This is a genomic window from Planctomycetota bacterium, assembly GCA_016235865.1.
In the GTDB taxonomy this organism is placed as follows: Bacteria; Planctomycetota; MHYJ01; order JACQXL01; family JACQXL01; genus JACRIK01.
On record JACRIK010000003.1, the window covers coordinates 461,372 to 576,714 of the forward strand.

At 51.1% G+C, this 115,343-nt stretch carries 103 protein-coding genes, 1 tRNA gene and 1 pseudogene (2 of these 105 running past the window's edge); 62 read left to right on the forward strand and 43 right to left on the reverse strand.

Going from position 1 to position 115,343, the window contains the following annotated elements:
* On the forward strand, nucleotides 1-792 hold the 3' portion of the coding sequence (mnmE, locus tag HZA49_03490) for a tRNA uridine-5-carboxymethylaminomethyl(34) synthesis GTPase MnmE (GenBank protein MBI5778502.1). 549 nt of this gene lie to the left of the window's left edge; only the last 792 of its 1,341 coding nucleotides appear in the window; the start codon falls outside the window, past its left edge; its stop codon occupies nucleotides 790-792.
* A gap of 207 nt (nucleotides 793-999) precedes the next feature.
* Here mnmE and HZA49_03495 read toward each other — a convergent pair whose 3' ends face one another.
* On the reverse strand, nucleotides 1,000-2,292 hold the full coding sequence (locus HZA49_03495) for a HEAT repeat domain-containing protein (GenBank protein MBI5778503.1): 1,293 nt from the start codon (nucleotides 2,290-2,292) through the stop codon (nucleotides 1,000-1,002).
* 107 nt (nucleotides 2,293-2,399) lie between these two features.
* On the opposite strand from HZA49_03495, the gene bioF reads away from it, so the two are divergent.
* On the forward strand, nucleotides 2,400-3,557 hold the full coding sequence (gene bioF, locus HZA49_03500) for an 8-amino-7-oxononanoate synthase (protein ID MBI5778504.1): 1,158 nt from the start codon (nucleotides 2,400-2,402) through the stop codon (nucleotides 3,555-3,557).
* 182 nt (nucleotides 3,558-3,739) lie between these two features.
* Here bioF and HZA49_03505 read toward each other — a convergent pair whose 3' ends face one another.
* Nucleotides 3,740-4,690, reverse strand: coding sequence for a hypothetical protein (locus tag HZA49_03505; GenBank protein ID MBI5778505.1), 951 nt, complete (start codon nucleotides 4,688-4,690; stop codon nucleotides 3,740-3,742).
* 125 nt (nucleotides 4,691-4,815) lie between these two features.
* On the opposite strand from HZA49_03505, the gene HZA49_03510 reads away from it, so the two are divergent.
* The gene (locus HZA49_03510; protein ID MBI5778506.1) at nucleotides 4,816-5,319 is read left to right on the forward strand and encodes a PilZ domain-containing protein; all 504 of its coding nucleotides are present in this window, start codon (nucleotides 4,816-4,818) and stop codon (nucleotides 5,317-5,319) included.
* A 70-nt stretch (nucleotides 5,320-5,389) separates the two neighbouring features.
* Here HZA49_03510 and maf read toward each other — a convergent pair whose 3' ends face one another.
* Entirely contained in the window at nucleotides 5,390-5,986 is a 597-nt protein-coding gene (maf, locus tag HZA49_03515) for a septum formation protein Maf (GenBank protein ID MBI5778507.1), read from the reverse strand.
* 95 nt (nucleotides 5,987-6,081) lie between these two features.
* On the opposite strand from maf, the gene HZA49_03520 reads away from it, so the two are divergent.
* From HZA49_03520 to HZA49_03580, 13 genes are all read left to right on the forward strand, one after another.
* Nucleotides 6,082-7,011 carry a GGDEF domain-containing protein gene (locus HZA49_03520; protein MBI5778508.1) on the forward strand — a complete coding sequence of 310 codons (930 nt, stop codon included), beginning with the start codon at nucleotides 6,082-6,084 and terminating at the stop codon, nucleotides 7,009-7,011.
* A 35-nt stretch (nucleotides 7,012-7,046) separates the two neighbouring features.
* On the forward strand, nucleotides 7,047-8,027 hold the full coding sequence (locus HZA49_03525) for a potassium channel protein (GenBank protein ID MBI5778509.1): 981 nt from the start codon (nucleotides 7,047-7,049) through the stop codon (nucleotides 8,025-8,027).
* Between the two features lie 138 nt (nucleotides 8,028-8,165).
* Nucleotides 8,166-9,569 carry a chromosomal replication initiator protein DnaA gene (gene dnaA / locus HZA49_03530; GenBank protein MBI5778510.1) on the forward strand — a complete coding sequence of 468 codons (1,404 nt, stop codon included), beginning with the start codon at nucleotides 8,166-8,168 and terminating at the stop codon, nucleotides 9,567-9,569.
* A gap of 292 nt (nucleotides 9,570-9,861) precedes the next feature.
* Nucleotides 9,862-10,974, forward strand: a complete 1,113-nt coding sequence (dnaN, locus tag HZA49_03535) for a DNA polymerase III subunit beta (GenBank protein ID MBI5778511.1) — start codon at nucleotides 9,862-9,864, stop codon at nucleotides 10,972-10,974.
* Nucleotides 10,975-10,984: 10 nt separating this feature from the next.
* Entirely contained in the window at nucleotides 10,985-11,944 is a 960-nt protein-coding gene (locus HZA49_03540) for a DUF2950 family protein (GenBank protein MBI5778512.1), read from the forward strand.
* Nucleotide 11,945: 1 nt separating this feature from the next.
* On the forward strand, nucleotides 11,946-12,227 hold the full coding sequence (locus HZA49_03545) for a DUF721 domain-containing protein (protein ID MBI5778513.1): 282 nt from the start codon (nucleotides 11,946-11,948) through the stop codon (nucleotides 12,225-12,227).
* Nucleotides 12,224-14,845, forward strand: coding sequence for a DNA topoisomerase (ATP-hydrolyzing) subunit B (gene gyrB, locus HZA49_03550; GenBank protein MBI5778514.1), 2,622 nt, complete (start codon nucleotides 12,224-12,226; stop codon nucleotides 14,843-14,845). The genes HZA49_03545 and gyrB overlap by 4 nt, the downstream gene beginning before the upstream one ends.
* Complete coding sequence (locus HZA49_03555; GenBank protein ID MBI5778515.1) at nucleotides 14,845-15,354, forward strand: molybdenum cofactor biosynthesis protein MoaB; 510 nt, start codon at nucleotides 14,845-14,847, stop codon at nucleotides 15,352-15,354. Before gyrB ends, HZA49_03555 begins: the two co-directional genes overlap by 1 nt.
* Before the next feature lie 105 nt (nucleotides 15,355-15,459).
* Entirely contained in the window at nucleotides 15,460-16,527 is a 1,068-nt protein-coding gene (locus HZA49_03560; protein ID MBI5778516.1) for a M42 family metallopeptidase, read from the forward strand.
* Nucleotides 16,528-16,651: 124 nt separating this feature from the next.
* Nucleotides 16,652-17,074, forward strand: a complete 423-nt coding sequence (locus HZA49_03565) for a hypothetical protein (protein ID MBI5778517.1) — start codon at nucleotides 16,652-16,654, stop codon at nucleotides 17,072-17,074.
* Between the two features lie 192 nt (nucleotides 17,075-17,266).
* Nucleotides 17,267-19,810, forward strand: coding sequence for a leucine--tRNA ligase (locus HZA49_03570; protein MBI5778518.1), 2,544 nt, complete (start codon nucleotides 17,267-17,269; stop codon nucleotides 19,808-19,810).
* A 142-nt stretch (nucleotides 19,811-19,952) separates the two neighbouring features.
* Nucleotides 19,953-20,909, forward strand: a complete 957-nt coding sequence (locus HZA49_03575; protein ID MBI5778519.1) for a TlpA family protein disulfide reductase — start codon at nucleotides 19,953-19,955, stop codon at nucleotides 20,907-20,909.
* Nucleotides 20,910-20,986: 77 nt separating this feature from the next.
* A complete protein-coding gene (locus HZA49_03580; protein ID MBI5778520.1) occupies nucleotides 20,987-21,919 on the forward strand; it encodes a tetratricopeptide repeat protein in 933 nt (310 codons plus the stop codon).
* Here the strand turns inward: HZA49_03580 and HZA49_03585 are convergent, their stop codons facing one another.
* From HZA49_03585 to HZA49_03620, 8 genes are all read right to left on the reverse strand, one after another.
* Nucleotides 21,920-23,482, reverse strand: coding sequence for a serine/threonine protein kinase (locus HZA49_03585; GenBank protein MBI5778521.1), 1,563 nt, complete (start codon nucleotides 23,480-23,482; stop codon nucleotides 21,920-21,922).
* A gap of 29 nt (nucleotides 23,483-23,511) precedes the next feature.
* Nucleotides 23,512-24,015 carry a tetratricopeptide repeat protein gene (locus tag HZA49_03590; protein MBI5778522.1) on the reverse strand — a complete coding sequence of 168 codons (504 nt, stop codon included), beginning with the start codon at nucleotides 24,013-24,015 and terminating at the stop codon, nucleotides 23,512-23,514.
* A 112-nt stretch (nucleotides 24,016-24,127) separates the two neighbouring features.
* Complete coding sequence (locus HZA49_03595) at nucleotides 24,128-24,838, reverse strand: sigma-70 family RNA polymerase sigma factor (GenBank protein MBI5778523.1); 711 nt, start codon at nucleotides 24,836-24,838, stop codon at nucleotides 24,128-24,130.
* A 10-nt stretch (nucleotides 24,839-24,848) separates the two neighbouring features.
* Complete coding sequence (locus HZA49_03600) at nucleotides 24,849-25,250, reverse strand: hypothetical protein (protein MBI5778524.1); 402 nt, start codon at nucleotides 25,248-25,250, stop codon at nucleotides 24,849-24,851.
* A gap of 13 nt (nucleotides 25,251-25,263) precedes the next feature.
* The gene (locus tag HZA49_03605; GenBank protein MBI5778525.1) at nucleotides 25,264-25,830 is read right to left on the reverse strand and encodes a hypothetical protein; all 567 of its coding nucleotides are present in this window, start codon (nucleotides 25,828-25,830) and stop codon (nucleotides 25,264-25,266) included.
* Between the two features lie 467 nt (nucleotides 25,831-26,297).
* Nucleotides 26,298-27,278, reverse strand: a complete 981-nt coding sequence (locus HZA49_03610) for a hypothetical protein (GenBank protein ID MBI5778526.1) — start codon at nucleotides 27,276-27,278, stop codon at nucleotides 26,298-26,300.
* Nucleotides 27,279-27,290: 12 nt separating this feature from the next.
* Nucleotides 27,291-28,232 (reverse strand): nucleotidyl transferase AbiEii/AbiGii toxin family protein, encoded by a 942-nt coding sequence (locus HZA49_03615; protein MBI5778527.1) that lies wholly within the window; start codon nucleotides 28,230-28,232, stop codon nucleotides 27,291-27,293.
* Complete coding sequence (locus HZA49_03620; protein MBI5778528.1) at nucleotides 28,207-29,505, reverse strand: hypothetical protein; 1,299 nt, start codon at nucleotides 29,503-29,505, stop codon at nucleotides 28,207-28,209. The genes HZA49_03615 and HZA49_03620 overlap by 26 nt, the downstream gene beginning before the upstream one ends.
* A gap of 802 nt (nucleotides 29,506-30,307) precedes the next feature.
* On the opposite strand from HZA49_03620, the gene HZA49_03625 reads away from it, so the two are divergent.
* Together HZA49_03625 and HZA49_03630 are read left to right on the forward strand one after the other, a co-directional pair.
* Nucleotides 30,308-31,105 (forward strand): hypothetical protein, encoded by a 798-nt coding sequence (locus tag HZA49_03625; protein MBI5778529.1) that lies wholly within the window; start codon nucleotides 30,308-30,310, stop codon nucleotides 31,103-31,105.
* Nucleotides 31,106-31,265: 160 nt separating this feature from the next.
* Nucleotides 31,266-32,225 carry a hypothetical protein gene (locus HZA49_03630; protein MBI5778530.1) on the forward strand — a complete coding sequence of 320 codons (960 nt, stop codon included), beginning with the start codon at nucleotides 31,266-31,268 and terminating at the stop codon, nucleotides 32,223-32,225.
* Nucleotides 32,226-32,484: 259 nt separating this feature from the next.
* On the opposite strand, the gene gdhA is transcribed toward HZA49_03630, so the two are convergent.
* The 3 genes from gdhA to HZA49_03645 all read right to left on the reverse strand — a co-directional run bounded on the left by gdhA (nucleotide 32,485) and on the right by HZA49_03645 (nucleotide 36,472).
* Nucleotides 32,485-33,825, reverse strand: coding sequence for an NADP-specific glutamate dehydrogenase (gene gdhA / locus HZA49_03635; GenBank protein MBI5778531.1), 1,341 nt, complete (start codon nucleotides 33,823-33,825; stop codon nucleotides 32,485-32,487).
* A 484-nt stretch (nucleotides 33,826-34,309) separates the two neighbouring features.
* Nucleotides 34,310-35,335 carry a nitronate monooxygenase gene (locus tag HZA49_03640; GenBank protein MBI5778532.1) on the reverse strand — a complete coding sequence of 342 codons (1,026 nt, stop codon included), beginning with the start codon at nucleotides 35,333-35,335 and terminating at the stop codon, nucleotides 34,310-34,312.
* Between the two features lie 210 nt (nucleotides 35,336-35,545).
* Nucleotides 35,546-36,472, reverse strand: coding sequence for a diacylglycerol kinase family lipid kinase (locus tag HZA49_03645; GenBank protein MBI5778533.1), 927 nt, complete (start codon nucleotides 36,470-36,472; stop codon nucleotides 35,546-35,548).
* A 65-nt stretch (nucleotides 36,473-36,537) separates the two neighbouring features.
* On the opposite strand from HZA49_03645, the gene HZA49_03650 reads away from it, so the two are divergent.
* The 13 genes from HZA49_03650 to HZA49_03710 all read left to right on the forward strand — a co-directional run bounded on the left by HZA49_03650 (nucleotide 36,538) and on the right by HZA49_03710 (nucleotide 49,617).
* The gene (locus tag HZA49_03650; protein MBI5778534.1) at nucleotides 36,538-36,846 is read left to right on the forward strand and encodes a 4Fe-4S binding protein; all 309 of its coding nucleotides are present in this window, start codon (nucleotides 36,538-36,540) and stop codon (nucleotides 36,844-36,846) included.
* Between the two features lie 9 nt (nucleotides 36,847-36,855).
* On the forward strand, nucleotides 36,856-38,013 hold the full coding sequence (locus HZA49_03655; protein MBI5778535.1) for a 2-oxoacid:acceptor oxidoreductase subunit alpha: 1,158 nt from the start codon (nucleotides 36,856-36,858) through the stop codon (nucleotides 38,011-38,013).
* A gap of 46 nt (nucleotides 38,014-38,059) precedes the next feature.
* Nucleotides 38,060-39,004 (forward strand): 2-oxoacid:ferredoxin oxidoreductase subunit beta, encoded by a 945-nt coding sequence (locus tag HZA49_03660; GenBank protein MBI5778536.1) that lies wholly within the window; start codon nucleotides 38,060-38,062, stop codon nucleotides 39,002-39,004.
* A complete protein-coding gene (locus HZA49_03665; protein MBI5778537.1) occupies nucleotides 38,997-39,527 on the forward strand; it encodes a 2-oxoacid:acceptor oxidoreductase family protein in 531 nt (176 codons plus the stop codon). The genes HZA49_03660 and HZA49_03665 overlap by 8 nt, the downstream gene beginning before the upstream one ends.
* Nucleotides 39,528-39,530: 3 nt before the next feature.
* Nucleotides 39,531-40,373, forward strand: coding sequence for a fumarate hydratase (locus HZA49_03670; protein MBI5778538.1), 843 nt, complete (start codon nucleotides 39,531-39,533; stop codon nucleotides 40,371-40,373).
* Between the two features lie 13 nt (nucleotides 40,374-40,386).
* The gene (locus tag HZA49_03675; protein ID MBI5778539.1) at nucleotides 40,387-40,893 is read left to right on the forward strand and encodes a DUF2284 domain-containing protein; all 507 of its coding nucleotides are present in this window, start codon (nucleotides 40,387-40,389) and stop codon (nucleotides 40,891-40,893) included.
* A gap of 140 nt (nucleotides 40,894-41,033) precedes the next feature.
* Nucleotides 41,034-43,316, forward strand: coding sequence for a hypothetical protein (locus HZA49_03680; GenBank protein ID MBI5778540.1), 2,283 nt, complete (start codon nucleotides 41,034-41,036; stop codon nucleotides 43,314-43,316).
* 67 nt (nucleotides 43,317-43,383) lie between these two features.
* Nucleotides 43,384-44,388: a galactose-1-phosphate uridylyltransferase gene (galT, locus tag HZA49_03685; protein MBI5778541.1), complete on the forward strand. Its 1,005-nt coding sequence runs from the start codon at nucleotides 43,384-43,386 to the stop codon at nucleotides 44,386-44,388.
* The gene (gene glgA / locus HZA49_03690; GenBank protein MBI5778542.1) at nucleotides 44,388-45,845 is read left to right on the forward strand and encodes a glycogen synthase GlgA; all 1,458 of its coding nucleotides are present in this window, start codon (nucleotides 44,388-44,390) and stop codon (nucleotides 45,843-45,845) included. The genes galT and glgA overlap by 1 nt, the downstream gene beginning before the upstream one ends.
* Nucleotides 45,846-45,910: 65 nt before the next feature.
* The gene (gene purD, locus HZA49_03695; GenBank protein ID MBI5778543.1) at nucleotides 45,911-47,173 is read left to right on the forward strand and encodes a phosphoribosylamine--glycine ligase; all 1,263 of its coding nucleotides are present in this window, start codon (nucleotides 45,911-45,913) and stop codon (nucleotides 47,171-47,173) included.
* 69 nt (nucleotides 47,174-47,242) lie between these two features.
* Nucleotides 47,243-47,656 (forward strand): endonuclease domain-containing protein, encoded by a 414-nt coding sequence (locus HZA49_03700; protein ID MBI5778544.1) that lies wholly within the window; start codon nucleotides 47,243-47,245, stop codon nucleotides 47,654-47,656.
* 55 nt (nucleotides 47,657-47,711) lie between these two features.
* Nucleotides 47,712-48,596: a CDP-archaeol synthase gene (locus HZA49_03705; GenBank protein MBI5778545.1), complete on the forward strand. Its 885-nt coding sequence runs from the start codon at nucleotides 47,712-47,714 to the stop codon at nucleotides 48,594-48,596.
* A gap of 79 nt (nucleotides 48,597-48,675) precedes the next feature.
* Complete coding sequence (locus HZA49_03710) at nucleotides 48,676-49,617, forward strand: PhoH family protein (GenBank protein MBI5778546.1); 942 nt, start codon at nucleotides 48,676-48,678, stop codon at nucleotides 49,615-49,617.
* A 233-nt stretch (nucleotides 49,618-49,850) separates the two neighbouring features.
* Here HZA49_03710 and HZA49_03715 read toward each other — a convergent pair whose 3' ends face one another.
* The 8 genes from HZA49_03715 to HZA49_03750 form a co-directional block, all read right to left on the reverse strand.
* Nucleotides 49,851-50,219, reverse strand: a complete 369-nt coding sequence (locus HZA49_03715) for a hypothetical protein (GenBank protein ID MBI5778547.1) — start codon at nucleotides 50,217-50,219, stop codon at nucleotides 49,851-49,853.
* Nucleotides 50,206-50,463, reverse strand: coding sequence for a hypothetical protein (locus HZA49_03720; GenBank protein MBI5778548.1), 258 nt, complete (start codon nucleotides 50,461-50,463; stop codon nucleotides 50,206-50,208). Before HZA49_03720 ends, HZA49_03715 begins: the two co-directional genes overlap by 14 nt.
* A gap of 160 nt (nucleotides 50,464-50,623) precedes the next feature.
* Nucleotides 50,624-53,497, reverse strand: a complete 2,874-nt coding sequence (gene ileS / locus HZA49_03725; protein MBI5778549.1) for an isoleucine--tRNA ligase — start codon at nucleotides 53,495-53,497, stop codon at nucleotides 50,624-50,626.
* Between the two features lie 199 nt (nucleotides 53,498-53,696).
* A complete protein-coding gene (locus HZA49_03730; protein MBI5778550.1) occupies nucleotides 53,697-54,386 on the reverse strand; it encodes a PAS domain S-box protein in 690 nt (229 codons plus the stop codon).
* Nucleotides 54,387-54,413: 27 nt separating this feature from the next.
* Entirely contained in the window at nucleotides 54,414-54,968 is a 555-nt protein-coding gene (locus tag HZA49_03735; GenBank protein ID MBI5778551.1) for a manganese efflux pump, read from the reverse strand.
* Between the two features lie 35 nt (nucleotides 54,969-55,003).
* The gene (locus HZA49_03740) at nucleotides 55,004-55,840 is read right to left on the reverse strand and encodes a purine-nucleoside phosphorylase (GenBank protein MBI5778552.1); all 837 of its coding nucleotides are present in this window, start codon (nucleotides 55,838-55,840) and stop codon (nucleotides 55,004-55,006) included.
* Between the two features lie 9 nt (nucleotides 55,841-55,849).
* Complete coding sequence (locus HZA49_03745) at nucleotides 55,850-58,771, reverse strand: protein kinase (protein MBI5778553.1); 2,922 nt, start codon at nucleotides 58,769-58,771, stop codon at nucleotides 55,850-55,852.
* 21 nt (nucleotides 58,772-58,792) lie between these two features.
* Nucleotides 58,793-59,506, reverse strand: a complete 714-nt coding sequence (locus HZA49_03750) for a YggS family pyridoxal phosphate-dependent enzyme (protein ID MBI5778554.1) — start codon at nucleotides 59,504-59,506, stop codon at nucleotides 58,793-58,795.
* 85 nt (nucleotides 59,507-59,591) lie between these two features.
* Between HZA49_03750 and HZA49_03755 the strand changes: the two genes are divergently transcribed.
* Nucleotides 59,592-60,596, forward strand: a complete 1,005-nt coding sequence (locus HZA49_03755; GenBank protein ID MBI5778555.1) for a hypothetical protein — start codon at nucleotides 59,592-59,594, stop codon at nucleotides 60,594-60,596.
* An 82-nt stretch (nucleotides 60,597-60,678) separates the two neighbouring features.
* Entirely contained in the window at nucleotides 60,679-61,314 is a 636-nt protein-coding gene (locus tag HZA49_03760) for a redox-sensing transcriptional repressor Rex (GenBank protein ID MBI5778556.1), read from the forward strand.
* Nucleotides 61,315-61,352: 38 nt separating this feature from the next.
* Here the strand turns inward: HZA49_03760 and HZA49_03765 are convergent, their stop codons facing one another.
* Nucleotides 61,353-62,324, reverse strand: coding sequence for a hypothetical protein (locus HZA49_03765; GenBank protein ID MBI5778557.1), 972 nt, complete (start codon nucleotides 62,322-62,324; stop codon nucleotides 61,353-61,355).
* Nucleotides 62,325-62,410: 86 nt separating this feature from the next.
* Here HZA49_03765 and HZA49_03770 point away from each other — a divergent pair, with 86 nt between their 5' ends.
* On the forward strand, nucleotides 62,411-63,283 hold the full coding sequence (locus HZA49_03770; GenBank protein MBI5778558.1) for a hypothetical protein: 873 nt from the start codon (nucleotides 62,411-62,413) through the stop codon (nucleotides 63,281-63,283).
* A gap of 71 nt (nucleotides 63,284-63,354) precedes the next feature.
* Complete coding sequence (locus HZA49_03775) at nucleotides 63,355-68,769, forward strand: PQQ-binding-like beta-propeller repeat protein (GenBank protein MBI5778559.1); 5,415 nt, start codon at nucleotides 63,355-63,357, stop codon at nucleotides 68,767-68,769.
* Nucleotides 68,770-68,963: 194 nt separating this feature from the next.
* On the opposite strand, the gene HZA49_03780 is transcribed toward HZA49_03775, so the two are convergent.
* From HZA49_03780 to HZA49_03800, 5 genes are all read right to left on the reverse strand, one after another.
* The gene (locus tag HZA49_03780; GenBank protein MBI5778560.1) at nucleotides 68,964-69,137 is read right to left on the reverse strand and encodes a DUF2007 domain-containing protein; all 174 of its coding nucleotides are present in this window, start codon (nucleotides 69,135-69,137) and stop codon (nucleotides 68,964-68,966) included.
* A gap of 60 nt (nucleotides 69,138-69,197) precedes the next feature.
* Nucleotides 69,198-70,292, reverse strand: a complete 1,095-nt coding sequence (gene tsaD / locus HZA49_03785; GenBank protein MBI5778561.1) for a tRNA (adenosine(37)-N6)-threonylcarbamoyltransferase complex transferase subunit TsaD — start codon at nucleotides 70,290-70,292, stop codon at nucleotides 69,198-69,200.
* 82 nt (nucleotides 70,293-70,374) lie between these two features.
* Nucleotides 70,375-71,697 carry a S41 family peptidase gene (locus HZA49_03790; GenBank protein MBI5778562.1) on the reverse strand — a complete coding sequence of 441 codons (1,323 nt, stop codon included), beginning with the start codon at nucleotides 71,695-71,697 and terminating at the stop codon, nucleotides 70,375-70,377.
* 46 nt (nucleotides 71,698-71,743) lie between these two features.
* Nucleotides 71,744-72,103, reverse strand: a complete 360-nt coding sequence (locus HZA49_03795) for a four helix bundle protein (protein ID MBI5778563.1) — start codon at nucleotides 72,101-72,103, stop codon at nucleotides 71,744-71,746.
* A 51-nt stretch (nucleotides 72,104-72,154) separates the two neighbouring features.
* Complete coding sequence (locus HZA49_03800) at nucleotides 72,155-73,528, reverse strand: FAD-dependent oxidoreductase (protein MBI5778564.1); 1,374 nt, start codon at nucleotides 73,526-73,528, stop codon at nucleotides 72,155-72,157.
* A gap of 183 nt (nucleotides 73,529-73,711) precedes the next feature.
* Here HZA49_03800 and HZA49_03805 point away from each other — a divergent pair, with 183 nt between their 5' ends.
* Together HZA49_03805 and arsM are read left to right on the forward strand one after the other, a co-directional pair.
* Nucleotides 73,712-74,389, forward strand: a complete 678-nt coding sequence (locus HZA49_03805) for a HEAT repeat domain-containing protein (GenBank protein ID MBI5778565.1) — start codon at nucleotides 73,712-73,714, stop codon at nucleotides 74,387-74,389.
* 5 nt (nucleotides 74,390-74,394) lie between these two features.
* A complete protein-coding gene (gene arsM, locus HZA49_03810; protein ID MBI5778566.1) occupies nucleotides 74,395-75,321 on the forward strand; it encodes an arsenite methyltransferase in 927 nt (308 codons plus the stop codon).
* Between the two features lie 460 nt (nucleotides 75,322-75,781).
* Here arsM and gcvPB read toward each other — a convergent pair whose 3' ends face one another.
* From gcvPB to gcvH, 3 genes are all read right to left on the reverse strand, one after another.
* The gene (gcvPB, locus tag HZA49_03815) at nucleotides 75,782-77,287 is read right to left on the reverse strand and encodes an aminomethyl-transferring glycine dehydrogenase subunit GcvPB (protein MBI5778567.1); all 1,506 of its coding nucleotides are present in this window, start codon (nucleotides 77,285-77,287) and stop codon (nucleotides 75,782-75,784) included.
* Nucleotides 77,288-77,364: 77 nt separating this feature from the next.
* Nucleotides 77,365-78,696 (reverse strand): aminomethyl-transferring glycine dehydrogenase subunit GcvPA, encoded by a 1,332-nt coding sequence (gene gcvPA, locus HZA49_03820; GenBank protein MBI5778568.1) that lies wholly within the window; start codon nucleotides 78,694-78,696, stop codon nucleotides 77,365-77,367.
* Between the two features lie 37 nt (nucleotides 78,697-78,733).
* Nucleotides 78,734-79,120, reverse strand: coding sequence for a glycine cleavage system protein GcvH (gene gcvH / locus HZA49_03825; protein ID MBI5778569.1), 387 nt, complete (start codon nucleotides 79,118-79,120; stop codon nucleotides 78,734-78,736).
* Between the two features lie 273 nt (nucleotides 79,121-79,393).
* On the opposite strand from gcvH, the gene HZA49_03830 reads away from it, so the two are divergent.
* From HZA49_03830 to HZA49_03905, 16 genes are all read left to right on the forward strand, one after another.
* Nucleotides 79,394-80,530 carry a trypsin-like peptidase domain-containing protein gene (locus tag HZA49_03830; protein ID MBI5778570.1) on the forward strand — a complete coding sequence of 379 codons (1,137 nt, stop codon included), beginning with the start codon at nucleotides 79,394-79,396 and terminating at the stop codon, nucleotides 80,528-80,530.
* Between the two features lie 18 nt (nucleotides 80,531-80,548).
* Nucleotides 80,549-82,396 carry a hypothetical protein gene (locus tag HZA49_03835; GenBank protein MBI5778571.1) on the forward strand — a complete coding sequence of 616 codons (1,848 nt, stop codon included), beginning with the start codon at nucleotides 80,549-80,551 and terminating at the stop codon, nucleotides 82,394-82,396.
* Nucleotides 82,397-82,399: 3 nt separating this feature from the next.
* Nucleotides 82,400-82,723, forward strand: coding sequence for a thioredoxin (gene trxA, locus HZA49_03840; GenBank protein MBI5778572.1), 324 nt, complete (start codon nucleotides 82,400-82,402; stop codon nucleotides 82,721-82,723).
* The gene (locus tag HZA49_03845) at nucleotides 82,720-83,685 is read left to right on the forward strand and encodes a GDP-mannose 4,6-dehydratase (GenBank protein MBI5778573.1); all 966 of its coding nucleotides are present in this window, start codon (nucleotides 82,720-82,722) and stop codon (nucleotides 83,683-83,685) included. The genes trxA and HZA49_03845 overlap by 4 nt, the downstream gene beginning before the upstream one ends.
* Before the next feature lie 22 nt (nucleotides 83,686-83,707).
* Complete coding sequence (locus HZA49_03850; GenBank protein MBI5778574.1) at nucleotides 83,708-84,163, forward strand: dTDP-4-dehydrorhamnose 3,5-epimerase family protein; 456 nt, start codon at nucleotides 83,708-83,710, stop codon at nucleotides 84,161-84,163.
* A 27-nt stretch (nucleotides 84,164-84,190) separates the two neighbouring features.
* The gene (locus HZA49_03855; GenBank protein MBI5778575.1) at nucleotides 84,191-85,027 is read left to right on the forward strand and encodes an MBL fold metallo-hydrolase; all 837 of its coding nucleotides are present in this window, start codon (nucleotides 84,191-84,193) and stop codon (nucleotides 85,025-85,027) included.
* A gap of 90 nt (nucleotides 85,028-85,117) precedes the next feature.
* Entirely contained in the window at nucleotides 85,118-85,822 is a 705-nt protein-coding gene (locus HZA49_03860; GenBank protein MBI5778576.1) for a hypothetical protein, read from the forward strand.
* A 10-nt stretch (nucleotides 85,823-85,832) separates the two neighbouring features.
* Nucleotides 85,833-86,633, forward strand: coding sequence for a hypothetical protein (locus HZA49_03865; protein ID MBI5778577.1), 801 nt, complete (start codon nucleotides 85,833-85,835; stop codon nucleotides 86,631-86,633).
* Nucleotides 86,634-86,715: 82 nt separating this feature from the next.
* The gene (gene ndk, locus HZA49_03870; GenBank protein MBI5778578.1) at nucleotides 86,716-87,192 is read left to right on the forward strand and encodes a nucleoside-diphosphate kinase; all 477 of its coding nucleotides are present in this window, start codon (nucleotides 86,716-86,718) and stop codon (nucleotides 87,190-87,192) included.
* A 46-nt stretch (nucleotides 87,193-87,238) separates the two neighbouring features.
* Nucleotides 87,239-87,664 carry a type II secretion system major pseudopilin GspG gene (gene gspG / locus HZA49_03875; GenBank protein MBI5778579.1) on the forward strand — a complete coding sequence of 142 codons (426 nt, stop codon included), beginning with the start codon at nucleotides 87,239-87,241 and terminating at the stop codon, nucleotides 87,662-87,664.
* Entirely contained in the window at nucleotides 87,633-88,049 is a 417-nt protein-coding gene (locus HZA49_03880) for a prepilin-type N-terminal cleavage/methylation domain-containing protein (protein MBI5778580.1), read from the forward strand. Before gspG ends, HZA49_03880 begins: the two co-directional genes overlap by 32 nt.
* 29 nt (nucleotides 88,050-88,078) lie before the next feature.
* On the forward strand, nucleotides 88,079-88,765 hold the full coding sequence (locus HZA49_03885) for a prepilin-type N-terminal cleavage/methylation domain-containing protein (GenBank protein ID MBI5778581.1): 687 nt from the start codon (nucleotides 88,079-88,081) through the stop codon (nucleotides 88,763-88,765).
* Between the two features lie 7 nt (nucleotides 88,766-88,772).
* A complete protein-coding gene (locus HZA49_03890; GenBank protein ID MBI5778582.1) occupies nucleotides 88,773-89,825 on the forward strand; it encodes a general secretion pathway protein GspK in 1,053 nt (350 codons plus the stop codon).
* A 45-nt stretch (nucleotides 89,826-89,870) separates the two neighbouring features.
* Entirely contained in the window at nucleotides 89,871-91,331 is a 1,461-nt protein-coding gene (gene pilM / locus HZA49_03895; protein MBI5778583.1) for a pilus assembly protein PilM, read from the forward strand.
* A 2-nt stretch (nucleotides 91,332-91,333) separates the two neighbouring features.
* Complete coding sequence (locus HZA49_03900) at nucleotides 91,334-91,858, forward strand: hypothetical protein (protein ID MBI5778584.1); 525 nt, start codon at nucleotides 91,334-91,336, stop codon at nucleotides 91,856-91,858.
* A 28-nt stretch (nucleotides 91,859-91,886) separates the two neighbouring features.
* Nucleotides 91,887-93,866 (forward strand): 4Fe-4S dicluster domain-containing protein, encoded by a 1,980-nt coding sequence (locus tag HZA49_03905; GenBank protein ID MBI5778585.1) that lies wholly within the window; start codon nucleotides 91,887-91,889, stop codon nucleotides 93,864-93,866.
* Here HZA49_03905 and HZA49_03910 read toward each other — a convergent pair.
* Complete coding sequence (locus HZA49_03910) at nucleotides 93,858-94,292, reverse strand: hypothetical protein (protein ID MBI5778586.1); 435 nt, start codon at nucleotides 94,290-94,292, stop codon at nucleotides 93,858-93,860. The genes HZA49_03905 and HZA49_03910 overlap by 9 nt on opposite strands.
* 195 nt (nucleotides 94,293-94,487) lie before the next feature.
* Between HZA49_03910 and HZA49_03915 the strand changes: the two genes are divergently transcribed.
* A complete protein-coding gene (locus tag HZA49_03915; protein MBI5778587.1) occupies nucleotides 94,488-94,928 on the forward strand; it encodes a 3D domain-containing protein in 441 nt (146 codons plus the stop codon).
* Here the strand turns inward: HZA49_03915 and prmC are convergent.
* Genes prmC through HZA49_03930 form a run of 3 tightly spaced genes read right to left on the reverse strand, consistent with a single transcriptional unit; the run spans nucleotide 94,915 to nucleotide 98,231 of the window.
* Nucleotides 94,915-95,787 (reverse strand): peptide chain release factor N(5)-glutamine methyltransferase, encoded by an 873-nt coding sequence (prmC, locus tag HZA49_03920; protein ID MBI5778588.1) that lies wholly within the window; start codon nucleotides 95,785-95,787, stop codon nucleotides 94,915-94,917. The two genes, HZA49_03915 and prmC, sit on opposite strands and share 14 nt — an antisense overlap.
* Nucleotides 95,788-96,867: a peptide chain release factor 1 gene (gene prfA / locus HZA49_03925; protein ID MBI5778589.1), complete on the reverse strand. Its 1,080-nt coding sequence runs from the start codon at nucleotides 96,865-96,867 to the stop codon at nucleotides 95,788-95,790.
* 50 nt (nucleotides 96,868-96,917) lie between these two features.
* Nucleotides 96,918-98,231 (reverse strand): nucleotide sugar dehydrogenase, encoded by a 1,314-nt coding sequence (locus tag HZA49_03930; GenBank protein MBI5778590.1) that lies wholly within the window; start codon nucleotides 98,229-98,231, stop codon nucleotides 96,918-96,920.
* Nucleotides 98,232-98,473: 242 nt separating this feature from the next.
* Between HZA49_03930 and rpmH the strand changes: the two genes are divergently transcribed.
* On the forward strand, nucleotides 98,474-98,638 hold the full coding sequence (gene rpmH / locus HZA49_03935) for a 50S ribosomal protein L34 (protein MBI5778591.1): 165 nt from the start codon (nucleotides 98,474-98,476) through the stop codon (nucleotides 98,636-98,638).
* Nucleotides 98,639-98,792: 154 nt separating this feature from the next.
* On the opposite strand, the gene coaD is transcribed toward rpmH, so the two are convergent.
* Together coaD and HZA49_03945 are read right to left on the reverse strand one after the other, a co-directional pair.
* Nucleotides 98,793-99,284, reverse strand: coding sequence for a pantetheine-phosphate adenylyltransferase (gene coaD / locus HZA49_03940; GenBank protein MBI5778592.1), 492 nt, complete (start codon nucleotides 99,282-99,284; stop codon nucleotides 98,793-98,795).
* A gap of 1,143 nt (nucleotides 99,285-100,427) precedes the next feature.
* Nucleotides 100,428-102,791 (reverse strand): LPS-assembly protein LptD, encoded by a 2,364-nt coding sequence (locus HZA49_03945; protein ID MBI5778593.1) that lies wholly within the window; start codon nucleotides 102,789-102,791, stop codon nucleotides 100,428-100,430.
* A 139-nt stretch (nucleotides 102,792-102,930) separates the two neighbouring features.
* On the opposite strand from HZA49_03945, the gene HZA49_03950 reads away from it, so the two are divergent.
* The 3 genes from HZA49_03950 (at nucleotide 102,931) to HZA49_03960 (ending at nucleotide 105,297) form a co-directional block, all read left to right on the forward strand.
* Nucleotides 102,931-103,003 (forward strand) — tRNA-Arg (locus HZA49_03950).
* A 261-nt stretch (nucleotides 103,004-103,264) separates the two neighbouring features.
* Complete coding sequence (locus tag HZA49_03955; GenBank protein MBI5778594.1) at nucleotides 103,265-103,708, forward strand: hypothetical protein; 444 nt, start codon at nucleotides 103,265-103,267, stop codon at nucleotides 103,706-103,708.
* 11 nt (nucleotides 103,709-103,719) lie between these two features.
* Nucleotides 103,720-105,297, forward strand: a complete 1,578-nt coding sequence (locus HZA49_03960) for an AMP-binding protein (GenBank protein MBI5778595.1) — start codon at nucleotides 103,720-103,722, stop codon at nucleotides 105,295-105,297.
* Here HZA49_03960 and HZA49_03965 read toward each other — a convergent pair.
* Both HZA49_03965 and HZA49_03970 read right to left on the reverse strand, forming a co-directional pair.
* Nucleotides 105,286-105,810: a hypothetical protein gene (locus HZA49_03965; GenBank protein ID MBI5778596.1), complete on the reverse strand. Its 525-nt coding sequence runs from the start codon at nucleotides 105,808-105,810 to the stop codon at nucleotides 105,286-105,288. The two genes, HZA49_03960 and HZA49_03965, sit on opposite strands and share 12 nt — an antisense overlap.
* A gap of 82 nt (nucleotides 105,811-105,892) precedes the next feature.
* Nucleotides 105,893-107,275: a tetratricopeptide repeat protein gene (locus HZA49_03970; protein ID MBI5778597.1), complete on the reverse strand. Its 1,383-nt coding sequence runs from the start codon at nucleotides 107,273-107,275 to the stop codon at nucleotides 105,893-105,895.
* An 83-nt stretch (nucleotides 107,276-107,358) separates the two neighbouring features.
* On the opposite strand from HZA49_03970, the gene def reads away from it, so the two are divergent.
* From def to vanZ, 3 genes are read left to right on the forward strand one after another with little or no spacing between them, the layout of a single operon-like run.
* Nucleotides 107,359-107,859, forward strand: coding sequence for a peptide deformylase (def, locus tag HZA49_03975; GenBank protein ID MBI5778598.1), 501 nt, complete (start codon nucleotides 107,359-107,361; stop codon nucleotides 107,857-107,859).
* Nucleotides 107,846-108,790, forward strand: a complete 945-nt coding sequence (gene ribF, locus HZA49_03980; protein MBI5778599.1) for a riboflavin biosynthesis protein RibF — start codon at nucleotides 107,846-107,848, stop codon at nucleotides 108,788-108,790. The genes def and ribF overlap by 14 nt, the downstream gene beginning before the upstream one ends.
* A 43-nt stretch (nucleotides 108,791-108,833) precedes the next feature.
* Nucleotides 108,834-109,229 carry a VanZ family protein gene (vanZ, locus tag HZA49_03985; GenBank protein ID MBI5778600.1) on the forward strand — a complete coding sequence of 132 codons (396 nt, stop codon included), beginning with the start codon at nucleotides 108,834-108,836 and terminating at the stop codon, nucleotides 109,227-109,229.
* Between the two features lie 51 nt (nucleotides 109,230-109,280).
* On the opposite strand, the gene HZA49_03990 is transcribed toward vanZ, so the two are convergent.
* From HZA49_03990 to rnc, 3 genes are all read right to left on the reverse strand, one after another.
* Nucleotides 109,281-110,048 (reverse strand): PAS domain S-box protein, encoded by a 768-nt coding sequence (locus tag HZA49_03990; protein ID MBI5778601.1) that lies wholly within the window; start codon nucleotides 110,046-110,048, stop codon nucleotides 109,281-109,283.
* Between the two features lie 102 nt (nucleotides 110,049-110,150).
* Complete coding sequence (gene mfd / locus HZA49_03995) at nucleotides 110,151-113,168, reverse strand: transcription-repair coupling factor (GenBank protein MBI5778602.1); 3,018 nt, start codon at nucleotides 113,166-113,168, stop codon at nucleotides 110,151-110,153.
* Nucleotides 113,169-113,174: 6 nt separating this feature from the next.
* On the reverse strand, nucleotides 113,175-113,939 hold the full coding sequence (gene rnc / locus HZA49_04000; GenBank protein ID MBI5778603.1) for a ribonuclease III: 765 nt from the start codon (nucleotides 113,937-113,939) through the stop codon (nucleotides 113,175-113,177).
* A gap of 123 nt (nucleotides 113,940-114,062) precedes the next feature.
* Between rnc and HZA49_04005 the strand changes: the two genes are divergently transcribed.
* Entirely contained in the window at nucleotides 114,063-114,542 is a 480-nt protein-coding gene (locus HZA49_04005) for a biopolymer transporter ExbD (protein MBI5778604.1), read from the forward strand.
* A gap of 153 nt (nucleotides 114,543-114,695) precedes the next feature.
* Here the strand turns inward: HZA49_04005 and HZA49_04010 are convergent.
* A pseudogene (locus HZA49_04010) lies at nucleotides 114,696-115,343 on the reverse strand (DNA helicase UvrD) (it continues 552 nt past the right edge of the window).

The window sequence follows — 115,343 nt, forward strand, 5'->3', positions numbered from 1 at the left end:
CCCCAGCAGATAAAAACATCCCTCAAACGCATTATCGCCGACATAAATAAAATCCTGCAGGAATCCTCCGGCCGTTCCGCAGGTGCGGACGGAATCTCTCTGGTTCTGTGCGGCCGGCCCAATACCGGGAAATCCAGTTTATTCAACTGCCTGGTCAAGGATCGGAGGAATATCGTCTCGCCGGTTCCCGGCACCACCCATGATTATATAGAAGGTACGTTCTCTTACAGAAATACCGAATTTAGGATATTTGATACGGCTGGGATAGACAGGCCAACAGCCGAAACGCCACTTCCAATGAGACAAGCAGATATTTATTTGTTAGTCATTGACTCGTCTATCGGTGTAACCAAACAAGACCAGGCCACTCTCAAGCGCCTTAATCCATCCAAAACCATTTTGGTTGCTAATAAAACAGATTTATTCCCCAAGAATTCCACATTCCACATCCCGCATTCCGCATTTTATAAGTGTTCCGCCCGCACCGGCTCCGGCATTATTGCACTCAAAGACTCGCTCGTAAAAAAGATCAAAGCCGCGCCGCCCGAACGCGCATCCAGCCGGACGCTCATTAACCTGCGCCGGCAGGAAACCCTGGTCTCCTGTCTGAAATCACTAAACCAGGCATTGACCGGGGTAAACAACCTGACCTCTTACGAATTCGTTGCGCTGGACCTGAAGGACGCGCTGGAACGATTAAATATGGCGCTGGGAGATTTCGCTGCCGGAAAACACTTGGCGGCTGACGACATCCTAAACAACATCTTCTCCGGATTTTGTATCGGAAAATAATTCGGCGGGGTGTCTCCATAATTTGGGGCTTCATTCCACGGAGCTGATGTTGTATTTTTGGAGATTCGCCATCGCGGTCTCTGCGGAGTTTGAGATGTAAGCTGCGCGTGGTTGGGCACGGAGCATATTTATAAGAAAGCCAGGAAGGCCGGAGTTTCGCTGGGCGATCTCAGTAGGGTTTTTGGTTTCCCGGTTTCTTTATAGAAACTACTTTCCTTCCTTGGCCTTTTCAATCTCCTCCGCCGGCACGCCGAGTTGTTGTAAGGCGTCTTGGGCGGCCTGGCGCACGTATTCATTTTTGTGGGTAAGCAGTTTTTTAATGTCCGGAATCGCTTCTTGGGCGTCAAGTTCCCCCAGGGCGTCAACCGCATCCTGGATGACCGTAATTTCTTTGTCTTTTAATAACCGGGTTATATCCGGTATGGCGGCCCTAATTTCAAGCTGGCAGAGTATGGAGGTCGCGCAGCTGCGCACGTCCGAATTTTTATCTTTTAATAACCCGGTTACTTCTGAAATATCCCGGTCGGAAAGGTAATTAAATTTAACCAGCGTATTGGCCGCTTTATACCTGACTGTCATTTCCCGGTCTTTTAACATCAGGATGATATTGGGAATCGCCTCCCGGGCTTTGAGTTCATAAAGAATATTAATGACCTCAAGGCGCACCGCCGAATCTTCGTCGTTTAATAATCTGACCAGGTCCAGAATCAACTCCCGGGCCTTGAGCCGAATAATAGCCTGGGAGGCATAATAACGGTCTCCCATTTTCTTGCTTTTTAGCAATGTCAGGGCCTGCTTGGCGCTCAGGTTGGCCCGAGGGTCTTCCTGACGCTGCCTGGACCAGTTGAAAGTATCCCAGTTCTGGACCGGCTTTTTTGGTTGTTCATCCTCCAAATTAAATTCGGGAATCAGCATAAGTATCAGCAGTCCGAGCGCAAGAAGGAATATCTCAAACATCAGGGCCAGCACTCCGACAATCATCCAGGCGGAGAAGAAACCCCGTTCTTTTTTACCGGGTTGAACTACACGCCAATATGAATTGAGCGTTTGCTGGATCAGTATCATGGGAATGACATTGAGGATAAACAGAAAGCTTAAGTCAGTACCCAGAATCAGGGTTCCGACATAGTTTACTACGAGAATGTTGATAACAATTATCATTATTATGCACAGTCCCGGTGAATGGGTCTTCTGTATCTTGGCCATTTTGGCCATACTTTTGATATTGCTGAACTGCTCGGAAAGAAGTATCAAATTGTATATCGGAACTATCAGGCCGACGGTGCGCCAGCCCGGGCGGATGCGCGAATAAAGTTTGTGCGTCTTAATCTGCTTCCAGTTCCGGTAGCACCAATAAATAAAATAAAGTCCAAGAGTGGCGAGGTAGAATACCACCAGGTGCGAGATGGGCAGGACAGGGGAATATTGGTTGGCTTGGGCGTCCGGCCGGTAGGACGCGGCCAGCGGAGGCGCCTGAGTTACGGATTTCGCTTCTTCCATACTAACGGCTGTTTACCAAATCCGGCCGGGATTGTCAAGGTTACCGGGATGCGGGATAATTAAACATGATTGTTGATTTTCCCTGTTGTTATGCTATGCTCTGGCATATGCTAAATTTTTTTAAATCAGGGCTAGCTGAGCTGAACCGGGAGGGACTGTTGCGCAAACCAAGGGTGATTTCGGCCATTGACGGCACGCGGGTTAAGATAGACGGTAAATGGCTGGTTTCGTTCTGCTCCAATGATTATCTGGGCCTGGCCCAGCATCCAGCCTTGAAGCGAGCGATGATTGAGGCAACCAAAAAATTCGGGACCGGGGCCGGCGCGGCCCGCCTGTTGTCCGGAACCACCGCCCTGCACCAGGAACTGGAACAAAAGATTGCTAAGTTCAAGCATGTGGACGACGCCTTACTTTTTACCTCCGGCTATGCGACTAATTTGGGTGTGATTACCACGCTCATTAATAGGAATGATATAATTTTCTGCGATGAATTGAATCATGCCAGCTTGGTGGATTCAGCTCGTCTGACCAAGGCCCAGCTCCATATTTATCGCCATCGCGATATGGCGCATTTGGAGTCACTCTTGAAACGCGTATCACGCATCCCTCATCGCGCATCCCGTTATATTATTTCGGACGCTATCTTCAGCATGGACGGAGACGGCGCGCCGCTAAAGGAGATGGTCCGTCTGGCTAAAAAGTATAGGGCATATACACTTGTGGACGAGGCGCACGGCACCGGAGTCTTTGGCAAAACCGGACGGGGCTGGTGCGAAGAATTGGGGCTGGAAAAAAAGATAGCTGTTATCATCGGCACGGCCAGTAAGGCGCTGGGTTCGCTGGGTGGTTTTGTGGCCGGTCCGCAGGCTCTGATAGATTATATCCGGAACAAGTCCCGGCCGTTCATTTTCACCACGGCCCTGCCTCCGGGCACCTGCGCGGCGACTATTACAGCCCTGAAGATACTGCGCCAAGAACCAAACTTAAGAAAACGGCTCTGGGCCAATACGGATTATATCAAGTCGCGGCTGGAAGAAATGGAATTCAATCTCAGAGGCTCAGTTTCTTCGATTATCCCGATAATGATCGGCGATACGAAACAGACCGTGGTTATTTCCCAAATGCTTTGGAATAAAGGGTTTTATGTGCCGGCCATCCGACCGCCCACCGTGCCCCAGGGCCAGAGCCGGCTGCGCCTGACCATCACGGCCATGCATACCAGAGAACAAATGGATGGGCTGTTAAGAGAGCTAAGCAAAGCGTGACCACGAGCACCGAAGGGGCGGAACGCATTAGGACGCAGATTTTCGCAGATAAATACTGACAATAATTTACATCCTGAAAATCCTCTAAATCAGCGTGCATCCGCGTTCTATGCTGTTAAATTTGCGCACGGAAATGAGAAAGCCCCCCGCCCGGACGGGCGGGGGGCTTATGGGTTTGGGATTTACTTTGATACGCCGAAGTCGACTACTTCCATGACTACCTTGCCCGCCATTTCCTTGCGGACTTCGAAGCCCGGAACGTCGTCGCTGGTCCATGCCTTGACCAAGGTCGCGGCATTACCCATAGTGTATGTTTTTTCCAGACAGGTGCAATTTACCTTTTTACCTGCCACGTCGAGGGTTGCCGGTGTGCCCTGGTTTTTAGGCACCAGCACCGGTTGTAAGGACACTTCCTGGGTGGATTTCTTCTCCCATTTTTCGCCTTCCAGCTGGGAAATCTCTATGGTAGCCTTTTCCTTGGTGGCGTCCACTACGGTGTATTTCTGCTGGATTTCCTTTTGGTCTTCGGGGTTGAGAATTTTGTATTGAACCCAGGAACCTTTGCCGAATTTGGCCCAGGCGTTTTTGGGTTCGGTCACCTCTGCCAGAGTAGGCGTCTTGCCTTCCAGCCCGAAGTCAACCGCCTGCCAAACAACCTTGCCGCCCATCTCGCGCTGAACCAGTCCGCCCGGAATCTCGTCGCACATCCAAGCCTTCATGGTGGTGGATGTTTCGTTCATCTTGTAGGTCATATCCGCCACTTTGCAGGAAACCCCCTTGGCGCCGACCTTGACGGTTTCGGTGGTGCTGGGCTTGCTGGCCGGTTTGGCTAACGGGAACAGGGATACCTTTTCCATCCCAATCTTGTCCCATTTGTCGTTCACCTTTACGGCCGTAACGACAACCGCCTCGCCCCGCGCGATTTGATGGATGGATTGCCTGTATTCGTTGGCGCTGCCATCCATCGGATTAACCACCTGGTATTGAACCCAGGCCCCTTCGTTGAATCCGGCCCAGGGCGCTTTTACCTGGTTCGGTCCGGGCGTCAGTGTTATTTCACCCGGCATCTTGGCCGACTGGCAGCCGACAACCAGCAATGCGATAAACATGCTGAGTATAAGCCAGTTTTTCATTATTCTCACCCCCTTTCATCTTGACGGATTATACGCATAATACGCGACTAAATCAAGTATTTACGCAAAATTGTTGACTTTTCCTCCGTAACGAGTTATATTGCGGAAAAAGGAGAGTTATTATTATGCCTAAGATAAAAAACAATAAACGCAAGGAGTTGAGGTTTTCCATCCAGGATGGCAAGGCGCAGATGGAAAGTAACGGTGGCATTTTCGCCTTCCTGACCGGCGCGCCGGCGGCACTGCCCATTGTCAACCTGAGCACCACGGGCTTGCGGCTGCTGTCCAAGAAAAAAATGGCGGTGGGCGACAAGCTGTCGCTTAATATCATGATACCATTGCTTGGCGCCAAGCCGTTAAAACTGGCGGGTTCAGTGGCCTGGGTCAAGACCTTTGCCATATTCGACGAGTACATGGTCGGGGTCAAGTTCGCCGAGTTGAGAGGCGATACCCGTAAACGCCTGCAGAACCTGGCAGATTTCCTGGGCACCCGCATCCAACCAAATCGCACGATTGTCTTTAAGGAAATGAAAAAAAAGGCCAATTCCTGCGTGGTCTGCCAGTTCGCCGACAAGCAGCAGAAGGGTTCGCCTACTTTCAAGATAACATCAAGCATGCCCGGACTGTAGCCGGGGCATTCTGCTAGGATTGCTTAACAGCGCGTAGCCCAGCCATTCGGCGGGATAACTCACAAATAGCTTACTTCGTTCGTACTGCAAGTAATAAATCCACGCCTAATTCCCCGAAGAGCCGGTACAATTCAATCATCGGTAGGCCGAGGACGTTGTAAAAAGATCCTTGGACGTCATCGAAGATGAACGAGCCCGGACCTTCTATGGAAAAACCGCCGGCCTTGTCCAAGGGGCCGGCCACCCGCATAAACCTACCGGCCATGCCCGGGGTTATCTTTTTCACCTTTACTTTTGAGTCAACGACGGACTTAACCTCTTTTCCGGTAACGGCGTTTATGACACACAGCCCGGTATAGACGCCGATGGTCCGGCCGGAGAATTCCATAAGCAGGCGTCGGGCCTCGGCCTTATCGCGGGGCTTACCGATAAGTTTCCGGCCGGACTGTACAATAGTATCGGCGCCGATGACAAAACCCTTTTTGACCCGCCGGGCCACGGCCCGAGCCTTCAGACCGGCGTTAAACCTGGCGTTATATGCGGGTGTCCTTTTCCGGTCCATCACCTCTCGGGCGTTGCTGACCACGATTTTATGGGTGATGCCGCATTCGGCCAATATCTGCGAGCGCCGGGGCGATGCTGAGGCCAGAATAATCAGAGGCATCATACAATAATTATGTACAAGTTTATTGTTTACCAGGGATTTGTTTGATATTATAAATTACCTTGCGGATAAATCAACATTAATGAGAGGTTTGCCTGATGTCAGTAAACGAGTTTTACCGAGCGCTGCTGGATAACCTGAATGACGGGGTGTATTTTACTGATTCCAACCGGAAGATAACCTATTTCAACCGGGCCGCCGAGAAAATCACCGGCTATATGGGTTCGGAGGTGATCGGGTCCCATTGTTCCGATAATATTTTGGTCCACGTCAACAACAAAGGCGAAAACCTCTGTTCAGGCTGCTGCCCCCTGGCCGAGTCCATCAATCAAGGCACGATCAAAGAAGACAGAATTTTCCTGCATCATAAAGACGGGCATCGGGTTCCGGTGCTGGTCCGGATTGTCCCGCTCAAGGACACGCTGGGTAAAATTACCGGTGCGGCCGAAATATTCAGCGACATCTCGCCCAAGGCGGAACTGATGCAGCAAATTGATGAGTTACAGAAGCAGGCGCTGGTTGATCCGCTGACTGCGACCGGTAACCGGCGCTATGCGGATATCGACCTGCGAATAAAATTAGACCAGATGATCCGGTACGGCTGGAAATTCGGGGTCATCTTCGCCGACGTGGACTCGCTCAAAAAGATAAACGACCAATCCGGCCATGAAGCCGGCGACCGGGCATTGAAGATGGTGGCCCAGACGTTGTTAAACGGAGTCCGGGCTTCGGATCTGGTCTGCCGCTGGGGCGGAGACGAATTTATCGCCCTGATCACTAATGTCACACCGGAGTTGCTTTATGTCATGAGCGACCGACTCCGGGCCATGGTAGAACAGTCGTTTATCGCCACGAAATCAAATATCATCCGAACCACGGTGTCCATCGGCGCCACCCTGGCCCAGGCCGATGATACCCCGGAAACGCTGATTAAGCGGGCGGACCGCCTGCTCTACCTGAGCAAACAGGCTGGCCGGAACCACACCTCCACTGATTTGCTGGAAAAAGAGTCGCCGGCGGGCAGATAATAACCATGTTTTTGCGCAGACGAATTGTTATTGGGGTGTTGCTACTATTGTTCATCCTGGCTTTCGGCACCACCGGCTACTGGATTATCAGCGGTAACTTACTGGATGCGGTTTATATGACGGTGATTACCGCGGCTACGGTCGGCTACGGCGAGGTGATAGACCTGTCCCATAACCCGGCCGGCCGGATATTCACCATCATATTTATCATTCTTTCCCTGGGTGTTATTGCGGCCGTGACTTCCATCCTGGCCGCATCCATTTTAGAAATAGAATTAAGCGGATTTTTAAGGAGGCGCAAGATGAATAAGGAAGTCGACCGGCTGAGCAACCATTATATTGTCTGCGGGGCAGGCGAAACCGGGATTCATATCATCCAGGAACTGGCTAAGACCATGAAACAGTTTGTGGTGGTGGAACGCAGCCAAGAGCGGCTGGATAAACTGGCGGCAACCGTCCCGAACATGATTTATCTTGCTGGCGATGCCACGGATGACGAGGTATTGCTGGCGGCCGGGGTGGAGCGGGCTCAGGGCGTCTTTGCCGTGCTGCCGGCAGATAAGGACAACCTTTACATTACGGTCATGACCAAACAGTATAACAAGAACACCCGGATTGTGGCCCTGGGCATAGAAGATAAAGCTATCAACAAGCTCAAGACGGCCGGCGCGGATACGGTGGTTTCGGCCTCGGTCATTGGGGGCTTGCGGATTGCCTCGGAAATGATACGGCCGTCGGCCGTAAAATTTCTGGATACAATGTTGCGTCAGACTTCTGGCACTTATCGGATAGAAGAAATAACCATTACTTCTGCCGCGACTATCGTAAATAAAAGACTGGCTGACGTTCCCCTGCGGGACCGGTTCGGGCTTTTGGTACTGGCCATCATATCCGAGGGCGACAACATGCTTTATAACCCCCCAGCCGATACGGTCATAAAAGAGGGATCCATTTTTGTAATAATGGGTGATGTTCACAACATCCAAAAGGCCAGGGGATATATCTCGCCCGGTTAGAAAGTCCGCCAAAAGCGCAAGGCTTATGGCCCAATAATTTTCTAACAGGGCAGGCAGGATTTTACTTGTCTCGGTCCGGGATATTATTATATAATACGGGTCTGTCTTATCCTGAAAAATGGGACTGAAAGGCGACAAATGGCTTTTGATAATGAATTAAAACAGCAGGTCTTGGAAAAACTCAGGCCGTCAATCGGCGACATCTGGCTGAAAGAGCTTAAGTTCATCGAGGAGCCGGCCGGAACTCTGAAGATACCCCTGCCCAATGTTTTTTACGTGGATTACTATAAAAAGAACTTTCTCGCCCTAATAGAACAAACGGTATCCGAAGTAGCCGGCAAGAATTATACTATAACATTCGTCGCTCCGCCTGAACAGGGACGGCTGTTTCCGGATGTGCTGGCCCGCCAGAACGGCGCCGGGCTGGCGTCGAAAGACAAGACCGGATACAGGGGAAAGGAATCGCCTGCTGCCACTTCTGCTAGCAAGCCGGCGGGAAAGAACGATTTTACCCTGAACGAGAATTACACCTTTGATAAATTCGTAGTGGGCTTGTGCAACCGTATGGCGCATGCGGCGGCCCAGGCCGTCGCAGTGAATCCCGGCAAGGCCTATAATCCGATATTTATTCACGGCGGAGTGGGGTTGGGCAAAACCCATCTCCTACAGGCCATCTGCCATCAGGTGCTAGCTCAGCGTCCTGATTTTTCTATTTATTACCGATCGGGCGAGGGGTTTGTCAACGACTATATTACGGCCGTAAAGAATAACGGGTTTGAGAAATTCCGCCAGTTGTGCCGATCAAAGGATATAATGATAATCGACGACATCCATTTCCTGGGTTCGGGTGAAAAAGCGGCCAGCCAGGAAGAATTCTTTCATACCTTTAACGCCCTGCATAATAACCAAAAGCAGATTATTCTTTCCAGCGACTCGCCGCCCAAGGAAATTCCGCTGTTACAGGACCGCCTAGTTTCTCGGTTTAACTGGGGCATGGTGGCCCGACTGGAGACGCCTGACTTTGAGACCCGGGCGGCAATCCTTAGGCGGAAGGCTGATGGTTATAAAATTGCGTTTCCTGAAGACGTGATTAATTTCATCGCTGAAGTTATTGATACCAATATCCGCGACCTGGAAGGGGCGTTAATCAGGGTTATCGGCCTGTCCCGCAGCTCCAACCAAAAACCGTCGGTTAGCCTGGCTACCGAGGCGCTCAAAGATATTGTCGGCGCTTCTTCCCGGCGGATAAAGGTAGCAAACATAATCGATACCATCGCCGGTTATTTTAACCTTTCCGCCTCGGACCTGCAGTCCAAAACGCGGCTGAAGTCGGTTTCCCTGGCCCGGCAAATCGGCTTTTATCTGACCAGGCAATTAAAGCCGGACTTGTCGCTTGAGGAAATCGGGGCGTCGTTCGGCGGCCGGGAGCATTCTACGGTATTGCTGGCTATAGAAAAAATTCGTAAGCGGCTCCAGAAGGATGCCCAGTTCAGGGAAACCGTGAATCTCCTTATGGCTGAGGTCAGGAAGAAATCGGGGTAGTTTTTGTTGCTTCCGTGTCTAAAAAATGTTATTATTAGGGCTGATTTTCGAGACTAACCGGGTTGGTTTAGCGTAGGGGTAAATAATCCCCTTAAAGGATAGGGTTATCAACCGATTATAATAAGGTTTTCCACCGCTTATCTACAGTCCGCCTAGATGCATCGGTGGGTTAACTAAAGGACGGACCAGCGGTTATATTGGTTTTGCGAGGTTATCAACACCCTGGTAGGCAGATACTAAGACGAATACTAAATATATATTAGTTTATTAGATGTATTAGAAGGAGTATTAAATGAGGATTATATGCAATAAAAATTTATTATTAAAGGTATTTCAGTTCGTTAGCCCGATAGTTCCGACTAAAAGCTCAATGCCGGTATTACAGAACATAAAGTTAACTGCGGACGATAAAACCCTGTTTCTTTCCGCTACGGATTTAGAAGTAGGTGTTCAATACCCGGTTCCGGCGGAAATAAAGGAAAAAGGGACTATAATTATTCCCAATAACAGGTTGGGTGGAATCCTGCGGGAAACAGCGGATGAGCAAATAACCATCGACGGCGCAGGCGGAACCGCTAATATCAAAACCAAGGCCAGCAAATACAAGATAATGTGCATGGACGCGGCGGAATATCCGGATTTCCCGGCCTTCAACGAAAAGAAAGCCATAACCATGAAGGCATCCGGATTAAAAGAGATGGTGTGCAAGACCACGTTTGCGACATCGCAGGAGATAACCCGCTATGCCCTGACCGGGATTCTGATGGAGATAAAAAAGAAAGAACTCCGGATGGTGGCCAGCGACGGCAAGCGGTTGGCATACATCAAGCGCAGGTCCGAACAGGAAGTAACCACGGATATCAAGGTGATTGTTTCGCCAAAATCATTGAATCTTCTGGAACGGATCATAGAAGACGAAGAACAAGTGGTGAAAATAGAAACGGATGAAACGCAATTCAAGGTCATGATTCCGCAGAAAGACCAGAAGGGCATAATCCTTTTCTCCCGCCTGATAGAAGGAACATTCCCGGATTACGAAAGCGTCATCCCGCCGGAAAGCGACAAGAAAATAGAGATGGCTGCCGGGGACCTGTTATCGGCGATGAGGCAGGTGGCGCTGGTTACCACAGATAAATTCAAGGCGACGCAGATATCCATGGAAAAGGACAAGATGACGCTTCTGACCAGAACCCAGGATGTCGGCGAGGCGACCGTAGAGCTGCCCATAAAATACCCCGGCGAAACGTTCAAGATAACCTTTAATCCGGAGTTTTTTATAGACGCGCTCCGAATTATCGGCGACGACACAATAACCTTGGGGCTGAAAGACAAGACATCCCCGGCCGTAATAAAACAGGGCAAGGATTATGTTTATATCGTAATGCCGCTGACGATAGAGATGTAGAGAGAAATATATGACAGAGGAAAATACGGTTCAGGCGGAACCTAATACGCCTTCCGGCGAAACGGGAACAAGCAAATCCGCCATCTGGAGCCTAATTTGCGGAATCCTGTCGTTTTTATGCCTGCCCGCGTTTCCGGCAATTATACTCGGCATCGTTGCGCTGGTAGCTATCAGTAACAGCACGGGGAAGCTGAAAGGAACCGGGCTGGCTATTACAGGGATGATAATGGCCGTTGTCATGCCGATAATCATGACTTTTTTTATTATTCCCCTTATTTCTATCGCAGCCGCCATTATTATTCCCAACGTCCTGACTTCCCGTCCGAATTATACGCCGCCTGATACCTGGACACCGGGAGACGAAGTTCCCCGGGTTGAACCCGACGAGAGTTTATTAAGCCGACAGATACCGGCCAACGAATCCGCGGCCATTGCGTCGTTAAGATTGCTTGCAACCGCCGAAGCGCTCTGGCGCCAACAAGACCCGGACGGTAACGGCATAAAGGATTATTGGACCTACGATATTTCCTGTTTTTACCGGATGTATCGGGCTGACAATACAACCAAGATTGCTTTTATCGCCATGGATTTAGCCCGGGCCGATGTCAATACCGCAGAGACGGGTGATTTCGGGACAATCCCGGCTATAGAAGACTGGGTTGATATGCCGTTGAGTCCGAAGAGCGGATATTATTTCCAGGCAATGGAATTAGATGAAAACGGCGAGCCGTATAACCAGGTTGAGGTTGGAGATACCAAGATAAAGGCCGCCAATCAGACTAAATTCGGATTTGTGGCATATCCGGCTGAACACGGCAAGACCGGCCGGCGGACATTTATCGTGAACGAACAAGGAACGATTTACGCCATAGACGTTAATCCGGATGTTTACGGCGTAGCCCTGCAATGGCCCGGCAGCGACGACCCCAAGGACCCCTATCGAAAATCCGAGTGGGCGACGGCAGATTAAGATGAAGCACATTGGCGAAGTTGTAAAACAGGTCCGCAGGGAGTTATTAAAGGAAAACACCAGGAAAGCCTTGGCGGTCGGTGACAACTGGGATAAAATAGTGGATGCCAGGATTGCCCGCCGGACCCGTGTAATAGGCTTCAGGCAGAAGGTGCTTTACGTGAAAGTGGAATCGCCGGCTCTGCTTAATGAACTGTGTAACTTTAAGAAAGAAGCCATTCTGGCCAAGCTTCAAGCTAAATATCCGGACCATAAAATCAGGGATGTTAAATTTACAATATGACACCAAAGAAAGAAGCTACTGCAGTGAAAGAAAAACCAATTAAAACGGCAGCCCCTAAACCAGGCGGATATGACGCGACCCATATCAAGGTCTTGGGCGGTATCGAAGCCGTCCGGACCAGGCCGGCCATGTATATCGGCGACACCGGCGTGCGCGGCTTGCACCACCTTATCAACGAGGTGGTTGACAACAGCATTGACGAAGCCCTGGCCGGATATTGCACCAGTATAATAGTTCGGCTTAACCATGAAGGAAGCGTGACGGTCATGGACAACGGCCGTGGCATTCCGGTTGATATGCACAAGGAGCAGAAAAAGAGCGCGTTGGAAGTGGTCATGACCATGTTACACGCCGGCGGCAAGTTCGACCAGAAAAGTTATCGCGTTTCCGGCGGCCTGCATGGCGTTGGCGTATCCGTAGTCAATGCCCTGTCCGACTGGCTGGAGGTTGAGGTCTATCGGGAGGGCGCCGAGTATTTTCAGAAATACGAACGGGGTAAGCCGGTCAGCAAGGTGGAAAAACGGGGCAAGACCAATAAACAGGGCACCAGCGTCACCTTCAAGCCGGACGGCAAGATATTCCCGGAAGTCAAGTTTAACTTTGATACGGTGGCCACCCGCCTGAGAGAGCTGGCCTTCCTTAATAAAGGTGTCAGCATTACCCTGAACGAGGAAAAAACCAAGCATTCCGAGACCTTCAAATACGACGGCGGCATAAAGTCGTTCGTGGAGCACCTTAACCAGAACAAGAAAAAAGTCCATACCGACATTATCTATTTCGAAAAGGAATCAAAAGAAGCCGCTGGCACCATCTTCGTTGAAATCGCCATGCAATACAACGACAGCTACAGCGAGAATCTGTTTTGTTTTGCCAATAATATCAACACCATAGAAGGCGGCACGCATCTTTCCGGTTACCGGACCGCCTTGACCCGCACCTTTAATACCTACGGCAAGGCCCAGGGACTGTTAAAGGAAGCCGACAAACCACCGGTAGGCGACGATTACCGGGAAGGTCTAACCGCCATCATCAGCGTAAAGCTGCCCAATCCGCAGTTTGAAGGACAAACCAAAACCAAATTAGGCAACCGCGAGATAGAAGGCATCGTTCAGGCCATTGTCAACGACGGGCTGGCGACTTATCTTGAGGAGCACCCGGCCACTGCCAAGGCCATTGTCAACAAGGTTATTCTGGCATCCCGGGCCCGCGAGGCGGCCCGCAAGGCGCGCGATCTGACCCGGCGCAAGGACGCCCTGTACAGCGGCGACCTGCCAGGAAAACTGGCTGACTGCTCATCCCGCGAGCCGGAGCATACCGAGATATATATCGTGGAAGGCGATTCAGCCGGCGGCAGCGCCAAACAGGGCCGGGACCGCCAGTTCCAGGCCATCCTGCCCCTCAAAGGCAAGATTCTCAACGTGGAAAAAGCCCGCATTGAAAAGATGCTGGCGCACGAAGAAATCAGAATCCTCATCACCGCGCTGGGTACCGGCATCGGCAGCGAGGAATTCGATATTGCCAAACTGCGTTATGGCAAAATTATCATCATGACCGATGCTGATGTCGACGGTTCGCACATCCGAACCCTGCTGCTGACCTTTTTCTATCGGCACATGCTCAAGGTAATTGAACAGGGCAATCTTTACATCGCCCAACCGCCTCTGTATAAGGTCAAATACGGAAAGAAAGAGGAATATATCCTGAGTGACAAGGAGATGCACCAGAAACTTCTTGATATCGCATTGGAAAACACCCAACTAATCGTAACCGCGGGCAAGCGCCAGAGATGCTGTTTGGAAAAGAACGCCCTGAAACGCCTGGCCGATAAAATAGCGGTGCTGGAGGAATACATCCACGGACTGCAGGTCCGGGGCGTATCCCCACTCAAATACTTCCGGGCCCGGGACGAAAAGTCACAGCATTTTCCGCTCTATTACACTGAGCTCAGCGGTCCGAAAATGGATAACGAGGAAAGCTTCTTCCATACCGACAACCAACTGGACAAATACATCCGCGAGAAGGAGAAGAAGCTCAAGAAAGAAATCGTCCTGTTGCCCCAATATGAAGATGTGGCGGTCGCCGCATCCAAAAACGGCGGCAAGAAAGAAAAGGCACCCCAGATAACTGAAGATTCCGTGACTCTTAAATACATCGAATTCTTCCAGAACCGGGATATTGAGTCTCTGGTCCGCGATATCGAAAAACTGCTTCCGGAATGTTTCGAGATAAACGCCTACCTGAGCAAGGAGGAAAAAGAACCGACCGCCGAGAAAGCCGACAAATCCGCCCGGTTAATTTACGAATTGATTGTCAACCCCGAGGAAAAGAAGGAACAGGAAAGATTCGGGCTCAAATCATTGCGCGAGCTGTTGAGAGGCATCCGTAAGGTCGGCCAGCGTGACCTGGATATCCAGCGTTACAAGGGCTTGGGTGAAATGAACGCCGAGCAGCTCTGGGAAACCACCATGGACCCGGCCAAGCGTTCGCTCCTCAAGGTTAAGATAGAAGACGCGGTCAAGGCCGACCGGATGTTCACCATCCTGATGGGCGAAGAAGTCGAGCCGCGCAAGGACTTTATTGAAAAGCACGCATTGGAAGTAAAGAACCTGGATATATAATGTTACAAAGCGACCACAAGAAGCACGCGGCGCAGCAGACCCTGGCCCTCAACATCGCCGTCATTATCACCTCGGACACCCGGACCGATAAGACCGACAAAACCGGTAATGTCCTCACCGGCATCCTCCAGAACGCCGGGCATAAATGCGTCTTGAGAAAAATAGTCCGAAATAATCTGGCTCTTATTCGCTCCGAGGTGAAAAAGGCATTAAAGACTGCGGATCTGGTCATTACCAGTGGCGGCACCGGCTGCGGAAAGAAAGACCTGACCATAGACGCCGTGAGCGCGTTGATAACCAGGAAGCTGGAGGGCTTCGGCGAGATATTCCGGCTGCTGAGTTTCGGCGAAATCGGCTCGTCGGCCATAATGAGCCGGGCCATGCTCGGGATCACCAGGGACAGCAAGCTCATCTGCGCCCTGCCCGGCTCGCCCAATGCTGTTTCTATGGCCCTGAATAAATTATTATTGCCTGAGCTGGCCCATATCTGCTGGGAATTGAATAGATGACCGCTCATGGATTTCATGTGGGATTTTACATAAATGGTCATTCCCGCGCAGGCGGGAATCCAGACAGATTCGCAGGAGGGACATTTGGTATAGAGAGGACTTGATATGAACAAAGAAACAGTTGAGATGCTCCAGCGCCTGACCGATGTCAGCGGCGTGCCGGGTTATGAATCAGAGGTATCCGAGGTTATCCGCAAAGAATTAGCCGGCCTGGCCGCATTCTCCTACGACAAGCTGGGCAGCATTATCTGCGAGAAAAAGGGCACCAGCGCCGAACCCAAAATCATGTTGCCCGGCCACATGGACGAGGTCGGTTTCATGGTTACTCGTATTACCGAAGAGGGCTTTATCAAATTCACCATGCTAGGCGGCTGGCTGACCCAGTATATGCTGGCACAGAGAGTAATTATCAAGACCGACAAGGGCGATATCCCGGGCATCATCGGCGCCAAGCCTATCCACATTATGACCGAAGAGGAACGCAAGAAAGTGCCGGATAAGAAAGACCTGTTCATTGATATCGGCGCCAGGGATGAAAAGGATGCGGCCAAAATCGGCGTCCGGCCCGGCGACCCGATTATCCCGGTTGCTCCTTTTACCCAGATGGCCAATCCGGATTATCTCCTGGCCAAGGCCTGGGACGATCGGCTGGGTTGCGCCCTGTTCATCGACGTGATTAAAGCACTCAAGGGTAAAAAACATCCGAATACGGTCTATGGTGTAGGCACGGTCCAGGAAGAGGTAGGCACGCGCGGCGCCCACACCTCGGTGCGCAAAATTAATCCGGACGTGGCCTTGGTCTGCGAGGTCGGCATTGCCCAGGATGTGCCGGGCGGCGAAAAGAATCTGGGCGCCCTGGGAAAGGGGCCGCAGATTACCATCTACGACCGGGGCATGATTCCCAATCTCGGCCTGCGCGATTTTATCATTGACACGGCCGAAAAGAATAAGATACCCTACCAGACACAGGCGCTGGAAGGCGGGGCAACGGACGGCGGACCGATTCACCTCAGCGCCCAGGGCGTACCCTGCATCTATCTGGGCGTCCCGACCCGCTATATCCACTGCCATTCCGGCATCATTCACAAGGGCGATTATGACAATACCGTCCGCCTGATAACCGAGGTGGTGCTGAAATTGGACGCCAAAACAGTAGGGCGTTTTACCAAATAATACTACTGTTTTCTCTGGATTCTACCGATAGAATATATTAATAGCTACAATATCTATACGGGAACCTGCCCGCATACAGCAGGTTTCTTTAACCGTTTATTTGTATGCAAGGAGGATAATATATATGGAACCAATGCCGATGGAAATGACCCCGGACCAGGCAGCCGCAGTCGGAGGTATCGTTGCCTTAATAAGCGGAGTTCTCCTGCTGGTATTCCTAGTGGCCTACATCCTTGGTAGTTTATGCGTGGCGAATATCGCCAAAAAGCTTGGTATGTCTTTTGGGTTAAGCTTTATTATGGCGATTATTCCCATCGTAAATTACGTCCTAATGGCGCAGATGGCCAAAAAGCCCCTGTGGTGGGTGATTCTGATGCTTATTCCGTTTGTAAATATAATCGTTTTAATCCTGGTCTGGATGGCTATAGCGGAAAATATGGGCAAGCCGTCATGGTGGGGTGTGATTATTATTCTGGTGCCGATAGTCAATCTGGTGTTCTTCCTGATGCTGACCTTTGCCCCGGCGCCGGTCGCTAAAAAGGCATAAGTCGGGCAACACGGTTTATTCCTAAAGGGGGCGTTGTCGCAAGATAGCGCCCCCTTATTTATTCCCATCTCTTTATTGACCCGGCTGATAATGTGTGATATAAAAATTCGGTTCAACCCATCCCAAGCCGTCATTCCTGCGAAAGCAGGAATCTAGACCGCTTGGGATTACTGGATTCCCATTTCCATGGGAATGACACAGGAAAAAGATATGTACGACTTTAAGACCATCGAATCCAAGTGGCGGAAATACTGGGAATCCCAGGGCGCCTATAAAACACCGGCCGGCCCTGACCCGGCCCGGAAATTCTATCTATTGGAGATGTTCGCCTATCCGTCCGGCGACCTGCACATCGGCCACTTCCGCAACTACACGGTCGGCGACGCCTACTGGCGCTACAAGAAGATGGCCGGCGCGGAAATCATGCATCCCTTTGGCTGGGATGCCTTTGGATTGCCGGCCGAGGAAGCGGCCATCAAGCAAAAACTCCACCCGCGCGACTGGACCGGCAAGAACATCGCTACTTCGCGCCAGACCCTCAAAGATTTAGGCATCAGTTACGACTGGGACCGCGAGGTTATCACCTATACGCCTGAATACTACAGATGGACCCAGTGGGTCTTTCTGCAGCTCTACAAAAAGGGACTGGCCTACCAGGCCGAGTCGGCCGTCAACTGGTGCCCGGCCTGCAAGACCGTCCTGGCCAATGAGCAGGTGTCAAGTGAAGGCGTCTGCTGGCGCTGTCAATCGACTGTTGCCAAGCGCAATCTCAAGCAGTGGTTCTTTAGGATTACCGACTACGCCCAGAAACTACTGGACGGACTGGATAAGCTCGAGCGCTGGCCCGAGAACATCAAGGCCATGCAAAGATACTGGATTGGCCGGAGCGAAGGCACGGAAATCCAATTCCGCATTCCGCAGTCCGAACTCCGAATTCCCGTGTTCACCACCCGGCCGGACACGATTTACGGCGTGACCTTTATGGCCATTGCCCCGGAGCATCCGCTGGTTAAGGAACTGACCACCCCGGCCCAGAAAAAGGCGGTTGATGAATACATTGCCAAGGCATCGGCCAAATCCGAGATAGACCGGGCCGCGGTGGGCGAAAAGGACGGCGTCTTCACCGGCAGTTTTGCAACCAATCCGCTTTCCGGCGAGCAGGTCCAGCTCTGGGTGGCTGATTACGTGCTGCTCCATTACGGCACCGGCGTGGTCATGGGTGTCCCGGCCCACGACCAGCGCGACTTCCTGTTCGCTAAAAAATACGGCATTCCAATTAAGATTGTTATTACTCCGCACTCCGCACTCCACACTCCGAACTCTGAGGGTGAACTAACCGCCGCCTTTACCGAACCCGGCATCATGGTCAATAGTGCCCAATTCAACGGACTGCCTTCTGAGGACGGCATCAGCAAGATAAGTCAGCACATAGAAAAACAGAAACTGGGCAGCCGCAAGATATATTTCCGGCTCAAGGACTGGCTGCTCTCGCGCCAGCGCTATTGGGGCGCGCCGATTCCCATGATTCACTGCCCTAAATGCGGGCCCCAGCCTGTGCCGGAGTCCGATTTACCCGTGCTCCTGCCAGAGGTTAAGGACTATATCCCCAAGGGACGCTCGCCCCTGGCTGACGTGCCCGAGTTTATGAACGCCAAATGCCCCAAGTGCAAAGGCCCGGCCCAGCGCGACCCGGACACCATGGACACCTTTGTCTGCTCATCCTGGTATCACCTGCGCTATGCCGACCCGCGCAATACCAAAGAACCGTTCACCAAGGAAGCGGTCAATAAATGGCTGCCGGTTGATCTGTATATCGGCGGGGCTGAACACGCCTGCGGGCATCTGATATATTTCCGGTTCATCACCAAGGTCCTGCATGATCTGGGCTATCTCAAGATTGACGAGCCGGTCAAACGGCTCTTTAACCACGGCATGGTCCTGGACGCCCAAGGTGAGGTCATGTCCAAATCCAAGGGCAACGCCGTCTCGCCCCGGGAAATCATCGAGGACTTCGGTGTGGACGCCGGCCGGCTGGCCATGTTCTTTGCCGCGCCGTCTGAAGCCGAGATACTCTGGAGCAAGAACGGCCTGATCGGCGCCCAGCGGTTCCTGAACCGGGTCCATCAGCTCGTCCTGGAGGTTGTCCAGTTCCCGGTGGACGATACCCGGGGCACCAAAAAGATGGTGGCTATGGCCGAGATGGACGAATTCTATGCTTGGGTACACCGGACGATTAAGCAGGTTACCGAAGACATTGAGGCGCTGCATTATAATACCGCCCTGAGCGCCATAATGGAGCTGGTCAATCACCTCTATGAAGTCAAGGCATTGCTGAAACACCCGACCCGGGCCGCGGACTATGCGGCATTCAAAGGCCTGCTCCGTAAGGCAGTTGAGTCCGTGGTTATGCTCCTGTCGCCGCTGGCCCCGCATCTGGCTGAGGAAATGTGGTCGGTATTAGGCAAGAAAACCGGTATTCTAGCCGAACCCTGGCCCCAGTATAATCCGGCGGCGCTGAAACTGAAGCAGGTGGAATTGGCCATCCAGATAAACGGTAAGGTCCGGGCGCGCATCACCGTGGCCACCGACTCGGCCGAGGACGAGATAAAGAAGGTTGCCCTGGCCGACCCCAAGGTCAAAGAAATACTCCAGGGTCAAGAACCCAAAAAGGTCATCGTCATCCCCGGTCGGCTGGTAAATATAGTTTACACTGAGCGTAGCGAACGTGTCAGCTAAAAACCATTCTATCCGCTCTTATTCGCTGGACGCGGTTCCTTCGGATTCGTGTGATTCGTTCTTATTCGTGTCATTCGTGTTTCATCTTTCTTGCATCCCAGCCCGGGTTTTGGTATCGTGCCATTAGCAAGGAGGAACATATATGAAAAGGATATTTCCGGTCGCTATCATCGGTCTTGCGCTGGTCGTTATCGGTCTGTATTATGACTTCCAGCTCGAGTTCCGGGAACAGTCCGCCGGAAGTTTGCAGGACATCCTCACCCAACACCGCGGCCAGGTCCTGGTATTGTTGCTGGGCCGGGACGGCTGTCCGGGCACGGCCGCGGCCACAAAGGTCCTGGACGAATACGTTGCCACGCCATCAAAGGAAATTGATGTCATCCGCTTAGACGTGCCTCTGCCGGCAGAGGAGTTGAAACTGTCCGGCAAATGGAGCCACAGATTTCACAGATTACTGGACCAGGACCGCCGGGTGGCCGATGAACTGGAATTCTTCTACTACCCGACGCTCTATGTCTTTGACCGCGAGGGGGAGAAACGCTTTGCCGGCGGATGCGACAAGGACAAGATTGGCTTGATGGTCAAGGAAATCCTGGCTGAACAGCCCGGGGAGAAAAAGAAGATTTATACCCTACCCCAGCCGGCCATCGGACAGGACGCTCCGGTATTCTTCGCGCGTCTGTTGACCGGTGAGTCGGTTAACCTGGAATGGTTAACCGGGCCAAAAGGGCTGTTGATATTCTTCTCGCGCACCTCCTGCCCGTTTTCTATGGAACAACTGCCCCTGGCCAAGACCCTGGTCGGGCAGATAGCCGGCAATGGCGTCAAGGTGGTTATCGTCAATCAGGAGGAAAGCGCGGACAAGATTACTCCCATATACCAAAAGCACTGCGCCGAATTGCCCATCATCTGGGACAAGGACGGCGCCATCTGCCAGGCATTTGGCGTGGATGCCGTGCCCTTCTTCTTCCTGCTCAATCAGGACGGTAAAATAGTCCAGCGCCGGTCATTCACCTATGACGCGGCCCTGAACGCGGTCGAGGTCATGCTGGGCATCAGCGCGGAAAAGAGCCGTTTGAAAACCAAATCCGCCGGCTGACGGTAGGCTGTTAATAGGGAGTCCGGCGGATTCCCTGTATGATAATGCCTGAAAATTGAGAGTGACCGGAGGCGGTTATGAAAAACGTAATCATAGAAGCTTCTATCGAAACCCTCAAGAAACAAATCCGCCTTAAGCCCAACCACGCCCAGTATCATTTTGACCTGGGATGTCTTTATAACGAAGCCGGCCAATACCAGGAGGCGATAAAGTGTTTTACCCGGACCATCCAGCTTCACCCTGATTGGACAGCATGCCACCTGAATCTGGGCGTGATATACCGGAAATTAGGCGACCATCAGAAAGAAATTGAAAGTTTTAAAGAGGCGGTCCGGTTGATGCCCCGGGAGGAGGAAGCTCACAGAGGACTGGGCAACGCTTACCGGGACGCGGGCGAATACCAAAAGGCCATAGACAGCTATGAACGGGCCGCGCTGCTCAAGCCCAATAGCGCCTATATCTATGACGGCCTGGGCCGGTGCTATTTCGAAATCCGCGACTATCACAAAGCGGCCGAATCTTACCGGGAATTCATCCGCCTTGAACCCGGTCACGCCGGAGCATCTTACGCCCTGGGCTGTGTTTATGACATAGCCGGTGACAAGACCAAAGCCGCGGAAAATTACCGGGAGGCGATACGGCTTGACCCTGGTGAGGTAAACGCGCATTACAACCTGGGGCTGATTCTGAGTCATCTGGAACAATACCCGGAAGCGCTGGAGCAATTCGAGCGGGCGCTCCGGCTCGACCCGGGCCGGGCTGCGGCGCACAATTGCCTGGGGCACACACATCTGCAAATGGACGAGCTGGAAGAAGCCATAGAATGCTTCGAAGCGGCGATTTGCCTGGACCCGAACCTGACCAGCGCGCATTACAATCTGGGCGTGGCGTATGAAGACATGGATGAACTAGACAAAGCCATTGCCTGTTACAAAGAAGCGCTCCGGATTGACCCTAATTATGAATACGCGCGGGCCGGTCTTAATAAACTCGAGAAACCCCCGGCTTGATTATCTCTCCGTGTTTATCTGCTCGATCTGCTTGCGTTCTTTATCCGAAAGGGTTAGTTTATCCGGCGGGAGTTTGGCCAACGTGTCCTTGGCTTGTTTATAAAATGGCTGGGCGGTTCCATGATTTCCGATTGCCTCATAAGTAAGAGCAAGGTTATACAGATTTATTACTAACGCTTCTGAAATCTTTCCCGCCTTCTCATTTATGGTTATTGCTTCCTGGTAAAGAGTTATTGCCTTGTAATACTCCTTGAGCAAATAAAGTATCCCGGCCAGATTATTGCGAATAATGGCCTCTTCGTTATAGCCCTGTATAACGAGAGATAATGCCTGCGTGTAATAATCCTTTGACGCTGGATAATCGCCGGCTTCTAACCGCTCCTGTGCCAGATGATATAAACTCATGATGTATTGCCTTGAAGGTGAGCCGTATATTTTCTTGTCTAATTCCAATGATTCGGCGTAATGGATGCTCGCCTCCCGGTAATTCTTGAGTTTAATGAATATCCCGGCCAGTATATCAATCGCATCCGGAGTGCGTGAGTTATGTTCGCCGAACCGCTTCTTTACTGCCTTAACATATTCTGTACCTACTTTTAGTGCTGATTCGTAATCGCCTTGTTTTAACAATGCGTCTAATTGCGGCTTTAATGTCTCTATAGTAACGCCGGGAGTATCCTGCCCGCGCATCTCGGGCTTGGGCGGATAACGTTGGATGTCCAATTTCTGGAAGATGGGGCTATTGCTAACTGAAGAACGTAAGGACGGAGAAACTGAAGGACTACTTCCTGCGTTAATCGTTGGTTCTTCAGTTCTTCCGTTTTTTAGTCCTTTAGTTGGCGTCAACGCCTTGATAAATTCCTCCGCTGTCTGGAATCTGTCCTTCGGCTCTGGCGCCATTGCCTTACTACAGATCTCATTCGCCGCATCGCCGGTAAACGGCGGTTGTTCGCCGGTCAACAGTTCCCTTAATACCACGCCGGTTGAATATATATCGCATCTATGGTCGTATGGCTTACCGTCCAGGACCTCCGGCGCCATATAGTCCCGCGTGCCGGCAATGGTGGTCAGTTGCGTCACATAGCGCTGGGATTTAACCAGTCCGTAATCACCTATCTTGACCTGATTGCCCTTAAGGAATATATTTTCCGGCTTGATGTCGCGATGCGCGCCGACCTTCTTATGCAACTCAGCCAGCCCTTCCAAAACCTGTCTGATAATCTCAAGTGCAATCTTGGGATCGGGCTTAATCTGAATCGTATCGCGTAAATCCTTGCCCCAGCATTCCATCACATAATAAACCCCGATATCGTCATCCTCGCCCACCTCAAGGATTTTTATTAGGTTGGAATGGTTTATCACGTGGATGCTTTGAGCCGCCTTTATTTCAGCGGCTGATTCCTCAATAATATCCCGTTCAAAGAGTTTGATGACCACCGGCTTGCGGTCCTCTTTGCGGTTGGTCTTCCAGCACAAGACATTCTCGTGATTGGTGCGGAATACCTTACTGGGCTTGGAATAGCCGGGTATCTTCTTCCAGATTCGTTGCGGTATTTCTAACATAAAATTACTTTGTACACGGATTTAGCAGATTAAACTGATTCGGACTCATTCCCAGTCAATTTGCTTAGGCATTTCTGTGCCATTTTATTATCAGGTTTAATTTCAAGCGCTTTGGTAAAATCTGTCAGTGCCAAATTAAGGTCACCTTTTAACCAATAATCGACACCCCTTCTAAGATATGCCATATCAATATCTGTGGGGTTTAACTCTATTTCTTTCGTATGATCAATAATTGCTTTGGCATAATCCTTTTTATTGTAATAAGCATTCCCTCTGTTGCAATATGCATCTACACAATTCGGGTCAAGTTTAATGGCTTTTGTCCATTTAGAGATTGCCGCATTATACTCTTTTTTCTCGTGATTATAGCCACCCCTGGTAATAAATGCGTTAACAAGGGCTTTTCTTATTCGTAAGTCTTTTGGCTTTGATGACTTCACAAACCTTTGATAAAGATAATCAACTTCTTTATCCGTAAGGCGTGTTAATTCACTGATATGTTTTCTGTCGGACTTATTATTCTTTTTAGTCATAAAACTTTCGTATCTTTACGGTTAAATTATTCGTGTAATTCGTCTTTATTCGTCCCATTCGTGTTCCTCTTATCTGTGAACTCAGCAGAGACCGCGATAGCGAAATCTGTGGCTACTTCTTCTTCGTCGTCCATTCGTGGAGTTTCCGCTTCAGTCCCCTGTCAAAGGATAAATCATTGTCCACATATTTGCCGTTCCGAATTAGTTCACGGAATATGTGCTTGAGCATCTTGGCGGCCCGTTCGTATATCTTCCGAACCGACGCCTCTGAGGTTACGGACAACGTATAGGTGCGCTTTAATTCGTCGTAAATCTTGGTATAGGACGCCTTGTCAAAATGACGCCGGACCAGGACCTCGTATTTGACCTCGTCCTCGGCCTTGAGTTTTCTCAGCGCCTCGTTGACGAATTCCTTGGCGATTTCGTGGCGGAAGTTGATTTCAAAGCCCTGCTGGGACTGCTTGTTTTCAAAATATTCCAGCACGGCTTTTTGCTCCTTCTTGGCCGCGGATAATAGTTTGCTTAAAGCCGGCAGGACTATCTTCTTGGTCAGGAACGAACGGAAATGGTATTGCGGGTCGTATTCATTAATCCTGATAAGCGCATCCTTGATGCAGTCATCCACGAATTCCCTTAAGGACAGCCCACCCAGCCATTTCTTGCCCAGGAGTAGTTCCAGCGGGTAAAACAGGGCATTGGAATACTTGAGCATGACATAATCCAGGTGACGCTGTTTGAGCCGGCCTTCTTTGGCCGCCTTGATGACGGATTGCTTGCGTGGCGTGGTCTTGGTCCCGACCCTGATAAACCATCTTCGCTTCATATAAAACCTCCTATCTTGAAAGTTCTAATTTAGCGGGAGTTCCCCACCTGTAAGGGTGGGGGTGAGAGCAAGGACTCGCTTTTGCGAGTCGGGCTCTGCCCGAAGCCAATGATACCCCCGCTGTAAGGCGGGGGAGATTCATTTTATGCAGGCGAGAACGAATCGCGCCTGGCTTACGCTGGAATATCTCAGCCAAAGCGTTAACGCTTTTTCCCGCACGGTATTGTTTCTTTAATTGTTCATCCGCTTCCTTGGTCCATTTAGCGTATGCCTTGAGATATTTATTGCGTATTTGCGCCACGCTATACTTCTTAGGTGGCTCTTCTTTCCGGACCGGGTCCGGAGCCCTTTTCGGCCTGCTTAAATCAGTGGCCAGCATATCCTCAAGGTCAAGCAGGAGCCTTCTTTTCATAATTATATGTTCTTTATAGCATACTCTTGACTAGCCGTATAGCCAAAAATAAACTATATGCGGACAGAATAAGAAGAATGCCCAAAACACTTATCCCTAAAGAATATTGAATTATTAACGGCGTCAAAGCCAATGAAAGCAGAGTAATCCCAACTAGTATTAAAGTAAATATAACAAAACTAATAATCTTTCCCTTAATATTCTTTTCATCTGTAAAAGAATTTTCTATACAAGGAATTACTTTTTGCATGGCGGTAATCCATCCTCCACCTGTATTTTTTGACATAACATCCTTTGCAGAATCAACGATTTGCTGAGGAGTGTAAGTGCAAACAGTTTTATTAACATAAAATCCAAGAGCTTCTCTCATAGAATCTGTTAATCGTTCTCTTTCATTTGAAATATATTGTAACTTAAATATTCCAACCATCCCTAATAAAGACACTAACGCAATAAATCCTTGGGCAATTGTGCTTGATAGCCAAAAAAGATGGTTATCATTCACTGTCATCAATTGCGGGTAAAACCTATTTAACGCCACTGTCAACAATATTAATAACCCAATAATAAAATATTTCATTTAGACCTCTTTCTATACGACTTACGTACAAAAGCTACCCAGCTCAGTTGTCGGAGTTATCAATCAACGTTTCAGAAATTCAGCGTAAACCGACCAAACTGCCCGAATGAGCCGTTCAGCCCTACGGAGACAATCATTCAGGCCTGTGGTCTCAATCCTCAAGACCTGCGGAGACAGCCGTTCAGGCCTGCGGAGATAGTCATTCATACCTGCGGTCTTGGCCGTTAAGGCCTCCGGAGACAGCCCTTAAAGGGCGCGGAGCCAGTCCTTAATGCCTGCGGAGACGGCGTTTAATACCTGCGCCGAGAACCGTCCAGACCGCACCTGTCAGCCCTTAACACCCCCGTTCTGAACCGTTCAAACCTGCGGAACCAGGGGTATCTGGGGATGGGGGATACCCCCTGGCCCAGACCGGGATACCCCCGTATCCGGGTAAATGAGGTAAAAACGAGGGTTGCAACCCCTCTTTATTTTACCTGTTTTGCTTCCTCCTTTTTGGCTTGGGGCCCCCAGCCGATGGTTGCCCCAATTCTATTGTACAATTGATTATATAAATCCGCCTCATCTTTCCAGTCAATATGTTTATACTGTCGGGTATCAAAGTGAGCATCTTTCATACAATCCTGACGACAGGTATATATAACCGGAATATCCAATCCTTGAGCAAATCCGGCCTCAAAATAAACCCCGCCTCTTTGCCCAGTAAAATCTGCTACCAGAAATCTGCTTCTTTTTATTTCGGCGATGATTTCATCGTCTATCTTGCCCAGAAATTCCTTTTTGTCTATCCTTCTGGGCTCATAACCGGCATCTGTTATTGCCTTTTGGAAACCATTTTTATAGACATTATCCATAGATGAATCAAACCACATAGCCACGAATCCCTGGCGGGATTCTGGATTGACCTTATCCAATTCATAAATACGGTCAAACCCCTTGGCGGTTATGTATATTGTTCTTCTGGAACCTTGTCGCGTGGTTTCTCTCGTATAATCCAGTTCTTTTAAGGCCTCTAATACTGCCGTAAATTCTTGCATATTAACAGCATAAAAAATAGCTGGCAATTCATAATCAACAATAATTGGCTGTCCGAAATGCATGGAAAGTTTCCCCAGGTTTTGTAAAGCCCGATTTAATTTCTTATCAACACGTTTAGGAAACTGGTCTAATATCTCGTCAATGGTAATGAACGGAATGCCGTTGAAATCATTCTGGGAGGGCTTCTTATCGGTTAATGCGAGAGGGCTTTTTTCCGTTAGATAGCGTGACATAAGATAAGAAGCAATGCGTGTTTTATCTTCTGGAGATATCGCTCCAAGCGAAATCTTAAATACGTCGCTCGCTAAATATTTTCCGCAACTATCACACTGATATACATAAACAGCCGTATCTGGCCATCTACGAGTTTCTTTAGTTTGCTGATTACAAAACAGGCAGTTTGTGCTCATTATAAAAACTCCTTATTTCATATTTTTTAGTCGCCAGAGCAGGTTGGGATGTTTCAGGATATCAGACGTATATTTATATGTTCCAAAGAGCAGTTTGGGTTTAACCTGTTTCTTATAAAACCCATCTATAAACACTTTTTCATCTTTGTTAAATATCAGGATTGACTTGATGAATTGGTTGACGATTTTAATTGCCGTATCAAATTTGAGTTTCTCCGCCTCGCGAAGCAGCGGACGAACCATTTGTTCAAAGCCACGCTTGTTAATATCTGCGCCTTTGAATTTAATCAGTTTCCTGAAGTGTTCTTCTTCCGTACATCCGGTCCAAACCACGAGTTTCCTTAAAAGGTCTTTATCATACAGGACTATATTTTGCGCTATTTTATAAACATCATAAAAATCTCTTGGTTGCTGGCGATTCAGGAAGGTAACTATCTTGCTGGCAAGCAGTTCCTCCAAAACCAAGGTATAAACATTGAACTTAGGTATTACTTCAAATAGCTCGGTTTTGAAGGGCAGGCTTTTCTTCTCTAATATCGGTAGGCGGTCAAGCCAATTAATATCTGTCTTAACTTCCGCATTGCTACCCCAAAGGTTTGGATATTTAAGAATAAATTGATGGGAGGCGTGACCTCTATCCCTTCCTATAGATTTATATCCTAATCCGGATACTAAATCATGGATTTCCTTAAGTAAAGCCGGTTTCTGCGCTTCCATTGCTTCTTTTTCCAACGCGCCAATAAAATCCAAGTCAATATCAACCGAGAGACGCGGAATATCTGAATGAATGAAGTTTAATGCCGTGCCGCCCCGGAGCAGGAATTTATCCCTTAAAACAGGCGATTCGGTTATCCGTTTAAGCAGGACGGTCAGGCGCCAGACCTTTTCCAGATTGTCTTTTGCAAAGCCGGTCTGGGCCGACTTTTTCTCAAGATACTTTTTGTCTGGTTGCATATTGGTATTTGTTAACAAGGTATTCCGGGACAATCAGATTCCATTCTTTAATTTGTTCGCCTGTCCCGCGGGCAAGCTTGGGCGGCCAGTAATATTTCGCCCGGCTGATGTGTTTCTTTATATTATCGAACACCTCTGGCTCCACCTTCCAGTTAGTTTCAAACAACCTAAGTAAAAACCCGGTCTTGGCATAAAGCGCTTTTTCATTAAACCGAGCGAGATATTCAATTAATCGCTGTATATCTATAAAAGCGCCTTCTGCGGGAGATACAATGTTTTTGCCCACATTAGATAGCACATATTGTAGGAGGTCGTTAAATTCTTTATAATTCAAAATCGTTTCGGCCAACGTTACTTGTGTCCCCTGGCCGTCGGAAGAATTATAAATGGGGCCCGCTGAAAGGATAAGCGGCAAAATACGTTTTATCCGTTGCGGGTCTTCGCTTAAGTCGTTAGCAATAACAATATAACTATGCTGTTGTTCGGGATTCTCTTTGTATTTCACTCTAAGATATTGATATATCTTTTCCGCTACCTTAATATCTTGTTGGGCTTCGGGCAACGGGCAATAAAACAGTCCTACTAAAGACAGCTCATAGCCGTTTCTTCCTGGCTTGATAATTCCGCTGTTGACCAAATGGTTAATGTCTGGGATTCTGGTCTCCCAATCAGCCCGGAATTTATTAACCGTTGGTGCTTCATTCTGGTTAATGGTATGTTTGTATATGACGGCTAATAAATCTGTGCCGCGTAACCCTTCCAAGGAGCGAATAAGTTCGTCCACACCGCCGGCCAGGTCCGGCTGGCGTAGGCAATCCAGAATAGTGCGCTCTATATCCGTTACATTAATAACCTGTCCTTCGCGAATAAGGGTTGTGGCGCCAAATAGGTCTTTCGTGAATCGCCATTTGTATTCTATTCCTTGATGAGCAAACGAGACAAACCGGTGCGGAGAGGAAATATAGACCCGGTTAAAAACCGACTGACCGATGCCGTGTAATTCCAAGGCCGAATAATAAGAAATTGCATACGGTTCCGAGACCCGGCTGGCCACCAGGAATTTATCCGGCTGATAGTCCTTTCCGACAAACTCTATCGGCACCAGCGCATAAAGCCCCCGGCGAATCTTCTTAAGATAACCACCTTGATTTAATCTGGTCAATTCCTGGGCGGTTTGATATTTATCCTCTGTGACGGATAAAGCATCATTGGTAGTTATTATTGCCTTGTCTTTTAACTTCTCGTATAGGTTAGGATAAAGTTTTGGTGACATATAATATAGTTGTTAATAACGCATTTAATTATACATATAAACCACTCTTGGGTGCATTATAAACAACTGTTAGTTGTTTGTCAAGCATTTTATTATACATTATTTGATAAATTTACTGCATTAAGAACAACTGGATTCTTCAATATTTGAAAAAGTCAACATAGCTTATTAGTAGTACTAAACACCTCCGGCCATGTTTGGAAGGCGTTTTTTCCTAAAACACCATATTTTCTCATATAGTAAAATAGGCGTTTTAAGGAAAATAATGCCCTTATCGTGCTTATTGTCAACATAAAACAGGGGTTTTGTCAACATAATCCCGGTTTGTTGTCAACATAAACGGCTAAAGCCCCATTTTGGCAACCTTGCTTGCCAAAAAAGGCCTCGTTTGGCAAGCGTCCTTGCCAAAATCAGCTAAACATACCTCTAAATCAAGCAGGGTTGACTTGTAATACCAGAAGTTCACCTAAGTCAACCTGCCTTATCTTAGCAGGCACTTCTGTGTCGATCTGCTTGCACTGAGCGTAGCGAATGTGTGGTTCTACCTATTTTATCTGAATTCCCATTTTAGGTGTCACAAAACGCCCCTTGGCTGAATGAGAGGGTGAGAGAGGAGGACGTTAAAGGTCCTGTGCAGGCCGGCCGGCAGGGACCGATGACGGACTCCAACTTTCCTCCCTAACCCATGCGGGTGGGGAGAACCTCATTAACCTTAGGGCAAGGTAATCCCGCCATTCGGCGGGATGTAAGAGTTTGTAACTCGCTTCGCTCTAACAAACGCTAACAAAGGGGGTGATAAAATATGGCAACCAAAGTATCTGGTGTAAGGTTGGTAATACCCGAAACCAATCCTCCGGCTGACTATATGGCTGAACAGTGGCGCGATTCCCTGAAGAATAACGCTATGCGTATCAACCAGAAACGCCAGCAGGCGGTTCCGGACGAGGGTAAATTCCAGACCAAACTGGCTGCACCGTCAGGACTTGAATGGGCTAAGGTGATGGACCCGACTTACCGCTCCAAGAGCGAGTTGAGCGCGGATGACATCAGGACGGCCCAGATGAGAAACCTGATGGATGCCTTCAGCAAGTGGGAATTGGGTCTTGCCTACGCATTTGAGACCGTGGACGGCGTGGAAGCCAAACGGTTCAAGGATGCGGTTGACAATAAATCCGATTCCTGGGCTGACGGAGTAACCAGGAAGACGCTTCGTTTCACCGGCGACAAGGTCAGGGGCAGGGGCGCGGCACCTATCGCGGCCTACTGGCTGGCCGGTGACAAGCGGGTGGGCGAGATGCTTCGGGCTGGCGATACGGTTACTACAGGCGGACCAATCAACGTGGCTAAGGTCGGATTCAGGACATTCCTGAAGACCGGCTTGGTGCAGAGATTGATTCAGTCCGGAGTGGTGATTGTCCGTTCGGGTTATGACCCGGCCGTGATTGGCGCGCAGAATGGCTTTATCAACGAGTTCTTGAAAGGCGTTCAGGATGCGGCATTCGCGGAGTTCCAGCCGCTGCTTCTCCCGGACAAATCCTTCTGCCGTTATGAACTGACTGACGGGGTGCTTTACCTCAACATTCAGGTAGTAACGCCGTAGGATAAATGCGGAATGCGGAGTGTGGAGTTCGGAATTGTTTCGGGCTCCACCTCCGCTCCGCATAACCCATACAGGATAAACGAAAGAACGGACAAACCAAGAAACCGAGGAACATGTTCTCCCGTTCTTTAGTTCTTCAGTAAATATTGGAGATATTTTTATGTCAGACACATTAAAACCATTATCCGTAAAGACGGAACATCTGGCTACCAAATCAGTAACCAGCGAGAAGATTGCGGAGAAGGCCATAGAAAACAGGCACATCAAGGAAGGCACGGTCACGCCTGATAAGATGACATTTACGCCGGTAAGCCGGCCGATTTCGCCGCCGATTGATTCGGCCGAGATTAAAGACGGCGCGATTAAGACCGATGAGCTTGCCGGTAACGCAGTCACGGCTGATAAAATTGCGCCTAACGCCATCACTGCTGAGAAGATACTGAATGGTGCAGTTACCAGTGAAAAGATTCGTGACGGCGCCATTACCAAGGAAAAGATGGCTGACGGGATTATCGGAACAGCCGAGATAATTGACGGGTCAATCACTTCAGCCAAGTTAGCCGGCAATTCCGTAACCGCTGCGAAAATCGCATCTAACGCCGTAGGTTCTTCAGAGATTCAAAATGGCGCGGTGACACCGGCCAAGCTGTCGTTCTCGGTGCCGAGCCGACCGTTAACTCCGCCGGTTACTACAGCAGAAATCGGTGATGGACAAGTGACACAGGCCAAACTGGCACCCGGCGTAGGCGGCGGAGATACGCTAACTATGTTCCCAACGCCCCAGACCGCCCTGGACCAAGGCGGGATTATTGCCACGACCGTACCGGCCAGCGTTGACCTTTCCGCAATCATCCCGGTAGGCACCAAGGGCGTGATTGTCTCCATCGCCTGTATTACCCAGGGTTATACCGATGGCGGGATGATGGCATACATCTTCCGTCAGTTGGGCGCGGAATATGCCCTGCAAGTCGGGGCTCCGGCAATTAACGCTCCGGGGATTAGTAACGGTGGCTCAGTCCTGATGCCGGTGGCAGCTGATAGGACGTTGCTTTGGCAAGCTTATGTAGCTGGGAATAACTCAACGGAACTCGTAATTTATATCCTCGGATATATAATGTAGCCCCGGCAAAGACTGCCGGGGTCTAACTCACTGTAACGACCTTCGGTCTAACAGTGAGTAAGAGGTACGTGGTGTAGCAACCACAGATGACACAGATGGCTCAGATTAATCGGTGTCAGTACCCGGTGCGCCGCCTGCGGCGTACTGCCGACCAGTGCTTTGCACAGGGCAGTGAAATCTGTGGTGCAGAAACGAAAGCGCCCCCTGATTTTCATCAGGAGGCGCTTCTTGCTATAAGCTCTTTGCTCTACGCTATTCGTTAGACCACCCCCTGGTCCATCATTGAATCCGCCACCTTGACGAATCCGCCGATGTTAGCGCCGCTGACGTAATTGATGAACTTGCCTTCCGTGCCGTACTTGACGCAGGTGGCATGGATGTCCTTCATGATGTTGTGCAGTTTCTCGTCCACCTCTTCGCGGGTCCAGGACAGCCGGAGCGAGTTCTGTGACATTTCCAGGCCGCTGGTGGCTACGCCGCCGGCATTGGCCGCCTTGGCCGGTCCGTAGAGGATTTTGGCATCGAGATAGGCGTTGATGGCGTCGATGTTGCTGGGCATATTGGCGCCTTCGGCCACGCACATACAGCCGTTCTTGATGAGCAGTTTGGCTTCGTCGCCGTCAATCTCGTTCTGGGTGGCGCAGGGCAGCGCCACGTCGCACTTGATGCCCCAGGGCTTTTTGCCGGCCAGATACTTGGCGCCGAACTTGTCCGCGTATTCCTTGATTCGGCCCCGCTTGACGTTCTTCAACTCCATGACAAAGGCCAGTTTTTCCTTGGTCATGCCCTTTTCATCATAAACCGTGCCGTCTGAGTCGGACATGGATACGACCTTGCCGCCCATTTCCATGGCTTTTTCAGCCGCGTACTGGGAGACATTACCTGAGCCGGAGATGACCACGGTCTTGCCTTTGAGCGTTTCCTTGCGGGTCTTGAGCATCTCGTCCACGAAATAAAGCACGCCGTAGCCGGTGGCTTCCGGACGAATCAGCGAGCCGCCCCAGTTCCGGCCCTTGCCGGTTAAGACGCCGGTGAATTCGTTGCGCAGGCGCTTATACTGCCCGAACAGGAAGCCGATTTCCCGGCCGCCCACGCCGATGTCGCCGGCCGGAACATCAGTATCCGGGCCGATGTGGCGGAAGAGTTCGCTCATAAACGACTGGCAGAAGTGCATGACTTCGTTGTCCGACTTGCCCTTGGGGTCGAAATCCGAGCCGCCCTTGCCGCCGCCCATGGGCAGCGTGGTCAGTGAGTTTTTAAAGACCTGTTCAAATGCCAGGAATTTGAGGATGCCCAGGTTGACCGATGGGTGCAGGCGCAGGCCGCCCTTGTAGGGGCCGATGGCGCTGTTCATCTCAATCCTGAACCCGCGGTTGACCTGGACCTCGCCCTGGTCGTTAACCCAGGGTACCCGGAACATCATGACCCGTTCGGGCTCGACGATTCTTTCCAGAATCTTGGCTTTTTGGTATTTGGGGTTCTTTTCTATGAAGGGCATGATTGATGAGAGCACCTCATAGACCGCCTGGTGGAACTCTGTTTCCGAGGGGTTCTTGGCCTTGACCCTGTCCATAAATTGCGTTAGGTTGTTTCCGGCCATATTGGTATCCTTTCTGTTTTCCTTTCGGACCGATTTCTCCATTGTCTGCGGCATTTGCTGGTCCTTTCTATGGTTAAGTTATGATAGTTAGTATATTATTTCACGAGGTTGCGGTTCCCACAGGAACTAAGCGAAGCGTGAATCCGAGCATTCAGCCAGCGGCTGAAGCGCAGGTCAACCCGGTGGCTCATGGCGCTTTTGGCATACTTGTTTTCTCCGTCTAAAGGGACTGTTACTATAACACGGAAACCGGAAAAGTCAAGAAATAATTGGGGAAAATATTAACACGAATAAAACGAATAGCACCCCGAAAGCTTTCGGGGTGGGATTCGCCTTTATTCGCTGGACGCGGTCTCTTCGGAGTGTACCCGGAGCGCTGTCCCCGTTCCGTTCCGTCGGTACTCGCGACCAATTCCACGATTCACATCGTGGAACAGGGCAGCCACTGGCTGAATGCTCCCGACCATTGCTGCGCAAAGGGCGCTTAGTGCGTGTTAGAATGGATTAAATCCAGCTCGGCCGCGGCATCGGCGATGAATTGGCTGATGATTTCCTTAATGGGTTTGATATCCTTGACCAGTCCGACGCTCTGGCCGGCCATGAGCGAGCCGCGTTTGACGTCGCCATCCACCACGGCCTTTTTTAGGGCGCCCATCCAGAACCGTTCCACCTCAAACTGCGCTTCCTTGCGGGAGATGGCGCCGGCTTCCAGTTTCTTAATCAGTTCCATCTGGAGTTTTCCGAAGGCGATTGTGCCTTCGTTATACAGGGCCCGGACTGAGACCACCGGCAGGGCCGAATCAAACTGGGGCGTGGCCATGGCATCCCGGGCCTTGGCGCGCAGGAACGCCTCCTTGAATTCCGGATGCGCCTGGCATTCCGGCGACATGACGAACCGGGTGCCCATCTGGATGCCGGATGCGCCCATCAACAGCAGGTGGGCCATCATTTGGCCGGTGGCAATGCCGCCGGCCGCGAAGATAGGCAGCTGGTCCTTGAACTTGAAGAGCACCTCCTGCAAGAGGACAATCAGCGAGACCGGGCCGATATGGCCGCCGGATTCGCTGCCTTCGAGCATCAGGCCGTCCGTGCCGTATTTTATCATCCGTTCGGCGATGGAATCGGTCGAGGCAAAGCAGATGACCTTGGCGCCGGAGTCCTTGGCCTGCTGGATTTCCTCGGTGCGCGGGAAACTACCGGCAAAGATGATAAAGGGCGCCTTCTTGCGGCAGGCCAGCTCCAGGTGCGCCGGGTAGTTCGGGGCAATGGTGATGAGATTGACTCCAAATGGTTTCTTAGTTAGGGTGCGGGTGTCGTCAATATCCTTAGCCAGCAGTTCCGTGGGCATATTGCCGCCGGCCAGGACGCCGAAGGCGCCGGCATTGCAGACCGTGGCCACCAGGTGCGGGGTCGAGACCCAGGTCATGGCCCCGCAGATGATCGGATAGTCCACGCCCAGGAATTCCCGGCCCTTGCGCCATAATTGATTAATCCGCTTGGTATCTGTCATATGAACGGCATGATAGATTATTCGGCTGACGGATTCAAGAGAATTAACATTAAATTGTCAATACCATCTTTTATTGTCATTTCCGCGTAGGCGGGAATCCAGGTACGTGCGGATAATCTTGGATTCCTGCTTTCGCAGGAATGACACACGCGGGGCGGGAACGAAAAACAGGTAAGCGGGGTTCACCCCCACACCAATGTATTTCTCACATTAAGGCATTGGTGTGGGGGTAAACATCCGTACGGCCTGGGGAACGATTTCTATCTCAGCCGGCAGGTAGCCGCAGAAGTCGCCGTCCACCTGGAGGGCCACGGTTTCTTGGGAGGTGACAACTACTTTGTTTACCCGCTGATGCCCGGCTGAGGCGAGCGAACCATTGCCCAGAAAGGCCAGGGTGTAATAGAGCAGGATGCTCAAGGACGATTTACCGGTGAACCAGCAGGCGTCCAGCGCGCCGTCATTATGGATGGCTTGGTTGACCAGAACAAACGGCCCGCCGTAACTGCGGACATTGGCAACCTGGACAAACGAGGCGTTTTCTGCGAGCGGTTTGCCGTCTGCAAGGATGTTTATCCGGGGCGCCTGATAGGAAAAGAGATGCCGAAGGGCAATCGGGAAATAACTGAACAGGTGCGCCTGCAATCTGGAGCCATCCTTACGCGACAGGTGGTATTTTTGGGCTACCTGGGCGTCAAAGCCGATGCCGGTCATGGAGATAAAATAGCGTCTCAGGTTTTCCTTTGGCAGAGTGACACAACCCAGGTCCAGTTGGCGTGATAAGTTATTCCGAAACAGGTGGATGAATTGCCTGATATTTCGTTTTAACCCGAGTTCCTTGGCAATGACGTTCCCGGAACCGAAGGGAATAAATCCCAGGGTCGGTCTAGTATCCGTATTAAATTTGGTGTTTGATAAGAGCCCGTTGATGACCTCGTTAAGCGTGCCGTCCCCGCCCAGGCACAGGATGGACGTATTATCCTGATGTTCGGCGGCTATTCGTGTAGCGTCTCCGGCCTTTTGGGTGGGCGCTACCTGGCAGTCTATCTGCTCTTTAACCAGGGCGTCTTTGAGGCGTTCTAGGAAGCGCATGGACCGGCCGCTGCCGGAAATCGGGTTGACGATAATCTTGAGTCTCATAACCATGCTGATAATTTATCAGAAATATCTGGATTTGCAATAAATTGTATGTTATGAGTGGCGATATGAAGAAGTTGCGGGGCAAACAATCAGGCGAAAAGGATAAACCGGCGGCTGAAGCCGGCCAGCCGGTTATTATAGATGTGCCTAAGGGCAACCTGGTCTTGATTAAAGACCGCTGTAAGAGTTGCGGGTTCTGTATTGAATTCTGCCCCAAGAAGGTGCTGGAGTTTTCATCCGAAGCTAATGCCAAGGGATACCGGATACCCAGGGCCAAAGACCCGGACGCCTGCATCCTGTGCGGTTTTTGTTCGATGTATTGCCCGGACTTTGCGATTTACCAGACGAAGAACGATAAGACAGGGAAAAAGTAATAATATATTATGGGCGCACCAAACGAAACCGTTTTAGAAGGCAAGCATTTCATCAACGGCGCGACAGCCTGCGCCGAGGGCGCGATTGTGGCCGGCTGCCGGTTCTTTGCCGGATACCCAATTACCCCGGCCACCGAAGTGGCCGAGCGGATGTCCGAACGCCTGCCCCATCTGGGCGGTATTTATATCCAGATGGAGGACGAGATTGCCTCGATGGCCGCGATACTCGGAGCATCCTGGGGCGGGAAAAAGTCCATGACCGCCACCTCAGGTCCAGGCTTTTCGCTGATGATGGAAAATCTCGGGCTGGGCATTATGACCGAGACACCTTGTGTTGTAGTGAATATGCAGCGGGCCGGGCCGTCCACCGGACTGCCCACCTATGTCGGACAAGGGGATATGATGCAGGCGCGCTGGGGCTCGCACGGGGTTTATGAAATCATTGCCCTGGCGCCGTCTTCGCCCCAGGAAGCCCTGGACCTGACCATCATGGCTTTTAACCTGTCCGAGGAATTCCGGTTGCCGGTCCTGATAATGGGTGATGAGATAATCTCGCATATGGCCGAGCGGGTAATTATTCCGTCGCCTGATAAGGTCAGGATATATCCGCGCCGCGCGCCCAAGTCGCCGCCTGATGAATACCTGCCTTACCAGCCAAATAGCGATCTGGTGCCGGATATGGCCACGGCCGGCCAGGGTTATCATATCCAGACCACCGGCCTGACCCATAACGAGAAGGGCTATCCGGTCATGACCACCGAGGCGCACCAGAAACTGGTAAAACGGCTGGTTGATAAAATAATCCTTAACAAGGATAAAATCATCCGGGTGGAAGAAGAGAACACCGCCAATGCGGATGTAGTGGTTTGCAGTTACGGCAGTTCGGCCCGGATTGCCGAGTGGGCAATACGAGAAGCGCGCGCCAAGGGAATCAAGGTCGGCAAGTTGCGCCTGATTACGGTCTGGCCGTTCCCGGACGAGCAGGTCAGGGCCATGGCCAAGAAGATAAAGGCCTTTGTGGTGCCCGAGATAAACAACGGGCAGATTAGTTTAGAGGTGGAGCGCTGCGCCGGCGGCCAGGCCCGGGTCATCAGCGTGCCGCATATGGGCGGCGCCGCGCATAACCCGCAGGATATTCTTGACGCGATTATGAAGGCAGTGAAATAGAAATATGGTAAACCCCATTAGAAAGAACACGAATAGAGATAAAGACATGAATTGTCCGTTAAAATCTAATACAGAACTTTCTAACGGGGCAAGCGAGATTAATAAGCATCCGCTGGATAAATTTATCCGCCAGGACCGGATGCCCCATATCTGGTGTCCGGGTTGCGGGCTGGGCACGGTCTTCAACGGACTGCTCAATGCGATAATAAAATCCTCCGCCTCTGGCGAGACCTCGCCTGCGGGCGGGGGGATTGATCTGGATAAAATAGCCATTGTCTCCGGCATCGGCTGCACCGGCCGGATTGCCGGCTATGTCAAGTTCGACGGATTCCATACCACGCACGGCCGGGCCATCCCGTTTGCCACCGGACTAAAATTAGCCCGGCCGGACCTGAAGGTAATTGTGGTTTCCGGCGAGGGTGATCTGTTCTCGATCGGCGGCAATCATTTCATTCACGCCGGCCGGCGCAACGTGGACCTGACCGTAATCTGCGTCAATAACTCCAATTACGGCATGACCGGCGGCCAGTGCAGCGCCACCACGCCGGTCAAGGCCATTACCGCCACCACGCCTTTCGGTAATTTCGAGGCGCCATTTAGTTTGCCCCATATTGCCGCGGCCGTCGGCGCGGTCTATGTGGCCCGCTGGACCGCCTTCCACGTCCAGAAAATGCAGGCATCCATGGTCCGGGCCATCCGGAAAAAGGGATTCAGTTTCGTGGAAATAATGTCGCCCTGCCCGACCTATTACGCCCGGATGAATAAACTCGGCTCCGGCCTGGATATGATGAAATTTTACAAGGAAAATACCGTCATTCAAAAGGAGGTTCAGCTCAAGGATATCAGCATTGTCCGGGGCGGCAAGATCGTCATCGGGGATTTCGTGGACAGCGACCGGCCGACCTTTAACGACTTGGTAGATGAATTAACCTGCCGGTTTACCGGAGCCACGATGCATAAAGAAGAAAAACAAAAGCTCACGCATGAATAAAGAGTTGAGATTTACCGGTTTCGGCGGCCAGGGCATCATCCTGGCCGGTTACATTACCGGAAAGGCCGCGGCGATTTACGCCGACCTGCACGCCACACTGACCCAGAATTACGGGCCGGAATCGCGGGGCGGCGCATCCAGCGCCCAATTGATTATTTCGGATGAGCCGATTTTCTATCCCCATATTACCCGGCCGGATATCCTGGTGGCCATGTCGCAGGAGGGTTATGCCAAATACAAGGACGAGGTGAAGCCGGGCGGGATTATCCTCATTGACGAAGACCTGGTCAAGGATGCCAAACCGAGGACAGATGTTAAAACAGCCCAAGTACCGGCTACGCGCCTGGCCGAGCAATTAGGCAAGAAGATGGCGGCTAATATCGTGATGCTCGGCTTTGCAACCGGACAGACTAATATGTTGACCAGGAAGGTTATGGAAGAGGCCATCAAGACCTCGGTTCCGCCGGCCAGCAGCGAACTCAATATACAGGCCTTTGATGCAGGATTTAAGTATAAAGGTTAATATATGAGAGAAATCAAGACCGAAAGCATCGTGGCGGCCCTTAAGAAAATGTGCCTGGAAGCCAACTGCATCATATCGGACGAGGTGCTCGGGCTGCTCAGGAAATCCATGCAACTGGAGGAATCCCCGACCGGAAAGGAGATTATCCAGCAGATACTGGAAAATGACAAGATTGCCAAAGACAAGATGGTGCCTATCTGCCAGGATACCGGCACAGCCGTGGTCTTTGTGGAAATCGGACAGGATGCCCATGTTACCGGCGGGTATCTTTATGACGCCATCAACGAAGGTGTGCGCCAGGGATACAAGGAGGGTTATTTGCGCAAGTCCATCGTATCCGATCCGCTGAACCGCAAGAATACCAACGACAATACACCGGCTGTAATTCATCCGGATATCGTGCCCGGAGACAAACTCAAGATATGGCTTCTGCCCAAAGGCGGCGGCAGTGAGAATATGAGCGCGCTTAAGATGTTGCCGCCTTCAGCGGGTTTAGACGGCGTGAAGAAATTCATCCTGGAAGCCGTGAAGAATGCCGGGGCCAATCCCTGTCCGCCCATTATTGTCGGGGTGGGCATCGGCGGCAACTTTGACGGCGTGGCAGTCCTGGCCAAGCGGGCGCACTTAAGGCCGGCCGGTACGCCCAACCCTAATCCGTTTTATGCAAAGTTAGAGCAGAACCTGCTCAGTGAAATAAATGATTTGGGTATCGGTCCGCAGGGCTTAGGCGGCCGATGCACAGCCCTGGCCGTGCACATTGAATACGGGCCGGCGCATATCACGGCCCTGCCCGTGGCGGTCAATATCAATTGCCACGCAGCCCGGTTGCGCGAGGTAATTCTGTAATTGTCCGATTAAGATGAAACTAAACCTGAAAAAATACGTTACTGATGCGTTGGCCAAAGGAGCCCGGGATGCCATTATTATCAACGCCAGGGACATCGTGCTTGACCCGCGTACCATGTTAAAGTGCCGGTTCGGCTGCACCGGCTGGGGCCATAACTGGACCTGTCCTTCAGCGCCCGGCGCGGTGACGGTCTGGGAATTCACCCAGATTATCAAGCATTATAAAAAGGCGCTGCTTATTCACACCAGCGACAAACGCCTGGCCCAGGATATATCCTTTGCCACAGAACAGAAGGCCTATGCGGACGGTGCCTATTTCGCCTTCAGCTTGTCCGATTGCGCGGTATGTTCGGAATGCCGGTATCCCAAGCCCTGCCGGGCAGCCAAAAAAGCCCGGCCGGCCATGCAGGCCTTAGGCATTGACGTGTTCTCAACCGTCCGCAAGCAAGGGCTGGTTCTGAAAACGCTCAAGAATAAAGACGAACAGCAGAACTGGTATAGCTTGGTGCTGATAGATTAATACCGCCGGCCGGGTTCGTTAATGAATCTATTTTTCTTCCCTTAAGTATTTTCTTGACCCCATTCGGCGGGTTTGGTATTATCTGCCAATAATTTGTTAAGTAAGCGGTTTTAATCCTCGCCTCTAATCGCGTCAATCTAATGAGTAAAAAGATATATCTGGCCTTTTTGTGGCACCACCACCAGCCCTACTATCGCATCGCCAGCGGCAGTTCGGCATTCCAGATGCCCTGGGTGCGCCTGCACGGCATCAAGGATTATTACGGCATGGCCGCGCTGATTGAACAGTTCCCCAAAATCAAATCCAACATTAATCTGGTGCCCTCGCTTTTAAAACAGATAAAGGAATACTTAGCCGGCGATACGGACCGGTTGCTGTCCTTAAGCCAGAAGCCGGCCGCGGAGTTGAATCCGGAAGACAGACAGTATATCCTGGAGAACATATTCCTAGCCCATCCGCAGAATATGATCGGCGCCTGCCCGCGCTATAAAGAATTATACACACTCTACCAAACGGCGCGCCAGAAGTCCGTGGCTGAAAAACAGCCGGCGACCGGAACCATCGACAATCTTTTAACCGGCAGCCCGCAAAACGGACAGGCCGTCAAGAAACTCATCAAGAACCTGACAGACCAGGATTTTACGGACCTGCTGGTCTGCAGTTCGTTGGTCTGGTTTCACCCGCTGATAATGGAGCGCGACAAGGAATTGCAGGCCCTCCGGGCCAAAGGGCGCAATTATACCGAGGATGACAAGAAGCTAATGGTCCAAAAACAGATGCACTATTTATCCGAGATTATCCCGCTACATAAAAAACTGCAGGACGGCGGGCAGATAGAAATCACTACCACGCCGTTTTACCATCCGATTCTGCCGTTATTGTGCAACATGAATTCGGCCCTGCAGGCCATGCCCAATGCGGCCCTGCCGGCCGTGGACCAGCAGGCGCTGTTGGTGGACGGGTACTGGCAGGTGGCCGAGGCTATGAGATTCTACCGGGAACATTTCGGCACCGAGGCCGGGGGCATCTGGCCGGCCGAAGGTTCGGTGGCGCCGTCCATGATGCCGCTGCTGGCGGAACAGGGCGTCCGGTATTTCGCCAGCGATGAGGAAATCCTGGCCCATACCCTGGGCAAGTCATCGGACCATTTCTCGGGCTTCCTGAACGATTTATACCAGCCGTATAAAACCCGGAATATGGCGGTGATATTCCGGGACCAGTATCTTTCCAACCTGATCGGATTTCAATACCAGCGCTGGAAGGCGTCTGATGCGGTGGACCACCTGATAAACGAGATAAAAGCCGGAGCCAGCCGGGTGCACCAGGAAGCGCCGCTGGTCAGCATCATCCTGGATGGTGAAAATCCCTGGGAATATTATCCCAATAATGGCATCGAGTTCCTGAAACTCCTGTACGAGCGGCTGAGCAACGATACCGAGATAGAAACCGTGCGCATCAGCGATTATCTTGAGAAACATCCGCCGGTCCGGGAACTGGATACCATCTACGCCGGCTCGTGGATAAACCATAATTTTTCCATCTGGGTCGGCCATAACGAGGACCGTCAGGCCTGGGAATACCTGGCCAAGACCAGACAGGCGGTTAAGGAACAGGCCGCCAAGGGCGTGGAACAGGCGGTGATTGACCGGGCCATGGAGAGTATTTATATTGCCGAGGGCAGCGATTGGTTCTGGTGGTTCGGGCACGAGCATTCCTCGGCCCTGGATGACCAGTTTGACTTATTATTCCGGAAACACCTGATGAATGTCTACCAGATTCTGGGTTTGAACGTGCCGGAATACCTGCACCACCAAATAAAGGAACGCCGGCAGAAGGAGTTGCACACCCTGCCCTGGGGATTGCTTGATATCAAGCTGGACGGCAAGCGGAGCGATTATTTCGAGTGGCTGGCGGCCGGGCAGTTTGATATGACCAGCGAAGTCAGCGCGGCTATGGACCATTCAGCCGATGCCGGACGGATAATCTCGCGCATCTATTTCGGGTTTGACAGGCATAATCTTTGTTTGCGGATAGACCCCCCGGCCAATGGCTCGAAAACATTCCCGGACGGAATATATTTTGTGCTAAACTTCTTGAAGCCGATCAAGCGAAAAGTTATCATCCGTGATATCAAGACTAATCCGCGATTCAATATTCTGGACGAGAATAATACCGTAATAAAAGAATCGCTGGATACGGTGGCCATCAGCGAAATAGCCGAGATTCTCTGTCCGCTCGACGCGCTGGGATTCAAGCCGGGCGAGGCGGTGGAATTCTTTGTGGAGGCGTATGCTGTTTTGGGCGGAGGAAACAAGCCCTGTGATTGCTCGCTGGACCGCCTGATAGTCCGGCATCCGGACAGCCTGCCGATAAAACTGGCCGCGCCGGCTGATGACCTGGCCCATATTGACTGGATTGCGTAATTAAGCATAGCGCTGAGAGCATAATATTTATGGTTTGTTCGATGCGATATGTCCTGAGCTGAAATATATGTCAGAATTAAGAAAAGACCCGATATTAGGCCGCTGGGTGATTGTGGCCTCGGAGCGGGCCAAGCGACCGGTTGATTTCAAGCCGGACCCGGTTGGGCCGCCCAAGCCCGCGGCTTCCTGCCCGTTCTGCGAGGGCAACGAGAAAATAACCCCGCCCGAGATATACGCCATCCGGAAACCATTTTCCGCGCCGAATGGCAAGGACTGGCTGGTCCGGGTGGTGCCCAATAAATTCCCGGCTCTGGCCATTGAGGGCAATATCGACAAGCGGGGCAAGGGCCTGTACGATTATATGCGCGGCATCGGGGCGCACGAGGTGATTATCGAAACCCCCCAGCACGCGGCCTCGTTTACGCCGCTGCCCGAGGAGCAAATTCAGCATATTTTCCAGACCTACCAGGCCCGGATGTCGGATTTAAAAAAGGACGATCGTTTTGCCTACGGACTGATTTTCAAGAATGTCGGCGACCGGGCCGGCGCGTCCCTGGAACATACCCATTCGCAGCTGGTGGTGACGCCGATTATTCCGATTCGCATCCAGCAGGAGATGAAGGGCTCGGAAAACTTTTACCACTACCGGGGCCGCTGTATCTTCTGCGACATCATCCACCAGGAGATAGAGGATGACGAGCGGGTGGTGATTAATGACGAGCATTTTATCGCGGTGGAGCCCTTTGCCTCGCGCTTCCCGTTCGAGACCTGGATACTGCCCAAACAGCATCTGACCCATTACGAGATGATACCGCCGCACCTGATACCATCACTGGCCTCCATCGCTAAGAGGGTATTTCAGAAACTGGAAAAGGCGTTGAATAATCCGGCCTACAATATGCTGGTGCACACCACGCCGTTCACCATGGATGAGACCGAATACTACCACTGGCACATCGAAATCATTCCCCGGATAACCCGGGTGGCCGGCTTTGAATGGGGCACGGGATTCTATATCAATTCGGTTCCGCCTGAAGACGCCACGAAATACCTCAAGGAGATCAGTATTTAATGACTAAAATGAATGTCTGCCAGGTGGCTTCAGAGATGGTGCCGTTTGCCAAAACCGGCGGACTGGCTGACGTGCTGGGCGCCCTGACGCCCCAGCTGAAGAAATCCAAGGTCAACGTTACGGCCTTCCTGCCCCTCTATAAACAGGTCAAGACGAACACTCCGAATCTTATTTCCACCGGGTTAACGGTCAAGGTTAAGGTGGGCGAGAATCTGGAGTCCGGGGCGATATGGAAGACGCAATTACAGGGCGTGGATGTCTATTTCATCCAGCGCGACGAGTATTACCGGCGCGAGTATCTCTACGGCACGCCGGACGGCGACTATAAGGATAACGCCGAGCGATTCATATTCTTCTCCCGAGCCGTGCTCGAGGCGATAAAACTGCTTAATCTCCGGCCCGATGTCATCCACTGCCACGACTGGCAGAGCGCGCTGATTCCGGTTTACCTTAAAACGATTTACAGGAAAGACCCGCAGCTGGCCGGCGTAAAAACCCTGCTCACGGTTCACAATCTGGCTTATCAGGGATTATTCTGGCATTGGGATATGAAACTGATCGGGCTGGGTTGGGAATATTTTAACTATAAACAGCTGGAATTCTACGGCCAGGTAAATTTCCTGAAGGGCGGCCTGGTCTTTGCGGATATGCTGTCCACGGTCAGCCCGCGTTATGCCAGAGAAATTCAGACACCGGTGTTCGGCGAGCGCCTGGACGGGGTGTTGCGCGAACGGGCCGGCGACCTGCACGGCATCATCAATGGTGTGGATTATGACCAGTGGAGCCCAGCCAAGGATAAATTCATCCCGGTAAAATACACCGAGAAGAAACTGGCCGATAAGATTAAGAACAAGCAGGCGCTCCGGAAAAAGTGCCACCTGCCGGTAACCGACGCGCCGATAATCGGAATGATCGGACGCCTGGCCTCCCAAAAAGGGTTTGATCTGGTGTCTGAGGCGTTTGAAGATATAATAAAGGCCGGCGCTCAGGTTATTTTGCTGGGCACCGGCGAGGAGAAATACCACCAGCTGTTCCGGGATACAGCCAAGAAATACTCGACACAGGTATCAGCCCATATCGCCTTTGACAATTCACTGGCGCACCTGATAACGGCCGGAGCGGATATGTTTCTGATGCCGTCCAGATACGAGCCCTGCGGCCTGAACCAGTTATACGCCCTGAAATACGGCACGATTCCAATTGTCCACGAAACCGGCGGCCTGGCCGACAGCATCCATAACTATACGCCGGCAGGCCTGAAAGCCGGAACCGCCACCGGATTTTCATTCAAGAACTATTCCGCCCAAGAAATGCTGGTCTGCATAAAATCAGCCCTGGCGCTTTACGGAGACGGCCCGGCCTGGAAGCAGCTGATGAAAAACGCCATGCAGCAGGATTTTTCATGGGAACACAGCGGTCGGGAATATATTGCGCTGTATAAGAAATTGATTAAATAAATACCCCCTCACCATCCCCCCTCCCCTTGGGGGGAGAGGATAGGAGAGGGGGGTATTGCATCCGTATGAAGATATTAGTAGTGGGCTCAGGCGGCCGGGAACATGCCCTGGCCTGGAAAATCAGCCAGTCGCCGTTAGTCAAGAAAATCTATGCCGCTCCGGGCAATCCGGGCATGGCGAAGCTGGCCGAATGCCTGCCCATCGCCGCTACCGAAATAGATAAGCTCAAGGAATTTGTCCGGACCGAAAAGATAGACCTGACCGTAGTCGGCCCGGAAATGCCTTTAGTAAATGGCATAGTGAATGAATTCCGCAAGGACAAACTCAAGATATTTGGCCCGACCAAGCTGGCCGCGGAACTGGAAGGCAGCAAGGTTTTCACCCGGGAATTGCTTAAGCGGCACGGGATTCCGTCTCCTTCTTTCAAGGTGGCCGGTTCGCTGGATGAAGCGATGCACTATCTGGCCAAGGTGTCGATGCCCATTGTGATTAAGGCAGACGGGCTGGCCTCCGGCAAGGGCGTGACGGTCTGCGAACACAAGGATATGGCCCAGGACACGGTTACCCGAATGATGAAAGATAAGGTCTTCGGCGACTCGGGCAATAAGGTGGTCATCGAGGAGTTCCTGGTGGGACAGGAGGTTTCAATCCTGGCCTTGACGGACGGTAAGACCATTGCGGTTTTGGAGCCGGCCCAGGATTACAAACGCCTGATGGATGACAACAAGGGGCCTAATACCGGCGGCATGGGCGCATATTCACCGGTTAAGTTTGTCACCTCCAAGATGATGGATAAAATCGTCGGCGAAATAATCGTGCCGACGGTGCACGCCATGTATTCATCCGGCCGGCCTTATCAGGGGGTGCTTTATGCCGGATTGATGGTCTCGCCGGCCGGCATAAAGGTCCTGGAATACAATGTCCGGTTCGGCGACCCGGAAACCCAGCCGCTGATGATGCGCCTGAAAAGCGACCTGGTGCCGCTCCTGATGGCCGTGGTGGAACAGAAACTGGATAAAATCAAGCCCATCGAATGGTATGACGAGCCGGCCGTTTGCGTGGTCATGACCAGCAAAGGTTATCCGTCTAGCCCCAGGACCGGCGACGAGATAAAATTCAGCGGTCTATCAGGTAATAAAAATCTCCAGGCATTCCACGCCGGAACGGCGCTTCAGAATAATAAAGTGGTAACCGCCGGCGGGCGGGTGCTGGGCATTACCGCCCGGGCCCAGAATTTCTCCGTTGCGCGCCAAAAGGCCTACGATGCCGTAAAACAGATATCCTTTGACGGAGCATTCTACCGAACCGATATCGCGAAAGGAGTATAATAGTTTTTGATAGTGCACTTCGTTCCCTCTCCCCATCGAGGAGAGGTTAGGTGAGGGGGTGAGAAGTAAGTGAAAAGAAGAAATGTTGGAATAAGCAGATGTCTTAGAAGAAATCAAACAGATGCGGAAAGGAAGCTCTGGATAATCCTGCGAAATCGTCAATTATGCAATATAAAGTTCAGAAGGCAATTTCCGGTTGACAAATACATTTTAGATTTTTATGCTCCGGAATGTCGGCTTGGGGTTGAGGCCGACGGCGGACAGCATTATGAGGATAAAGGCAGGAAGAAAGACGAAATAAGGACTAAAAGGTTGCTGTTGCTGGGAATTAAAGTATTAAGGTTCAGCGACAGGGATATATTAACTAATGTTAAAGGTGTGGTGGCGGTGATACAGAATACAGTAGAAGCGCAGATAAAAAATCCCCCTCACCTTAGTCCTCTCCCCCGAAGGGAGAGGAAATGGGTGGGAAATAATAAATGATGAGTTTTCTCCTCTCCCCCGAGGGGAGAGGTTTGGTGAGGGGGTAATTTAATAAATGTTCAACACATTAAAAAAGCGCCTGATAATCAGTTTCAACCTGATTTCGGCCATTGCCTTTCTGCTGGTTTTTGACCATTACCTGGGCGGCCGGCAGACCGGGTTTTACCTTATCCTGGCCGGGTTTTCCTCGCTCTGCTTCTATGAATTCGCCAAACTCTACTGGAACATCAATATCAAACTGCCCTGGCATTTCCCGGTCATGACCGGCCTGTGCGGGATAGTCATCCTCTGGATATTCTGGACCTTCCCCAAACTCATCGGGTTCTCAAAGGCCGCCGACTATCTGATATTCATAATGTGGGATATGCCGCTGCTGCTGACCTTTACCGTGTTCATTGTCATCGCTATTTTATACTATCTTAAGCGGATAGATGATTTCCACCAGATTCTTATCCTGTTTGTCGGGTTTGTCTACGTCTACCTGCCCATCTGGTCCATCGCCCGGATGAGGGCCAAGGGCATAATCCTGGTGCTCTATTTCATCGCCATGGTCAAGGCCGGCGACAGCATCGCCTATTTTTGGGGCACCCGCTTCGGCCGGCACAAGCTGGCCGAAAAGGTCAGCCCGAATAAGACCGTGGAGGGTTTTATCGCCGGGCTGCTGGGCGCCGCCGTCATCGGCATGGTTATTTTCTACCTCCTGCCGCCCCGGATGTTCAGCATGGATGTCCTGCCGCCTTTCTGGCTGATATTTATCGTCAACCTGGTGATTGTCTTCGTGGCCCAGCTGGGCGATTTGTTCGAGTCGTATATCAAGCGGACCTGTAACGTCAAGGATTCGGGCAACGTGCTCGGTCCGATGGGCGGGATTCTGGATTTGAGCGACAGCTTATTGCTGGCCGCTCCGGTCGCGGCGTTCCTATTGTTAAAATTGTATTGACCGGCTAAACTGGCCAGACCGGCCAACCGGCTTAACTGACTATATGAAATTCCGGCGTAAAATTAGATTGCCCGACAATATGGATTTCGTCCAGTCATTCGGCCCGTATGACTCATATCTGAAACTCATCCGCAATAAACTGGGCGTCAAGATAACCATGCAATCCTCCCGGGGCGGCTGCCGGGAGCTGGTCATTACCGGCCAGAAACAGCCGGTGGAAACCGCCTTTAATGCCCTTTCCCGGATGGCCACTTCCCGGACGAACAATGAAGAAACGGTGCTGAATCTGATAAACAACAAGCCAAACAATAACAGCTGCGCTCCGGATGCGCTGAACGCCCAGCCGCATTCCGCGCTGGCCCAGGACGTCTTTGCCGTCAAGGCGCGCACCGATGGTCAGGAGGGCTATCTCAAATCCCTGTGTGAAAACGACATCGTGATTGCCATCGGCCCGGCCGGCACCGGCAAGACCTATCTGGCCGTGGCCCGGGCGCTGGTATCATTCAAAAAAGGCGAGGTGCGCAAGATAATCCTGTGTCGCCCGGCGGTCGAGGCCGGCGAGCGGCTGGGATTCCTGCCCGGCGACTACCAGGAAAAGGTCAATCCCTACCTTCGGCCGCTCTATGACGCCCTGAACAGCTTCCTGGAATTTCAGCAATTGCGGCGTCTGATGGAGACTGAGATTGTCGAGGTGGTGCCGCTGGCCTATATGCGCGGGCGCAACCTGGATAACGCCTTCATGATTCTGGACGAGGCCCAGAACTCCACCTCGGAGCAGATGAAGATGTTCCTGACCCGGATGGGCCGGAATTCCAAGATAGTGGTTACTGGCGACATCACCCAGATCGACCTGCCGGTCGGCAAGGCCTCCGGGCTGGTCGAGGCCCAGTCCATCATCGCCAATATTCCGGGTATTGCCTTTTGCTACCTGACCCGGGCCGATATTGTCCGGCACCCGCTGGTCCAATCCGTGGTTGACGCCTACGAGGTCAAACGGCACCAGAAGGGTAAGCAAAAATAAGCCTTCACCACGGAGACACGGAGGTTTCTCTGTGCCTTCCGCGCCTCTTATACGCTCTACACTCCACGTTTCACGCTATACGACGTAACCAACCACATACGGATTAAACGTCACGCGTACCCGATGCGCTTCAGCCACTGGCTAAATGCTCCCGACCAGTGCTTCGCACAGGGTTCAGTATTTACGCGGCTTGTCGGGGTATTTAACCACGGAGACACTGAGGCACAAAGCCGTTATTTCACCTCCGGCCGGGGGGCTTCCAGCCTTTTGACCTTATCCCCCCATTTTATATATTCCTTTTCTGTAAGTTCGGGTCCGGTGTATTCCTCTTCTTCATATAAATCTTCTACATCTTCCGGAAAACGATACCGCTTGGAAAACACGACCCCGATATCCGCTTTATTGCAGATATTTATTACGGTGACTATATCCTGCCAGGGGACATTGGGCGCGGGATTGATAACAATCGGAACGATATTGTAACAAGAAAATTCCCAGCCATCTAGCACTGTAATTGGATAAGCATTAGTTTGCACCCCCGCTTCTTTTAGAATACGGACATCTTCACGGATAATCGATTCCGGTTTGTCAAAACTTTTCACTGTATTTGACCCTATTCTTAGTTTGGTCTTGCCTGCGCCGGTATCCCATTCCATATAATACCCTAATCTCGTCCAGTATCGGGTCAACAACAGATGTAGGTTGCATACCCTCATCCTTTGGCAATGGGATTTCCAGTGTGCCCATGGTATTTTTGGGTGTCGTGAATGACAGGGAGTATATCCAGATGCCGAGCATAACGGTTATCACGGTGCAAACGATGATATAATTAAAGCGGTAAAACATATAAAACCCCTTTATAATTAGGCTTCCCAGCCCACCTATCTAAACGATAAAACACCCTTGGCGGACTAATTTATCTGGGAATTTTGGTCAGATACAGACAACAGGAGTAAACGGATTTAACTGATGGATAATCAGGCCCGGGGCGTCCGGATTATTTCTATCAACCGGAGATGACTCCGATGCATCGGCCACACAGGGTCGGGTGCGCTGTAGTTTTACCTACGTCCGCAGTGGAATTCCAGCAGCGGGCGCATTTCTGGTTTCCTGATTTGGCTATGGCTACGCCCATTTGCATCTGGTCAGCCGCCTTTTGGGCCGGTTTCTTGATGACCTTGACGGACGAGACCTTGTGGATGGTTGCCAATTCCTTTTCGTATATCATCAGGAATTCCAACAAGTCCGCCCCGTCGGTATATAATGTTACGTCGGCCTCGATGGATGAACCGATCTGGCCGGCCTTGCGCAGAGTTTCTATCTCCTTGGTCACCTCGGAGCGGATCAGGAATATCTTTTTCCAGTTCTCGTCCAGCTTGTTGTCAATCTTGGTCGGGTCCACCTTGGGCCAGTCGAGTAAGTGGACGCTGCGTGGGAGTTTTGCGTCCGGCGTTTTGCGCCCTGCGTTGACAAACAGGATATTGTCCCAGATTTCCTCGGCTGAGTAGGAGAGAATCGGGGCAACGAGTTTGACCAGCGACTGGAGTATCTCGTTTAAGGAGGTCTGGGCCGAGCGGCGCTCGATTGACTTGGCGCCGAAGGTATAGAGCCGGTCTTTCAATATGTCAAAGTAGAACGAGCTCATCTCGACCACGCAGAATTCATAGACCTCGCGGAAGACCTTGTAGAACTCAAAGTTGGCGTAGGATTGGGTGGTCATGTCAATCAGGCGATGGAGCTTGTTCAATGCCCAGCGGTCGATTTCCAGCATCTGGGCGTATTTTACCGCGTCGGTGTCCGGATTGTAATCATAGAGATTGCCCAGCATATACCGGAAGGTATTGCGGACCTTGCGGTAGGGGTCGGCCTTTTCCTGCAGGATTTCCAGCGATATCGGGATGTCCTCGGTGAAGTTGATGGATGAAATCCAGAGCCGGAGGATATCAGCCCCGACCTTGGCGACCATCTCGTCCGAGGTCATAGCGCCCTTGGACTTGGAGAGCTTTTCGCCTTCCGGCCGCTTGACAAATCCGTGGATGAGCACGTTCTTAAACGGCGCCACACCCCGGGTCATGACCGAGGGTAACAATGATAACTGGAACCACCGGGCCGGTTGGTCCGAGCCCTCGAGATATAAATCAGCCGGGAATTGCAGGTCTTTGTTTTCTATGACGACCGAACGGAAAGACGAGCCGGATTCAAACCAGACGTCAAAAATGTCGTTTTCTTTATTGAATTCGGTAGAGCCGCATTTGCATTTGACGCCGGCCGGCATGAGTTCGGCGGCCGACTTGATGAACCAGGCATTGGCGCCCTCTTTGGCGAATATGCCGCGGACGTGGTCAATGACCTTGACGTCGAGCAGGGACTGGTTGCATTTGGCGCAGTAGAAGATGGGTATGGGCACGCCCCAGTTGCGCTGGCGCGAGACGCACCAGTCGGGCCGCGATTCCAGCATTGAAACAGTCCGGTTTTTGCCCCATTCCGGAACCCACCGGGCCTTCTTGACTTCTTCAATGGCTTTTTGCCGGGCCGAGTGATTGTCCACCGAGATGAACCACTGTTCGGTGGCCCGGAATATGAGCGGTTTCTTGCAGCGCCAGCAGTGCGGATAGGAGTGGACCACATCCACTTTATTCAACAGCAATTTCTGGTCGGTGAGCATCTGGCAGATTTTCGGGTCGGCGTCGAACACCCGCTCGCCCAGGAATACCCCGGCCTCAGGCGTAAATCGTCCGGCCTTGTCCACCGGGCTGATGACCGGGAGTTTGTATTTCAGGCCGCTTTCGTAGTCCTCGATGCCATGGCCCGGCGCGATGTGCACGATGCCGGTGCCGTCCTCCAAGCTGACATAGTCGGCCAGGATGACCTGGCAGGTGCGCTGAACAAAGGGATGATTATAGGCCAGGCCTTCCAGGGTCGCGCCCTTGACCTTGCCCAGAATCTTATAGTCAGTCACGCCAATCAGGGCCATGACCTTTTCCACCAGTCCGGCTGCCATAATCAGGACATCGCTACCTGTTTGCACTAAGGCGTATTCAAATGCCGGATTCAGCGCCACGGCCACATTGGCCGGCAGGGTCCAGGGTGTCGTCGTCCAGATGAAGAAGGACACGATCGAATGACTAATGTCTAATGACGAACTCGAAGAGACCGCGCCCAACGAATGACTAACCTTGGATGTTAATTCCTTTGTCTGAGCGTCGGTCAGCGGGAATTTGACGTAGATGGACGGGCTGGTTTCGTTGGAGTATTCCAGTTCGGCCTCGGCTAAGACGGTCTCGCAGTGCATGCACCAGTGGATGGGCCGGAGCTTGCGGTAGATATAGCCGCTCTTGACCAGGTCGCGGAATACTTCAATCACGCCGGCCTCGTAAGACGGATTCAGGGTCAGGTAGGGATTATCCCAATCGCCGAAGATGCCCAAGGCCCGGAATTGTTTGCGCTGGATGTCGATGAACTTGCGGGCGTAGGTCTCGCATTCCTGGCGGATTTGTGATTGCGATACGGTCTTGGCCTTGGGCCCGAGTTCGTTTAAGACCTTGTGCTCAATGGGCAGTCCGTGGCAGTCCCAGCCCGGGATATAGGGCGAGTAAAAGCCCTGCATGGTCTTGAACTTGACCACGATGTCCTTGAGGATTTTATTCAGGGCCGTGCCGATATGGACGTTGCCATTGGCGTAAGGCGGCCCGTCATGCAGGATGTACTTGGGCCGGCCGTGGTTCTTCTTCAATATTTCGTGATAGAGGTCGAGTTTGGCCCACTGGCCGCGGATAATCGGCTCTTTCTTGGTCAGGTCGGCCTTCATCGAGAAGTCGGTCTGGGGCAGGTTCAGGGTCTTTTGGTAATCGGTCTTTTCGGTTTGGGACGCTTCATTCATAAAATACGCTCACTTTAATAAATATTTTTCGGATAACGAAAGAGTTATTATATACCAAACAGGGTGAGCGTGGTCAATATTTATAACCACAGATCCTTACAGGACAAGTTTGCACAGATTACTCAGACGAACAAGAATCTGTTCATCTTAATGGGTTGACAACCAGCGGTTTCTGAATCTGGTCAATACCTGAGCCGGGTTAATCAATCCGCCGGCAGATGCTCTGCATAATCTGACGGCCGTCTATCTCCACTATGCTGGTGCTGACCGAGACGTGAGCCAGTGTGCCGTCGGCCCGGTATAAATAATTGCTTTTTACCTGGCTTTTGAGCTCTTTAATATTTTTTCTGATGAAGTCCCGGTAAATGCGTCTTTTATCGGGCGGGATGAGGATGGAGTAATGCGCGCCGATGATGTCGTGCTTGGACCGGCCGGCCAGGCGTTCGGCCTGGTGGTTGCAGTCGATGAACACGTTCTTTTCCGCGTCCACCAGGAAGATGGCGTCGTTGGCATTTTCGAACAGGTTGCGGAATAGTTTTTCTGATTTGGCCAGTTTTTGGTGCGCCTGGTCCAGCTGGTTGGATAACAGCCGGATTTGGCCGGACAGGTCATTTTTCTTTATCAGGCTGAAGACTTTCTGGGCCGGCGTGCCGCTGGCTACCTGAAAGACCAGATGTTTATCCACGCCCAGAACTGAAGCCAGCTCGTCCAGCTTGCCGATGCGGGGCACCGGATATTTGCCAATCCTAAACTCGTGGAAATTCTTCTCGTCCATTTTCCAGCGCTGGGCAATCTGGCGACTGGAGATGTCCGGGCCGAGCACCAGGCGGATGAATTTGTAGAGATTGAGGGATTTGGCCTGGAGCGGACTTCTTGTTTTAGGCGGCATAATTCAACTCCTGTCTGGTTACCGATATTATAGGTGGTTAACGAGTATTTTTACGCCGATGGCGATGAGCACCAATCCACCGACGGCTTCTATCTTACTGCCGAAGATGTGTCCAAACTGGTTGCCGGCATAAATACCGATAAATGAGACGATAAAGGTAATCGCGCCGATGATGATGACCGGCAAGATAATAACCGTATCCAGAAACGCCAGGGTGACGCCGATGGCCAGGGCGTCGATGCTGGTGGCGATAGAGAGCGTCAGCAGGACGTAGATATTGAGCGGGTCGCTTTCCTTTTTTTCGCCCTCTATCTTGAACGATTCGTAAATCATTTTGCCGCCCACCAGGACCAGCAGGCCAAAGGCAATCCAGTGGTCGAAGCCGGTGATGAGGTTTTTCATGCCCACCCCGGCCAGCCAGCCGACGCAGGGCATGACCGCCTGGAACAGGCCGAAGAACAGGGAAATCTTAACGGCGTGGCGCACCTTAAGATTGCGGATGATGATGCCGCTGGTGATGGAAACGGTGAAGCAGTCCGTGGCCAGGCCCAGGGCGATGATTAGCGTGGTTAAGATGTCCATATCCTTAAATTGATAAGCGGGTTTAAATGTTTTGGTTAGAGCCGTTTGATAACGCCATTGATCAGGGCGCTCAGGTGCGGTTCGGCGCCGTTGGCAATGTGGATGATTTCTTCGATATTCACCGGCTTGATAGCCTCGGGCGTGGCTAAATCAGTCACCACCGCCAGGGCCAGGACGCGCAGGCCGGAATGGACCGCCACAATCACCTCCGGTACGGTGGACATGCCGACCACGTCAGCCCCGATGATGCGAAGCATCCTGTATTCAGCCGGGGTTTCCAGGGACGGGCCGGTCATCGCGGCATAGACCGCGCGATAGGTCTTGATATTATTTTCCTCGGCCACCTGGGAAACGATTTCAAGCAGGACCTTGTCATAGGTGTTATACATATCCGGGAAGCGCGGGCCGAGCTGCTCGTCATTGGGGCCGATAAGCGGATTGGTGCCCAGGAGATTGATATGGTCCTTGACCAGGACGACCATTCCGGACGGGCAATCGGCATTGACGCTGCCCACCGCGGCCGAGACAATCAGGGTGTTTACGCCCAGCGCTTTCATGACCCGGACCGGGAAGGTGGTCTGTTGTAGGTTGTAACCCTCGTAATAATGGAATCGGCCGGCCATGGCCATGACCGGTTTGCCGTGGATTTTGCCGAAGACTAGCTCGCCCTTGTGGGTCATGACGGTCGAGACCGGGAATCCGGGAATCTCGGTATAGGGCACGATGGTTTTGTCGGCGACTTCATCGGCGAAATTGCCCAGGCCGGTGCCCAGGATGATGCCGATTTCGGGTGAGAACCCTTTTATTTTGGAGCGGATGAATTCGGCGGCCTGGTTGACTTCTGCGCTGATGTTATTCTTTAATTCTGTCATTATTTTCAGTTATTTTCCTCCTAATAATTTAATCTTGGTGTCGATGGCGGTCTTGTTGTTGGTATAGACCAGGGTATTGACGAAGCGGTAGCGCAGGAGCTGGAAGGCGTCCAGGGCCTGGGGCTGCTGCTTGTTGTCATATAGTTTTTCGGCCAGCTGCCGGACCAGTTCCGCGTCGTCCTCGCGGCCTTTCTTTAATTCCTCAAGTTTATCCCTGGGCCGGTATTGCTTGAGCAGGTCCTGCAGTTCCCGGTTCGGCCTTTTTTGCAGCGCTTTATTAAAAGATTCCTCAGCCTTGAGTATATTGCCGCCCCGGTAGATGCAGAGCATGCCTAAATCGAAGAAATCCCGGGCGTCCAAATCCCAGGAATTGGTCAGGCAGATTTCCCAGTCGCGGATGGAGATTTCCTGGAACTTTAATGGCGGGCTGTCCTTAAGGGTAAAATAAATAAGGCCGCTTTTGGCGTCTATCGAGGATATTTCCTTGCCCTGGAGCACGGGCCGGTCAAGCTTACGCTTTTCGAACCGGTCAATAAAACGGTCAATCAGGCCCTTTTCCATTTTCATCAGGGACAAGTATTGGGCGAATTTTTCCTGGTATTCCCTGGTCTGGAACGTGCTTTTCGCCTGGCTTTCCGCTTTGGCCCATTCGTCAAACTGGCCGCTTTGCAGGAACCAGAAGAGGGGTGTCAGGTATTGCGGGAAGATGGCGGTTTCCTTCTGCAGTTCCTGCTTGTGTATTTCACCTTTCTGGCCGTCAAACCAGTCCAGGTAATCCTTTATCCGGTTCTCTATTTCTTCCACGCCGTAGGTGCTCCGGGCCGCGGACAATAATTTCTGGGCCTCGGTTAACTGTCCCTTGTCCTTGAGGTCTTCCACCCTGAGCAGCAGGCCGGAGAATGATTTTTTGGCCTGGGATTCCACCTGGCGGTAATAATTCCTGGCGATATTATCATAGACGGTATTCTGATAAGCGGGATTGTCGGCAAAGGCGGTAATGGATTTAAGCGCCTGGGCAAACCTCTCGCTCTTAACGGAGATTTCCGACTGTTCTTTGAGCGACTGGTATTTTTCGCCTGTGGCCCTGATCGAATCAAGCCATTTGATAAGGACGGTTTTTTTGGTTTCCACCCGTTCCTTCACCGATGTAAACCGCGGGTATTGGCTGCTGAATTTATCTAATTCAGCCGACGAGTTCTTTACGAATTCCTGGGCCAGGTTTAAGGCATCGCCTTCCCCGGCAGATTCGAGAATTACTTTGAGGCTGGCATTAATCCGGCTTTCCAGCTGGCCTAAAGAAGCCAGGACTTCGTCGGCCAGCAGGCGTTGCTTTTCTTTTTCCTCCAGGGCCTTGATAAGCTGGTTCAGGCGGCCGACGCCTTCCCGGGCATTCTTTACCAGTTTGGAGCGGGCGCATTCGGTGATGATGCGTTCGTATAACGGGATTCCTTTGTTAATCGCATCCCTGGTGCTATCGGGCGTAAGCCCGGCTTCGTAAGCGCGGGCCTTGCTCAGATATTCCTGGGCCAGCTTTTCTTCGTAGTCGCTTGACCCGGTGGCTGTTATCGCCGTTGACGTGCCGGTTATTCCGCCCGTTGAATCACCGGTGTTTGCGGGCGTCTTTTTTATGTCAGAATAATAATGGCCCAGTAGGAATATTACGCCGATGGTCATTACCAAAAGAATAGCCGGTAAGCCCAGCCGGACAAAAGGCGATTTACGCAATGCCTTTTCCGCTTCGGGCAATTCCGGCCCGGCCGGGACAAGTGGAATGTCGGCTATCGGCTTGGGCCGGTCCGGGTCAAGCTCGTCTTTTAAAACCTTAAGGTCTTTTATCAGTTCGGCCGAGTTGGCATAACGCTCATCTATCTTTCGCTTCATCATCCGGCTGATAACTTTAACCACCGAGTCAGGGGCCGAAGGCAGGATTTCTTTCAACGGCCTGGGGTCTTCCCTTAATTTCTTGACGATAATATCCTTCACCGAGGAGGCGCTGTAGGGCGTTGAACCCGAGATGATGCGGTAGAAACTGGCACCTAGCGAATAGATATCGGACCGGTGGTCAACGGCCTTTCCCTGGGCTTGTTCGGGAGCCAGGTAATGGGGCGTGCCCATCAGGGTGTTGGACTGTTTTTCCTGCTGCGAGGAAGAAACGCTTTTGGCCAATCCTAAATCGCCGATTTTTACGATATCGTCTTCGCTGATCATCAGGTTGTCCGGCTTGATGTCGCGGTGGACAATGCCCTTCTTTTCGGCATACGAAAGACCGGCCGCCGCATCCAGCATCATTTTGACCGACTGGAACAGGGGTAGGCGGGTCCGCTTTATCAGCAGTTCCTGGATGCTTCCGCCGGACATATACTCCATGGAGAAATAATAGATGTCTTCCGGGGTACGCCCGACATCATAGACCTGGACGATATTATTATGGTTTAACTGGCCGGCTGAACGCGCTTCCTGCAGGAACATCTCGATAAAGGTCTTGTCCTTGAGCATGTCCTCGGAAAGTATTTTCAGGGCCACGGTCCGTTTGAGGGAAATCTGGAGCGCCTTATAAACCGTGCCCATGCCGCCCCGGCCGATTCTTTCTATGATGGAATAGCCGCCGACGATCTTGCCGACCAGCGATTTCTGCTGGGCGGCCGGGTCGTCCGAGACGAACGAAAAAATGGTGTCGCCCACCTGGATCATATCGCCGGGTTTAAGCAGCCGCTCCCTGACCCGGGCCCGGTTGACAAAGGTGCCGTTGAGCGAATCCAGGTCGGAAAGATAATAACCGTCCGGCCGATGCTCTATCTTGAAATGGAGCCGGGAGACCATCGGTTCGGTGAGCATGATATGGGCCGAAGTATCCCGTCCGGCAAAAACGGTCTTGCCGACGGTTATCTCTAAATCCTTATTCGGACCTTTTTCTACAAGTAATTTAGGCATGGATTCTAATTATAAATCTGGTTAACCAAAAATCGCCGTGCCGATTCTGAGCATATTGGCGCCTTCTTCAATCGCCACCTCAAAATCCTGGCTCATTCCCATTGAAAGGTATTTTAATTCTTCGGAGGCGGCATCGTCAACAAAATCGCTCTTTAATTTATCCCGCAACTCACGCAGTTGCCTGAAGTAAGGCCGGACGGCTTCGGGGTTGTCAGTTATGGGCGCCATAGTCATCAACCCACTGATTATTAACCCGGTATTTTGTGTGGGCGAAATAATTTCTTTTACTTTCTGGTAAAAGTCTGCTGATTCCGCCGGTTTGATGCCGCCCTTGGTTGCTTCACCGCTGACATTTACCTGGATTAACACCCGAACGGATTTGTTTATTTTCAGCGCCTCTGCCTGGAGTTCTTCAGCCAAAGTGATGCTGTCCAGGGAATGGATATAATCAAAAATCCCGACCGCCTTTTTCGCCTTGTTACCCTGGAGGTGGCCAATCATATGCCAGGTAAATTTAGTGTTGGGTAAACCTTTAGCTTTGTCAAAAGCAGCGGTAACCCGGTTTTCGCCGATATCTTTCCAGCCCAGGGTAGCCAGGGATTTTAACGTCTCAATCCCGACTGTTTTGGTGACCGCTACGACCACGATTTCATCAGGATTCCTTCCCGCGCGTTCGGCGGCCGATTTAATACGGAGCCGGATTTTATCCAGCGATTTTCTTAATGCGTCTGACATCTAAAAACATCCATCGAGAATTAAACATTGACCAGAGTTGCTATAATAATATATAATATCTGTCTGTAGTCAAGGAGTTAATATTGTGAAAGCATTGGCATTATTATCAGGCGGGTTGGATTCAACATTAGCCATCAAGGTGGTACAGGAATCAGCCGTAGTTCCGCTTGAAATAGAAGCGCTGCATTTTACCACGGTTTTCTGCCGGTGCGACGGAAAAGACGGCGCCTGCGGCTCCAAAGCCAGGGGCATAGCTGAGAAATTTCATATTCAGGTTAGAAATATCAACAACACCAATTTGCTTCTGGAAGCGGTGCGTAAACCGCGGCACGGCTACGGCAGTAATGTTAATCCCTGCATAGACTGCCGAATAAATATGATACATTCAGCCCGGGAGGTTATGAGGCAGGCCGGAGCTTCTTTCGTTATAACGGGCGAAGTTTTGGGGCAGCGGCCGATGTCACAGCATCTGCGGGCTCTGAAACTTATTGAAAAAGAAACCAAACTGGAAGGGCTTATTCTTAGACCGCTTTCAGCAAAATTGCTTGAGCCGACTATTCCGGAGAAGAGTAAATGGGTTGACCGGGAAAAACTGCTGGCTATTTCAGGCCGGTCCCGCAAAGAGCAGATGTCGCTGGCTAATATATTTGAAATCAAGGATTATCCCTGTCCGGCTGGCGGGTGCCTTTTGACCGACCCGGCATTTGCAATGAGGGTAAAAGACCTCTTGCTTCACAATCCGAATTTTGTTTTAAACGATATTTTATTATTGCAGATTGGTCGGCACTTTCGGCTGAACAAGAATCTTAAGCTGGTGGTCGGGCGCAACGAAGCGGAAAACAAAACTGTAGCCAATCTGGCCAGAGAAGACGATATTCTTATGGAAACGGCCGATTATATGGGGCCGGTGGCGCTGCTTAGGGGCGGCTTTAATGAGGCTGACATCAAATTAGCAGCTGGCATTACCGGACGCTATGCTGATATTAATGACGTTAAAGAGATTAAAACAAATCTGTTAAACGAAGGCAAGATTATTGACCACATTCTGATCCCGGTCGACTCCGAGGTAGATAGATACAGGATAAACTGAATCCAGTCCATAAATTATGGACTGATATGAATTGAGGGTGTTATTGTTTGACATATAAATGTAATATTGAAATAATAATATCATGCCATTAGGAATACCGAAAGAGACCATCAAGCGGTTATTTATTTATTACCGGGCTTTGCTGGAGTCCCGCGAGACAGAGGTTATTTCCTCCGAAGAGCTTTCCCAGCTTACCGGCTTTACCGCAGCGCAAATCAGGAAGGACCTGACTTATTTCGGGCAATTCGGCACCCCGGGACGGGGGTATACCATCAAGGATTTAACCCGCCAGTTAAAAGGCATCCTGGGAATAGACCGTGAATGGGAGGTGGCCTTGGTCGGCGTAGGTAACATGGGCCGGGCTCTGGTGGCTTACGAAGGCCTGAAGATTCAGGGGTTTAAGGTTACCCAGCTTTTTGACAGCGATCCAAATAAAACCGGGATGTTCTGCGCCGGCCTGAAGATAAAAGACATCAAGACCATCAAAGAAGAAATTCAGAACAATGCTGTTAAAATCGCTGTCTTAACTGTTCCGTCCAACGCAGCCCAGGAAGTAACCAATTTACTTTTAGAGGCGGGTGTTAAGGCGATTCTTAATTTTGCACCAACCAGAATAGTTGTGCCGGACGGAGTTAACGTCCTGAATATTGATATTACCAACGAATTGACAAGACTGTCGTATTACTTGGTCCAGCCTGATTCGGGGAAAAGCATTTAACGAAAAACCTTTCGGTGGGGCAGAAACCACCCGATTATTTATTTAGATTTTTCAACTTCGTGCTTGGTGAATGCTATATTAACCGGATTGGGTTCGTTACGGCGCACCAAGGCCTTGCCATCGCTATCCATGCGGGTTATCTGAAGATTTGAAATGACCATTACTTTATCGACAGGATTAGTATAAGCGAACACCACCTTGGTTCGGTCCTTGAAAATAAAAGATGGTGGCGGAACGGACTCGCCCGAATCTTCTTTTTCAGATCTGGTAATTTTGTAGGTGGTGACGTCCAGCTGGCCGATGTTCCACAGCTTGTTGTATTTGACCGGCGTTAAAACCCCGACGGTTTTTTCCCTGTACCCGATGATTTCAAGGCGGGTTATCTGATAGTCGGTATTTAGCCAAAGGATAATGTTATCAGGAGTTTTCTCTTCCTTCGGGAGTTCCTCTTCCTTGGAGCGGTCAGTTTTTCGATGGCGTCTTTTGGGTTTTTCGGTATCCTTGACGGTTAGTTCTATCTTATGCAACTTACCGTCAGGTGAGGATTTGAGTTCATAGCGTTCCGTTTTCTGCAAGGCAGTTAGCTGTTTAATTATTTCGCTCACCGGGTTGGTAATCTTGGAAATCTCCTGGAGTTGGGCGGCCATAACCTTAGCGTATAATTCAGCTTCAGCCTTGGCTTCCCAGCCGAAATAAGGCGGAATGTCCCTGGGTTTTACGGAGAGAGGATTATCCTGATCCCAAATCATTTCGTAATCCACTTTTTCCAGGATGTACCTGGAACGGTATGCCTGTGACTTGAATATTTCAGGTGCCAGGACGAAGCAGGCAATCCGGGTGACCTTGGCTTTCTCCTGGGTATAAAAAGCATCCGCGCATTTATTAAGTTGTTCCAGGGCAACCTCGGCGGGAGATGGCGGTTTATCTTCATCTTCGCTGTAGAGACGGTAAAATCCTCCGACGAGTAAAATAATACCTGTGAAAACCGACGTTAGTATTTTGAGGCTCATAACGATAAGCATACTAAAAAAGCATTACGAGTCAAATAAATATATGGAATAGTTTTACGACAATGGTATAATACCCTAACGGGCATATGAGTTTTTATAGAATATTGTTTGTTCTGGTTTTCCTCCCGCTTGCTATTCTCGCGTTGGTGGGCGAACCCCTAAAGGATAGCGAGAAGCCACGCGCGAATAAAGCGGATACGACACCCGGCTCAGGCATTTCGGAAAATAATGCGAAGCATAGCAAATTAGCCTTAGGCCAGTGGGTTAAATACCAGGTTAAGCGTTATCGCAAAGGTGTTACCGAAGACACGGTTAACACTCTTTCAGAGACTGATATTAAAATTAGCATTATAGCTAAAGAGACCGTGATAGAAAACGAGTATCTCTGGGTGGAATTCGCCATTAACGAGGGTAAGGAAGAACAGCGGATTGTAAAGTTAATGGTGGATAAAGACGGGAATCCCCAGGCCGAGAGGTTAATTTTGAAATACGGAAAACTGCCGGCCGTGGAGCTGCACCTTAGAATTTGGGAGGTCAAGACGCGAATTACCCGCGAAATGCTCTTTGACGAGATGACCTCGGAACTTAATATTATTCCTTTTACCCGGATGCTGGTTCCGGAGATCTTTGATCAGAGTTCGGTTACTTATGAAACCTTGCCTATCAAGATAGGCGGCAAGGAAAGTACGCTTAACTGCACTAGGGTATTGCTAAAACAAGAAGCGGCAAAAGAACCGGGAATTTTCAGTTCCCCTGCCACAACCGGATATGTTTGGTATTCCGACAAGGTGCCGTTAGCCGGGCTGGTGAAATTGATGGTCGTAGAAGATAAATACCGGACAATGATACTCATCTCGGACTATGGCCATGCCAATGCGCGGTCTCTTATAAAGGAGACCCCGACCAAATTAGATTTTAGGGAAAAAGAAATTGAACCGAATCCTGACACAAATAAATAATAATGAACTATAAATATATTATATCGAATGTTTTGTTGGGTCTGTGTATTATTGGCGCACAACCCTGCTTTTTGAATAGCCAGGTAGAACCTGAAGATGAACCTATAGATATAGTGTCGTCAAACCCAGAAATTATATTTGAAGAAGAACTCCCAGCTGACGTAGGAAAGCTTGTCGAAGTAGTCTATCGCTGGAAAGAACCGCAGAGCAGCGTTGACGAAATTGTCTATAAACGTTTGATCAAAGTTCAGCGGGAGCGCCTGGGTTGTTATTACTACTCGATGTATGCCCGATGCAAGGATAATATTCTGACGGGAAAGACGTCTTTATCTGATGCTTGGACGCCTGAACGAGTCCTGATAGGCGGCAAGAATGCTTCTGTCGCCGCATATAAGGGGGTGATAGAGCGGGGCGAAAGCCAGAACTTCCGGATTATTTATTACCAGCAGACGCCTTTCGGCTTATTACGCTTGGGTGAAACGAGAAGATTAAGCGATGAGTTCGTTGCGGATATTAAGTTTGTCAGGTGTATCGCCTCTGAGGTTGGTAAAGACACTCCGCCAACCTTATGGCATATCGGCGCCTTGGTGTCCGGGTCCTTGGCGCTGTTTGATTATTTCAATCCCAAAAAGGAAGAGAAAAATCATTCCCCCGTTGCTGATTTCAGGGCTATTCCAATGACCGGAACCATCAATACTAATTTCTATTTTGATGCTTCGATTTCAACCGATGCGGACGAGCCGGATTCAACCGGGCTATTGGTCCGCTGGGATTTGGACGGCGACAGTAACTGGGATAACGCATTTACCTTTGACAAGATTACTACCACTTCATTTGCCGGAGTGGGGTCTCATACCATAGGTGTCCAGGTGCGCGACCGGGCCGGCGCTTTTTCGACCGTTACCAAGACCGTTACGACTATTGCGGTCGGGCCGGGTTTGGGTGCGACGCCCCATCCGATGTTCCGCAATACCATCACGCACACCGGCGTTTCGGTTTATAACGGGCCGGTGGTTACTACCACAAAATGGACTTATACCACCGGAGAAATAATAGAGGCGTCGCCTTCCGTCGCTTCAGACGGCACAATCTATGTCGGCTCTTATGACGGTGTATTATATGCCTTAAGCCCGACTAGTGGGAGCACGCTCTGGACCAGCCCGCTGGGCCCCGGCGTGGTGCATTCATCGGTTGCTATTGCCTCGGACGGCACGATTTACGCCGGCGCGGGTAATAATCTTTACGCGATTAATCCGGCTAACGGCAACCAATACTGGTCTTATAATACCGGCGGCTTGGTCCGTTCGTCGCCGGTGATTGATTCGGATGGCACGGTTTATATCGGTTCTATGAACGGCAGTCTTTACGCGGTTAATCCGGACGGCAGTTTCAAGTGGTCGTTCACGACCGGCGGGCAAATCTGGTCATCACCGGCTATCGGTCCCGACGGCACTGTTTACGTCGGGTCTCTGGATAATAAGCTCTATGCCGTCAACCAGAACAGCACGCTTAAATGGAGTTACACCACAGGGGGCGGGATTTATTCATCTCCGGCAGTGGATAATTCCGGCGTGGTTTATGTGGGCAGCTGGGACGGCTCGTTCTATGCGATAAATTCCAACGGCACCCTGAAATGGAGCGTGCCCACCGGCGGGCAGGTCTGGTCGTCACCGGCATTGGACAGCGCCAAGGTTCTGTTCGGCTCGGATGACGACAAGTTGTATTGCCGCAACGCCTCGGACGGCACGCCTCTGTGGATTTACACAGCCGGTAATAATATTCGCTCTTCGCCGACTGTTGACGCTTCGGGCCGGGTTTATTTCGGGGCCGATGACGGCAAGCTCTACGGCCTAACTTCCGCAGGCGCTGATTTGTCCGCGGATTGGCCGATTGACCTATCGGGAGCAACCGCAACGATTCGTTCTTCGGTGGCGATTGCTGCCAATGCCGTGACGCCGACCCTATATGTCGGTTCCAACGACCGGAAGATATATGCCATCGGCGCGGCCACACTTGACCCGGCTGACCTGACCATTCAGAAATATGCCAACAAGGCGCAGGTGTCTATCGGCGAGGTGGTGACCTATAAGGTTGTGATTACCAACCGGGGCGTGGACCCGACCTCGGCAACAGCCACCACGGTCATAGACAGCATTCCGGCTGGATTCAAGTATCTCAAGGGTTCCAGCCGATTGTCCGGCGCGGTTCAAGCCGACCCGATTGGCAGCGATACCCTGACGTTTGATGTCGGGCATTTTACGCCCGGGCTTTCCAAGACGCTTACCTACCAGCTGATTGTCGGAAGCGGCCTGGCACCCGGAAAATATACCAATCGTGCCTATGCCAGATATTATTATGATAAACCGCCGATAACCGAAGGCGTGACGGCCATTGCCAAAAGCGAGGTTTGGGTGGTGCCGGACCCGCTGTTTGACCTGGGCACGATTATCGGCAAGGTTTTTTGGGATAAGAACGCCAACGGAATACAGGACCAGGATGAGGGCGGATACGGCGTAGCGCAAATTATAATGGAGGACGGCACGATAATTACCACGGATAAAAACGGAGGTTATCACATCCCGGGCGTAAAACCGGGCACGCACCTTCTTCATCTTAAGGATGTATCCGAATACTGGATAACCACGGATAGCCCGTGTTTGGCGCGGGTCACTCCGGGATTACTGGTCAAGGCTAATTTCGGGATAAAGCCGGCAGACAAACCGATGTCATCGTTTGTTCCGCCGCTTAACGATTTGACCTTTGTCTTATTGGGCGAGGCGCAAGTGGACAGCGTGTCCACCAACGGTCGCGACGCCAGCAAACAGGATAAAAACGTCAAGGACGGTAACCGCCTGAACGGCCGGCTGGCTTATTATCTGTCCGGCAAAATAGAGAACAAGTTTGAGATTGCCTCCTCCCTGGACACCAAGCGCTCAACGCTCAACGCCCCGCAGGCCACATTCTTCCGCCACATTGACCCGGATAAATATTATACCGAATACGGCGATAATTCCGCCGTGTCATTCGATGCGGCAAACACCGCCGGGCCGTTTTACCTGAGAATTGACTCCCTGCCTGAAGCGAATCTGGGTAAATCCAGCTTACTGTATGGTTCGTATAACTCGGGTATCAATAAAACTGAACCCGAAGGGACCGCGTCCAGCGAACTGGCAACTTATCACAGAACGCTGGCCGGCGTGAAATTAGACGCCGCGCAGGTGCCGGTCTACAAGAATGACCGTCTGGCCATAAAGGCATCGGGCACGGTTTTCGCCTCTTCCCAGGATGCGCAAACCGAGCAGGTTCCGGCCCACAACGAATTTCGGGCCACCGGCGGCTCGGTTTACTATCTCAAAAACAAGGATATTCTGCATGGTTCGGAGCGTATCGCCCTTGAGACGCGGGACCAGCTCACTAATCTGGCGCTGGTTGCCAGGCAGCTGGCGCGGGACAGCGATTATGAAATAGATTATTCCAACGGACGGATTATTTTCCGGCAGCCGCCGGCCATGGTTGACAGCTCAACGCACATCACTTCGAATAACATCCTGGGCGGCAATCCGGTTTATGTCGTAGTGGATTACGAGTATGCCCCGGCCGGGTCCAGGGGATTTAATGACGGACCCTACGGCGGCAGGTTATCCGGCGAACTATCCGACAACCGCAATAACCGGATGCAACTGGGCGGAACGTATATTGCCGAAGCGGATGACAGCGACTATGAATTAAAAGGCGTTGACTTCTCGTTGGACGAGGCAGCCACGTTTATCATACCGATGAGGCTGTCCCTGTCCGCGGAATACGCCGAGTCAACCTCCCGGAGCATGGATGGTTATATCTCCGCCAACGGCGGACTGGGGTTTAACACCGTGGCCGGGACCAATAACAGCCAGGGGGTGGCCAATAAAATCAAGGTTGGGATAAAACCGGCCGAATGGCTCAACTTCGATTCGTATTACCAGAAAGTGGAGCCCGGTTTTATCTCTTCCTCGTCATATAATTATCAGGGCTCGATGCGCTACGGCTATCTAATTAAATATTCTGCCACGGAAAACTTGAAGATAAACCTCCGTTATGACAACCAGGAATTATTAAAGAATGCTAATATCGTTTCGCAAGGCAATATCGGCGCGGACCGGACCGAGACCGGCGCCCTGCAGGGTGTTTACCGCAAGGACCAGTGGACCATTACCAACGAATACCGTTACCAGGAATCAACCAATCTGGTTGGTGGCGTTGCGGCAGAGACCAACCAGGACCTGACGCTGGGCGCGCTTAAGGTTGATTATGCATTCAGTCAAAAGAGTAATCTTTATGCGATTCAGCAGTCCACCCTCAAGGGCGATACCAACTCCCAGACTACGCTCGGCGCCGCCTTCCCGTTTAGCGAGAAGACAGCGGTCAACCTCCAGGCCACTAACGGCACCAAAGGCCAGGCGTACCTAATCGGCGTTAATAATAAAGTATCCGACAAGACCGAGACGTTTTCCAATGTCAGTATCAGTGATGACGGAGCATCCGACACCCTGCAGACCTCTAACGGCGCGACACACCAGCTGACCCCGGACACCCGCCTGAACGCCCAGCAGGATTATGCCACCAAGAATACCCGGGCTACTGACGCTACCCAGCGTTCCACCGCTACTGTTCTCGGACAGGAGACCAGACTTTCGGATAAATGGCAATTCTGGGCCAGCGCCCAGCAAGGAACCGTCAACGACTACAACGGGACGACAAATATCGAAACTATCAGGGAATCCGGCTCGCTCCGGTTCAGGTATGCGGACAGGGATAAGACCGCCTTTGATACCAAACTTGAAGCCCGGTTTGACGAAGGCGACGTTGATAAACACCAGTATCTTACCGCCAACAGTTTCAGGCATCAGCTAACGCCGGACATAACCGTCTCTCTCAGGGAGAATTATTCCTGGACCGAGAACCGGACTACAGACAAAACCGAGGCGCTCTTTAAAGAAACCGGCCTGGGCCTGGCCTTGCGTCCAATCAAATGGGATAAGTGGCATTTGTTGGCCAAATACACTTATCTTAAGGATATCTATCCGGCCGCCCAGGCCGGCGTGGCTGATATTGCACCAACCAGGACCAGGTCTGATATTTACGCCCTGGAAACCGCCTATGACCTGTCGAAAACCCTGCAGCTGGTGGAAAAATACGCCTTCAAAGACATGAAAGAAACAATCAGCGGGTATGATGAAACCGATAACCAGGTGGCGCTCTGGATAAACCGGATTAACTATAATGTGTTTAAGCAGTGGTATGCCGGCGTGGAACACCGCATCCTCAGGCAGACCCTGGGCCAGGACAAAAAGAGCGGATTCCTGGCGGAGGTGATGCACAAGGCCAACCGGAACGTCCATCTGGGCGTGGGTTATAATTTCACGGACTTCTCCGACGACCTCAGGCGCAATAACGATTACTCCGCCAACGGATTCTTTTTCAGGATTAATGCGATAATTGAATATTAGAGCCGGTTAGGAACGCAGTGACTTACTGGCTCTTATCCCGGCAGTTTTTGTCGGGATTAGAAGCCGTTACGAATGAAATGAATTACGGCCTCTTATCCCGTAGCGCAAGCAGAGGGATTAGAACCGACCACAGTGATAGCGTATCTTATCCCGCAGCGAAGCAGAGGGGTTAGAGTTTTAGTGAAGCGAAGGGGCTAATCTTTTCTTATTTCTTTGATTATCTGAAGTGCCTTATCTGCATCAGATTCCCGGACCTGTAATTCGATTGAGAAACCACCTACGGTACCAGTGAAGTGTTTCCATATAGCAATATTTTCATTTTGGATAAAACACTCTATTCCTTCTTCTTCAAGCCGTATTCTAGCCATATGGGCTTCTATGGGAAAGCCGAATTCCGCTACAGTCACCAATTTTTCCGACATATGTTTTTACTGCGCCGTGGAATAGGCGTCAAGTTTAAGTTGTTTCTCGGATATCCTGCGCCATTCGGGTGAGGCCCGATACTTCTCGTAGGCCATTGATGCCACCATGACCGCATTATCCGTGCAAAGCTTCTTGGCCGGCAAATACACCTTGACGCCTTCCCGGATTGATAGTTCCTGGAATCTATTACGGAGCCGGTCATTGCAGGCCACGCCGCCGCCCAGGACAATCGTCTGGGCCCGCTTAAGCCGTGCGGCCTGGAATGCTTTTTGGGTCAGGGTATCAACCACCGCCGCTTGGAATGAGGCGCAGATATCCGGGATATTCAAGCCCTTCTTGGTAGGCGTTTTAGCCGAGGCGTTCTGGCCCTTGCAATAATACAGCACCGCGGTCTTAATCCCGCTGAAACTGAAATCCAGCGACCCTTCTGATGCAATGCCTCTGGGGAATTTAATTGCCTTGGGATTGCCCTGGCGGCCAATCTTTTCTATAAGCGGCCCGCCCGGATATCCCAGTCCCAGCATCTTGGCCACCTTGTCAAACGATTCACCGGCCGCATCGTCCCGGGTCCGGCCCAGCGCCTTATAACTGGTCGGTGACTTGACATAAAACAAAGAAGTATGCCCGCCTGAAACCACCAGGCCAATGTAAGGATATACCAATCGACTGTTTCCCCTCACCCCGACCCTCTCCCCATGGGGGAGAGGAGAAGGTGAGGGGGATAATTCATTCACATAAAGATGCGCCTCGATATGATTGACTGGAATCAGCGGTTTATCCAGAACCCAGGCCAATGTCTTGGCAACCGATACGCCCACCAATAAAGCCCCGATTAAACCGGGCCGGTTGGTTACTGCCACGGCCGAGATATCCTTTAACTCAATGCGGGCATCCTTCAAGGACTTCTTTAGAATCGGCAGAATGGACTCAATATGCGCCCGGCAGGCAATCTCCGGCACCACGCCGCCATAGGCGCTGTGGATATCAATCTGGGATAGCACCACATCAGTCAGAACCTCTTTCCCATTCCGGACGATGCTTACGGCCGTCTCGTCGCATGAGGTCTCTATGCCCAGGCAGATAAATGATTGCTTTCGCATCTAGTATAAATACGTCATATATGGTCAAGAATAGACAAGTATTGTAATGTCGCCATACTTGACGATATTTGACAATCCTTGACTATTTTGCATCCGTTTTTGACAGAAATTCAATGGCCCGCTCCAGCTGGACATCGGCAAAATTATCCGTGTCTTCATCCGGGTCATCAGCCGCCTTGGAGGCCGGATTCAGTCTGGTCTTGAGCAGTTTGGCTTCTTCCCGGGACGACATCTCGACCAGGATATCCGGCTCGATGCCGAAATCCTTAACGCCTTTATCGCGCTCCAGGCACCGGCCGGACGGCGTATAATACCGGGCTGTGGTCAGTTTCACCGCGCCGGTCACGTTCTTCTTGGCGTCCCGGATGGTAAAGACGGACTGGACCGAGCCCTTGCCGTAGGTATGCGAGCCGAGCAGCGTGGCCCGGTGATGGTCGTGTAATGCGCCGGCAAAAATCTCCGAGGCGCTGGCCGAACTGCCGTTGACCAGAATCACAATCGCGGTTTCGGTAATGGCCTGGTCGCCCGAGTCCGCCTTGATTTCCTCGTTCAGGGTCTTGCCCTTGAGTGAAATCAGGATTCCGGACGGAATGAACCGGTTGGCCATCTTGAGCGCGGCATCCATCAGCCCGCCGCCGTTAAAGCGCAAGTCAATAATCAGCGACCTCATCTGTTTGTCCTGGAGCGTCTTTAATGCCGCGTCAAATAAATCAGCCGTATCCTCCTGGAAGGCGGTGACCCGGAGATAACCGATGCGCGCCTTGCGGTCCACCATCCGGACATCCTTGACGCTCTTCATGTTGATTATTTCCCGCACCAGCGTGATATCCACCGCCGCCTCGGCATCCTTGTGGAAGATTTTCAGGGTCACGGTCGTGCCGGGCTTGCCCCGGACCTTTTTGGAACAGTCCGAGACGGTTAGGCCTTCGGTGGACTCGCCGTTGATTTCCAGTATCTTATCCCCGGGCAGGAGTCCAGCCCGGAAGGCCGGGGTATCCTCGAATGGAGCTATCACCGTGATAATCCCGTCTTCCAGCGAGATTTCCACTCCGATGCCGCCGTATTCGCCCTTGGTTTCCGAAATAAAAGAGTTGTATTCATCCGCATCCATATACTGGCTGTAAGGGTCCAGCCCGCTGACCATGCCCTTGAGGGCGTTTTCGAACACCTCATCCTTATTCGGTTCCCTGAAGAAATTGTCCTTGATGAGCTGATAGATGTTCTCGATATCCTGGGTGGTTTTCTGGCTGGGCTGGGATACGCTGGAGTTTGGCGCGGCCCGGAGGTAAAAACTCTTGCCGTCAAAGATGGTCTTGCCAACCAGTAATGTCATGGCCAGCAGAACAATCAAAAAGACAACATTAATACCCTTCTGATAGCGACTATTCTGTGTAGTTGGAATCATACTGGCTTCTCCTTTAAATTGGGAATTCGGAATGCGGATTGCGGAATTATTTATTCTTGTTCCTCCGCGCAGTTTTGATAGAGGTTACGACAATTGCGGTAATTTCAGACGCTTCTTTCTGCAGATGTTTAATCTGGTTTGAGTCGCCCAGTTTAGCATCCGAAATTAATTCTAACCAATATAACGTTTCGTCAACCTCTTCTTCAACGATACCCAATTTAGAAATGAAATCGGCCCTGGAGCGGGCCCGGCAGGCCGCGCGATAATTAGCGCCTACTGAGGTGCCGGACCTCAGAATCTGCCTCCCTAATACATCCCCGGTTTTATTCCTGGGCAGTGTTTCAGCCAGCTGCATTATATCAAGGGCAAATTTCTTAGTTCTAATCTTTAAATCCTCGTATGCCATATCTATTCCTTATTTTTCATTCCGCACTCGCCACTCCACATTCCGCATTTCCTATGGTCTACTTAATTTGGCCGCTACGCCCTGGGCCGCAATCATTACCGGTTCCCAGACATCAGTCACCGGCGGCGAGTAACAGAAATCGCTCTTTAAGATATCGGCTATTGTCATCTTGTTCTGAATAGCCAATGATATCATGTTCACACGCAGGGCCGCGCCGGATGAGCACATGACCTGGCCGCCGATAATCCGTTTGGTCGCCTTGTCAGCGATGAGTTTGACGTGAACGTCCGTGCCGCCCGGATAATAATGAGGCAGGGACGGGAATTTTATCAGCGCGCTAATTGGATTAAATCCGCATTCCGCACTCGCCATTCCGAATTCCGTCATCCCCACACTCCCAATTTCCATATCTAATAACTTCAGAACCGAGGCGTTCAGTATGGCCGGCCCGGTTTCGTGTTCCCGGTGCGCTCCAGTAGGTGCTCCCGACCAGTCCCGATGTTCATCGGGACAGGGCTTGCCGGCTGCGTTGGCCCCGGCCACTACGCCCTGCCGGGCCGCAATCGTGCCCAATCCTATAACTATCGGCTGGCCGGTCAGGTCCGAAACCGCCTCAGCGCAATCGCCCACCGCATAAACATCAGGCAGGTTAGTCCGGAGGGTCTTGTCCACCTTGATGCCGCCGGTGGTGCCGATGGTTACGCCCATGTCCTTGGCTAGTTTTACTGACGGCCTGACCCCGGTGGAAATAATCACCAGCGAATCCTTGTATTCATTTAAATCAGAAATGCTCTTGTCTTCTATTAACTTAATGCCGTGGTCAGTTAGTTTCTGTCTGGCCATCTGGCTGATTTCCTTGTCCAGCATCCGCCAGAGTAGGTATCTCTGTTCTATCACCGTCACATCTAAACCCAGATGTTTTAATGCCTCGGCAACTTCGAGACCTATGAAACTGGCGCCAATAACGACCACAGATTGCACAGATTTCGCCGATGAGATGATGTTTTTGGCATCATCAATCGTGCGCAGGACCCGTACGTTTGGTCCATCTATGCCCCCAATGGGCGGTTTGGAAGGCGTGGAGCCCGTGGCAAATATCAGGGCATCGTAATTCACCTTACCGGCCTCGCCGGTAGTAATGCTTTTATAGGTTACCTCTCGTGTCTGATGATTTATCCCGGTTACCTCTGTGGCCAGTTTCTGGGTTATCTTTTGGCTGGCAAATATCTTGGGCGCGAACACCACCAGGTTTTCTATCGGATTAATCACGCCCTTGATGGCAAAGGGCAGTCCGCATCTGGAATAGGTGGAATGTGACTCCCGGTCAATGATGGTGACTTCGGCCGTTCGGTCATGCTTGCGGGCTGAGAATGCGGCCGAGGCACCGGATGTCCCGCCACCGATTATCACGATTCTCTTTGGCATATATAAACATATACTTCGGAATGCGGCGACAATCAATAAATATTTCCTTTATTCCAATCTATAAGAAAGCTTTAACAACGGGATTTACCGGATTGAACAGATTAAACAATCAGATAAATCCTGCTTAATCCTGTTGTCGAAAATTGTATTGACTTTGCCGGCCTGATATGGTATTAGAACTTTATGAATCGCACTATTCTCGTCATCATCGGCATCGCCTGCGCCGTGATTACCATGGCCGGAATAATGGAATTTGGTCAACGATATCATCATATTGCCGTTGCCCGTCGGCAGCTTCATGACAAAAAATACTGGATACGTGAAGATGCTCTTTCAACGCTTGTCATGCATAACGATAGAGCATCCATTCCTGAGATTATCAAATTATTAGATGGTAATGATTTAAATACTCGGGTGGATGCTATTGGTGCATTAGGTAACCTTAAAGCCAAAGAAGCAATCCCTAAAATTACTATATTATTACAGGATCCTGAATTCGAAATTCGCTGGTTTGCTGTTTGGGCGTTAGGGAGACTCGATGTTAAAGAAGCCGTCCCTGAGATAACCAAGTTATTACAAGACAATGATTATCATGTTCGCGAGACGGCAGTTAAGACCCTGATGGAACTCAATGCCAGGGAAGCCATCCCGGAAATTGTCAAATTATTACAGGATGATGACATGTTTGTCTTAACTGCGGTAATAGATGCAGTCGTGATGTTCCGTAGTAAAGAAGCCATTCCGGAGCTAAAAAAATTACTTAATGATGAGAACAAAGAACGCTCTTCTCTAGCAAAATGGCTTCTGGAATATCTCGGCGTGCCGGATAGTGAAATTGAAAAAGCCAAGGAAGGAAAGTGATTGATATGAAGAAATCAGATATTAAAAAGATAGTGCGACAGGGTTATGCCAAGGTGGCTACCACTAACACTTCCTGCTGCCCTACCACTTCAAGTGCCTCCCGGTGCGCTCCTTCGGTGCTCCCGACCAGTGCTTCGCACAGGGGTGGATGTAATACCAAGGCATCAAGCGCCCCGCTAAGGCGGGGTGGGAAAGGTAGTGTATTGCTTGGACCCAAATCCCTGAGCAAGGCCATGGGTTATTCGGATAAGGAAATGGCGTCCGTGCCCAAGGAGGCCAATCTCGGACTGGGTTGCGGTAACCCCATTGCCCTGGCGTCCCTGAAACCGGGCGAGACCGTGCTGGACCTGGGTTCGGGTCCGGGACTGGACTGCTTCCTGGCCGCCAATAAGGTCGGGCCATCCGGCAAGGTCATCGGCATAGATATGACCCCGGAGATGATTGCCAAGGCACGCAATAATGCCAAAGGCAAATACCCAACAGTCGAATTCCGCTTAGGCGAGATAGAAAAACTCCCGGTTCAGGACAATTCGGTCGATGTCATCATCTCCAACTGCGTCATAAACCTCTCGCCGGACAAACCGGCCGTATTCAAGGAGGCGTTCCGGGTCTTGAAGCCGGGCGGCCGGCTGATGGTCTCGGACGTGGTCACCACCAACCAACTACCGGATGACTTGAAGGAATCCATCGGCGCCTATGTCGGTTGCTTAAGCGGCGCGATAATGAAGGGCCAGTATCTCGGCACCATCAAGCAGACGGGATTTAAGGACGTCCGGATATTGGACGAAGCCAAATTCCCCATCAAGTTTATGTTAAATGACCCGACAGCCCAGGCCCTGGCGCAAACCATTAATCTATCCGGCAAATCACTGGACGGCATCGGCGACTCGGTTGAAAGCATCAAGGTGGCGGCCATTAAACCCAAGAAATAGGATACAGATGCGTCGCCTTTTCCAATAATTCAACAAATACTTGGTTTTTTGCCCCCCTATAGGTATGGTGAGCATACACCGATGAGAGTGCCGGTGACGTGCCTCCGTAGCGCCGGAAGCATACCTCCGTAGCGCCAGAAGCATACCTCTGTAGCGCCGGGAGCATACCTTTGTAAGGCCTGGAGCATACCTCTGTAGCGCCTGGAGCATACCTTTGTAGCGCCTGGAATATACCTTCGTAATGATTGGAATATACCTCGGTAACGCTTGGAATATACCTTTGTAGCGCCCAGAATGCACCCTCGTAGGGCCGGTGACGTACCGCCGTAGCGCCGATAACGTACCCCCGTAGCGCCAAGGGTCCTACCCCCCACCATACCCCCTCCCCCTGTTTTCAGGGGATAATTTATGAGAAGAATGGGATAAGTTAATGTAAATAAAGGGGTAATAAGAAACTTGGCTATTTGGTATACCTTACCCGTAGTTCCCTGGCCGCCTTGACCTCGTCCAGCCGGCCCACCGGGGTTGATGTCGGGGCGGTCTTGACTACATCGGGCGTGGTTTCGGCCTCTTTGGCGATAGCTATCATGACCGAGATAAATTCGTCTAAGGTCTCTTTGCTTTCGGTCTCGGTGGGTTCTATCATCAGCGCTTCGTGGACTATAAGCGGGAAATATATCGTGGGCGGATGGTATCCGTAATCCAACAGCCGCTTGGCGATGTCCAGTGTCCTGACCCCGAATTTCTTCAACTGAATCGTGGCGTCCAGGACACATTCGTGCATACAGTGCCGGTCATACTGTAAATGGTAGTGTTGTTTGAGTTGCGCCATGACGTAATTGGCGTTCAGGACGGCCATCTGGCTGGCCTTTTTCAGGCCGGCCGGGCCCATCATCCGGATATAGACATAGGCCCGAATCAGGACCGCGATGTTACCGAAGAATCCCTTGATTTGGCCGATGGAGTCGGGTCTGTCATAATTTAATGAATAGCCGTTCTCATCCTTGGTAACAATCGCACCCAGCCCATCGGAGATGGGCTGGTTCAGCCCCCAGCGGGGGCTGGACACGGTCGGCACAGGCAGATAAGGCGTCAGTTTGGCCGTGACCGCAATCGGGCCTGAACCCGGGCCGCCGCAGCCGTGCGGCGTGGAAAAGGTCTTGTGCAGATTAAAGTGCAACACGTCAACGCATACCATAGACGGTTTGGTGATGCCCATAATGGAGTTGAAATTAGCGCCGTCCATATAGATAAATCCGCCGCCATCGTGGACTATCTGGCAAATTTCAGCGATGTGCTCGTCAAACAGGCCCAGGGTATTGGGGATGGTCAGCATCAGCGCCGCCACTTCGTTATTCATCTTGGCCTTCAGGTCCGCGATGTCCACATTGCCGTGCGGGTCGGACTTGACCTCGACGGCATGGAATCCGCACAGGGCGCCGGAGGCCGGGTTGGTGCCGTGCGCCGAGTCCGGAATCAAGACCTTGGTGCGCTTATCGTTATGTTTCTTAAAATACTGGTGGATGACTTTTAGGCCGGTGAATTCGCCGTGCGCCCCGGCCGCCGGGGTGAGCGACACGCCGTCTAATCCCGAAATTTCCTTGAGATACTCGCCCAGTTCATACATTATCCGCAGGATGCCCTGGACCGTTGAGGCCGGCTGGTAGGGATGGAGCTGGGCAAAGCCGGTCAGGCCGCACAGGGTTTCGTTGACCTTGGGATTGTATTTCATGGTGCAGGAACCGAGCGGATAGAAGCCGCTGTCCACGCCGAAGTTCTTGCGCGAGAGATTAGTATAATGGCGCACCAGGGTGAGTTCGTCCACCTCAGGCAGGTCGGCCGGAGTTTGCCTCAAGACCGTCGGGGGCAACAGTTTATTTATATCCTGGGCCGGGACGTCTAAGGCCGGCAAGGCGCAGGCGCTTCGGCCCGGACTGGATTCTTCAAATATCAGTTTGTCGTTCATAACCACAGATTCCACAGATTCCACAGATAAACACAGAAGATTCGTATTCAGTATTTATCCGCGTTAATCTGCGGTTTCTAATCTAACATTGCTGCTAATTTATCAATCTCTTCTTTCGTGTTCATTTCAGTTACACAGAAGAGCATAGAGTCCTTAAGTTCTGGATAAAATCTACCTAAAGCCAAACCACCGATAATATTTTTCTTAAGCAGATATTTATTAATTCCTTCAGGTTTCTTACAACGGATAACAAATTCATTAAAGAATGCGCCGCTAAAAGTGAGTTTAAATCCTGGAATGGCCGATAGTTTTTCAGCCGCGTAGTGCGCCTTTTGTAGATTGAGTTCAGCCACCTGTTTCAGACCGGTCTTGCCCACGGCGGACAGGTAGATGGCGGTCCGGATGGCGCAGAGGGCCTGGTTGGAACAGATATTGGAGGTGGCCTTTTCCCGGCGGATATGCTGTTCCCGGGTGGACAGGGTCAGGACAAACCCGCGCCGGCCCTTGGCATCCGTGGTCTCGCCGACAATCCGGCCCGGCATCTTGCGGATATGGGCCATCTTGGTGGCCATAAAACCCAGATGCGGACCGCCGAATGACATCCGGTTGCCCAATGGTTGGGCGTCGCCGACAACTATATCCACGCCGTAATCGCCCGGAGTTTTTAGCAGGCCTAAAGCCATCGGGTTGACCACGCTGATGAGCATGGTGCCTTCATATTTACGGACCAGCTTGACTATTTCGTCCACCGGTTCGATGATGCCGAAGAAGTTGGGCGACTGATACGCCACGCAGGCCGTGTTGTTATTCAGTTTTTTCTCTAATGCTTCCAATGAAGTCATGCCGTTGGTGAAATCCAGTTCGATGATATTGATATCCAAGTCCTCCAGCCAGGCCCGGACTGTAGCCCGGTATTCCGGATGGATGGTCTTGGAGATAATGACCTTCTTTTTGTTGGTAATATGGAGCGCCATAAGGATGGCCTCGGCCAGGGCCGTGGCGCCGTCGTAAAGCGAGGCGTTGGACACCTCCATGCCGGTCAGCTGGCACATCATGGTCTGGTATTCAAAGGCAGTGGTCAGCGCGCCCTGGCTGGTCTCGGGCTGGTAGGGCGTGTAGGCCGTATAGAATTCGCTCCGGCTGGCCAGATGGTCCACCACAGCCGGGACAAAATGGTTGTAACAACCCGCGCCCAGGAAAGACGGGGTCCGGGCTGCATTGGTATTCTGGTCGGCCAGTTCACAGAGTAGCTTGGTGGCTTCTATCTCGCTCAACGGGGCCGGCAGCGCCAGGGGCTTGGCCAGGCGGAGTTCCTTGGGGATGCTGGAAAACAGGTCGTCCAGGTTGGCCACATTAGCCGCGGCCAGCATTTCCCGGATGTTAGTATCAGTATGCGGAATATAAGGCATAGCATTCAGCGTATCAGGTTATCAGGGAATCTGGAGATTAGTGGCTCGCGGATTCCGTTTCACAGAGTTTCTGATATGCCTCTTTGGTCAGGAGATTCTTGAGTTCTCCGGTATCGGATAATTTAATCTTAACCAGCCAGCCGGCGTTGAAGGAATCGGTGCTGATCAGGTTAAGGTTGGAGACGACCGGTTCGTTGACCTCAATAACCTCTCCGCTCAAAGGGCTGTTGATATCCACCACGGTCTTGACTGATTCCACCTCGCCCATGGGCTCGGCTTGTTTTACCGCCTGTTTAAGCTTGGGCAGGTTGATGAAAATCAGGTCGCTCAGCTGCTGGGCCGCGAAATCGGTTATGCCGATCGTAGCCGTCGCGCCATCCACCTTGGCCCATTCGTGCGTCTGCGAATAATATAACTCTGCCATACACACTCTTCTTTCTATGACTATAAGACAAAATAATTATGCCGGATTATATCAGCGCGGTATAAAAAAGGCAAATAAATTCGGATAAAATACAAATATGGTTGACCCCGTTAGAAGTATTTTGTTTAATATTTTGCAGAAAAGTGTATATTAATAATTGACACAGCAACGGGGGTGTGGTTTTAATAATACGCGGCGCTAAAACGACGCTACTTCTAACGGGGTTGACACAATCATTTGGATTTATTATCTAAATTACGGAGGTATAACCATATGAGAAAAAGCATTTTAATGGCCGGACTATGCCTGGCGGCCATGTTGTTCCTGTCCGGTAATATCTATCCCCAGGCATCCAAGCCGCCGGCCAGCGGGGGTGACCAACCGATAACCAAAAATACGTTTATTCAGATTGCCCAGAAGGTAACCCCGGCAGTCGTTAACGTTTGGAATATGCAAGAGGGCGGTATTTTTGGCGGGCAGGTTAAAAGCGGCGGCGGAACGGGTTTTATTATTGATGCTAAAAAGGGAGTACTTCTTACCAATCATCACGTTGTAGCGAACGCGAAAGCATTGGTGATAACATTAAATGACAAGCGTACCCTTAAGGCAAAATTAATCGGCAGCGATCCGATTTATGATGTAGCTGTGGTGCAAATAGAAAGTCCGCCGGCAGACCTTAAACAGGTTACTTTAGGCAATTCAGATAAGGTGATGCCCGGTGAATGGATTATTGCCATCGGCCAGCCGCTGTTTATGGATTATACGGTCACGGCCGGTATTGTCTGCGCCTTAGGCAGGGAAACACAACTTGGGAAAGCCCAGCTCTCAACCATAGAATATGTCGGTTCTTATATAATGATTGATGCAATTATTAACCCGGGTAACAGCGGCGGCCCTTTATTTAACGCCAATGGAGAGGTTGTTGGCATTAATACAATTAAACTTTATGCGGGTTACGGCTATTCAATCCCTATCAACCGGGCATTGGATACTAAAGATAAAATTATGACCAATAAAGACGGCAAGGTTATCAGGGCTTATTTAGGGTTGAGAGGCCGAGATATTGATGACTATCTGGCAATGGAATATAACACGAACATGGACGATTTAATAAAAGATCTGGGTTTAAAAGAGCCCAAGGGGGTTTTTATCCAGGGGGCGGCTGATAATTCTCCGGCCGCATCGGTCGGTTTTGAGGAAAGCGATATTATGGTGGAGTTTGATGGTAAAAAAGTGGATAACCTCAAGGATTTTAGGGCGATAATAGAAAAGTTAAAGCCGGAGCAAGAGGTCAAATTAAAATACCTCCATAAGAAAGAAGAGAAAACGGTTACGGTAAAGCTTTTGGAACTTGGCGGCGACAAGAAACCGGATGAAAAACAACCAGCCGGGGAGGATGAGGACGAATAACGCGGGGGGTGTTTAATTATGGAAAATATCATATTTTGCGGGGGATGCGGGACGTTTATATCAGCCACTGAGATTTCAGCCGGCAAGGCGTCCAAGATAAACAATATCTATTATTGCCAGAAGTGTTCGACCGGGACGCAACCGGCTCCGGCCCGGCCGGCGGCCGGACCAGGCAGCAAGATTATACCACCCCGGCCAGCCGCGCCCCGGCCGGTCGGTCCTGCGCCGGCGGCACCGGCCAGACCCGTAGCCGGACCGGCGCCGATAAAACGGCCGGCGCCACAGCCGACAGTGGCCATGCCGGTAAAACAACCGGCACCCGGAGCGGTTCCGGCTCGTCCGGCCGGGCCGGTTCAGGCTCAAAAGCCGTTGGCGGCCAGGCCTGTGGTTCCGCAGCCGCCAAAAGGAGCAATCCCCAGAACGCCGGCGCCGGTTTCTTCAGCACACCTGGATGAGACGGTGCCGATTAATCCTCAGCCGGCCGGCCGGGTCGGACCCGCGGCAAAACCGGCGCCACAGAAGATCCAGAAAACAGTACCGCCCCAACCACCGGTAAAGACATCACAAACATCACGCCTCAGGCCGGTTCCGGTCCGGGAATCCCCGGAAGACATGAATGATGAAGGGCTGGAAGAAGCCTCGCGCCGGTTCGGCAAGGCAAAATCCGGCAAGGGCGGGATAAAGAAAATATATCTTATTGCCGGAGCGGCGGTGGTCGTTCTCATCGTGGTGATAGCGATAATAGTCAGTATGTCAAACGCGGCCAAACAGAAGGCCAAGGAGGAACACGAAGCGAAACTTAACAAATATTACAAAGAGGTGGTAGAAACGGAAAAGGATTTTGCCGACAATCCCCAGAAGGTCATTGACAAGATAAAAGAACACCGGGCAGCCCTTAAGGGCACCGATTATGAAAAGAAACTGGATGCCATGGAGCAAAACGCCAAGGCGCTGGTAGAAATAATCGATAAGATAAAAGAACTGGAAAAACCGGTGGATACATTAGAGGATGTCGAAAAGAGACTGAAGGATATCAGCGCGGCGCGGAGTAATCCGGCGGTATCGGAAAATAAGACGGTGGACGGCAAACTCAAAGGGCTGCTAACCGACTTTACGAAACAGAAAAAGAAATTAGCCGAGGAGGAAAGGAAAGCTAAAGAGGCGCAGGAAGCGGCTGAGAAGAAGGCCTACGAGGATTTTAAGGCGAAAATAGATAAGTTGAGGGAACAAAAGGACTGGAAAACAATGCTCCGGGAATGCGATATCCTGCTGGGACGGCCCAACGGACTGCAATACCAGGAGGAGGCGGATAAAATCAAGGAGGAAGCCAAGGCCGAGATGGAAGATCAGCAGGAAAAGGCCAAAAAACGCAAGGAGTGGCAGGTGCTCAATGATGATATTACCAAGTGGGAAAGGTCGGGTGATTCCAAATCGGAGATTTATGTCGATGACGACAAAATAATGCTGAAGAACACCAGTTCATCCAGCAATCGCGGAGCCGTGACCATTATCAGCAATGATAATGAAAAAGAGGGGTGGAAGGACTTTACCATGACCCTGGAGTTCAAGGTTTTGGGCGGTTCTTTAAAAATGTTCCTGCGGGGCGGGTACCAGGCTTACAACATCCCCGGACTGGGAACGATTAACCTGTTCGGGGGAATCCAAATCCCTTTCCCACGGAAATTTAAGGACGAATGGCAGAAATATACCATAGAGTTAAAGGGTAAAAAATTGACCATCAGCGGGACCGGCCTGGCAGAGCCGAAAACCACCGATGTCCAGGAGGGAACGGGTGGAATCGGAATTAATTTAGAAGGCGGAGATAATATTATCATTAAAGAACTGAAAGTAAAGGTGACAGAATAGTTTATGAGCGATATAAAAGAAGTAACTGACCAGACCTTTGGGGATGAGGTGTTGAAATCGAGCAGCCCGGTATTGGTGGATTTTTGGGCGCCCTGGTGCGGGCCCTGCCGAATGCTGACCCCGATTTTAACCAAACTGGCGGCCCAATACCAGGGAAAACTGAAGGTGGTGAAGTTGAACACCGACGATAACCCGGATACAGCTACCACCTACAATATTTCGGCCATTCCCACCCTGCTGTTTTTTAAGGGCGGGCAACTGGCCAACCAGGTTATCGGGGTGAAATCGCCCGATGAGTTGAAAAAGATGATTGACGAGGTGATATGAAATATTTGATTACGGGCGGGGCCGGATTCATCGGCTCGCATTTAGCCGAGGCTATCCTGAAGCAGGGCGATGAGGCCTGGATTATTGATAACCTGTCCACCGGCAGCATCAATAATATAGAACACCTTAAAGCTAATCCCAAGTTTCATTATACCATTGATACTATTTTTAATGAGCCGCTTCTGGCTGAAATGATAGACAATTCCGATATCGTGTTCCACATGGCCGCGGCCGTGGGAGTCCGGCTGATCGTGGAAAGCCCGGTGAACACCATTGAAACCAATATCGCCGGGACCGAAAGCGTGCTCAAGCTGGCGAATAAGAAGAATAAGATAGTTCTGATTGCCTCAAGCTCAGAGGTTTATGGCAAGAATAACAAGATTCCGTTCAGCGAAGATGACGATATGCTCTTGGGGCCGACTGTCAAATCGCGCTGGAGCTACGCCTGTTCCAAGGCCATAGATGAATTCCTGGCGCTGGCCTACTGGCGGGAAAAGAAACTGCCCACTATCGTAGTCCGGCTGTTTAATACGGTCGGGCCGAGACAATCAGGCCGGTATGGAATGGTGATTCCCCGGTTTGTCCAGCAGGCGCTGGCTAAAGAGCCGTTTACGGTTTACGGAACCGGCAAGCAATCACGCTGTTTTACGGATGTCAGCGACGTGGTCGGCGCATTAATAAAACTGGTCAATCACCCCAAGGCCATCGGCCAGGTCTTTAATATCGGCAGTGACCAGGAGATTACCATTGAGGCGCTGGCCTCCAGGATAAAAGAGAAGACCAAAAGTTTATCGCAGATAAAGTATATTCCCTACGACGAGGCGTACGAGAGCGGGTTTGAGGATATGCTCCGGCGCGTGCCGAATCTCGCCAAGATAGGAAACCTTATTGGTTATAAGCCGACCCAGAGCATTGACCAGATATTGGATAAAATAATCCGGTATTTCAGGGAGCAGAAATAGGCATTAACAGGAGGTTGAAAAGATGATAAATGGCGTTAAAATAAAGAAGCTAAACCCGATATCCGATGAAAGAGGCCGGGTGATGGAAATCCTGAGATGCGACGATGATATGTTCAGGAAATTCGGGCAGGTCTATGTGACCACGGCCTATCCGGGCGTAGTTAAGGCCTGGCATTACCATAAAAAACAGACCGATTCCTTTACTGTATTGCACGGAATGGTTAAGATGGTGCTTTATGATGACCGGAAGAAATCCCCGACCAAGGGAGAAGTCAGCGAGTTTTTCATCGGGGTGCATAATCCTGTCCTGCTCCAGATTCCGCCTGAGGTCTATCACGGATTTAAATGCATCAGCGAATACGAGGCGATAATGCTTAATTGCCCCAGCGAGGCGTATAACCGCAAGCAACCCGATGAATACCGGATTCCGGCGCATACCAAAAAGATACCGTATAACTGGGCGCGCAAAGACGGTTAAGCCGCAATTCGCATAAAGCAGCGCGTTATGAAGATAAATAGCATCGATGTTCACCCGGTCAGTGATGGATATTTCCGGCTGGACGGCGGGGCGATGTTCGGCGTGGTGCCGCGCGTGCTTTGGGAAAAACGCGCTTTGCCGGACGGCAAGAACCGTATCAAGATGGGGCTGTGGTGCCTGCTTATTAAGGCCGCCGGGAAAAATATCCTTGTCAATACCGGCATCGGCGATAAATATAACCGGCGTTATCAGGATATCTACGAAATCCAGCATCCCCCGGCCCTTATTTCCTCTTTGGCTGAGCATAATGTTCAGCCGGCAGACATTGATATGGTTATTCTGACACATCTGCATTTTGACCACTGCGGCGGCAATACGATTTCCCAAAACAATAAGATTATGCCGGCTTTTCCCAAAGCCAAATACATTGTCCAAAAAGCTGAGTGGGAAAAGGCTGTTAGCCCTACTGAACGCACCAGGGCGAGCTATATAAAGGAAAACCTTATTCCTATCAAAGAGGCGGGGTTACTGGAATTGATTGATGGCGATAAGAAACTCCTGTCCGGCATTTCCGTCAGGGTTACCGGCGGGCATACCCGCGGACACCAGATTGTTTTTATTGAATCGGGCAATAAAAAGGCGGTTTACTGGAGTGATTTGATTCCCACCACCGCGCATATTGATCTGCCCTATATAATGAGTTATGATTTGTATCCCGAGGAGACGCTGGAAGAGAAAAGACGTTTGGTGGAACAGGCGATAAAAGAAGACTGGATTTGTTTCTGGGAGCACGACCCGGCGATAAATTGTGGCTATATCCGTAAGGACATCGAGGGAAAATTAACGGTTGAACCGTTAGCATAAAATACTTGACATACCGGCAAATCGGGGTATAATCTAATGTATTAATATCAAGAATAGGCGCTCACACGCGCCATGCTGAAGGGAGTTTTTATGGTAAAAACGCTATTTGTCGGAGCCGTGGCAGGAATAGTTCTTGCCTTGGCGGGTTGCGGGATGAGCCGGGTATCTTCAACCTATACGGTTGATAACACGCCGGTAAAAACATATGCGCCGCCTCCGATGACAATTAAGGTGAAAACCATCGCGGTCCTGCCTTTTAAGGATAAGACTACGAACAGCCCGCTTAAAGGCGATGTTGGCAGCATGGCAGTTGACCAGCTGACCACGCTTCTGGTTAATACGGAACGTTTCTCGGTAATTGAGCGCGAGCGTTTGGATGCGGTTTTGGCCGAACAGGGATTAGCCGGCAAGGGGATTGTAGATTCCGCAACCGCTGCCCAGGTGGGGAAGATTCTGGGTGTTGATCTGATATTTACCGGGGCGGTAACTAACTGGGAGGTCAAAGAGGCCAAATCGGGCACCTTTGTGCTGGTGGGCGGCGGGTCAGAAAAAACCCTTGATATTGACATGGCCGTGGATGGCCGGATTATTGACACGACCACCGGGCAGATTTTCTTTGCCGATTCCGGTGAGGTAAAGCGCCAGGAAAGCGTATCCAAATCGGCTATCTTGAGTTTCGCTCCGGATGGATATATCAAACTTGACCAGTCAGTGGCTGGCAAGCAATTGCGCCTAGTGCTGGATAATATGCTGTCCAAGATAATCCCAAAGGTGGACGCTAAATTCAGCAGATAGTATGCAGTATATGGTATACAAAATAAAAAGAGGCGGATTGTCGTTTTTCGCCGTTTGCTTTTTACTCGCTGCTTTACTGATGGGTTGCGCGACCGCAGGAGGCAAGACGACTTATCAGGATGATGACAGCAAGTGCGGGATTTATCCGCCGCCGCCGGCTAATTTTGTCAGGAAGCGGATAGCCATAATTCCCCTTAAAGACAAAACCAATCAGCAATATACCAAGACTGACTTGGGTTCCCAGGCCGTGGATATCGGCATAACCTTATTGCTGAATGCCGAGCGGTTTGACGTGGTGGAGCGGGAACGGCTGGATGCGCTTTTAGCCGAGCAGAAATTGGTCGGGATAGTTGACCCGGAAACTGCAGCCAAGGCCGGCAAGATTTTGGGCGTTGATTTGATATTTACCGGAGCCATAACCAATTTTGAGATAGAACATTCCAAGACCGGCGGGAGTTTTGGATTGCCCCGCATCGGCAAGATTCCGGCTTTTGACATTGAAAAGAAGACCACCGTTATGGCGATTTCATTGGCTATAGACGGACGGGTAATTGAGGTGGAAACCGGACGGGTTATCTTTGCCGGCTCGGGCGAGATTAAACGGGAGGAGCGGGCGGATAACTGGGGCGTCTGGCTGGAAAGCGGAGCTCACGTTTCATCCAAAGAGAAAATCAGGATAGACCAGAATGCAGCTGGCAAGCAACTGCGTTTTGCGCTGGATGCCCTGATTAAGAAGATTATTCCTAAAATTGATGTAACTTACGGCACAATAACGCCGTTACCTGTGACGGGAACAGAGAATAAACCCTGACTCTGGCTGTCCCCTTGAACGTATGTTCAAGGGGATGGCAACTTAGATGAACAAAGAGGGTTAAATAGAATAGGACAGATATATGGAAAAGACACTGGTGATTATAAAACCCGACGGGGTCCAGAGGAAATTAATCGGCGAGATTATCAACCGCTTTGAAAGTAAGGGGTTGAAGATTGCGGCCTTAAAGATGCTTAAAGTCTCGCCCAAACAGGCCGAAACGCTCTACGCGGTCCATAAAAAGAAGCAGTTCTATCAGGGTTTGCTTAAGTTCATTACGGCCGGGCCGGTGGTGACGATGGTGATAGAGGCCATCGGTGCGGTGAATATTTGCCGAAAACTGCTGGGCGCTACCTTCGGGCCTGATGCCGAGGCCGGCACCATCCGCGGCGATTTTGGGGCCAGCATAAGTTACAATCTGATTCACGCCTCTGATTCGCCGGAAGCCGCCGGTAATGAAATTGCCATCTTTTTTAAGGATACGGAAATCCTGTCTTATACGCTGGATAACTGGAAATGGGTTTATCATCCGGCTGAAGAAAAAGAGATAGAGAACTAAAAGGTTACCAGAGGCACAGCAAATAATTTAACGTAGGAGGTTTTTTATGAACAATAAAAACAACCGCGGTTTTACGCTGATTGAATTGATGATGGTGGTTATTATCATCGGCATATTGGCGGCCATTGTCGTTCCAAAGTTTACCGGCCAGACCGAAAAGGCGCGAAGAGCCGCGGCAAAGATGGAAATCAGAAATATCAGTATGGCATTGGATAGGTACGAAATGGAGAACGGAGCATTCCCGACCACAGAGCAGGGACTTAAAGCCCTGATGGAAAAACCAACCTCTTCACCGATGCCCCGGGATTGGAGCGGTCCTTATCTAAAGGACGAGCCCAAAGACCCCTGGCAGAAACCTTATCAGTACCGCCGTCCTTCGCAGAATGGTCTTGATTACGACCTTTGGTCTTGGGGACCGGACGAAAGAGATGGAACTGCAGATGATATCCCAAATTGGAAGAAAGATAACTAGATCTTCTGCCAAAAATACCGCCTCGCTATCAGCCGGGATAACCCTGCTTGAAGTCTTGGTGGCTATCTCCATCATGGCAATCTGTATTATAGCCATCTTTGATGCTTTTATCAGCTGTTTTGATGCCCAGTTAAGGTCGGAAAACCACGCCAAAACCGCGATGATTTCTATGGATGCCCTGGAATACGCCGAGGAATTTCCGATTTCCTTAAGCCCGGAAGAATTGAACGAGGATATTCGTAAATTCACCTGGCAATTTACTCAGAATGACATTGAAGAGTATCCCAAGTTGAAAGAAATAGTTATTGATACCACCTGGGAACAGGGTAAAAGAAGCGGAAGGCTTTCCTTAACGACGTATTGTTGGAACCCCCAGAAAGAGTAATCCCGCCCCATAGGATTATAATTGCGGATATGATATCAAATATGATAAAAACCAGGTGGTCGGGATTTACCCTGATAGAACTGATGATTGCCAGCGTATTGACCGCCCTGGCTGCTCTGGCCGCATACCACACTTATAACCAGGGGATTCTGATATGGAAAAAGGGACAGGAGAACTCCAATCAGGATAAAGCAATTATAACAATGGAAAGAATCAGCCGCGACCTAAAAAATATCTTTTCATTTGAGCCGGTTGGTTTCAGCGGCGAGGAGGCGAAAATTGCATTTCCCCGTATTGCTTACAGATACGATTGGCTTACTGTAAATGAGGATGCGGTAATAGAGCCGGATTCATCTGCCGCAGAATCGCCAGCGCCTCTGCCGCTTATTACCAAGATGACCTACGAGTATGACAAAAACGAAGGGAAGCTGTCGCGCTTGGAAGAGGTGTATGCTTATCCGGACCTGGAGGAGTTAAAGGTTGATCCCGACGGAATGAAGAAGGAATCGTCCCGCGTTATCCTGGAAGACATAGAAATACTGACATTTTCCTATGCCGTTACCAAAACACCGGAGCTCAGTTTCACCAATAACGCACTCAACTCCGGTGTTCCTTATGCAATAAAGATAGAGTTAAAGCTCAAAAGCATGAAAGATGCCCTGACGCGCACGATAATTATTCCGGTTATTAAACCGCCGAGAAATGAAGACAGATAATCGAATTATGTTTTTATCATTAAGAAACGGCAGCATCCTGATAATCGTTCTCTGGATAATAATCATTCTGACTATCCTGGCGGTAAGTATCAGTGCGGTTGCGTCCGCCCAGGTATTTTTTACCCGGCAATACCGCAGGCAGGCAGCAGAGTATTTCATTGCCCGAGCCGGCATTGCTCAATGCGTTGCCGAATTAAATCGTGACAAGGAAGCCAACACCTATGACGCCCTAAATGAAGGCTGGAGCAATAATCCGGAGTTATTTAATGAGAAACAAGTGGGTAACGGATTTCTGACCGTATCTTATGAATACTCCAATTACTTAACAACCCTTTCCAGTGAAGGCGAATCAGTGCTAACCAGTACCGTTTGCGGGATGGTCGACGAGGAGCGAAAGATAAATATCAATACCGCCAGCGTCACGGTTCTGCAGGCGTTATTCCAGGACAGGGCGGCTCTTTCCTCTGTCCAGGCAAAGGAGATCGCCGACAGCATTATTGATTGGCGCGATACCGACGAGAACAGAAGGGAAAACGGCGCTGAAAGCAGTTATTACCAGGGTTTGTCTTCGCCGTATTCCTGCAAGAATAATAAGTTTGACATACCCGAGGAATTGATGCTGATAAAAGGAGTGCGACCGGAGGCCTTTCAGTCCGTAAAGGAGTTCGTAACCGTTTACGGCGACGGCAAGGTCAATATTAATACGGCTTCATCTCCGGTTTTGAAAGCCCTTGGCGTAGACCTTTCATTGGCGGAAAAAATCATTCGCTGCCGGAGCGGTTCTGATGAAATCGAAGGCACCGAAGACGACGAGGTTTTTACTCAACCCGCTGCTATTATCAGCACCCTGAACAAAAAGCAGACTATTACCCAGGGGGAAACCAACCAGATAAACAACTTGATTACCACCAATGCCATAAGCGTAAAATCAACCTATTTTCAGATTATCTCTTACGGCTATCTTGCCGATATAAACACCGGGGAGGTCGACCGTAAGAATAGTAAGAAAATTACTTGTATTATCAACCGAAATGGTAAGATAGTCTACTGGCGGGAATAATTAAATAGCGCATAACTCGTAAACTAAAATCCATAATTATAAATAATGTTTGGCTCTAAAGATTTGCTGGGTATTGAAATAGGCGGGCAGTATCTTAAAATCATCCAATTTAACAAGAAGCAGGAGATACTGAATTGGGTTTCAACCGACATCAGAACGCTAAACGACGACGGCATCGTCGAATTTATCCGAAACTATATTCAGGAAAAGGGGATAAAAGCCTCTGATGTAATTAACCCCGTCTCGGCGCGGTACACTATCACTAAAAATATTGAATTGCCTTCCACCAATCCGGCGGAAATCAAGCAGATTATCAAACTTCAGGCCGGGCATCATTCGCCTTATTCTCCCGAAGAAATTATCATCGATTATATCCCCATCGGCGTCTTCAGGGGTGGCTATACCAGGATATTCCTGGTGATCGTCAATCGCGATAATATCAAACGTAATTTTGATATCATAGAACGCTCCGGGTTAAGACTGAAAAAGATGGTTTTATCCCTGGAAACCATGGCTTTGTGGTATAAAGACCGCTCTCCTTCTAATTCCCTGGGAATACTCCACTTAGACGCCGATAACACGGATTTTCTGGTGATTAAGGAGCAAAAACCCATCTTCCTGCGCAATATTCCGGTCGGGGTGGAGCAAATATTATATGATCGCGATAAATACGGACCTCAATTACAGGAGGAAATCAATCATTCCCTGGAGGCCTACCAGACCGAACAACTGGAATCGCTTTCAAGGATAGTCGCCTGCGGCGCCACCTCAAAAGTCGCAGAATTCCTGCGCTCGATTCCGGAGCAGAGCAATCTTATCGTTGACGTTGAAGACAATCTTGAGGGGCTAAAGCTTGCTTCAACCGCGCCGGATGTTAAGGGCGTGGCTTCAGACCTTTCGGTCATCAGCCTGGCAGCCGGCGTGGCTAAATATAATAAGACCCATCTCGATATAACGCCCGAGGAAGTAAGAGTGCGTGAGACCGTGGCTGAAAAAAGCCGTGATATCATCTGGCTGGGCACTCTTTTATTCTTTATTCTGATATTGTTCCTGGCTATCTTCGCCCAGAAAATATGGATGAAAAATAAAATGGTAAATATGCTCAGCGAGGAAAACCAAAAATACCAGAAAGAGGCGGGTCAGTTAAAGGATACCAAAAAACGCATTGATCAGGTGAAAAATCATTTCCAGCGCCGGAATTTCGCCCTAGGCGCCCTGGACGAAATTCATAAATGCATGACCTCGGATATTTACCTAACCAGCCTGCAGATTGACGACCAGCAAATCAGTGGCCGGGAACAGCAGAATTCCACCAAAGTTGTCCTACGCGGGGTGGCCAATGCTACCGCAGATGTTCACCAGATGGTGGATCGGCTGGAAAAATCAAGGTATTTCAAGGAGGTTAAGGCGCCGGCCACCACCCCACGTACCGAAATAAATCGGGCCAACAATCAAAGAAGAGATGTGGTGGATTTTGAAATAAGCGGGAAACTGGAGTTGGAATAACTATGAGATTTTTTTCTAAACTGGCGCAGCGAGAACGGATGTTCTTTTATATTGCGACGGTAATCATTATCTTATTCCTGGTAGACAGCTTTATCTTTAGCGGAATGATTGCCCGGATTAGCGAATTGGACAATAAGATGCGGTCTTTGAAGGACGAAGTGTCCGAAAACAAAATGATCCTTTCTTATAAGGATAAGATTAATAAGGCAGGCGAAATCTACGGGAAATATCTGGTAAAAGAATCAAGGCCTGATTTAGAACTGCCCAAAATCGTGAATACGCTGGCAATACAATCGGAATTAATCAACCCCGAACTTAAGCCGATGCAGTCAAAGGATAAGGATTCCGGCAAGTATTTCATAGAGATAAACGCCGAGGGGACAATGAAGAAAGTGGTTAACTTTATGTATAACCTTAATATGGGAAACTCCTTGCTCAGGGTGGAAAGAATAGACCTTTCGCCCAAGGCGGCAAAATCAGAGACATTGAAAATAACCATTTTAATCTCCAAAACCGTGGTGCAATAATTGGCTCTAGTAAGACGGTCTTCCGAATATGACTCCGCAAGAAAGAGAAATCTACTGGCAAATCCCCCGCATTTTGATAGCCGTTCATTACGGCTTGTTTATTATTGCCACGGCCGTCTTTTTATACGGTGTTTTTAAGCATTTTCGCCTTATCAGGACAGGCAAGAAAGACAACCGTTTCTCGTCCCTGCCGAAACGCCTGTTCAATCTGGTTTATTACGCCCTGCTTCAGCGCCGTATCCTGGAGCGGCTTTACCAGGGGCTGACCCACACCGGCATCTTCTACGGCCTGGGAATCCTTTATATCGGCACGCTTATCGTCCTAGTTCAGTCCGACCTCGGCATCATTATTCTTAAGGGAACGTTTTATAAATACTTTTCTTTAACAATGGATCTGGCCGGCGCAGCGCTTTTGATTGCACTCTTATTCGTCATTATCCGGCGCTATATCATCAAGCCGGCTGAACTGGATAATCAATGGGATGATTTGCTGGTTATTTTATTCCTGGGCACGCTGGCAGTTACCGGTTTCCTCTTGGAAGGCAGCCGGATGGTTGTTACCGAGATACCCCAATCAGCCGCCATCCGCTATTTCGCGCCGCTCGGCCTGCTGACCGGGAAATTATTAATCATGCTCGGCATAGGCGAACCTGTCATCCGCGCCTATTACCCCATCTGCTGGTTCGCCCACTCGACCATTCTGGTAACCCTGATTGCATATCTTCCTTGGTCAAAGCTGATGCACATATTTACCGCACCGTTCAATATATTCTGCCGCGACCTGGAACACCAGGGCACGCTGGTAAATCTGGACCTGGAAAACTCTGAGGAATTCGGCATTACCAAGATAACCGACTTCACCTGGAAACATCTGCTGGACCTGGATGCCTGCACCAGGTGCGGGCGCTGCAACACCGGATGCCCGACCAATCTGAGCAATAAACCATTAAAACCTAAGCAACTGATTCAGAATCTCAAGAATCACCTGTTTATTAAAGTGTCCAGGTCAGCCCCGCCGCCCAATCTGGCGCCTGAGACCGTATCATATGACGAAATCTGGGACTGCACCACCTGCGGATTCTGCCGGTCCAATTGCCCGGTTTTTATCGAGCATCCGCCCAAGGTCGTGGAATTCAGGCGCCACTTAGTCCTGGCTGAAAGCAATTTCCCGCCCGAGGTCAAGACCATGTTCAGGAATATGGAAACCAACGGCAATCCCTGGCCGGTCAGCTGGGACAAGCGCAGCGACTGGTGCAAGGAGTCAGGTGTGCGGATACTGAACGAAGGCGACAAAACCGATATCCTGCTTTGGGTGGGTTGTGCCGGCGCCACGGACGATCGCAATACCAAGGTAGCCCGGACGTTGGTTACGGTGCTTCAGAAGGCAAAGGTGGATTTCGCCATACTGGGCAATGCCGAACGCTGTTGCGGCGATCCGGCCCGGCGCATCGGCAACGAATATCTTTACCAGCAACTGGCTGACGAAAATATCGGAACCCTCAAGAAATACAAATTCTCCCGGATTCTTACTTATTGCCCGCACTGCTACAATACCCTCAGGAATGAATACCACCAGCGCGGGGTTGACTTCTCCGTCGCGCACCACAGCGAATTCATCTGGGAATTGATTCAGCGGGGACAGCTGGTTGCTCCGGCGAATAATTCGGCGGTTACCTACCATGATTCCTGTTATTTAGGCCGATATAACGACATTTATAATGCGCCCCGGCAGATTCTGAAATCAATGCCGGGGATTAAATTCAGGGAAATGCCCCGTAACCGGAAAAAGAGTTTCTGTTGCGGCGCCGGCGGCGGTCGGATGTGGATGGAGGAAAAGCGGGGCGATCGGATTAATCAGATTCGCATCCAGGAGGCATTTGATACCGTCACGCAGGGCACGATTGTCACGGCCTGTCCCTATTGCCTGACCATGCTCGGAGACGGCATCAAGGAAAAAGGCGCGACCGACCAACTCAAGGCAGTAGACATCGTGGAAATGTTATCTTAGATAAATCAGCCCGTCCAGGAAGAGCATTCCACCGCCTAAAATCATGAATAGTATCCCCAGGTCAGGTTTGACATCGGCCAGCTTGAGAAATATATAGAAGTCGCTGGTTTCTATCCGGCCCCAGATATAAAGCCCCAGGGTGGTCGCGATAATGCCGGCCGCAAGAATCAAAATCCCAAAAATAGATTTGGATGTGGCAAAGAGCGAAAGAAACCCGGCGAAAAAGGCCAAGACAATGATGGTGATGATAATCCCGAACGGCAGGTAGAGTTTTGGCTCGCTATACCCATAGGCAATTTGGTTAATCAGCCCGAAAGAACCCTGGCCGGAAGCCCAGGGCAGGGATAGCGACCATATCAAAATCCCCAGCCCGGCAGCCAGCAGCAAGAAATGCAATGCCCATAACAAGACCGTCGGCTTCTTCATCGGGATAGATACTATTATAGGGCGCCGATAAATACAAGGTTTATTCCGATTTAATCGGCCGATGCACGCAAGCCCGCTTTTTACGCGGCCGGAGCGGTTTATAAAAAATCCCCCTTGACAAAACCGGGTATCTGTGCTATACTGACGGCACTGTTGTTCAGCCAAAGGCAAGAGAACATAAGGGAGGTACGAGAGATGAGAGGAATAATCATAACTATCGCGGTACTGACGATTATCCTGGCGCCGGGTTGGTATCTGCTAAACCTAAATGCGGAACGGAACGACCAGGCCGGGCCAAAATATTTCTGGAAACCGGTCCAGGCCAGGGTCACCCACTACAGCTGCAATGAAAAAGCCGAGCGGAGATGGAAAGGCCGGACATCGCTCAATAAATCCGCCCGGAATAATGACGGCGTGGCCGTTGATCCGAAGATAATACCCTACGGCTCGATTATTCACATCCCGGGTATCGGCACCCGGGTGGCTGATGATACCGGCGGTAAATGCCGGCAGTACGGACGCAATAATCAGATCCTGGTTGACGTACGCTGGAATGACAAGACCAGGAAGGAACTCATGGCTATGGGCGCGGATTGGCAGACCGTTTACATCCTCCAGCCGGTCAACGACGATTAGCCAGGAAGACGCGCGGAATGCGGCTGTAGTCGTTTAGGATTCTTATATCCCGGAACTGGCCGGACTGCCCGGCCAGGTTCAGCGTTTCTTTTGCCTGTCCGATACCGATTTCCAGCAATAGATATCCGCCGGGTTTGAGATAATCTGGCGCCTGTTTGATTATCTTTTCAATATACGACAGCCCGCGTTTGCCTGCCCAGAGCGCTGCCGGCGGTTCATGCCTCAGTCCGGACTGCCACTTGGATTTCTCAGCCCGGTCAACATAGGGCGGATTGGAAACGATGATGTCCGCCGTCAGTCCCTTAAAGGGTTTAAATAAATCTCCGTAACAGAATTTGATATATTTCCCGGCCTGATGCTGCCGGGCATTAAGCCGGGCGATGCGCAGGGCCGGGCGCGAGATGTCCGAGGCAAATATTCTAAAGGGCGTAGAACATAGAGTGTTGAGCGTATAGTGCGCCAAAGAGACGGCGATGTTGCCCGAGCCGGTGCCGAGGTCAAGAATGATTAGAGTCTCGGGCTTAGAATGTAGAGTAATAGGCGCTTTCTCTAAGCTCTTTGCTAGATGCTCTATGCTTCCTAGCGCCTGCTCAACCAGCAGTTCTGTTTCCGGCCTGGGTATCAGCACCTCCGGCGTGACCTTAAAATCCAGCGACATGAATTCCTTATGCCCGGTCAGGTAGGCCATTGGCCAGCCCTTTTGGTGTTTCGCAATCAGGTTCCGGAAGCGGGCGTATTGCGCCCGGCTGATTATCCGGCGCGGGTTTTTATACAGCTCTATGGTCTGGCATTTCAGGATGTGGGCCAGCAGGATTTCTTTATCCGAAGAATGTTGTGACAAGGCCTCTATAATGCGCATTTACTTCGATGCCGAGATATTCTGGAGTTTAAGCTTGCGGTCTTCTTCCAGCAGCTTGTTTATCATTTCGTCCAGGTCGCCTTCCAGCACTCCCGGCAGGTTATGGACCGAGAAATTGATGCGGTGGTCGGTGATCCGGCTCTGGGGAAAGTTGTAGGTGCGGATTTTCTCGCTCCGGTCGCCCGAGCCGATCTGGGTTTTGCGCATCTTGTCCCGCTCCTGCTTGTTCTTGGACGCCATATTCTCGTAGATGCGGCTCCGCAGCAGGCGCATGGCCAGGTCCTTGTTGCGGTGCTGGGAGCGCTCCACCATGCAGGCCACGACCGTATTAGTCGGGAGATGGGTGATGCGCACGGCCGAAGCGGTCTTGTTCACGTGCTGGCCGCCCGGGCCGCCGGCTGAATAGGTGTCGATCTTCAGGTCTTCAGGTCTGATTTCGACCTCAACGTCTTCGGCTTCGGGCAGGACCGCCACGGTGCAGGCCGAGGTATGTATCCGGCCGCTGGCCTCGGTGTGCGGAACACGCTGGACCCGATGCCCGCCGCTTTCAAATCTCAGATGCTTATAAACGTCCTCGCCTTCTATAGAAAAGGTCACATCCTTGAACCCGCCCAGGCCGGTCGGGCTGGAATCCATCAACAGGCATTTCCAGCCCCGCCGGTCCGCGTATTTGGTGTACATCCTGAAAAGTTCGGCGGCGAACAGGGCCGATTCTTCCCCGCCCGTGCCGGCCCGGATTTCCATTATCACGTTCCGGTCGCCGTGCTCCTGGTCCGTCAGGAACATCTCTTCCAGTTCGGTCAGGACGGCCTTTTCCTTCTCCGACAGGGTTTTGAGTTCCTCGTTAGTCATTTCGATGAAATCCTTGTCGGCCTTGTTTTGCTGGATTAGCTCCTCGGCGTCCTTTTTATGCCGGCGGGTGGCCTCCAGCGCCTTGATGCGCGCCACGAATTTGGACAGCGACCCGCGCTCCTTCATCAGCCCGGCGTAGCGGGCCTGGTTACCGATGACCTCGGGCTGGACGATGAGCTGCTCTATCTCTTCGTAGCGCTTCAGGATTTCAATCAGTTTGTTTTCCATATAATTAAATACCTAACCACAAAGGTCACAAAGAAATATTTGCAATGGCGTTACGCCCGGATAATGCGGTTGGCCAATCCGGTGACGTTCTTGGTGGCGTTGCGCGTGTCGATGACCAGCCGGCTGTGCTGGACCAGCCATTGGTAGTCATAGGCCGTATGGTCGGTGGAAATCACCACCGCATCCTGCTTCTTGAGCATCTCGGCCGTCAGCGGGGTGGATTTCATGGCCGGGAATTTATAGTGCCTCAGGCGCGGCAGTTTCGGGATGAACGGGTCGTTATAAATCACCCGGGCGCCCTGTTCCCGGAACAGCTCGGTCAGCTTCAGGGACGGCGATTCCCTCAAATCGTCCACGTCCTTTTTGTAGGCCATGCCCAGGATAAGGATGCGCGAATCCTTGAGCGACCGGGAGCGCTTGTTCAGCGCCTCCATGGTCCGGGCCACCACGTAATAGGGCATGGAGATATTTATCTCGCCGGCCAGCTCGATGAACCGGGTGGTCATCTCGTATTGGCGCGCCTTCCAGGACAGGTAAAACGGGTCGATCGGGATGCAGTGTCCGCCCAGGCCCGGGCCGGGATAAAAACTCTGGAATCCGAAGGGCTTGGTGGCCGCCGCCGAAATCACTTCCCAGATGTTGATGTCCATCTTGTCGAAGAGCATCTTGAGCTCGTTGACCAGGGCGATATTGACGCAGCGGTAGATGTTCTCCATCAGCTTGGTGGACTCGGCTACCCGGGCCGATGACACCCGGACCACCTTGGCCACGGCCTGCGCATAGAGCAGCACCGCGATATCCGTCGCCGTCTTGTCCACGCCGCCCACGACTTTCGGTATCTTCTCGGTCGAATATTTGGGATTGCCCGGGTCTTCGCGCTCGGGCGAGAAGGCCAGGTAGAAATCCTTCCCGCACTTCAGGCCGGTCTTTTCCAGGATGGGCCGGACCACCTCGTCGGTCGTGCCCGGGTAGGTCGTGCTTTCTAGGACGATGAGCTGTCCCTTGCGCAGGTTGGCGGCAATGCTTTGGGCGGTATTCTCGATGTAGGACATATCCGGGTCGCGCATTACGGTCAGCGGCGTGGGCACGCAGATGATGATGGCGTCCATGGCCTTAAGCTCCTTGAAATTATCCGTGGCGTGGAACCTGTATTTCTGTTTCATCTCCCGGATCAGGGTGGACGGGATATGCTTGATGTATGATTTGCCCTGGGCCAGGGATTTTATCTTGAACGGGTCGATATCGAATCCGGTCACCGGGAACCCCTTTTGGGAAAATACCTTGGCCAGGGGCAGTCCGACATAGCCCATGCCGATGATGCCGACCTTGGCCCGGTGCGCCTTGATGAGCTCGATTATCTTCATAATTATACTCGCTCGTCCTTAAGGTTTCTGCTATTGCGATTAGGATAGTTAATTCAGCGGATAAGTCAACAATTCAATAACACCTTTTTCTTGCATTGCCCGGCAATATTTGATATTTAGTGGCACTGAACAGGATACTTTAGTGGTCCCGCAATTCGCTTCGCGGTCTCTGCGGAGTTCTGCGGGATAAGAGGCTGTAACATCCTGACGGATTAACAGCCTCTAAAAAGGGGTTTTAGATTATGCAAAGCACATATCGGCCATCCAAGACCAAGCGGCGCCGCAAGGGCGGGTTCCGGGCCCGGATGAAGACCAAGGGCGGGCGCAAGGTGTTATCGCGCCGTCGGGCCCGGGGCTGCTGGAAACTCACCGTCAGCGACGAGCCGACCATCAAGAACCGGAAATAATTAATTAAACAACAGGATTTAACGGAACTAAGCACAGCGTGAATCCGAGCACCCCAAAAGCTTTCGGGGCGCGCAGGTTATTTATCAGATTAGAATTATCCGTTTAATCAGCTTAATCCCGTTGTCGCCTTTGAAGTTCCGTACGATAAAATGCCTATCTTCGATGTAGTTTCTTCTTGAGCGCGTCCTGGATTTCGGACGGCACGAACAGCTTCATATCCGCGCCCAGCGATACCGCCTCCTTGAGCAGGTGCGATGAGATGTAGGAATACTTCTCGCAGGTCATCACGAAAACCGTTTCGATATCCGGGGCAATCGCCCGGTTGGTCAGGGCCATCTGGAACTCGTATTCGAAGTCGGAAATCGTCCTGATGCCGCGCAGGATGATATTGGTCTTCTGCTTCCGGACGTAATCAATTAGCAGTCCTTTGAATGAATCCACCCGGACATTGGGATATTTGCGGATGACCTTCTTGATGTGGCTAACCCGTTCCTGGCGCGAGAAGATGGGATTCTTGGCCGGGTTATCGGCCACGGCCACGATTAGTTCGTTGAACACCTTGGACCCGCGCTCGATTACGTCGATATGACCCCTGGTCAGCGGGTCAAAGGTGCCGGCATAAATCGCCTTGACGGTTTTGCTCATAAGCCGTTCTATAATTTACCGGGGCAACCTTGTCAAGGAATTTCGCCACAAAGGCGTCACCAGTACGGAGCAAAGAGCAGATAGCATTTTTACTCCACGTTCCACCCTCTCCCCTCCGAGGGAGAGGGAAAGGTGGGGTGGGGGTTAATCTGTGCCCCTTTGAGCTCCTGTGCGTAGCACTGGTGAGCGCCATAAGGGCGCCATGGCTCTTCGGCGCCATCGGGAATATTAGCCGGTGGCTAAAGCGCTTCGGGTACATCTGTGGTTTCTCATATTCCTACCATCACTTTCCTTAGAGCCAGCTAAACTTATGGTTATTACTGGCGCTTAGACCCCGTATAATTGCGGGGCCCTCTTCTCTCCTACCTATATGGGCTAACCGTAAATTTAGGGGTGTTTTTAAGGGGTGGAAAAAGGGGTGATTTTTGATAAACTCTTATCCTGTATGGGAATAAAAAATTAGATATTTTTTAGATAACCGTAAACTTTAGGATTAGACGGTGGGGGGTGGGGTATGGTAGTGGAAGGTTTAATCCAGAGCAGTGTCGCTTCTTATGGTTAATAGCGCCTCTGCAGTGATTAGATAGTCACCATGCAAATATTAGATGGCAACTCCGTAAATATTGGATGGCAACCATCTAATGATTTGATGGCCACCCCGTAAATATTTGATGGTGACGATGCAGAGGTTTGATGGTAACGACGTAAAAATTAGATGGTAGGGATATAAACGTTAGATGGTGATAATGTAGAAATTTGATGGTAACCCCGTAAAGATTGGATGGTGATGCTGTAGATGTTTGATGGTAACGATGTAAAAATTAGGTGGTAACGATATAAATGTTGGATGGTGACGATGTAAGGATTGGATAGTAACGATGTAAAGAATGGAATATATGCACTCTGGGGCCAAGAACAAAAAAGCTGGGAAGAAGGGCTATTTCGGTCCCTGTGCCGCAGGCACTGGTGAGTGCCATAAGGGCGCCATCGGTAGCATTTAGCCGGTGGCTGAAGCGCACCGGGTACATTTATCATTCATAATTACTTCGCACCCCGTGCCGGGTGGTTAAGGAACTCGTGGGGGAAAGGTAGCGTATTTACTTCACACCCTCCCGCTAAGGCGGGATGGGAGATGAGGGATATTTATTTTACCCCTTTAGGCGAGAGGATGATATTGAAGCTCTGTTCGTCCTTGCCCTTGTCGATGGCTAAGGAGAATTCCAGGTAGAATTCGTGCATGTCTCGTTTCAGTCCGTAGCGCCGGTTGAGGAAGTCGCCGGCCCGGAAGTCATACTGGTCCGACAAGGACAGTTCCCACTTTTCCAGGGGCGAACAGGTCAGGTTAAGCCCATAAGTATCGGTCCGGTCCAGGATATAGTTACCGAAGACCGAGACGGTCCAGGTCGAGTAGGGTACGAAGGTGGTGTTGAAATACCAGACCTCGCCCTGATGGGTGTTGGTGTTGTATTGCCAGACGGTCCGGAACGAGAACGGGGCGGCCGGGGTGAGCAGGACGTCCAGATTCAGGTCCGAGATTTTCCGCTCCGGGACGTCAAGGTTTTCCACCGGCGGGATGGTCAGCGAGCTCATCGGGTAGAGGTAGTTGGAGGCCAGGCCGGTAATCGGCTTGGAGTAGCGCTCGATGGACAGACCGACATTCAGGAATTCATTGTAAACCCCGTTTTTCTCGGACTTGAAGCGGTTGCGGATTTCAAAGAACCATTCGCCCAGCTCGTCATAGTGGTCGGCGTTGTCGAAGTAATACAGGTCCGAGGACGGGACATTGACCGCGCTGTGGTTGGCATAGCGGATGTCGAGCGAAACGGTATGGACCGGCTTGGAGATGCCCAGCGGTTTTTCCTTGAGGTCAAAGGCGCGGGAGAACTGGGTGAAGACCCGGGCGCCTTCCGAGGCGATGAACCGGCTGGTGTAGTCGGCGTCCTGCGGGTTTTGGCTGTAGCCGGTGGCGCGGCCGGACACAAAGGGCGTGAATTTGATGAAGCCGACGTCCATCGGCGCGGACAGTTCGTTGAAGCTGTCAATCCGGTTGGCCTGGTAGCCGTTCCGCTCAGGCAGGTTATCCTGGGTCCGGCTGAGCGTGGAGAATTCCAGGGTTCCGGAATAATAGATTGACGGCAGTGAGCCGGAGAACCAGACCGGCTCGTTCATCAGGTATGCCTTGACCGAGGGCTGGTATTCGGTCTTGTCCTGGAAGGTGGTCATGGTCGGCTGGCCGACCAAAGTCAGGGCCTTGTTGTAGCGCAGGTAGCGCAGGTAAGCGTAGGATTCGGGCGGCTTTTCTTCCTTGGATTCCTTGTTGAAGTATTCCGGCAGGAAGTAGCGGTCCGAGAGGTAATAGAGTTCCACGTCGCCGCGCAGGTTGGGCGAGAAATCCTGCCGGTGGAATGCCTGGAACCGGCCGCGTTCCTCGTAGGTGACGGTGGCCATTTCCGCCGGCGTCTTGTAGAGCAGGGTGCTGTATTTCAGGCTCGGGTCCGGGCCTTTGTCGTTGATGTAATAGCTCTTGACGAAACCCTGGTAATTGTCCCAGCCGTATTCCAGTTTCGGCTCCGAGGCCAGGCCGCGCTTTTCGTAAACGTGCTCTTCCAGGGTCAGGTCGCCCCATAACTTGGTTTTGTAATAGCCGTCTCGGTCCTTGGCGATTTCACCTTTTTCATCGCGGACGTATCGGGTCAGGTTCATGCCCAGTTTCACGTCGGTGCTTTTGCCCAGGCTCTTGGACTTGGAATAGCGGGCGGTCCTGAAAATCGAGTCCTCGCCCAGGGTTTTCTTGTAATAGGGGATATAAAAAACCGGGATGCCGACGATATGAGGCACCAGGTGGTTGATAGTGATCTGTTTGCCGGATTCGTCCTTGATGAAGGTGACCTGGTGGGCCCAGAAATAATAATGGGGCTGGCCGTGCGGGCAGGAGGTGACCGAGGCGTTGCGGGCGACGATGGTGCTTTTGTTGATCTGATAGGCGATGTTGGCCCGGATGACCGCGGAGAGTTCCTGGCCGTCATGGCCTTTGGCCGTGGTCCGGATTTCCAGGTTGATGAGGATGCCGGTATCGTTGTTGAAGTTGTAATAAAAGCGGTCCGCGGACATCAGGTCGTTTTCGCTGATGACCTTGACGTTGCCTTCGGCGTAGACCTCGTCGAAGATGATATCCTTGTTGTGAGTGGCGCCATCGAACTTGGTTCTATTACGGGAAATCAGGGTGTCGGCCTTGAGTATCTTGCCGGCCTGGTAGAGTTCGACCTTGTTGGTGAAGACGGTAATCTGGACGCCGTCTTGCTTGCGGATTTCCATCTGGCCGTAGCGGACATAGGCCGCGGGTTCCGGCTTCTGGGATGCCGGTTCTTCGGCCTTGGGCGCCGGCGCCGGCGGTGGCTTGGGCGGAGGAGTCGCCGTGCCGTTCTTTTCCTGGGCCAGGGCCGTAAAGGGTGCGGTGAGGAACAATCCCAGGCAGAATATCAATAATAAGTTCACAACCGGTTTCATAGCAACTATCTTGATAATTTATAATCCGGCAAAGTCAAACAAAACCGCCCAAAACTTGACCCGGCACATACTTTGTATTATAAATGCGCTTTAAGGAAATAAAGTCCCCGCCACAAGGTGAGCGCGGGGTTGACCATATGCTCCCGTAGTTCAACTGGATAGAGCACTGGCCTCCGAAGCCAGGAGTACAGGTTCGAATCCTGTCGGGAGTAATACCCAGCTTTATGGCGTTTGGAGTTTGTTATGGCGGGATAACCCGCCGTAAACCGCTCGGTTAGGTTTTACCTGACCGGTGAGGTTAACGGTCATAATTTATCCTGACCGGAGGCGGTAGCTCTGAATGATTCGGGATAAAAGGCGCCCGGGGAATGAATCGCCTAATAAAATCAATATTTTCTTGATTTATGGGCGGATATATGTTAAGTTATATAATACATAATCCGGAATAACCCGATGCCAAGGAGGGTATTTTTATGGCTAATATCGTTGAATGTCCGATTTGCGATACCAAGTATGATATCACCTCGCTCAAGAACGGGATGAAGCTGAAATGCACCCGGTGCCACAAGGTGGTCGGCACCATCAGCGGCGGCGCATTGTTGCCGATTTTGGAGACGATCAAGGCGCCGATTATGCCGAAAAAAGCCCCGGTCAAAGTCGTGGCCGAAGATGAAGAGGGCGAATACGAAGAGGTCATCGTCCGGAAAAGAATCCACAAAGGCGGGGAACCAGAGACTCCCAAGGCGCCGAGAGAAATACCGCCGGCTATGCTGGTGCTGGCCGGAGTAACCGGGCTGGCCGCCATCGTGACGGTGGTTTATATCACCTTCATGCTCTACCAGCCGGAGAACATATTCAGGGCGCCGTCCCGGCACACGGCCAAAACCGCCGCGACCGACACCAACCCCGAGAAATAACGGACGGAAAGATGGGAAATGCTTTGTGGTTAAATCTCGGAGAGATGCTCAGGGTAAATTCCGCAAAATACCCCGATAAAACCGCATTCCAGGATAAATCCACGTCCCGGAGCTTTGCCCGGCTAAACCAGCGGGTCAACCGGCTGGCCCAGCTTCTGCTCGGGCTGGGCCTGAAAAAGGGCGATAAGGTTTCCTGTCTCCTGGAAAACTGCCTGGAGATTGTGGAGTTGTATCTGGCCTGCGCCAAGACCGGCATCGTCATAAATCCGATAAATTTCCGCCTGAGCGTTTCGGATGTGGCTTACATCATCAACAACGCGGACAGCCGGGCCATTTTCTGCCACGGCGAATTTACGCCGCTGGTCGAGTCAATCCGCGAGTCCCTGGCCCAGGTGAAACATTATTTTATCGTCCCCGGGCCGCCGGACGCCAACGCCACGCCGGTAAAGACGGGGAAACACTGGGCCGATTACGAGGCGTCAATAAATGATAAGCCGGATGTCGAGCCGGACTGCCAAGTGAAGCCGGAGGACATCTGGGTGCTTTTATACACCTCGGGCACCACCGGTCGGCCCAAGGGCGTCCTGCGCTCGCACGAGTCATACATCGCTTTCTATCTCATTAATGCCGGCGATTTCGGATTCACCCCGGACGATGTCTGCCTGAATGTCATGCCGCTCTGCCACGTTAACACCACCTTTTTTTCCTTTACCATCACCTACCTGGGTGGCAGCGTTTATGTCCATCCGGCCCGGCACTTTGACCCGGCGGATATCCTGCGGATTATCGAGAAGGAAAAGATAACCTTTATTTCGCTGATACCCACGCACTATCATCTGCTCCTGAACCTGCCCGAGGAGGTTCGCCGGAAATTCAATGTGGCCTCCATAAAGAAACTGCTCTGCTCGTCGGCGCCGGCCCGGGGCGATATCAAACAGCGGGTGATGGATTATTTTAAAGGCGTGGAGTTGTACGAGGGCTACGGCTCGACCGAGTCCGGCATTGTCACAACCCTCAGGCCCGGAGAGCAGATGTCCCGGGTCGGCTCAATCGGCCGCGAATCGTCGGGCACCGATTGCATCAAGTTGCTGGATAACCAGCGCCGGGAGGTGGCCGACGGCCAGGTGGGCGAATTGTATTCCCGCGGCCCGATGCTCTTTAGTGGTTATTACAAGCTGCCGGAAAAGACCAAGACGTCATTCTGCGGCGAATGGTTTTCGGCCGGCGATATGGCGCGCAAAGATGCGGACGGTTATTATTACCTGGTGGACCGCAAGGATAACCTGATTATTTCGGGCGGCGAGCATATCTATCCCTCGGAAGTGGAGGAAGTCCTGATGCGCCATCCCCAGGTATTCGAGGCCGCGGTCATCGGAGCCCCGGATGACAAGTGGGGCGAGAAGGTGATTGCCGTGGTGGCGCTGAAGGATAACGGCTCGGCCTGCGAATCCGATATTATCGAGTTCTGCCGCGACAAGATGGCGGCCTATAAGAAACCCAAGACGGTGAAATTGATTCCGGCCAAGGACATGCCCCGGACAGCCAGCGGCAAGATTCTGCACCGGGAATTGAGAAGGCTATTTTCCTGAGTTCTTTGGGGCTTTTTCCAATTCAGCGATACGCTTTTTCAGCTCCGCATTTTCCTCTTTAAGCTTGTTGATAGTGCTATTCAATTTGGTGTTTTCCCCGACGGAGTTCCGCAGGGCGCTTTCTAATTCCCGGACGCGCCTTTTCGAGTCCTCAGTATCCCTTTTCATAGAATTGACGGTGGCATCTGATTTGGCACAATCCTCTTTTAACTGCTTGTTTTTCTGGGCCAGTTCTTCCTTTTCCTTTAAGGCGGCCTCTTTTTCCTGGGTGGCGCCGTCGGCCTGGGCTTTTAATCTGGACAGCTCATCCTGAAGTTCTTTTATCTTGGCCAGCAATCCCGGCACCTTGTCGGCCTCCTTGCCGGATTTTTCCAGGTTGGCCCGCACCTCTTCCAGTTCCTTCTCGGTTCTGGTCAGCCGCTCCTGCAACAGCTTTGTTTTGTTGTCGCACCCGGCCGAGATTAATCCGGCCAGCAGCATGGCGCAAGTCAAAACAATCAATATGTTTCTCATGACACCTCCTCTTACTGCCCGTTTGAACTAAGAGAATTACGGGCAGTTATCCCGGCAATATTTGTCGGGACAATCCCTTATATTACTTCGCCGCGGCCTGTAATTTATTGACCCGGTCGCTGACGTCGCGGTAGTTGATATCCACCTCCATTATCTTCTTGTATTCGGAGATGGCCTGTTCGCGGTTCTGGTTGTATTCATAGGCCAGGCCCAGGTTATATCTGACGGCCTTGGTGTAGTCGTTGGTCAGGACCCCGCTGTCCAGTGCCTTGGTGAATTGCCCGATGGCCATGTCATAGAGTTTCTTGGCGATGAAACACAGCCCCAGGTAGTTCAGCGAATCGGTTCGGAGTTTATGGTCGCGCAGGGACGCCTGGAATTCCGCCACCGCCTCGTCAAACATCTTAGTGTCGTAAAACGCCCGGCCCAGCTGGTAACGGTAAATCAGGTTGGTCGGATACAGTTGCACCCGCTGGCGGTATTCCTCTATCCGGAAGGTATTCTTTTCCTGCTGGGCCTTGGCCAGGGATTCCTTGAGCGGCTGGCTGCCCGGCTCGGATTTCAGTTTGTGTTGGAGGTCCCGGATTCGTTCATCAAATAATTGCACCTTGATATCGCCGATTTTCATGGCCAGCGATCCGTCGGACGGGGTTAATTTCAGGGCCTGCTCGTAAGTGGCCAGCGCGCCGGTAAAATTCTTTTGCCGGGACTGGAGTTCCCCGATTTTCTTCAGGAAGCGCACATTGTCGGGATTTTGCGGGTTCTGGCCAACAATGCCTTTGAGGCGGCTGATTTCCTGGGGAACGTCGCTGTCCTTGACAAACTGGGTTTCTTTTTCCAGTTCCTGGGCGTTCTTGGTGTCCTTGACGATGTCGCGCGATGACTTGGCCGTGGACCAGCCGCCTTCGTTCAGGGTGGTCAGCGCGGCCAGGTCTTTCAATGCCCGGGTGGTCTGTAAGTCGGAAGGCTTCAGGGATGACGCCATCTGGTAAAAATGCACGGCTTTCTTGATGTCGTTCTTGAGCCGGTAGAGTTCGCCCAGTGATTTCACCGCCTTGACGTCGCGCGGATTCAGGGCCACCAGCGCCTCGAATTCCTCTATGGCACTGTCCGTGTAATTCAGGTTCTCCAGGGCCGTGCCGACAATCAGCCGGCCCCAAACGCTGTATGGATTCCGGCTCAGGAATTCCTCGCCCGCCGTCAAGACCTGCCCGTATTTCTTTAACAGGGAAAACAGGTAAATCTTGATGACCGGTATAAGTCCGGTGATAAAAGCCAGGTACGGCGACGGGATGGTTTTCTGGATTTCGCACTTGCCCACCAGGCTGGCCCGCAGGATTTTACGGGCCTGGGCGTTGGAAGGGTTAAATTCCAGTATCTGCCCGGCCAGGTCTACGGCATAATCATAATTGCGCTTGTCCAGCGCCTCCTGGGCTTTGGCTGATAACTTGTCGGTGTCTACCATATTGCGCTGATTTTATACTAAAACCGCGGAAGTGGTCAAGAAAAATTGACCTTTACCCTATGGCAATGTAAAATGGGCATTCTATGAAAATACTGACTTATCCTAATCCGTCGTTAAAGAGGAAATCCACATCCATCAAGGTCTTTAACAAGGAGCTGGCCAAGATTGCCAAGGAGATGTTCCAGTTTATGTATAAGCTCAACGGTGTGGGTCTGGCCGCCACCCAAGTCGGGCTGCCCTACAGCATTGCGGTCATCAACCCCACCCGGCAGCCTGCTGATGAAATCGTCCTGATTAATCCGCGCTTTACCAAGACCGGTCCGGGAACCATCAACGAAGAAGAAGGTTGCCTGAGCGTGCCGGGGATTTCCGCCCGGGTAAAACGATTCACCGCGGTTACCTGCGAATATCACAATCTCAAGGGAGAAAAGGCCGTCCTGGAAGCCCGCGACCTTTTAGCCCGCATCCTCCAGCACGAAATCGACCACCTCAACGGCGTGCTTTTTATTGACCGGCTGGGTGAAGATGAGCGGAAGATACTCTTAAATAAGAGCCCGGCAAAAACCAAGAATGAAAGTATTTAATAATTTCAGAGCCGCCAGGGCGCTCAAACGACCGGTCCTGACCTGGGGCGTATTTGACGGCGTGCACCGCGGCCACCGGGAACTCATTGATTCGGTTCTCCGATGGGCCAGAAGGATGGGTTCAGATTCCCTAGTCATAACTTTTAACAACCATCCAGCCCGGGTGCTCAATCTCCACGATGACCCGCTTTTTATTACCTCGTTGGCCCACCGGTTGCTCCTGCTGGAAAAGCTAGGCGTAGGCGCGACTCTGGTATTGAATTTCACCCGCAAGCTAAGTCGATTGACGGCTGAGGATTTCGTCAACAAGATGATTAAGGCGCTCAAGCCGGCCGGCGTGGTCATGACCGACAACATCTCCTTCGGCCGGAACCGGGCCGGCAATATCCGAACCCTTAAAGAAATTCTTGACCGCCATAATATTCCCTTAAAGATAATCAAGACCCTGAAATACAAAAATCGGATAATCAGCAGCAGTTTGATTCGCCGGGCCATAAAAGAGGGTGACCTGGTAACCGCGCAAAAGATGCTGGACCGGCCGGTGGCCATACTCGGCACCGTGGTGCACGGCGCGGGCCGGGGCCGGAAGCTGGGATTCCCGACTGCAAATCTCGACCCGCATCACGAGATACTCCCCAGGCGCGGGGTCTATATCGCCCGGGCGGTTTGTATGAAGGGCTGTAAATTCAGCGCGCCTTTTAAGGCACTGGTTAATGTCGGTATAAAACCCACGTTCAGCAAAAGCACCGGCCATCCCGAAGAGGATATCGAGGTCTTCCTGCTGAACTATGACGTTCGAAAGCACGGCTCGCTCTACGGCAGGGATGTCCTGGTAGAGATTATTGCTTATCTAAGGGATGAGCGAAGGTTCCCTTCGCCTCAAGCCCTTATCAATCAAATTCGGAAAGACCTGGTCATAGCCAGAAAATAGAATATAGAAACCCGGACCGGATGAAAGCGGAACCCTAATCACTATGGTAAAAATCATTTATTACCAGTTTAAATACTGGCTGCCGGTTTATGTGTATGCCTTTGCCATATTTTTATCATCTCATCAGGCCAGGCTGGAAATGCCGATAAGGATTATCGGCATCGACAAAATAGTTCATTTTATCGCGTATGGAGTGTTGGCCGGATTGACGTACCGGGCGTGCCGCAAATCCCAGAAGATGGTTGTATTCCGAAAGGCGTATTTTATCAGCATGGTATGTTCAATCCTCTACGGTTTTTCCGATGAATTTCATCAGTTCTATATACCGGGTCGGCAGACAAGCGAATGGGATTTTATTGCCGATGCGCTGGGCGCAATAGTTGCTATTGTCATTATCTTGAAATTTACTTCGGGCCGGATCAAGCAATCTATCCTCTAAACCCTGAGGCGACAGTGGAGGTTCAAAGGTGTCCAGTTATAGAGCCGCATCCTATCCCTGATACTTATTACATAAATGCTTGCTGTTTTTTACCACTGGTTCCCGGCCTGCGATGCATTTGACTATGACGGTTTTAATCCGGCTGACGTCCCGGAAGATGCCCATAATGACGGGCCGTCCGTCCAACTCCATGACATTCGCCGTAGTGAAGACCGGGATAATCTGACCGTCTTTCCTGATGACCCGGGCCGGGATAAAATCAAGCTCTTTTCCGTGTATCAGCCGTCGGTGGAAACGGTTTATGTAATACTGGCGCTGCTTGGGCGGATGGAGGTGGGTGTGGTGCATACCGATGATTTCCCGGCGCGTCCGGCCTGTCAGCTGCTCGGCTTTATCATTGCAGTCAATAATCTCGCCGGTTTTGGCATCAGCTACGAAGATGGCGTCCGAGGCGTTTCTGAAAAGCTTTTTGTAACGCTGTTCGGATTCAGCCAGGAATTTTCGGGTCCGGATTATTTCCTGCGTGCTCATCCGCTTGACTTTTTCCAGGCGCAATTCCTTTATCAGGTAGTAAATTCGTTCGGCTGGAGTGCCTTTGGCTACCTCGTAAACCAGATGGTCGTCCACGTCCAGTATTTTGGCCAGGCTGACCAGGCGCTCAATCCGGGGTACCGGGTAATGCATATTCTTAAGTTCAGAGAAGTTTTTGCAGTCCATGCCCCAGCGTTTGGCAATGGTCGTGTCGGTGATTTTGTCGCCTAGGATTAAGCGGATGAAACGATATAGATTGGAAACCTGCCGAGATGTATTCTTCTTCATGCTCGTTGATGCTCACTTTCTTCTCAGGTAATGCGTATATATCGGAAGAAATGCGCCGGGAGTTAAACAGAAATGATAAAATATTGCTGCGGGCGCTGCCTTTTAAGGGTTTTCGTTTTGGCGCGCTTGGTGCCGCATAAATTCGAATAAGTTCCGGGCCGAATCGGGAAGCGGACGGCCAAATCGATCTTTGAGTTCCCGCTCTATGGCTGATATTTCTCTGGCGCTCTCGGCCAGAGATAGTCTCCGGTAGATATTGAGACGTTCGGTTTCGAGGGTTACATACTCGGCCGGAATATAGGTCTCGATTTCAGGATTGACATCCATAGCCGGGATGATTGTTTCGCTAGCGTAGTCATTGCGGTGTTCGGGGGCGGCCGTGGCTATGGCTTTACTGATATCCGGGATTTGGCTCTGTGCCGCTGTGGTTGATTTTCTGCCCTTGAGTTGCTTGACAGCCTGTTCGATGAGTTTGCAGTATAGTTCATAACCTACCGCGGCGATGTGTCCGTGCTGTTCCTTGCCTAGGATATTACCGATGCCCCGGATTTCCATATCGCGCATGGCAATCTTGAATCCGGCACCCAGCTCGTTGAATTCCTCTATGGCCTTCAGGCGTTTGGCCGCATCGGTGTTGATGATGTTATGTTCAGTCACCAGGAAATAGGCGTAGGCCTGGTATTTGTAGCGGCCGACCCGGCCCCGTAATTGATGCAGGTCACTCAACCCGAAGTCATCCGCATTGTTGATGAAGATGGTATTGACCCGGGGGATGTCCAGGCCGGATTCAATGATGTTGGTCGAGACCAAAATGTCGTATTTGCCGTCCACGAAATCGCGCATTTTCTGTTCCAACTCGGCTCCGGGCATCTGACCGTGCGCAATGACGATCCGGTCTTTGACTTCCGGGCAAACCTTTTTCAGCCGGTTCGCCACATTTTCAATATCATAGATGCGGTTATGGACGAAGTATATCTGGCCTTTGCGCTGGAGTTCCCGGTGGATGGCGTCTTTGATGGTATTATTGTCGAATCTGGCCACAATGGTTCGAATGGACTGGCGGTCCTTGGGCGGGGTGGTCATGGTGGAGATTTCCCGCAAGCCGGAGAGGGATAGATGCAGAGTGCGCGGGATGGGAGTGGCTGAGAGTGTCAGGACGTCCACGCTGGCTTTTATCTTCTTAAAATATTCCTTGTGCTCTACGCCGAAGCGTTGCTCCTCGTCGATGACCACCAGGCCTAGGTCCTTAAATTTGACGTCGCCCTGGATAAGCCGGTGTGTGCCAATGATGATATCTATTTTTCCTTCGGCCAGACGTTTGAGGATGTCTCGTTGCTCGGCTTCGCTCCGGAATCGGCTGATGACTTCTATATTAACCGGGTAATCAGCCATGCGTTCGGAGAATGTCCGGTAATGTTGCTGGGCCAAAATAGTGGTTGGGGCGATGACCGCCACCTGTTTCTCGGACATGCAAACCTTGAAGGCGGTCCGGATGGCCAACTCAGTCTTGCCATAGCCGACGTCGCCGCAAATCAGCCGGTCCATGGGGCGGGCGGATTCCATATCGTCTTTGAGCGCCTGAGTGATGGCGGTCTGGTCCGGGGTTTCTTCGTAAGGGAACGAGTTCTCGAATTCTTTTTGCCAGTCGTTATCCAGCGGATAGGCAAAGCCCGGGTGTTTTATCCGGAGCGCTTGGATATAAAGCAGTTCCTGGGCCAACTTCTTGATGGCGTTCTTAACCCGCTCCCGGCGGGTTAGCCAGTTGGCGGTGCCGATTTTGTCCACTTTGATGGCCCGGCGTTCGCCAGCCCAGTATTTGCTGACCAGCCCGATTTGGGTGATGGGCACATAGATGAGAGATTTGTCCTGGTATTCCAGGGAGAGATATTCGGAGTTGTAAAGCCGTTTCAGGCCGAGATATCGGCCGATGCCATGCGCCAGATGGACTGCGAAGTCGCCTCTCTGTAATTCCCAGAACGCCTCGGTGGTCCTGGCCCGGGAAGGTGCGACGGCCTTGGGTTGGCGGAGCAGGCGGTAGCGGTTGAATAATTCCCGGTGGCTGATAAAGGCGATATCCTCGTCCTTGTCATAAAAACCTTCATTGAGCCGGCCTTGGAGAAACCGGATTTTATTTGAATAAGGAAAGCTATTTGAGGTCAGTAATTCCTTGAGATGAGATTCTTCGGCTTTGTTCTGAGACACGATGTAGATATTTTTGATTTGGCTTGCCAGGTTACCGAGTTCCCTGAGGATGTTGGTAAATCCGCTGCCGAAGCGCTGGATCGATTCGATATTGAGATTGACGCCTTCAGCGGATGCAATGGGGATTTTGTACAGGAAGAGTTTGGGATATTTTTGGATGCGCCGGTTAAAGATTTCTTTGTTATCATCGACCGGGCGGTCTATAAAGACGATGACAGTATCGGGTGGAAAATAATTAAGGAGCGGCAGCTCTTTCTTGTCAGCTGGGGTAATCAGGCCTTGGGTCAGATATAAATCCACGTGCTCCATCGTTTTGATAGAGAGTTGGGTAGTCATATCAAAGAACCGGATGGATTCAATGAGGTTAGCATCCCATTCAATGCGCACCGGCTCTTGGCTGCCGAAAGGAAAGATGTCAATAATTCCGCCCCGAATGCTGATTTCGCCAACGCTGTGGACCGCGTCCAGAGTCTTTTCGTAGCCGTTGGCCAGGAGTTTTTCTATGAACTCGTTGCGTTCAATGGATTGGCTGGCCTTCAGGACGATGAGCGAGCCGTCCAGTTGCTTGCGGTCTGGAAAGGCGGCCAGCAAAGTGGTTTTTGGTACAATGGTGATTTTAGGGGTCTGGGTTATCAGGCTATTTAGGAACAGGATTTTATCCTGGATAGCTTGAGGTCCGGCATCGTTTTCAGTGGACGGGGCCAGAAACAGGGTCGGAGGTTTGGAGTTGATACTTAAGAAGACAGACAGGTCATCCAGGCCAAAGTCAGACTCCTCGTCCTCAGTGATGATGAGGATATCTTTCTTGGTGGTTTGGTAAAGTTTAGCGACAAGGTATAGAGACGCGCTGCCCCATAATCCGCCGATGCGTGATTCTTTATTTTTGGCTAAATCAGAAATAACGGATTGGAGAAGCATGATAACCTAATGAGTTAACCCCAGTTGTTCCAGTGCCATTTTGGCGGCCAGTTGCTCGGCTGATTTCTTGTCATTGCCGATGCCCGGTCCGAATGCTTGCTGGCCGTCGCCTTGAGATTTGGCGGGCAGACAGGCCATAACCTCAAAAGTAGGTTTGTGTTTGGGTCCAGACTGTTTGATAACCCGGTAACTGGGTACTCGGGCGAAGCGACGTTGGCTATAATCTTGTAGAATGGCCTTGTAATTAGAGTGCAGAGCGGTTTCTTCGCCGGATGCGATATCTTCGGCGAACATTTTGGCAATGACTTTGACAGCATCTTTGTAACCGCTCTCCAGGAATATAGCGCCGAACACCGCTTCCATGGCGTTAGCTAAAACCGAAACCGGCAAGGCGTGGCCTTTAATACCCTTGCCCACGATAATCAGTTTGTCCAGTCCGATAGCCAGGCATTTTTGGGCTAGGCTTTCACGGCTGACGATATTGGATTTAATTACGCTCATTTTGCCTTCGTTCATTTGGGGGAATTGGGCGTAGAGGATTTCCGAGATAACCAGTCCGAGCACCGCGTCGCCCAGGAATTCTAGCCGTTCGTTGATATGGGGCATATCTGGTGATTTTTTAGCCTCATCGCTTTCCTCGCGGGCTGAGGAGTGGGTCAGGGCCTGATGGAGCAGTTCCTTTTTGCTGAAGCCATAGCCCGTGCATTTCTTCACGGCCTGGCGCAATTCGCTCCGTAAGATGCTTTTCTTATCTTTTTTCCAAAACAACATATTCATTATAAATAGCAAAATGATAAATAAATCTCAAATAAAATGAGCTGGAATAGGGGTTTATTCGTTTATATATATGGAGAATCCAATGAGTTAGCGGTACAATTAGATAGGAGGTGATTTATGACCAGGACAAAAGCATATCAGGCCCAAGAGGCTAATATGGAGCTCAATATGACCCCGATGATTGATGTCATATTCCAGCTGATTATCTTCTTTATGTGTTCAATACATTTTAAGTCACTGGAGGGTAAGTTGTATGCTTATTTGCCACCAGAAGGAAGAATCCCCTCCCAGGTTTTTATTCCACCTATTCCCGAAGTGCGTATTAGACTGGTGTATTCAGAGGAATCACCGATTTTAGCCCGGGTTAAATTAGGCGAAATAGATTTCAAGGATTGGAATTCATTGGAGCGGCATCTCAAGGACCTGGCGCCTAATTTGGTTTCGCCGGATGGACTGGATGTGATTCCGGTCAAAATAGATGCTGATGGTAATGTACCGGCTCAAGCCGTGGTCAGTGTGCTTGATATCTGTAAGAAAGCCGGGGTGCAAAAAACCGAGTTTGCGGCCAAGGCCTCACCGGGTCAGTCGGCAAAATAGAGCTTAGAACATCCTCATCTGTAGCGGGTTTGGCTCGGAGGCGAGATAGGTGATTTTTTTATCCTCCTTAATAAGAGACGTTTGTGCTTTACTTTTTAATGGAATCGGAGGAGTATCGTTCGAGCCGTTTGAGTTGTTGTAATTTGGGGTTTCAAATATGGATATCTTGCCAAATACGCCATCATAGCCCGGTATAATATTTAATTTCTTCTCGCGAACCAGCCGGACCGCCTCGGCAATTCTGGGCGGGGCAAAGGAATTCAATTCATCCAACGGGATGTCCAATAGGATATTAAATTCGTTCTTTCCCTGGGTAATAAGTTTGTGATATGCTTCCAGGACGGAATTTGACGAAACGCCCATGTTTAAGGCGTCCGCGACAATTTCCTCCAGCGGAATAAGATATTTATTAGGGATGGCATTAGGCGGTACAAAATTATCCGGCCGGTCAGCCAGATCCTCAACCCGGTGGCAGACCCCGATGGTCAGTTTCTTCTTGCAAACCGGGCAGAGGTCATTATTCTTCTTACTCTCAGCCGGAGCCAGGATGACGTTGCAAGCGCGATGGCCGTCGTAGTGGTACTTGCCTTCCTCGGGAAAGAATTCTATGGTGTAGAGTAATTTCTTGGCATCCTTGGTCTTGAGTGCATTGATAATGTCCGAATAGGACATTTCGCAGTCAAAGGCATTAGCCTCCCGTCCTATTTTCCTGGGCGAGTGGGCGTCGGAATTTGATATCAGGGTAATTTTATCCAGTGCCGAAAGACGCCAGTTCATCGGCGGGTCGGATGACAACCCGGT

Excerpts from the sequence above, each read along its gene's own strand:
- HZA49_03495 (MBI5778503.1), bottom strand. The coding sequence starts at position 2,292 with ATGGAAGAAGCGAAATCCGTAACTCAGGCGCCTCCGCTGGCCGCGTCC.
- bioF (MBI5778504.1), top strand. The coding sequence starts at position 2,400 with ATGCTAAATTTTTTTAAATCAGGGCTAGCTGAGCTGAACCGGGAGGGA.
- HZA49_03505 (MBI5778505.1), bottom strand. The coding sequence starts at position 4,690 with ATGAAAAACTGGCTTATACTCAGCATGTTTATCGCATTGCTGGTTGTC.
- HZA49_03510 (MBI5778506.1), top strand. The coding sequence starts at position 4,816 with ATGCCTAAGATAAAAAACAATAAACGCAAGGAGTTGAGGTTTTCCATC.
- maf (MBI5778507.1), bottom strand. The coding sequence starts at position 5,986 with ATGATGCCTCTGATTATTCTGGCCTCAGCATCGCCCCGGCGCTCGCAG.
- HZA49_03520 (MBI5778508.1), top strand. The coding sequence starts at position 6,082 with ATGTCAGTAAACGAGTTTTACCGAGCGCTGCTGGATAACCTGAATGAC.
- dnaA (MBI5778510.1), top strand. The coding sequence starts at position 8,166 with ATGGCTTTTGATAATGAATTAAAACAGCAGGTCTTGGAAAAACTCAGG.
- dnaN (MBI5778511.1), top strand. The coding sequence starts at position 9,862 with ATGAGGATTATATGCAATAAAAATTTATTATTAAAGGTATTTCAGTTC.
- HZA49_03540 (MBI5778512.1), top strand. The coding sequence starts at position 10,985 with ATGACAGAGGAAAATACGGTTCAGGCGGAACCTAATACGCCTTCCGGC.
- HZA49_03545 (MBI5778513.1), top strand. The coding sequence starts at position 11,946 with ATGAAGCACATTGGCGAAGTTGTAAAACAGGTCCGCAGGGAGTTATTA.
- gyrB (MBI5778514.1), top strand. The coding sequence starts at position 12,224 with ATGACACCAAAGAAAGAAGCTACTGCAGTGAAAGAAAAACCAATTAAA.
- HZA49_03555 (MBI5778515.1), top strand. The coding sequence starts at position 14,845 with ATGTTACAAAGCGACCACAAGAAGCACGCGGCGCAGCAGACCCTGGCC.
- HZA49_03560 (MBI5778516.1), top strand. The coding sequence starts at position 15,460 with ATGAACAAAGAAACAGTTGAGATGCTCCAGCGCCTGACCGATGTCAGC.
- HZA49_03565 (MBI5778517.1), top strand. The coding sequence starts at position 16,652 with ATGGAACCAATGCCGATGGAAATGACCCCGGACCAGGCAGCCGCAGTC.
- HZA49_03570 (MBI5778518.1), top strand. The coding sequence starts at position 17,267 with ATGACACAGGAAAAAGATATGTACGACTTTAAGACCATCGAATCCAAG.
- HZA49_03575 (MBI5778519.1), top strand. The coding sequence starts at position 19,953 with ATGAAAAGGATATTTCCGGTCGCTATCATCGGTCTTGCGCTGGTCGTT.
- HZA49_03580 (MBI5778520.1), top strand. The coding sequence starts at position 20,987 with ATGAAAAACGTAATCATAGAAGCTTCTATCGAAACCCTCAAGAAACAA.
- HZA49_03585 (MBI5778521.1), bottom strand. The coding sequence starts at position 23,482 with ATGTTAGAAATACCGCAACGAATCTGGAAGAAGATACCCGGCTATTCC.
- HZA49_03590 (MBI5778522.1), bottom strand. The coding sequence starts at position 24,015 with ATGACTAAAAAGAATAATAAGTCCGACAGAAAACATATCAGTGAATTA.
- HZA49_03595 (MBI5778523.1), bottom strand. The coding sequence starts at position 24,838 with ATGAAGCGAAGATGGTTTATCAGGGTCGGGACCAAGACCACGCCACGC.
- HZA49_03600 (MBI5778524.1), bottom strand. The coding sequence starts at position 25,250 with ATGAAAAGAAGGCTCCTGCTTGACCTTGAGGATATGCTGGCCACTGAT.
- HZA49_03605 (MBI5778525.1), bottom strand. The coding sequence starts at position 25,830 with ATGAAATATTTTATTATTGGGTTATTAATATTGTTGACAGTGGCGTTA.
- HZA49_03610 (MBI5778526.1), bottom strand. The coding sequence starts at position 27,278 with ATGAGCACAAACTGCCTGTTTTGTAATCAGCAAACTAAAGAAACTCGT.
- HZA49_03615 (MBI5778527.1), bottom strand. The coding sequence starts at position 28,232 with ATGCAACCAGACAAAAAGTATCTTGAGAAAAAGTCGGCCCAGACCGGC.
- HZA49_03620 (MBI5778528.1), bottom strand. The coding sequence starts at position 29,505 with ATGTCACCAAAACTTTATCCTAACCTATACGAGAAGTTAAAAGACAAG.
- HZA49_03625 (MBI5778529.1), top strand. The coding sequence starts at position 30,308 with ATGGCAACCAAAGTATCTGGTGTAAGGTTGGTAATACCCGAAACCAAT.
- HZA49_03630 (MBI5778530.1), top strand. The coding sequence starts at position 31,266 with ATGTCAGACACATTAAAACCATTATCCGTAAAGACGGAACATCTGGCT.
- gdhA (MBI5778531.1), bottom strand. The coding sequence starts at position 33,825 with ATGGCCGGAAACAACCTAACGCAATTTATGGACAGGGTCAAGGCCAAG.
- HZA49_03640 (MBI5778532.1), bottom strand. The coding sequence starts at position 35,335 with ATGACAGATACCAAGCGGATTAATCAATTATGGCGCAAGGGCCGGGAA.
- HZA49_03645 (MBI5778533.1), bottom strand. The coding sequence starts at position 36,472 with ATGAGACTCAAGATTATCGTCAACCCGATTTCCGGCAGCGGCCGGTCC.
- HZA49_03650 (MBI5778534.1), top strand. The coding sequence starts at position 36,538 with ATGAAGAAGTTGCGGGGCAAACAATCAGGCGAAAAGGATAAACCGGCG.
- HZA49_03655 (MBI5778535.1), top strand. The coding sequence starts at position 36,856 with ATGGGCGCACCAAACGAAACCGTTTTAGAAGGCAAGCATTTCATCAAC.
- HZA49_03660 (MBI5778536.1), top strand. The coding sequence starts at position 38,060 with ATGAATTGTCCGTTAAAATCTAATACAGAACTTTCTAACGGGGCAAGC.
- HZA49_03665 (MBI5778537.1), top strand. The coding sequence starts at position 38,997 with ATGAATAAAGAGTTGAGATTTACCGGTTTCGGCGGCCAGGGCATCATC.
- HZA49_03670 (MBI5778538.1), top strand. The coding sequence starts at position 39,531 with ATGAGAGAAATCAAGACCGAAAGCATCGTGGCGGCCCTTAAGAAAATG.
- HZA49_03675 (MBI5778539.1), top strand. The coding sequence starts at position 40,387 with ATGAAACTAAACCTGAAAAAATACGTTACTGATGCGTTGGCCAAAGGA.
- HZA49_03680 (MBI5778540.1), top strand. The coding sequence starts at position 41,034 with ATGAGTAAAAAGATATATCTGGCCTTTTTGTGGCACCACCACCAGCCC.
- galT (MBI5778541.1), top strand. The coding sequence starts at position 43,384 with ATGTCAGAATTAAGAAAAGACCCGATATTAGGCCGCTGGGTGATTGTG.
- glgA (MBI5778542.1), top strand. The coding sequence starts at position 44,388 with ATGACTAAAATGAATGTCTGCCAGGTGGCTTCAGAGATGGTGCCGTTT.
- purD (MBI5778543.1), top strand. The coding sequence starts at position 45,911 with ATGAAGATATTAGTAGTGGGCTCAGGCGGCCGGGAACATGCCCTGGCC.
- HZA49_03705 (MBI5778545.1), top strand. The coding sequence starts at position 47,712 with ATGTTCAACACATTAAAAAAGCGCCTGATAATCAGTTTCAACCTGATT.
- HZA49_03710 (MBI5778546.1), top strand. The coding sequence starts at position 48,676 with ATGGATTTCGTCCAGTCATTCGGCCCGTATGACTCATATCTGAAACTC.
- HZA49_03720 (MBI5778548.1), bottom strand. The coding sequence starts at position 50,463 with ATGTTTTACCGCTTTAATTATATCATCGTTTGCACCGTGATAACCGTT.
- ileS (MBI5778549.1), bottom strand. The coding sequence starts at position 53,497 with ATGAATGAAGCGTCCCAAACCGAAAAGACCGATTACCAAAAGACCCTG.
- HZA49_03730 (MBI5778550.1), bottom strand. The coding sequence starts at position 54,386 with ATGCCGCCTAAAACAAGAAGTCCGCTCCAGGCCAAATCCCTCAATCTC.
- HZA49_03735 (MBI5778551.1), bottom strand. The coding sequence starts at position 54,968 with ATGGACATCTTAACCACGCTAATCATCGCCCTGGGCCTGGCCACGGAC.
- HZA49_03740 (MBI5778552.1), bottom strand. The coding sequence starts at position 55,840 with ATGACAGAATTAAAGAATAACATCAGCGCAGAAGTCAACCAGGCCGCC.
- HZA49_03745 (MBI5778553.1), bottom strand. The coding sequence starts at position 58,771 with ATGCCTAAATTACTTGTAGAAAAAGGTCCGAATAAGGATTTAGAGATA.
- HZA49_03750 (MBI5778554.1), bottom strand. The coding sequence starts at position 59,506 with ATGTCAGACGCATTAAGAAAATCGCTGGATAAAATCCGGCTCCGTATT.
- HZA49_03760 (MBI5778556.1), top strand. The coding sequence starts at position 60,679 with ATGCCATTAGGAATACCGAAAGAGACCATCAAGCGGTTATTTATTTAT.
- HZA49_03765 (MBI5778557.1), bottom strand. The coding sequence starts at position 62,324 with ATGAGCCTCAAAATACTAACGTCGGTTTTCACAGGTATTATTTTACTC.
- HZA49_03770 (MBI5778558.1), top strand. The coding sequence starts at position 62,411 with ATGAGTTTTTATAGAATATTGTTTGTTCTGGTTTTCCTCCCGCTTGCT.
- HZA49_03780 (MBI5778560.1), bottom strand. The coding sequence starts at position 69,137 with ATGGCTAGAATACGGCTTGAAGAAGAAGGAATAGAGTGTTTTATCCAA.
- tsaD (MBI5778561.1), bottom strand. The coding sequence starts at position 70,292 with ATGCGAAAGCAATCATTTATCTGCCTGGGCATAGAGACCTCATGCGAC.
- HZA49_03790 (MBI5778562.1), bottom strand. The coding sequence starts at position 71,697 with ATGATTCCAACTACACAGAATAGTCGCTATCAGAAGGGTATTAATGTT.
- HZA49_03795 (MBI5778563.1), bottom strand. The coding sequence starts at position 72,103 with ATGGCATACGAGGATTTAAAGATTAGAACTAAGAAATTTGCCCTTGAT.
- HZA49_03800 (MBI5778564.1), bottom strand. The coding sequence starts at position 73,528 with ATGCCAAAGAGAATCGTGATAATCGGTGGCGGGACATCCGGTGCCTCG.
- HZA49_03805 (MBI5778565.1), top strand. The coding sequence starts at position 73,712 with ATGAATCGCACTATTCTCGTCATCATCGGCATCGCCTGCGCCGTGATT.
- arsM (MBI5778566.1), top strand. The coding sequence starts at position 74,395 with ATGAAGAAATCAGATATTAAAAAGATAGTGCGACAGGGTTATGCCAAG.
- gcvPB (MBI5778567.1), bottom strand. The coding sequence starts at position 77,287 with ATGAACGACAAACTGATATTTGAAGAATCCAGTCCGGGCCGAAGCGCC.
- gcvPA (MBI5778568.1), bottom strand. The coding sequence starts at position 78,696 with ATGCCTTATATTCCGCATACTGATACTAACATCCGGGAAATGCTGGCC.
- gcvH (MBI5778569.1), bottom strand. The coding sequence starts at position 79,120 with ATGGCAGAGTTATATTATTCGCAGACGCACGAATGGGCCAAGGTGGAT.
- HZA49_03830 (MBI5778570.1), top strand. The coding sequence starts at position 79,394 with ATGAGAAAAAGCATTTTAATGGCCGGACTATGCCTGGCGGCCATGTTG.
- HZA49_03835 (MBI5778571.1), top strand. The coding sequence starts at position 80,549 with ATGGAAAATATCATATTTTGCGGGGGATGCGGGACGTTTATATCAGCC.
- trxA (MBI5778572.1), top strand. The coding sequence starts at position 82,400 with ATGAGCGATATAAAAGAAGTAACTGACCAGACCTTTGGGGATGAGGTG.
- HZA49_03845 (MBI5778573.1), top strand. The coding sequence starts at position 82,720 with ATGAAATATTTGATTACGGGCGGGGCCGGATTCATCGGCTCGCATTTA.
- HZA49_03850 (MBI5778574.1), top strand. The coding sequence starts at position 83,708 with ATGATAAATGGCGTTAAAATAAAGAAGCTAAACCCGATATCCGATGAA.
- HZA49_03855 (MBI5778575.1), top strand. The coding sequence starts at position 84,191 with ATGAAGATAAATAGCATCGATGTTCACCCGGTCAGTGATGGATATTTC.
- HZA49_03860 (MBI5778576.1), top strand. The coding sequence starts at position 85,118 with ATGGTAAAAACGCTATTTGTCGGAGCCGTGGCAGGAATAGTTCTTGCC.
- HZA49_03865 (MBI5778577.1), top strand. The coding sequence starts at position 85,833 with ATGGTATACAAAATAAAAAGAGGCGGATTGTCGTTTTTCGCCGTTTGC.
- ndk (MBI5778578.1), top strand. The coding sequence starts at position 86,716 with ATGGAAAAGACACTGGTGATTATAAAACCCGACGGGGTCCAGAGGAAA.
- gspG (MBI5778579.1), top strand. The coding sequence starts at position 87,239 with ATGAACAATAAAAACAACCGCGGTTTTACGCTGATTGAATTGATGATG.
- HZA49_03880 (MBI5778580.1), top strand. The coding sequence starts at position 87,633 with ATGATATCCCAAATTGGAAGAAAGATAACTAGATCTTCTGCCAAAAAT.
- HZA49_03885 (MBI5778581.1), top strand. The coding sequence starts at position 88,079 with ATGATATCAAATATGATAAAAACCAGGTGGTCGGGATTTACCCTGATA.
- HZA49_03890 (MBI5778582.1), top strand. The coding sequence starts at position 88,773 with ATGTTTTTATCATTAAGAAACGGCAGCATCCTGATAATCGTTCTCTGG.
- pilM (MBI5778583.1), top strand. The coding sequence starts at position 89,871 with ATGTTTGGCTCTAAAGATTTGCTGGGTATTGAAATAGGCGGGCAGTAT.
- HZA49_03900 (MBI5778584.1), top strand. The coding sequence starts at position 91,334 with ATGAGATTTTTTTCTAAACTGGCGCAGCGAGAACGGATGTTCTTTTAT.
- HZA49_03905 (MBI5778585.1), top strand. The coding sequence starts at position 91,887 with ATGACTCCGCAAGAAAGAGAAATCTACTGGCAAATCCCCCGCATTTTG.
- HZA49_03910 (MBI5778586.1), bottom strand. The coding sequence starts at position 94,292 with ATGAAGAAGCCGACGGTCTTGTTATGGGCATTGCATTTCTTGCTGCTG.
- HZA49_03915 (MBI5778587.1), top strand. The coding sequence starts at position 94,488 with ATGAGAGGAATAATCATAACTATCGCGGTACTGACGATTATCCTGGCG.
- prmC (MBI5778588.1), bottom strand. The coding sequence starts at position 95,787 with ATGCGCATTATAGAGGCCTTGTCACAACATTCTTCGGATAAAGAAATC.
- prfA (MBI5778589.1), bottom strand. The coding sequence starts at position 96,867 with ATGGAAAACAAACTGATTGAAATCCTGAAGCGCTACGAAGAGATAGAG.
- HZA49_03930 (MBI5778590.1), bottom strand. The coding sequence starts at position 98,231 with ATGAAGATAATCGAGCTCATCAAGGCGCACCGGGCCAAGGTCGGCATC.
- rpmH (MBI5778591.1), top strand. The coding sequence starts at position 98,474 with ATGCAAAGCACATATCGGCCATCCAAGACCAAGCGGCGCCGCAAGGGC.
- coaD (MBI5778592.1), bottom strand. The coding sequence starts at position 99,284 with ATGAGCAAAACCGTCAAGGCGATTTATGCCGGCACCTTTGACCCGCTG.
- HZA49_03945 (MBI5778593.1), bottom strand. The coding sequence starts at position 102,791 with ATGAAACCGGTTGTGAACTTATTATTGATATTCTGCCTGGGATTGTTC.
- HZA49_03955 (MBI5778594.1), top strand. The coding sequence starts at position 103,265 with ATGGCTAATATCGTTGAATGTCCGATTTGCGATACCAAGTATGATATC.
- HZA49_03960 (MBI5778595.1), top strand. The coding sequence starts at position 103,720 with ATGGGAAATGCTTTGTGGTTAAATCTCGGAGAGATGCTCAGGGTAAAT.
- HZA49_03965 (MBI5778596.1), bottom strand. The coding sequence starts at position 105,810 with ATGAGAAACATATTGATTGTTTTGACTTGCGCCATGCTGCTGGCCGGA.
- HZA49_03970 (MBI5778597.1), bottom strand. The coding sequence starts at position 107,275 with ATGGTAGACACCGACAAGTTATCAGCCAAAGCCCAGGAGGCGCTGGAC.
- def (MBI5778598.1), top strand. The coding sequence starts at position 107,359 with ATGAAAATACTGACTTATCCTAATCCGTCGTTAAAGAGGAAATCCACA.
- ribF (MBI5778599.1), top strand. The coding sequence starts at position 107,846 with ATGAAAGTATTTAATAATTTCAGAGCCGCCAGGGCGCTCAAACGACCG.
- vanZ (MBI5778600.1), top strand. The coding sequence starts at position 108,834 with ATGGTAAAAATCATTTATTACCAGTTTAAATACTGGCTGCCGGTTTAT.
- HZA49_03990 (MBI5778601.1), bottom strand. The coding sequence starts at position 110,048 with ATGAAGAAGAATACATCTCGGCAGGTTTCCAATCTATATCGTTTCATC.
- mfd (MBI5778602.1), bottom strand. The coding sequence starts at position 113,168 with ATGCTTCTCCAATCCGTTATTTCTGATTTAGCCAAAAATAAAGAATCA.
- rnc (MBI5778603.1), bottom strand. The coding sequence starts at position 113,939 with ATGTTGTTTTGGAAAAAAGATAAGAAAAGCATCTTACGGAGCGAATTG.
- HZA49_04005 (MBI5778604.1), top strand. The coding sequence starts at position 114,063 with ATGACCAGGACAAAAGCATATCAGGCCCAAGAGGCTAATATGGAGCTC.